This window comes from Fodinibius sp. AD559 (genome assembly GCF_052712805.1).
Genome location: NZ_JBQPVW010000001.1, coordinates 402826 through 518168, shown reverse-complemented (window position 1 = coordinate 518168; position 115343 = coordinate 402826). Strand labels below are relative to the sequence as shown.

Below are 115343 nucleotides of genomic sequence, written 5' to 3'. Positions count from 1 at the left end.
TCCAAGATCATCCGCTATAACCCCGAAACACTGAAATGGGATTCGACGCTCTATGAATGCCAGGTGAGTTGGCTCATGCCCGAAACGCGAACTCTAACCCAAAGCGAACTCTTTGTCCTGGAACCGGAAGACCTGTTGTCCAAGAAAGCATTCCAGATTCAGATTTTTAAGCATTCCTATCAGTCCGCTCGGTTTAAGTCCGATGATGAGATCCTCTTCTTTATGAGCTTCCTGTGTAACCGGTGGCAACCACAGACAGTATATGAATTTAATTATTACGGGTTCATCGAGCATCACGGATACAAATTTTACCTAACCCGCAATGCTCTTATCAACATCCCCAATGATCACCTGCAGGAGCCCCAGTATATCATCGCCCCGAATCCTGATTCCGACCTGTTCCCCATGGTAGCTGCCGACACTACCTTCTACGTAAAACCCGGAAGAATTGAACCTGCTCCCCTGTTTGACTTGCCTTCGCCTACGGATGGATTTTACAGCGAGGAGGAGCACCATCTGTTTGTCGAAAAAGAGCTCCAGTACTTTATCGATACGGTGCGGGACAAATTTGGGGAGCTCATTGCCGGGCAACAGCCTGAAAAGAAGGCCGAGGGATATCTCATCTTCTCCTATATGCTCTCATTTCTGTTTTTTGACGAGATCTACGATGTATTTAAACATGTGGTCTTTCTGTACCTCTATGGAGAGCCCTCCACGGGAAAAGGTCAGCTTTCACAAATCATGCTCAATTTCTTTGGGCAGTCGTTTACGGACGTGGATTCCAATCCTACGCTTAAATCTGCCGAAAACAAGCTGGCCAACCACAGTAAGATCCCCGTCATCATGGATGAGTTTGTTCCCGGGAAAGGCAAGATCACGCCACAGGTATTTAACATGTGGTACGAGTTGAGACAACGTGGGGTAAGTGCAGCGCATGACCGCTCGAAGAATGCCTGGAGCCCAGTTCGGTCTCAATTGATGTTTATCTCCAACTACAAACCTACCGAAGACCATTTCCGGTCGCGATGTATTATGATTGAGTACACCAAAGATAAACGGGGGGATGTTCAGAACCTTTGGTGGTTCGAAAATCATAAACGGGAGATGCAACGGCTTTTCATTTCTCTGCTGTTCAAATTCAATGACTTTAACCGGACGCTGTTTAAAAGCGAACTCCACTGGATCAAGCGCCTGCTTACTGAAGCTGTGGAGGAAGAACTAACTAAACGAAGCGAAAAGGAAGGTACTCAGTTTCAAATTAAAGACCGGCAGATCGAAAATATGGCAGCACTCATTACGGTTGACCTATTTGTATGTCGGCCAAGCGATATCGAATTTGCCGAATTTGTCAACACATCTATTAATAACGGTAACAAGTCCAACGTATCCAGTGAGGAAGATCTTCGTGACCTGCAGACACTCTTAAAAGAGAATCGTGTGCATTCTGATATTTTTCGGTATAGCGTGGAGTTTTTAGCGAATTCAGCCGAACGTGAAATCCAGCAAACACCGCTTCAGCAATTCCTAGCCAGCCTCGAAATCATCAATGAAAATGGCGAATTGCCCAAACACTACTATGGACTTAATGCGAAGCAGCAGTTAGTGCTTTATTGGAGTGGAATTTGGGATGCCTACTCCAACTATAATAAAGGACGGGAGTATGCTAGTCAGGATGCGGTTCGACAAGAGATCGAAGCCTTAGACATCAACGGAAAAGCGACGACTCATGCCTACAAAGCTGAATCATCCCCGAAACCGAACAAAAAAGAGGTGCGACATGGCTACTGCATTCCTCCCGTTCATTTAACCCCGATCTGGTTGCGGGCATTTGGTAAACGCATTGCAGCCGATAAGAAAGAACATGAACAAGCCAACGATCCAGAAACTGAAACCATATATACGACCAATGATTCAACAGCCCCTTTTTAAACATTTAGAGCAAAATCACTTGTTTTACCGGTTTACAGAAATAGCGTCTAAATTTCTAACCAGCAATAAAATCAATTCCTCTAAAACAGGGTAAGTATAATAATATTAGTTAGTTATAAAATAATAATATTCGTTAGAAATGTAGTTAGAAACAGGTTAGAACGGTTAGAATGTGGTTAGAAAAGTTAGATCGATCTAACCGCATTTCTAACCATGGTAAGTCAATAAAATTTAAACACTTAACCCCGGGTGGTTAGAAATTTAGAAAGAATATGTCTAATTCAGAAAATATGCCAAACACCAACGGTTCTCCGGTAAAAAAGGAATCCGGCAATGAGAATTACATGACCATTGGAGAAACGATCAGTTATATGTGTGAAAAGTTGGGCCGAATATCTCGTACCTCCTTCTATCGATGTGGGTACCGGGAAATGCTGACGGTTCGCAGCTATGGTCGTAACAAGAAAAACGGTCGCACAGCGATCAAACTGTGTCGAAAATCAGAAGTAGACAAAATAATATTAACGATCCTGCAGAATCCTCAACTCGATGGCCTTGAAGAAGATAAAAAGCAATCCAAGTAACCAGCCTGGTATAGTAAAATCATCTATATCGATAGGACATTTGCTTAAGCAGGTAGATGAAATTAACCGGCAGTATCATGACTTCAACAAACTACATCTCTCTGTTGATGACTTTGGGCAATGTATTCAAATCAACTACATGAATGATGATGGCATTGACACGCAGCTAACCAGTTGGCTTGATATGGGACAAGTTGGGACTTTCCTCCAAAATTATCAGAGAATGTTTTGCCTGGATCCCAACCGGCTGGATCGTTTTTTCGATATAACTGAAGCTACAGCCATTCTACCTATCTGCTGGCTCCGGCCCACGAGAAAAAGAGTAAAAGGCATCTCCAATGCTTTTATCTATATGCGTCAGGCTTATCAGAGAGTAATACCCCGGCGAAAACCTATTTCTGCTAGACCAAATAAAGAAGGAAATGGTCTTTTTGATATTATAGATGGGAATTCGACCTATTTTGTAGCAAAGCAGATTGGCATGAAAACCGTTCCAGTTGAGTTGAATAGATGATAATTCTTAAAACCCAATGACATATTGTTGTTAGTGAGTTTAATAATATTAAATAACTCGTAATTATTATTTTTAATATTCCCAGCCAATAGACATATTGTCAAAAACAGTCCCAGGGAATGAAATCGTCATCTATGAACGAATTTAAAGAAGTACGCGAGAAAGAAGGTTTAACTATCACTGAAGTGGCAGAACAATGTGGCGTTAGTGAACGAACTGTCTACAGGTGGGATAACGGAGAAACAGAACCCAAAAAAGCATTTATTGAATTGATTAAATCAAACAGTGTTAATGGTAACGGTGTAAAATATGAAACAAATAATGAAGGGAAATTTAAATTTATTGATCTTTTTGCCGGTATAGGCGGATTTAGAAAAGCTTTTGAGCCACTTGGTGGGGAATGTATTTTTACGTGTGAGTGGGACAAGTTCTGTAGACAGACATATGTCGAAAATTATGACTGCAATGATCATCCCATAGAGGGTGATGTTAATGATGTGGAAGTCGACAAGATTGGTCCACATAATCTGCTTGTTGCCGGATTCCCATGTCAACCATTTTCTCTAGCTGGCGTTTCCAAGAAAAACTCACTCGGCCATAAACATGGATTCAAGGATGAAACTCAAGGGACCTTGTTTTTTAACATTAAGGAGATCTTGGATTATTGGCGACCTGAAGCGTTTCTGCTTGAAAATGTGAAAAATCTCAAGTCCCATGACAAGGGCAAAACTTTTGAGATTATCATGGAGAAACTTGAGGATGAACTGGAATATCATGTTGAACATAAAGTGATAGATGCCAAGGGATTTGTTCCACAGCACCGTGAACGCGTCTTTATCGCTGGCTTTAAAAAGGATACCGGATTTAGATTTAAGAACCTTGATATCCCTGATCCAGACAGTGGTCCATTGTTGAAAACTATTCTTCACCCCGAAGATGGCAGTGAGGAACCTGAACCTCCTTATACGGTTGGTCCAAAAGCTAAAGTGAATGAAAAATATACTTTAAGTGACAAGCTTTGGACTTACCTTCAAGAGTATAAGGAGAAACATCGCAGACGAGGTAATGGGTTTGGGTATGGTCTTGTAGGACCTGAAGATACGGCAAGAACCATGTCTGCCCGATATCATAAAGATGGTTCTGAGATATTGATCAAACAGGAAGATGAAAATCCCAGAAGGCTTACCCCTCGTGAATGTGCAAGATTGATGGGATTTGACCAACCTGGGAAAGAAAAATTTAAGATTCCGGTCTCCGATACTCAATCTTACCAACAGTTTGGAAACTCAGTTGCTGTACCTGTTGTGGAAATGATTGCCAAAGCAATGAAGCCTCATATATGTGGTCAAAAAGAAGAACAGGATCCAAGACAATTAAAAATATCAATCAAGTAACAAGTTATAAGTACGCAGATGACCGATGTATTTTCTCCTGAAAAACGAAGCCAAGTAATGTCCAAGATTCAGGGGATAGATACCAAACCTGAAATAAAAATCCGGAAAGCTCTACATTCACTGGGTTATAGATATCGTTTGCACGATAAAAACTTACCAGGAAAACCGGATATTAAGCTGACCAAATATAATGCACTTATCTTTGTCCATGGATGCTTTTGGCATGGACACGATTGTCATCTTTTTAAATGGCCTAAAACTAGAGAGGATTTTTGGAGAGAAAAAATTATAGGAAATAAGAAAAGAGATGAAAAAAATGAGGAAAAACTTTTGGATAAAGGATGGAGAGTTTTAACCATCTGGGAATGTGCCTTAAAAGGTAAGAATAGTTGGAATCTTGAGTCTTTGTTGGAAAGAGTTGAAAAGTGGTTACATTCAGAAAAATATAAATTAGAAATTAAAGGTATTGCTGAATGAGTTTTGGTGTACTATCAGAGCATTTTTCCGGTGTTTCTGTAAAAAAACTGAGTGAAGTTGAAGTTGATCCAGGGAGTTCAAATCAACATGAGTTAGGAACCAACAAGCGTTTGAGGAATATTCTTGGTACTCCTGAAAATGGAGATACTTGGCATTATAATACAGAATTGATCTATCTTGATGAAAGTCAGGACAAGACAGTTAGCGATAGTCTGCGCTTGTCCTACTATGACAGCCGTAGAAATAAACCAGAGAGAAGTCCAGAATATCGGTTGTACTACCCGGAAAATACTGTGATAAGAAAAGCCAGAGCTGGGGATACCTTGTTTATTGGTGTCAAAAGAGACAGCTCATTTCTGATGGTAATCACTCCACAAGGCTCAACGGCTGAAAAACAATTGTTATGGCTTTTTGGGTTTTCCAAATCGGGGAAAAGGTTGACCACAAGAAATTTATTTGATGAAGATATTGAAATTTCAACTGCTGGTCAGTTCTTACTTAATGAGTTGAATATTGAAGTTGAGGAACAGGATGATGTTGTTTTAGGACAATTACTGGATGAATTTGGAACAAGTTTTCCCTCTACAAGAGTTTTTTCTGAATTTGCTCGTTCTATGTTGCCAGATATAAATCCAGTAGAAAATCCTGATCTTGCTCTATCTTCTTGGTTCGACAGGGAATGGAAAAATTTTAGAATTCTCGAAAGACATATCGTTTCAGAAAAATTAAGCCAAGGTTTTGGTGGAGATGTAGATCAGTTTTTATCCTATTCATTGAGTGTTCAGAATAGAAGAAAGGCAAGAGCAGGTTTAGCACTTGAAAATCATTTAGAACAATTATTGGTCGAAAACAGACTCAATTATTCAAGAGAAGAGGTTACAGAAAACAACAACAAACCAGATTTCCTATTTCCGGGAATACAATATTACAGATTGCCCGCTTTCCCCCAAAATCGATTAACAATTCTTGGAGCTAAGACTACCTGTAAAGATCGATGGCGACAGGTTATGCCCGAAGCTGAAAGGATTGATAAAACATATCTACTAACGCTGGAACCCGCGATTAGTGAAAATCAAACAAGCCAAATGCAGAATAAATTAGTTCAATTGGTTGTTCCCTCCACCCTTTTTGATACTTATACTGATAATCAAAAAGGATGGTTAATGAATCTGAATGGCTTTCTTGGATTAGTTAAAAATAGACAAAATTCTGATCCAGACCTTGATACTTATATTAACTAAGTTCAATCTGGTAATGTAATAAACGATTTATTGGGATTTATTTTTTGTGGCCTAAAATAATTACGTTTACTAATTAATGTGAGGATTTCTTTGAATAACGATAAAACATGTACAAGGATATACTAAGATGAGTAGTGAATCACATCAAAAACAATGGCAAATAAATAATAATAAGATCGTATATGCTGATTCGGATCAATTAATTGATGTGAGTTCATCGGATATCGTCAGAGTTGAATACAAGGGTAAAGAAAAAATTAATGGAACTGATATTACCCAAAAACCTTCAAAGGTCCTTGAGACAATCAGCTTACACCGTTTCCCATTATCTTTAGATGTAAAGCTTTTAATACCGGAATCCAAGAGAGTAAAACCGCACGTACTTTTAAAAGCTGTCATAGATGACAAAAAGTTCGATCTAAACGAACTTCCAACTTCAGATCAGCTAATATTGGGGACTGAATGGTATCCAATTTTGAAATCTGAACTAAGTCAGGTCCACTCCTTTTTTGAAGACTTTGGAGTCAATTCTCCCGGTCCAATTCCCTTCGCCAAATGCATTGAAATTGCCAAGGAAGCTCCGGACTTCTTAGAAATTATTTCAGAAGATGAGACAATCGATAAAGATGATTTTATCGATGATAAAATAGATCTCCCAGCCCAACTTGATCAGAAAGGGTTTCAAGCAACACTTTATGACTATCAGCGTACTGGTGTTTCTTGGCTGAATATGATTGCCAATGAGCAATTAGGTTGTATTTTGGCAGATGAAATGGGACTTGGAAAGACTATTCAGATTATTGCATTAATTCTATTAAATGATGAGGAAAGAAAATCCCCATCATTGGTTGTAGCTCCTGCGACTTTGCTGGAAAATTGGCGAAGAGAAATCAAAAAATTTGCTCCCAATCTCAGAACCTTGATCCATATTGGATCCGATCGCACAGGATTCCCCTCTTATATCAGGGAATATGACATTATTATTACCTCTTACGATACCGCAGTAAGGGATTATTCAATGTTAAATATGATTCGATGGTCTTTTTTTATAATAGATGAGGCACAGGCAATCAAAAATGCAGAGACGCAAAGAGCTACAACTTTAAAAAAACTGGACAGAGAAGTTTCTATAGCAGTCACTGGTACACCTGTAGAAAACTCATTGACCGATTTGTGGTCTATAATGGATTTTTGTTTCGAAGGTTTATTAGGTGACAGAACATATTTTGAAGATAATTTTGAAGATTCGATTGAGGATGCGAAAAGAATTGAACAGATTGTTTCTCCCTTGATCCTGAGACGTACTATATCTGAAGTGGCTGATAGTCTGCCTGAAAAGATAATAATTCCTCAACCAATACCACTTTCTGATGAAGCCAGTCGCAAGTATGAGGAAATAAGACAGGAGATCGAAAATGAATATGAAGAGAATGCAAGTTTAGTATCACTTGTTAAGCTCAGACAATTTTGTGCTCACCCAATGTTGCTGGATGATAACATAGACGGTGATCCTGCATTTACAAGTACCAAGTTTTCACGACTGCAGGAATTGATGGATGAATTTCAGGCCAACTCAGAAAAGTGTGTCGTTTTTACATCATATCTCGATATGTCTGATCTAATATCAAAATATTTACCGCAATATTTTGGAATTCCCAGTTATCAGATAGACGGTAGAACTTCTGTTGAAGAGAGGCAGAAAATAGTAGATACTTTCAGCGAAGTAGATGGATCAGCAGTATTGGTACTTAATCCAAGAGCTGCTGGCACTGGTTTAAATATAACCAGTGCTAACCATGTTATTCACTACAATCTTGAATGGAATCCAGCAGTTGAAGATCAAGCTACAGCCAGGGTGCATAGATTGGGTCAAACTCGGCCTGTTACCGTACACAGATTATTTCATCCTGATACAGTTGAGGAAGTTATTAATGAAAGACTATCAAGAAAGCGAGAACTTTCTGAAGAAGCTATTATTGGTACTGAAGGAAGAGATGAAGATCTGGCGGATATTAGAAAGTCGATGAAAAAATCTCCAATTCTGAATAACAACTAATTTGTATATCTACAATGGAAAGAACGAAATCAATAAGCAAAGAACTGACTAAAAATGATACTGGAGAAACAGGTGCACACCAAGCTGGAACTCATATACCCAAACAGGAAGAGATTTTAAGTTTTTTTCCTCCTTTGACAAAAGATACCAAAAACCCACGGCATTCTATTACCTTTACAGATCCAATGGGTGAAAAATGGAGTTTCAATTATATTTATTACAACAATAAGTTTTTCGGTGGTACCAGAAATGAATATCGTCTTACTGGAATGACAAAGTTTATGAGAAGACACAATTTAAAAGCAGGTGACGAACTAATTTTAGAGCGAGATGATGATGGGTTTTATTTTATTGATTTCGAAAAAGAGAATAAGACTAATACCGGCAAGAATGGGAAACTGAAATTAGGAAGTTCTTGGAAGGTAGTTAATATTTAATTTTAAAATAAATCAAGAATTTATGGACAGAGTAAACCTACCCCCAAATCCCAGTAAATTAATGGAGGGATTACGGGATACCGGCTATGACTTCGATACAGCGTTGGCAGACATTGTAGATAATTCGGTGGATGCTGGGGCGACGAAAATTGACATTTATATCAAGATGGATGGTGATGGAGAGAAGTTAATTATGGTCGCCGACAATGGCTGTGGAATGAACAGGGAAATTTTAATGGATGGGATGACATATGGTTCTAAAAAAGGAGACGATGATCCTAAAAGATTAGGAAAGTTTGGCCTTGGTTTAAAGACAGCTTCAACTGCCTTTTGTCGTAGGCTATCTGTTATAACAAGACATGAACCTGATGTAGAGCCGTTGAAAGCAACATGGGATCTTGACCATGTTGTAAAAGTCGGGAAATGGGAATTATTGGTTGAAAATGTGACTGATTTTGAAAAAGAATATCTTCAAAAAACGGCATCTAATTCATCGGGGACTCTTGTTGTATGGGATAATATTGACAGATTATTGAAAGAGTACGCAACCCCCGGAGGTAAATATGAGCAAAAGGCACTGCAAAAAATAATTGACGGTTTTCGTGAACATGCCGCAATGATTTATCAGCGATATTTGAATCCTGACGATGACCGTGCAAGAACTATTGAAATTAATTTAAATGGGAAACCAATTGAACCTTGGGATCCATTTATTGAATCTGAACCACAAACTGAAATTGTCGCTGATGAAACCATTCCAGTTGAGATAAATGAGGGAAAGGAAACTGAATTTCGGGTGAGAGCATTTGTATTACCTCGCAGAGAAAATTTCACTACTGATGAGGCTGCAAAAGCCGCAAAGATAAATAACGATAATCAAGGCATTTATATTTATAGAGAGAATCGGCTGATACATCCTGCAGATTGGCTGGACATGTACACTAAAGAACCCCACTTTTCACTGCTTAGGATTGAATTCTCATTTGGCCATGAATTGGATGAGGCTTTCCAAGTTGATATTAAAAAATCACAAATAATCCTGAAGGAAGAACTGTATGATTTCTTGAAAAGGCAGTTTATTCCCGCACCAAGAAGTGCTGCAGAAGACAGGTACAGAACTGGTAAAAAGAAAAAGGTCCAAGAGGAATCTGAGGATGCTCATGAAGAATCCAATAGAAATATTTCCAACAAGGAGAAAGATCTGAAAGGAGCTGATATTGATATTCTTAATGAAGATGAGAATGATGTTGAAATAACCAACAAGTCTGGGAAGGTCAGGCTTAAGTTGAATATTGAATCTGCTGTAAAACCAGGTCAAGTATTTGTAAAAGCAGTTGACGGCATTGATGATGGGTTATTATGGAAGCCAGCACTCATTGATCAAAATCGAGCAGTTTTAATTAATACCGGCCATCCCTATTACAGCAAAGTTTATGTTCCAAATCATTCATCAGGGGTTACAATTCAAGGTATGGATTCATTACTCTGGTCACTGATAGAAGCTGAGCTCCGAACTGTAGATGAAGCAACAAAAAATCATTTTGAAGAATTGAGATTTGAAGTTTCAAGAATTCTCAGAAAACTTGTTGAAGATCTACCAGAACCAGTTTTAGAAGATTAAAAGTATGATCACTGAAAGAGAGATTTCTTCAATTCTTAATGAGCGATTTGGCATAGACGTTTCTGTCAGTTTTGAGAGTTTCTATGGAAACAGGAAAATTATAATTACTCCCTCTGACATAGAAAGGACTATTGGATTCAAGATAGTTTCTGAATTACGTTGGAGGAGTATTAAAATCGATTTCCTTCCAGGTCCCTATGGTAAAGAGCTGGTGAAACAGATGGAATCTGCAAATGAAGATCAACGTGCTGCTTTTAGAGTATTTGCAGATTCTTTATCTGAAAAGAATGTAAATTTAACTTTTCAAGTTAATGGACAAGCATTTGCACCAGATGATCCGACAAATTGGCCAGAAGATTGGGAATCCATTCAAATTTCAATGCGAAAAGTTGGTCTAGTGCTTGGTCAAGATTCGGACAAGGATATAGAAAAAGTACTTCCCTGGGTAATTTCTTTCTTTGGCCTTTGCATTTCGTTATTACCTCTTGAACCTATAGAAGAAGAGAATAAACATGAATTTACAATGGAAGAAGAGGGAACTCCCTATTCAGTTAAAATGACAAGATATGAAAGAAGTAGTCTAAATCGTGCAGCGTGTATAGAGATTCATGGAGTAAGCTGTAAAGTTTGTTCCATGGATTTTGAGGAGTACTATGGTCAAATAGGTGAAGGGTATATTCATGTTCATCATAAAATTCCTTTATCGGAGATTGACGATTCATATACTATCAACCCAAAGAAAGATCTGGTACCCGTTTGCCCTAATTGTCATGCAATGCTTCACAAGAAGACTCCACCTTTGACGGTGAAAGAATTGAAAAAAAAATTAACTACAAATTGACAAATACCATCTGAAGGTAATAAAGCAATAATTATGAATAAGCATAAAAAATTATTGAAAGAAAAATTTCCACATGCCAAGGAAAATTTATTATACAATTCTGGCGGTAATGTTATGTGGAGTTTATTCCGGACTCAAAGCGGTGGTGTTACGATATATTACCACGATTCGGATGATTTTTATATCGTAAATCCAAAAAAGGCTCAACATTATTCATTGAAGGAGATTGCCGAGAGTTGGGAGCCGGTGACAAATACTATGGTTGCCACAAATTAATTATTTAGAAAAGAAATAAGATTTGAAGCACTATATCGGAGATAAGTTGAATGCAATATAGGATAGTTTTCCCATCTTAATTCATCAATAGAAGAAAGGCTACCAATCCGTTTGTAATATTTGGAGTATTCTATTTAACAATTGCACCTCAAGAAAATGAGGTGAACCTATTACAATAAGCATTGAACAATTAACTGAAGATGTTAATATTCTCAATATGTCAAGCAAAAAACGTAAATAACTTGACATACCTAACGATTAAATGCTTTATTACTGCAAGCTGTTGAAAGGCCATCACCATAACACATAGCAGGATGAGTACTGCCAAAAAAATAAAAGAGAAAGTTTCTTCCTTTGACGAAGGAACGACATTTAAATATGACCAGCTCGGTATAGACAACAGCGAGTACGGGGCTGCTACCAAGGCCATCGAGCGGATGGTATCCAAGGGTCTCGTAAAAAGGATTTCCAGAGGTCTGTTTTACAATCCCAAGAAGTCGTCATTTGGTGATTTAAAGCCTAATGAAGATCAGCTGCTCAAACCTTATATGTACGAAGGTGACAATCGTATCGCTTATATCACCGGCTTGTCTTTGTACAACCGGCTAGGGCTTACGACGCAAGTACCCAGCACCGTTACTCTTGCCTGTAATAAAAAAAGGATCAATACCGAGATCGATAACCTGAAAATAAAATCAGTTAAGAGCTATGTGGATCCTACTGACGAGAACATCCATTTACTGGAGATACTCGATGCCATAAAGGATTTTAAGAAAATCCCGGACCTGAATATCGATAATGCTATCGGGCAACTTCAAGGCCGTATCAGTGATCTGAGTACTACCAACAGAAATAAGCTGATTACTTATGCCCTGCAATATCCTCCCCGGGTACGTGCGCTGCTGGGAGCTTTGCTTACCGACCAAGAATACAATAATGCTTTTCCCAAATTGAAAAATAGCCTGAATCCATTGTCTAGCTACGAGTTTGGTAGTCTTAGCAGTAGCTTGTCCACCGCCCAAAACTGGAATATTGTTTAGATGAACTGGTAACTATTAAATGTGGATGTGTTGGGCAATATCCAGCTGAACACTTCAAATCTTCGATTGGGGTCTTTAAATTCCGAAAGTTTAAATTAAACTCCGCATTTTTTCTATAGAGGGAGAATTTTTTAGCCTACTAAATCGACCGCTCTTTAAAATGCGTATTTCCTTTCACATCAAATTGACTAATGCCATGGTCGATAGTATCTAACCCAAACCGATTATTGATATAGTCCATCGCTTGGTACATGCGCTGCACCTTGGGATTTTCCTGAAAAAATAGTTCAGCTTGGGTAGTCATATTCAGTTCCGTCGTACCCAACATGATCGCTCGAAATTTCTTACCCTGATCTTTGCAATAGAATAGCATCGGGAGCACCTTTTGAAGACAATTGCGGAGTACGTACCCATCTAAATTAGTTAATCCCGGAGCACGAAATGTGAACGAAAATCCTTCCTTCTCTTGCCCTTGAAAACGGACATTGCCAAAATACTTATCCGATTTCTTACCGTATCCTCTTAGGCGGTAGCAGACCTGCTTCGTCGCCTTGGCAAATTCACCCGCCACCTTCCACGGGTCATCGGTCCACGTGGAAAAGGTATGACCGTATGATACTCGCTCCGGAATATATTCAGTATTATCACTTACGATTGCCCGGTCTTTTCCGGCCACCGTCTCCCACAGCATTTTGCCAAAATATTTACCAAATAACTTCTGAAACAAGGGATATCCCTTGTTTATCGCTTCTCCAATGGTAGTGATACCTCTCCCCTTGATCTTAGCATACCGGCGTTTACCGATACCCCATACTTCATCAACAGGTAATCTCCAGATCTTGTCTTTAATTTCTTCCTCTTCTGTCAGCACCGTAAGTCCGTCCGGCTTCTCCAGATCCGAAGCCAGCTTTGAATAAGTCTTAGAGGTTGAAATTCCAACGCTGCATCGCAGGTTAGTTTCCTCATAAATGGCTTCCTTCATGGCCCATGCGAATTCTACCAATTGCTCATAGGATTCGTCCAGCTTCCACGTAATATCCAGGAAATACTCGTCCATGCTGTAGGCTTCTACGTCCGGGGAAAAGGTATCCAACACGTCTTTAATGCGCTTGCTGAATGCACGGTACTTTTCGTAGTCCACTTGCTTGAAGATCACATGCGGACAAAGCTTGTAGGCCTCTAAGGCACTCATACCAGTTTTCACGCCCCATGCCCTGGCTTCGTATGAACTCGTAGCCACAATGCCTTTGACCGTTCCATCGGGCTTGCGCCATCCACCCACCACCGGCATTCCGTACAGATTATAACACAGTTGTTCGACTTGTGCGTAGAAAGCGTTCATATCTACGTGCACATACAAGCGCAGGGAGTTTCCCGGATGTTGCATATCCGCTGCAATGGTTTGGTAGCGCGTGATGTTGTGAACGTTCTTATTTAGTTGGTAGCGACCGGGATCCGGCAACTCAGGAAGATGATTATAATCAGGGAAATTCATATTGACAGCGACAGTAAAAAGAAGCTATATTATATATGTGTGTTTACACATATATTACAAAGTCGCCAACAATAATCAAACAGGAGTGTTATGTGCGGACGATATTGGAGAGATATTAAATTTCAGGAGGCCTGTAAGGATATGTTCGAAGTTCCTTTCGACATCGACGAGATACTGCCGAACTTTAACTTGGCCCCGACCACGCAAAACCCAATTGTGCTACAACGAAATGGGACCCGTTCTATTGAAGAATTTCGCTGGGGACTTATTCCCTTCTATGAAAAGGAAGGCAAGCCTAAGTACCCTTATTTTAACGCAAGAGCCGAAAAACTTACAGAGACAGCTGCCTACAAAGGCCCGTTTAAGAAAAGTCGATGTATTGTACCCATTTCGGGATTCTACGAATGGAAACGCTCGAATGGAGAGAAGTATCCCTACGGGTTTGAAATGGCCGAAAAACCTATCATGCCACTGGCAGGGTTATATCATGAGTGGGAATCGTCGGACGGTTCTAAACGGATCCCTTCGTTTACAATCATTACGACCGAAAGCAACGATATTGTTGGAGAGATCCATACCAAACGTCGCATGCCGGTCATCCTAAGCGAAGAGGATTTTGATTTTTGGTTAGATTCCGATAACGAAAATACCAAGGTCTATTATGATGGGGGCATTTTTGAACCGTATCCAGATGAAGCAATTCATCGCTTTCCGGTTTCACAAAAAGTGAACTCCACCAGAAATAATGGATCAGAACTAATCCAAGAAGTTGATGAGTGGAAATAAGTCAAATAGCAGTAAAGAGCCTGAACCACTGATTGTTATTACCACAGTGGCTTCTTTTGCCGATAAACAAAACGGTATTACGAAACGCCTACAACCGATTCGCATCAAACGTCAAAACGGACAGGTTCATCGCGTTCAACAAATTCGCAAGTGCCACGAAGAGCCAGTTGGCCACGGCCACAAGCAGATCCATATCACCCTGCAAACCAAAGACGACCGCTACTTGGATATTGTCTTTGACACAAAAAAAGTAGGTTGGTATCTGGTCTATGAAGAAGCAGGTATGCTCTTGGACTAATTGTAAGAAGCTTTCACAAGTCCATCTTCACTGATATGTCCCAAGTACTTACCCAACACCCGAACCTCTTCAAATTCCCCAGGCTCGATAATAATATCATCATGGTCAGGATTGGCCGGTTCCAGGCGAACGCCACTCTTTCTGACATGAGCTCGTTTTAAAGTTGTTTCTCCATTATACATGACCGCCCCGACGTCTCCATCTCTAAGCTCTTTTTTTGAAAGAATAACTCTGTCTCCAGTAGAAATACCTAAATCTTTCATACTATCGCCCTTTACTCGAAGTCCAAATACATTCGAGGCATTCGGAAAAAAATCACCAATTGTAATTTCTCCTAAATCAGCTTCTATAGCCTCTTCCATCGTACCCGCAGTAATCTCTCCCAAAATAGGTATTGATCTAGTGGATCTATCTTCATCCCTTGCCATCCAAACATCAGTCGGATTGGTGAAGGTATAATTGCCCTGACTATCCTTTTTAAGAAATTGCTTGCTTACCAGCGTATTGTAGTATTGTGTTACGCTGTTTTCCGAACTAAAACCAAGCCGGTCAGCAAGCTCCCTATAGGTGGGCCAACGAAAGTGCTTGCGGACATACCCGATCAAAGTATTATAAAACTGCTGTTGTTTATTTGTAAGATCAGCCATAGCTATTTATGTGTGTTCGCACATAAATTAAGGGCTTTATATCAGACAGGCAATAACCAAACGGGATTAATCAAAACAAACTTCTTTACTACGTTTGATAGCTATTAAGCGTTTCCCATCCCAAAATATTGGTCAAACAATTCTTTGGAACGCTTTTCTCCTTCTTCCGTTACTACAACTGATTGAGCCTTACACTTGGGATCACCAATAAATCCTTTTTCGTAGAGTCGGTCCAGGTGTTCCCAGCTATGTCCTTTCCAAGCTCTAGTCCCAAACCCTTCATCAAAAGTTGTTAGCCATAATAAGGCAAGTACTATCTCATCAACTTTCTCTTTGTCGTATTCCATGGACTTCGTATTAAATTCAAAAATTAAACATCGTTTTCACTTAAAGTATAGCCACTATTTGGGTTTATATTCCTAGGCTTGAGCTTTAGGATAAGAATTTAGAAGTCCAAGTTAATGCATTATAAAGCGATCTAACTATCAGAGGTACTATACTTTTCGATAGCTTCTTTATAAAGACTTTCACTTTCATCTTTAAATCTGGTCTTGTTATCAAGAAGATCTGAGAATTTTTCAAAAATGTTTTTATATACTATTTGATGCGCCTTATGGGCTAAATTTTCTTCTTGGTAATCATCCATTTCAAATTCTGATGAAATTGCCTTATTAAGCAGTTTCATCAAATCTTCTTTACCAATTTCATCTATTTCTTCCCAATAATCTTCCTGATCTTCTTCAGTGGGCTTTAAATAATAACCCTTATTATTTTCAATCTTTAAGTATTTCATATGATTCAGTTCTCCTTTTGTTATAAGCTTTTTCTCCTGCCTCTAAACAGTCTAACATTACATCAAAATTATCTATGGTATCTCCATCAGGACTTTTAAGTTTTTTATCAGATGGATGACCATAGTAAACCTTATATATTACATCGTTGTCTTCAACTATCTTTTTTGTGCATGCAATATGATCTGGCTTAATAGAAGCACCAACGGTACTACTGTGTGTAACTATTACTACTGGAATACTTTTTGAAATATCTTTTAGTAATTCATTTACTTTATGCTTTAAAAATATATTATCAAAAGAAGACTCTGGTTCATCTATAAGTAAGATATCATGTTTTAGAGCATCATTAATTTCATGAAGTAAATTAAATTCAGAACGCTCTCCACCTGATACTGAAAAGCCATGCTCATTCAAAGTATCGTATTCAATTTGGATGAAATATTTGTAGTAATCTGTTGCTTGAATCTCTATTTGTTTCAATTCTTGTAAAAAATCATAGGGTTCTTCATATAGGCTGTACGCACGGGTGAAGGAATTCATACTTTTGCTCGTATTTTTTAACCCTTGTGCACCGGTATATTTTTTTGATTTTGCTATAATTCTAAATCCCCTTATATCTTTACTATATATCTTTTTTTCTGTCTGTATGCTTTTTACAATTTGTTTGTACTTTTTGATCTTTTCTTTTTCGATAAGGACTCGATAGAAATCTACGTTTTCTGGAAAGGTTGACGTTGTTCTAAAGCGCAATTCGCTTTGTATATTTGATATTAATTCATTTAAAAAATCCTTTTTTAGATTAATCTCAGCAAGATCGTTATATCTGCTAATTAAATCTAAAACTAAGTCTTTCAGTGAATCAGTAGTAATATGCTCATCAATTACTGTTCTATATTGAGTATTTTCAATTAATAGTTTTACAGCTTCAATTAAGTTTTTGAGACTCGATAAATCTTTTTCAGAAAAAGGATTTTCGCTAAACAAGTTCGTTTTTGAAAATACATCCTCTTTTTCAGTTTCTGTTGCAAATTTTACTAATGAAGTAAGATAATTTTCTACGTCTCTTTCATTTTGTTCCAAATCAATTTTTGTAACATCTTCTACAACCCTCTTGAACTCTTTCAAATATTCTTCAGATACTGTACTCTGCCTTATACTTATTAGTTCTTTAAACTTTTCTTCATCATTCTGAAGTAATGAGAATTGTTTAATGTATTTTACGTTTTCAAAAGCTGCCGCAATCTTGTTAAGCGTGTACGTCTTTCCAGAAGAACGTTCACCCAGCACAACATTTAACCCAGTAGAAAGCATTAACCCATCTTCAGTGGCTTGGAATGATTTGTTTCCATTCTCTCTTGATAAGAAAACTTTATTGTTGTCGAAAAAACATGACTTAATTCCAGTTAACGAAATTTCATCTAATGCAATAAAAGTTTGTCGAGGAGAAAATGAATCCAAACTTTCATAAAAGCGTGAATCACTGAAAAGAACTGGTGTTAGGGATTCATCCTTTTTGGTACAAGCTATGAATTTTTTAACACTTGTAACTTCTCCCGCAGAAATATACTCATTGAGCTTATTTATTGTCTCATCACTAATATTAGGATTTTTTTCATAGTGCGGTATAAGTAAGTATTTACTTAAATCGATAAATATTTCTTCTAATTTTTCAACACTGATTGAGTCAGTGTTACTCGTAATAAGTTCATTTACTTTTTGGCATTTACTTGAAAATTCAACCAGATCATTATTTTCTGATATTAACAACATATGACCATCTTCTAAATCAATTTCAATACCAGGTAATACAACTATATTTAAAGCATCACTGATTGTATTAAATTGATCTAGGTCGAATAGGTTATGGTTGGTTATTGCAATGCAGTCAATTTCGAGTTGTTCAATATATTCCTTGAGCTTGTCGAGACTAAACTCAAAATGAGAATCGCTAATAGATGCTTTTGTGTGAATATGTAAATCAATTTTTTTCATTTCTCTCTGTAATTTCTCTTAATTATTGCCAACGTCAATGTATAAAATAAAAATTGAGCTTTATAACGACCTTGCGTTTAAGCTGCAGGCGCAGGAGTGTTGAAACTGTTTACAAATGAAAGGTTAACTAATTAATAAGAAGCTGGCAAGAATAGGTGAGGCCTGTCCGCCTAATACACCGGGTTATACCCAATTTTCAGTGATAACTAGTATAAAAATAGATCATTAGAAATTTTCAAAAGTAAATGCAGCTTTGATTGGGTATTTTTGTCTAATGATGCAAGGTTCAAAAAATCTACTTTGTATTCACTTACTTGGCTTCTCCACATATCAAGTAAAAATTTTTCGCTTTTTGACAAGCCTTTTACTTGGCTTGGTTTTTTGTAACCAACTATTGAATCTTCTTCCTCATCTATAAACCAATAGTCCTCGAAATTGCTACAAAGAGGAGTTTGAAAAGTGTGATACCACAAATTTTTTAAAGCATTTAATTTAGTGTAATTAGAATATTTGTCAGAGATTTCTGATATAAGATGCTTTAAATATTGATCATATTTATCCAAATAAGAATTAAGTTCTTCTAAATTAACATGATTTAAATTATAGACTTCTTTGTGCTTATAATTTGGTCTTAAGTTTTTGTGAACTAATTCATTTCGAGCATTTCTTATTTGTTTGATTTGGCTATTTAGACCGTTGTTTGGTTTCTCGATTTCAAGTGCTTCATAAAATAATTGTTTACAACGCCAATAAGCTATTCTATTGATGTATTCCTCTACAATATTATGAGTTAGACTAAAATTCTCGTTTTTAAATAGAGTACTTTTATCAATTTCTATTCTTTTTTTGTTATCAATTTTTTCTGGATGATACTTTAAATAATGAACTAGTACCTCTTTTTTCATCGATTCTACATAGGAGACCAACATTAAAAAAAGACCATTCAAGCCGATAGGATTATTACTTTTTTTAAGATCTTCTCTAATTTCATTTATTCTTTCTTGAGTAGCCTTGATGGGTACTAATAAATTTTCTTTTACAAGTACTTCAGGTCTTCTCATCGATAAAATATTTGCAATAGGATTAGTCTCTCTTAGTAATAATTGGGTATAACGACACTGCGCATAACCAGCGTACTTACTGTTATTTATTCAATTTTCAGGTTACTATTTGATGCAAAGAAAACAAAATGGGCAAGCTTACAGTCCCACTTAAAGGCGGGTTATATCCATTATTTTTTAGCGTCTTTGGCCCATTTAACCAGTACTTTTAATCCATAATGATAATTTCGGGCTGTTTTATGTTTAATTTTGAGATCCATTGTTTCAATAATTAATTCAGCAAGGTCTTCTAAATAATCAAATAAAAAAGATATATAAATACCTGCATAGAGCCTAAAATCTACTGTTTTCCCATCTTGCATTATTTCAGGAACATATAATTGATTTTGTAATCCATTAATTACCTGGAATAGAATTTTTTCTTCATTTACAAAAATGAGGGATTCACTACCTTGATGAACTATAGCATCTCTAATGCCTCTTATATCTTTAAACCAATCACAGTCCATAACGAAATTGGCCAATTCTCTTCCAAGTCTATCTTTATTGCTGCCTTTTTTATTTAACCAATTTTGGATTTTATTAAATGACTCAGAAACTTGACCACTATTTTCTGATAATTCTCTAACTATCTGGGCTAAATAATCAAAAATTGATCGCAAACAAATATGAAAATAATTGATATCAACTGTTAAAAAACTTGTGTAATGACTTTCATTAATATTTCCTTTTTCAAGCTGTTCTTTAGTCCATTCAATTCTATAAATAACGGTTAGAATATTCCAAGATTCAGTAATAATATAATTTATGTTTTTATTGATTAACTCTAGATTGTAATCCGATTTCTTTCCGTCAGCTAAATCAAAAAATATAACAGATTGTATTTGTGTAAATTCATTTTTTATACAGAAGCCTCTTTCATCCTCTTTTACTGAGTCTAAAAATCGATCAATTTTTGATATATCTATGCTCATATTTTGAAATACGTATAACGACGCTTCGCATAACCGGCAGACCCCGGAATGTCGATTTAGTTTTAAACAAAAGATTAACTAATAATTGAAAGTGAGACAAGGTGATGGCGAGGCCTGTCCGCGTTAATCCGCTGGTTATACATTTATCTCATTTAAGTCTTTGATAAGACGTTCTGAAATAAACTTTGTGATAAAAATCCAGTTTTGGGTTTGCGAATTATGTTGGAAAGGATCAGGAATTTGAGTTTTATCGAGCTCACTTTCTTTTGCATGAACAATTGAATTTCTAAATTCATATAGTTTAGAACAAAGCTGACTAAAACTATTTGAGGTAATCAAAGAATGATGAAATGCATATTCATATAGTTTCTTTTGCATTGAGTCCGTTAGACTCCAATTCAGCATTTTGACTATATACTGTTCTTCCCTAATAAGCGTAATCTCTTCAATTATTTTTTGCTCAGAGATATTTTTGTCAAAACGTAGTTCTTCTAACCGCTTTTTTTTGTAGCGATTGAAAAAGAATTCCAATATTCGATAGAATGCTAAAAATTGATCATCACCTTTTTGAGTAATTGCATAATTGTACAACTCTAATGGTTCTGTAGCATGGAAATTATTCCTGGCGCGAACTCTAGTTCTTCCAACTACTTCATCAATATCCATGGAATTAAATCGTTCGAACTCATGGTAATTCTCATCATCTACTGAAACGAAATGTTCAATATGAGCAACCATATTAGTTCGTTTCAAATAATATGAATTAAAATAGTACAAACCCTTAGTAACATAATCTTTAAACTCATTTTGGGGACAATTTAATATTTTTAGAGTGCCAAATTCTGAAAATCCATCAGGATAGATATCACCATTACGATATTTTGGCTGGAATAGGAATATAAATAAATCGCTTGCTGGTCCAACTTCTATTAAAACATCATCAATTTTAAATTGGAGTGGATCGGTTGGAAGCCTATCTGTCGTAGATGTTAAATGGATTAAATCGGGATGATGTACATCAATTAAAAACTCACCATAAAAGTTGAAAGAAAAACCACAGTCAGGATATAATTGCAATTCTCTTTTCTTGGGAAATTCTCTACTGTAAATTTTTTCAAGATCTTTCTTAACTAATCTTAATTCTCTTTCATTAGACCGAGTATCTATAGCAACATAGTTTTCAGTTACTCTGGGGCTAAAATCCTCACTTATCTCTCCCTCGACTTCATACATCATATTTTTAAATAGATCACTAATTTCAGACATAATTAAATATATTTATTTGCTAAGTAAGCTCGTCAAATAGTGTCAGTACCAATATATTTAATACTTCAACTACTGGTTCTAAAACTAAAACCTGATGTACTTCATAACCTTTACGGCCATGAATTACATTACACCTGACCTCGTAAATAAATTCTAAAACTCCACTCATTTTATCATTGCAGCCATTCGCCCGTAATTTAGCAAGTAGTCTATTCTCCTTATCAACATCAGGATTTCCTGTTGCTGGGTTAAGACAAATATTAAATAGGTTCTGAGCAATTATATTTTCGAATGATTGAACTTTAGTTTCTAAATCTATTTTTTCTCCCAATCTTGCTTCGATATTTTTGCATCCTAAATATTTGAGGACGTTGGATGTTGCTGCAGTTGAATCTGGAAATGGCTCATCAGGATCAAGATTTATTTCTCCTCTGTTATCTAGTTCATGTGAAGCTTCAACATAAAGTTTATTATAAACTGGGTATAGATAAAAGAATTTGTCAAAAAGGACAGATATGTCATCACCATTTTGACTATTGGCTTTATCGATCCATTTCTTACAAAAATCTCTTAACTCTGGATTCATAGTTGGATATTCTATTTAAATATATTACCACATTACGCATAACCGGCCTTTACAGTGTGAACTAATTACAAAACGAAAGATTAACTAATTAATGGAAGGGAGACAAGGAAAGGGTGAGGCACGTCCGCTTAAGACTGGTTAAGTTAACCTTATTATTGATTTCTTTAACTTTTCCATTCCTTGAAGTGTATTGTAGGCTATTTTTACCCTTCTCTTCATAGGTTTTTCTTTAATATTTAAATCCATAAAGTCTTGTCGAATCTCCAAGATTTGATCAGGAATGCTATTTAGTTGCACCCAGCCAATTGTTGTGTCTTCATTAAAAATTGTTGCTAAATAGTCATCAATTTCTTCAATTTTTTTATAATGATTTTCCACCCATTTTTTTGATTCCCAAGTTTGATTAGGTTCAATTTGCATGTGACAGAGTTCACTGAGATGATCCCAGTAGCTGTGAAGCTTACCTGTATCTATAATTGCTATTCTAACCTTACCTTTTGTTAGCAGTAAGGCGTAATATTGATTGAATATTTGAGCAAGTTTTAAAAAACCTTTGTTATCAAAAACTCTATGGATAGCTGAAATTAATCCACTGGTACTTTTTAGATTTCTCTTTTCTTCTTCGCGATCAAATTCATAAGGATTTTTCAAAAATAAATACAGTTCAAAAAGAACTCTTTCACATGCGAGTCGATATTCAATTGCTGCATAAATTAAAGGAGTATGCAAATTCTCTTCCCGGCCTTTTTCAAACCATTTACGAGCAGTAGAAATATGAAAAAATGAATCGTTTTTTCTGGGAGTATCTAAGAATTCCATTGATGAAGCTATTGGTTAACCTAACTAGTCTTATACATACAGCTCAAATACTATTTATTGTCATCATAATATGCAAAACTGACCTTCAATAAATAACTAAAAAGTAATTTATCAAGATATTTCTCCATATAAGGAATTTATCCATATTGCCCATTTTTATAAGAACTCTTCTCAAATTAGCACATTTTGTCTCTTCTTTTCCCATCCTGTCCCAATCTCTGGCAGCTTATTGCAGGCTATTCCAGCCCGTTCCGGGGTATTTTTTCTGATTTGAAATAGTGTTACGTTGACATCAGTGATTAATTAAAACGGTGTTATCACATTACGCTAACGAATACTGACCCCATGCCTGACACGCTAAGTGACGTTCAAATAGATTCCGACCAGCGCGATTACGCCCAATCCCTCCAAGAGATGGAACGGGGGCTGTCGATCTTTGGAAAAATTATGGGCATGACCGATGATCTAAAAGAGGTCAGCAAAGAGCTCCCCTATAATTTTCGCCAGCCGTTCAATATTGTTAAAGCCATGTTTCGCCTGGAGCCCGGCCTTTATACGCTGCACACCGGAATAGAGGAAGATATTCAGATTGGTTTTCGAATTGATTCCCCAGAGACCGACAGCGATGATGTAATCGCGACAGCTACTGGCAAGACCACACAGGCAAACACCGACAACAACTTTTACCGCAACCGTATCCTTCGCCTTGAAGGCGAGCTGCATGACGGGGACCGCAAGATTCGCCAGCAGGTCGACGAAATTATGAACCTGAAACGCGAGCTAGCCGAAGACAAAACAGCCACCCTCCTCACTCACCAGAAAGAGCTTTCCGAGCTCCGGGAGGCCCACCGCAACGACATTGACCGCCTCAAAGAGCATCATCGCAATGACCTTAAGGATCTGGAAAAAGAGCTCGGGGAACTCGAAAAGATAAAATTCCGCATGGAGATGGAGCAGCGAGCCGGCGGGCGTGATGCCGGAAGCCGCATGCTGGATATGCTGGAAGAAAATGCCCCTATGTTTTTTACGGTAATCTCCGGGCTATTTGCCCAACAACCGGGAAGCGGCCAACCCCAACTAACCCCCGAGCAGGCCAAGGCGCTAAAAGCTTCGGTGACCCAATCCATGCAGGCCCAACGATCGTCCCCTTTACCCCAAGAACCTCTCCCCAACAACGAAGCCGAACAATCCAAAGGTGCCGAGGAGGAAACTTCTCGGCACCTTCCCGCCAACAAGAACACCACTTTAAAAAAAACAACTACCCTTGGCGGGATGGCCACACTTAATGGACAATTTTCCACCCCTCCCCGCAACGGACACACCGAAGACGCCATAACTTTATAACCATATTGACTGCATCCCCTATGAACCCCGGACATCTAACCCTTTTGAACATGGCGCTTGCATACCTGGCCGACCGATCCAGCGACTTTTCGGTGTATGCCACGCGCATTACAACACAACTGGCCCTGCTGCAGTCCCGTGGTCGCCCGCTTACGACCGGCGACTGGGTGGGAATGGCAAAAATACTTTCCATGGAAGCGATAAGCAGGAATATAGGAGCCGAACGCATTGCAAAAAGCATATATCCCCTTGTGGATGGATTAGGGCAATACGCAACTACGCTATCCTATATCCCTGCCCCTTTCGCTTGTCAACAGCTGCTCAGTCTCACCGGCACCCAGGCAAGTCCCCAGGTGCGGCGGCTGATGACTGATGTGATTGCGGAGCTACAACAACTGGTCAAAGCCAACCGGTCCCAACCGTTTCAACCGAAATAACAGCCATCCCTTATGCCGACCGTCAACCAACAGCCCGTGACTAACTTCCGGGATAACATCTATGAGGAACTACAGTCCCCCGGAATCACGACCATTAGCCGATCAGGCCAGTTTTCAGGTGTGTTTATTAGTCTCGGAGCGGTGGATCCCAAAGTAGCGGCCCGGCTTCGCGATATCATCCGAAGCAACCCAGTCCACGGCATTCAAACCCTCATCCAAAAAGTGTCCTCATAATATTGAGCAGTGCCTACGCAAACATACCGAATTCCCGCAACGCAGTCCCGACCAATGGTACGGCGGCGAGCACAGAGGCGGTAGCAGGCTCCCCAACCGGAGATGCTACCGCCTTTATTAATCGGAGCCGCCAGCGGTACCCGGGTATCGACCGAGTGCTGGCACTTGCCTCCGAGCTGGTCACCAAGTACACCGGACGGGAACAGCTCCGCAACCTGGCGCTCCGTATAACCCAACGTATCCCCCGCAATTCGGACACCGGCCTCCCGGACCTGCGCGATACCCAGCAGGTGGCCGAAGCCATTTACACATGGATGGTTCGTAATATTAATTACGCGCGAGACCCTTGGAATATCGAACGGATTCAATCGCCGGACGTCACCATTCGCCAAAAAGCCGGTGATTGTGACGACCACGCCATCCTCGCGGCCAGCCTGCTGCAAAGCTTGGGCATCCAAACCGGCTTTCGTATCGTTAGCCGGACTGGTCGCACCTACGATCATATCTATACGGTGTACCGATCCCCTCAGGGTTGGAAATCCTTTGATACAACCGTCGCAAAATATCCCGGCTTCGAGTTTGACGAGTCGCTGATTAAAAAGTCCAAACACGTGCCAAACAGCATGCCGGAAGGGCTCGGCATCGACCCGATCACCCTTACGGCCGCGGCCACTACGGCCCTGCAAACAGGCGTAACTATGAAAGGCATGTTCTCCAAATGGTTTGGCGCGAAAGATAAAGATGAGCGGATCGCTCGCGGGCAGTGGAGAGATTATCTTATGGCCCAAGGGGTGCGCTCGGACGTCATTTCCTTCTCGCAGAAGAATAACGACATTCTCCAGCAATACGCCCTCATTATACAAGAATATGGACAACCTGCTATTGATCATTTGAACCGATTTGGAGATCTGGATAGCACATTCGTTGTAAGCCAACAGAAAACCCAAAACAAACAATGGCTCCTGTATGGCGGACTCTCGGCCGGGCTCCTTACGCTTGGCGGGATGAGCTACTGGGCCTTTAACCGCTAATAACTGTTTATGAGTAGCACGTACCTAACCGCAGTAGCTATTACCACTGACCAAGATGACCATCAGCTCATCATTGCCGGCGACCGTCCCGGGACAAACGGACTGGAAGGGTGGGAGCAAGATGATCCCTGTCGGCACGCCAACCAGAGCTGCCGAGGCAAAATGTTTGGTGCTCTTAAACGCTGTCGGCGTAAACGGGAGAAGTCCCAGGCCCTCTGCAAAGCCCACGAGCGGAAACTGGCCGAAAAGAAGAAAATTGAGCTGGAGAAACAGCAGCTGATGTCCGCTCTCCAGCACAACGTAACCGATACGGCCGAAAAACAACAAACGGCCTCGACCGCCATGATCGCCGGCGCAGCCATTGGAGGTATTGCCATCCTTGGCGCAGCCATTACAATTATTGCCAAAAAGAAGAAGTCCAACTCCAAATCGTCCTAACCTCCCCTCTCCTATGAATAGCAGCAGCTACGACAATCTCGATTTCTTGCAGACCACCGTTCCCTTTAATCCGAACCTTACTACTAGTGTCCTCTCTCCCCAATCGACCGACTCCAAGAAGACCAAGTTTGGCAGTATCCTCAATGACCTGTCCAGTTTCTTAACGACCGCGGCTGACAGCGCTGTTACGGTCGATGGCATCATTAATGGCCGTAAAAACAGCTCCAGATCTGGCGAGCTCACCCCACAGCAACAAATGGCACTAATGCAAACTCAGCGAGCCAAAGCCTCTTCTGGCAGTATGACGACGGCACTCATTATTGGTGGGATAGCAATCGTCGGTGGAACCCTCATGTTTTCCATGCTCAAAAAGAAAAACAATTAATATGATCCCCTCCGACTCACACGCGCTCCACCCCGTGGGGATTTCCCATTTTACAGACGGACAGGTTCCAGGCGCTACTCAACCTGCTCAGGCTAACCCCGGCGACAAAATCTATATCCAACCAACAGTCCAAGTACAACAGGTGGCGGAGGGAGCCGAAATAAAAGACTCCCAATCCAAGTCGCTCTGCCAGCGCCTGGCTGAGGAGCAAAACGGGCCAATCCTTAGCGAGTGGTTTCAACGCAACAAAGGAACCCTTGGCTTGATTGGCCTCGGCTATCTCACCGTTCGAATATTAACCAGATCAAACAACTGATGAGTAACTCTACGTTTACAACGGGCAGCGGATTAGGCGAAGCGGGCATCTCCGGTAATATCATAAGCTCTGAGGCCGGTGAGCTCCGCATTATCGGGCGGTACCCCGAACGCGGGCGCCCCAAATCGGGCGTCCCCTTTTCGGTAGATGTCGAGGTGGATATCTACCGTACGTTTTGGAATTCCTTTCTGATGGTTGTATGCCCGGATGTCGTGGTCGCGGCACTGGATCCGCAAAACAGGAAGGTGTTCGCAATGTCCCGCATTATCACCAGCATGTGGGAAGGATGTCGCGGGCAGGCTCGTCTCCTGTTTGACCGATCCTTTGTTCCGGACCGCCATCACCCTGTCATTTTTGAGCTTCACTACAGTAACGTTACCGAAGCGAATATATCACAAGCGCAGCCACTCGCTACCTCTAAGGTTATGACCCTTGATTTAGATATCGAAGAGGGCCAACAAAGTGGCGTGTATGCCCCTCCTACTGAGCCTTGGTATCAGATTGACTTACCTGTTGCAAGCGGTGCACTGAGTGGAGTCAACAGCACGCTCACCAAAGCACTTTGGCTCACAGGGATAGGGGCGGGCGCGTATTTTCTGGCTCCTCTTATGCCCGGCCTTCGGGACAGCGTAAAGAAATTTGCAGCCGAGAACACCAAATCCCAAGAGGCCTAATATGCAGGAACTAATTGAAGGCCAGGACTACCATGTGGTAGATGATGGCATGGGTGGGCTCCAAAGCTACTTGTCCCGCACCAGCCGCAATGCCATCCGCAAAGCGATGGGCATAGCCGACCGCGCGCTGAGCGGCCGCAAAGGCAACGCCGCTACTACGGCTATTCTGCTGGCTAACCTGGCCTCTGACAAAGACGCCTTCCGGGCCACCTTTAACAAACACAAAAAAGAAATCAACGAGTACTTCGAGCATGTCGATCTGCGGGCTACTGGAGAACTTATAGGCCTGGAGGATAGGATTGTCCAGTCAACCTCATCGACCTTAAAAGGCGTGGGATTTTTCAGCGCCGGTATTCTCCTCGGAGTTGCCGGACTAACCTTGTATAACCAACAGCGCAAACAGCTATGAGTTTACGCAAAGGCAACAAAGGCCCCCAGGTGATGCACCTGCAATCAGCCCTACGGGCGATGGGCATCCCGCTACCCAACTATGGGGTGGACGGAATATTTGGACCGGAAACCGAGTCCGCTGTCTTGCAGGCTCAACAGTCCTTGGGATTGCCCCCAACCGGGGTGGCCGACCAGACGCTGATACGGCGGCTCGGGATCGATAAAAAAACTATGCAGCCACAACAACAAAAAATATCAAACCCGGGTGGGGTTTGGCTCCTTGGAGCCGTAGCCATCGTAGGAATTGGAATCGCAATCAAAAAAGCTACCACCGAATAATATGGAATCTATGAGTGCACATGAGCTTTCAAAGCTCAACATACAAGGTATTACCATTGCCCCGCCGTACGGAGAGCTGATAGGCGAGCCGGAAAAGAACGCTGTTATTTTTATCTGGGGCGAAAAAGGAGCCGGCAAATCAACGATGAGTCTTGGGCTGGCCGATGCGTTAGCCGAGCACGGCCGGATTGAATATATCCCCGCCGAAGAGCATTTCGGAAAAACCCTGGTCGATCGCGTGAAGCGGCTCAAAGCCACCCACTCGAACCTGAATTTTACCAAGTGGAAATCCATTCAAGCGCTCAAAGAAATCCTGCTTAAAAACCGATCCTTCGCCTGCATCCTGGATTCGATTTCCGTGATTGATGCCAACGCCAAAGAAACCGTAGAGCTGGCCCAGTGGTGTCGCGAAAACGGGATCATGTTCGTCATGGTCTCTCACGCCACCAAGGACGGGCAGTACAAAGGTAATACCAGTATAGCCCACGAGTGCGACATCGAAATCAAGGTTACCAAAGAAGGAGGAGCCGAAACCGAAAAGAACCGCTACCGGGAATTGACCGCCATTGCCGTTCCATTTACGGCCGTCGACCGAAAGGTTTCCCCAAAAACTAAGCCAGCGAAGCAACAAACATCTCCCGACAACCGCGAAAATCCCGTGGATACTCCTTTTAAAATCACCCTCAAACAGTTAGACAACCTCCACAAAATCCGCTCCTGGAAACGCATCAACTCCATGTTCGGAAGCAAGATGCCCTGCTATGCCCCACGGCATTCCGGTGAATCTGAAAACGCGCACCTGTCAATCCGATACACCGCCGACTACCCCAAAAAGCGATACATCATGGACCTACTCCTTGATGGGCACCTAGAATATCAGGCCTGCACCGAAGGTTCTGGTGGCGGAGTGCTGGCCTGTTGGAAAAAGCTTGTCAAAAAATACGGAGACCTGGAAATCCGGATCTTTAAACAGGACCACGCGAAAGTGGTGTTGGGCGCCAAAGAGTACAAACGGCAAGAGCGAACGTTTGCCAGCCAACACAAAACTCCAACGGATACTACCAGCAGTAAAAAGAAGCCAAAAAAAAACCAAATCGAAAGCAAAGCCGAAGAAATCCACTAAAAAAGATTCCACGCCTGCTAAACAACCAGCTCCTACAAAAGAAACCGAACCTGAAATCGATATCCAGGCCGCCAAAAAAAGTCAGGCCAAACTGGACGCCTTCCTGGAAAAAATGATCAGCTAATATCCCATGCGAGACAATCCTGCCATTTCCCCCTTTCGAAATATTACCAAGCGAGACTACCACGCCATATTTGAAGATTATGACGGCGATGGCATTCCCAATATCGATGATCCCAATCCCACCCGGCCGGGCGACACCGACACCGTAGAGGAAGTCCGGTTAGCGGATACCGCTGAGACCTTTCTGGAACAGACGCGCCCCCAATACGAGCAGGCTCTCCGGCAGGTTATCGGGAAGCTACAGTCGCTAACCCCGGATGGGGTCGTCAAGGGCCGAGTTAAATCTTTTTATTCGACCGTTGACAAACTGCTCAGAAAGAAACTCAAAGCCACATTAACAAAGGCCAAAAAGGATGAGCAATACATCCAGGGGCTGACCGACATGGCCGGGGCGATGATCCAGTTGGACAATCAAACTGAGCTGGAAGAGGTCGTAGCCCAAATTCAAGGCGGAGCTGCAGGACCGGTGTTCGAGCATGAAGATAAATACAAAAATCCGGTAGGCGGTTATCGCGCCCACCATTTTATCGTCATGGCTGGAACCGACGGCAACATTCCCGTCGAGATTCAGGTCAAAACCAGGCGCATGGCCGGGATCGCCAAAACGGCTCACACCCCATACAAGCGAGGCACCTTAAATACCGAAGCCATGGCCAAACTAACCCAGCTCGGCTGGCAGGCTGATAAAGGTGATAAGCAGGCAGCCAGCAGTATCGACTGTCTTCTTGCTGACCCGAAGAAACTAACCCAAAAGCTGACTACCCGCGAAAATCCTACCAGTGAATTGCAGGCGCTCCAGGAATCCTTCACTGAAACAGTACAAAAATTAGCACTGGCTTTTTCACTAGACAAATTTCCAGCCGAGCATCGCGACCAAGCCTTGGATCTGTTTCGCGAGCACGGAAACATTATTGGCGTCGACTTTGATAGCATTTTTTCTGCTACCCAACATGAAACTCCTACCCCTAAAAATAACGACGAGCAATCATACCAATCCTCTGAAGATAGCGCGGGAGAAGCCAAATACGGGAGCCATTTTTCCGGCCTCCAACTAAAGAATTTCGCTCCCATAAAGCTCTCGAAATCCGAACGACGAAAAACCAACGAAAAGGCATTGGCCGTCTTGGAAAAAGAAGATCGCGCTATTACCGAATCCGACCTGGATCTGCTTCGCCAGTATACCGGCGCCGGAGGTCTCGGGTATGGCGAAGATCGCACCGGCACCGAGCGCGGGCTGCTCAACGAGCATTACACCTCCTATCCCTTGGTCCAACTGATATGGAATAAACTAACGGCCATGGGGCTATCCGGGGGAAACATCTTGGAACCCGGAGCTGGGGTGGGTAACTTTGCCGGTTTTCTACCTGATGACACCTATCGCATGCTGATGGTCGAGCGGTCGGCCGTAAGCGCTCGCATTGCCCGGCTCCTCTATCCGAACCAGCTCGTCCGGCATGAAAACTTTGCTCAGACCGACCTATCCCCCTATAATATCACCGGCGTAGTGGGCAATGTGCCGTTCGGCGATATCAAAATTCACACCCAGCGCGACCCGCTTTCGCACCTCAACCCCCGCATCCACGACTACTTTATTCTGAAATCCCTGGATGCCCTGCAGCCGGGTGGGGTAATGGCCATAATCACCTCGGTGGGTACGATGGACAAGAAGGATCCGGCTATCAGGCAGGCAATGGTAAAACGCGCCCGATTCGTTGGGGCCTACCGACTTCCCTCGACCGCTTTTAAAGATAATGCCGACACGCTGGTGACCACGGATCTGCTCTTTTTTCAGAAGTACCCGGATTTTGAAGGCGACCGGCATCCCGACGCTGGTCATAAACTGAACCGGCTGTTTGCCCATGAGGAGCTAGCTGAAAGCATTACTGACTATAAAGGTGAGTCTTACAGCGCTTACTACAATCCTTATTACCGCAAATACCCAAACCACGTGCTGGGCGAGCATATTCAAGGCCACGACATGCAATTTTTTACCCGCATGGGCGTGAAAGGTCAGATAGACCAGGCGATGATAACCAGCGTCTTGGAAGACCAGCTTCAATTCCCCTACCCCCTGCCGGGGCAGGCACCTTTCTACCGCATTCCCGATAAAGGGGTAATGCTCGATACCGGCCGGGACTATCACGCCGGAAATATCATTTTCCACGGGGAAACCTTCTACGAGAAACAGCGCCACTATTTCAAACCACTTACTGTAGGTGGCAAAGATAAAGCCGGAGATGGGCTTCGCCAGAAAATCGAATCGGCTTGCAGAATGCTGGATAAATATGATGATTTTGTAACGGCTCTAGCCCAAGATACCGACCAAAAAGAACCGCTGCGCGAGGAGTTTAAGGAGCTACTTGCGGCCCATATTAACAACTACGGTATTCCGGACGAAGATGAGGATATCCGCCAGGTGTTTCGCCTGGACAGCCGCCTCTATAAACTAACGACCTTCGTGAAGCGCGACCCCATCAGTGGAGAGCTGGCATACGCCGATATTATTGATGCGGATTCAATGTTCAACCAGAATTACGTGCCCGGGATCACCAGCTCTGACGATCTGGCCGAGATTGCGATGTACGGGCGCTCCATTGGAGAAGATCTGACGATCGACTTTTACCAGTCTACCTATAAGGGCGGAACCGCAAGTCGAGCTGAGCTCACCGAAGCCATCCAAGAGCACCCGGATTTCTTTTATAACCCCGAGTCCAATAACTACGAGTTTCGCTATCAGTACCTGGCCGGCAACGTCCGACGAAAGCTGGAAATAGCTGAAGACAATCAGCTGGAGAAAAATACTCAGGCCCTGAAGGCGGTCCTTCCCGAGTGGATCGATGCCTACAGCATCACCGTAGATCCCCGCCACATCTTTACGTACCTCCCCATCGAAGTGCTCACCGAATGGATAAAAGACGAGCTTAATTACCGCGATGTCCATATCGGGTTGGTTAAGGATAAAGCTGAGCTTGGCAACCGCTTCTATATGAAACTCCGCAAAGGGGGCCGATATGTGGCCAGCGGCGAGGAAACCTCCGATGACTGGAACCAGGGATGGGGTGAGACGCCCTTCAGCAAAATTATTACCAGCTACATCCAGGATTCCAGCTTTCCGCTGGTCTTCTATGATGAGGACGACAATGTTCTGCCGAACATGACACTCAAGCGAGCCAAGGAAAAAGGACTTTCGGCCTTGATTGAACGCTCGCGAGCCAAACAGCGCACCCACAACGATCAAATGCTTACTCGCGTGCCTCAAAAGTTTAATCACTGGGTACGCACGAAAGCGCCGAGCGAAATCCGTGAGATGATCGAGCAGGCTTACAACCATGAGTATAACGCTCATATCAACCCGCAATTCGACGGGGGCACTCTTCGCGTGCGCGGCATGTCGGACACCTTCTATGGCGTCAAAGATTTTGCGGTCTACAAACACAACCGCGCGGTAGCCGAAAAGCTGGTTTGGAACGGGCGCGGAGCCAACTGCCATGACGTGGGCGCCGGAAAGACGCTGGCCTCTATTATTACCTCGCAGGTGCTGGCCCAGCAGGGCGCCTGCCGCAAACCGCTGTTTGTCGTACCCGGGAAAGTGCAGGAAAAATGGGTCGAAGAATATGCGATGCTGTTTCCCGAAGCGAAGATCCTCAACATGAAAATGTCGGGCTCCGAGCGCCACAAAGAACTGACCATGGCCCAGCTCTACAACTGGGATGCGATCTTTATTGCTGACCACGCCTTTAAGAGCCTCCCCCTCTCCCCTGCTGTCCAGCAGCAGATGTACGCCGAGCGCGTAGCGTATTTTGATCAGATGATCGAAAACTTTGACGCGCTTATTGAAGAAGACGATGCGCTCAGCTCCACGGCCAAAAAGTCGATGGTGCGTCGCCTTGAGAAGATGAAAGAAGAATGGGACGCCAAACTTCGCAACGTATCCAGTGCCCAACGGCTGGAGACCGATATCTACTTTGACGAACTTGGCGTGGACGCGCTGTTCTTTGATGAGGCCCATTTTTATAAGAATGCCCTGGGCAGCGCGAAAGCGGCCAAGCTGGGTATTGCGGCGGGTAAACCTTCCCAACGAGCCGAAGATGCCCTCCAAAAAACAAAGTGGCTGTTTTCAACAATAGGATACAAGAACGTCTTTGTCCTGACTGCTACCCCCGTCGTCAATTCCCCGGTCGAAGTATGGCACATGCTCAACCTCTGCTCCCCCGACCTGTTGGAGAAGTATCAAATTGCCAACCTGGACAACTTTATCAACCAGTTTGTCCGTGAGGAAGAAAAAATCGTCAAAAAAACCAACGGAGAGTACCGAACCGAGCGCGTCGTAGCCGGGTATTACAACCTCCCCGAGATGCGGGCCATTATCGATGAAGTGATGGACATCAAAAGCTACGATCAGCTGGTGGCCTTCTACGAGAAATTCCCTGACCTGCTCAAAGATGATAAGGGGAACGTAATAAAAGATGAGCATGGCCAACCCAAAGCGCTCAAACCAAAGTTTAAACGACCCGAGGCTGAGAGCAAGCAGCAGGTGATTGAACCCAGCGAAATTCATCAGTTGCTCTTTGAAGATATCATTCTTCGGGCCAACAACATTCTCGACTGCATGCGCAAGCGAGGGTGTGAGACTAAGGATAATTTCCTGGTTATTACCGGTGACGGCAGTAAAATTGCTACGGACCTCCGCGTGTATGACAGCAGCTTTGCGGGCGTGGATGGTAAGTTTCTAAAGCTCGGAGCACTGGTAGATAACGTAGCGGAAAGTTATGCCTATCGAGAAAATCCGGGGCCGGAGCGCATTTCCGAAAGCATTTATGGAGATTACTTTTCCAACATAACTTCTGCTCCTGCCAGAGAAAACCCGAACCCACAGGAGGGCCAGCCTCGCCACAAACTCATTAAGGAGCTAAAAGCGTTAGGTCACTTTGAGGAGGTGGCCCAAGAAATTGAAGCCACCGAAGGCGACCTGCATAAGGTGCCGGTAGGCAAACAGTTCCTGTTGAATAAAATCGAGAAGCAACGCGAAAAGATCTCCGACGGCTCGGATTCGATGGAAGAGACGTTCGATCGTGCCGTGATGATTGTTGAGGCTTTGTATTCAACCCGCGAGAATCCGGCGGATCCTGCCATTCGCAACCAGATTATTTTCTGCGATTGGATATCGGTAGAAGGCCAGAAAGGCGGCAGTTACCACCAGCTGATCAAAGAGGAACTCTCCAAGGCAGGCATCCCAAAGGGTCACATTGCTATTATCAACGGCTCCATTATTGGAACCGATTCCAAAGGCAATGACTATTTCGTCTCCTCCTCCGATGATAAGGAAGCCCTCAAAAAAGAGGTTCAGGACGATTTTAACCTGGGCAAATACCGCGTGCTGATCGGTAACCAGTCTATCGCCGAAGGGATGAACCTCCAGAAATGGACCACCGACCTGCATCACATGGATGTCCCCTACACGCCCTCACAAATCCAGCAGCGAAACGGGCGGGGACTTCGCCAGGGCAACCAGTACGGAACCGTCAATATTCATTTCTACCTGATGAAGGATTCCTTCGATCAGTACCGACTGGAGCTGGTCAGCAAAAAGCAAAGTTGGATTGATGAGCTCTTCTTCGGTGACGGGCGTGAAACCTCAGCCGATTCGGACGGAGAGTCCCTCGAATACGAGCAGATGGTGGCCGCCACCAACTCCGACCCACGAGTGAAAGAGTTTTTTCAGTCCAAGGCCCAAACCAAGGTCCTGAAGGCTCGCATCGAGTCGCTACTCAGCGAGACCCAACGCCTGGAGTCTTCGCTGGCCCAAGCCAGTGGGGACATCGACCGGCGCTCGGAGAAAATGAAATCCGCTATTGAGCGAGAACAAGCCCTTATTGATTTCCAGCTGCCAGCCTCGCCTTCTGAAGCTCTTGAAAAGAATCTGCTTCGCGTTGGCTGGCTGGACTACAGCGAGGAAATCGGATCCATTGAAAACAACTTGTCCTCCGACGGAAAACGCATTCCCAGGTTCCGCCACGAGCTGACGTTGGAAGTCCCCAAAAACAATGGTAACGGGCGCGTGCTGTTTAACCTGCTCCCCGATCCGAACGCTCCAAACCGAAGCTTCTACAATAAAATCAAATGGAGCTCGATCAAACAGATGGCCGGCTCGCAATTGCATGAGGCCTTCGGGTGGAGCATGGACGAGCCGGTGCAGTCGGGACGAAGCCTGGCCGGAAACAAAGGCAATATCATTGCCGACGAGTCCGACTTTTACCGCCATTACGAGATAGATATCGACGCCGAAAAACAGAAGACCAACCCGGACGGGACCGAAGCCACCTATGATCAGATCAAGCAACAGCTGGGTATGTACAAACTCCAGCGGTGGCTGCCGATTATCAAACACAAACTGGCGGGCCTCTTCCTTGCCCTAGAACAAGGCTGGCAACAGTCAGCGGAGGGACGTATCCAACGCATCCAGTCCGAACTGGACCAATCCCGAAAGACCCTGCAGGAGCTCGAAGTCACCCACCGCCAAACCCAAAAGGAACTCTCCGAGGCTCAGGCCCAACTAAAAACCAATCAGGATACGGTTACGAAGCTCCAGGATGTAGTCAATGAGCTGGTCAAAACCAAATTCAACGACCGCACCGAGCTCTACGAAGAACTGAATCGCATCGCACCCAAGTATGGAGTAAAGGCAACCGTTCGCGTCCGCGAGATCGGTATTTATCGCGACCTGCCAACCGGTGATGCCATTCGTCCTAACAGTTCCGGAGAAGAAACCAATCTGAAGACTCTTCCCAGGCCCCTTAAAACATTATTTGGCGACCCGCTGGTGTACGCCGGCGCTGTTGGCGAACTGGAACTGATCGACGCAAAAGGATTCATGCAACGCATCCTGCCGGAAGATCAAGACCTGGCTATGATTATCGATGGAGAGGGAACAACGCTATACGCATTCCCAACCGCCCGTATGAAATTAATCAAGGGTGCCTACGACAGCGACCAGGCCGAACAGATGTACGAGGAGTTCCACCACTTCCCTGCCGACGGATATGATTACGAGCTATTTCCACCGGCTGATGCCGAACTGGTCGCTATTGGTCACGCCGAGCGCATTATGTATAGCAGCGATAAAGTAATCTACCCCGGAGATCAAAAAGGAGACGACCATCACTACTATCACTATTTCGACGATGGCAAGCGACCCGTGTTCCAATACGGAGACGTGTATATCATAACCAACCTTAATATTGACGGCCGAGGTATCCTTAACTAATCCTTACCGAACTGACCTATGACCCAACGAATATTTGCTAAAAATCCAACTCACTTGGATGTAATCGAAAACCCAACAACCCCAAAACCTGCAACTATGGCAAAACCAACAACTACCGAAAAGGCTGTCGGCGAATTCAAGCAACAGCTGATTACTGCCGGATATATTGTGGGCGGCCAGGCAATTGGTGCGCAGCTTAATGGGCTGGCCGTTCCCGCTATTCTTGGCGGCAGCTCAGCTACCATTCAGCAAGCAGCCCGTGTCGGCCTTCCCCTCACCTTAGGCATGGTCTTTACTATGTTCACCAAAAACCCCCACCTTCGCGGCTTGGCCATGGGCCTCGGCGTGCAAGGCGTGATGGAGCTGATCAAGTTCGTCATGCCCGACTGGACGCCCTCCCAGGGCCTGATGGAAGGCAGCGAATACCTGTGGGATGAGGACAACCTCGCCCCACAACAAACGCCACCCATCCCTCTGCCCAAAGAAACCGGCCACGTCTCTCAAATAGAAACGCTGTTTGAGGACACGGTGGAAGTGTAATCAATACTTTTCACTCATAGCTCCTCCGACCAAAGGGACTGCTTGCGGGAACAAGCAACGGCCACCATGGCCTCCAACTTAACCCCTTTACCAACTAAAGAACTATGAGTAACCAAATTTCAAAAAAAGCAATTGTACCCGCCAGCGCGCGCATCAAAACGTATTTCGATACGCAACAAGTGACCCAAAACGGCGCTGTCGTCAACTTTTTCCCTCCAAACTCCACGCGGAAGATTACCCGCAACAATTATGTCGGCAACCCCTTCCCGGGAGAGCTTAAGCGTCGCGTTTTGGCCCTCTCATTTGAGGTGACCAAACAGTTCATCGAAGATGATGAGGCCAATAATATTGACGCGCGGGGCATCGTGAATTCCCTTAAAGATGCCGGCTGTATCTTGCAGGCCGACAACGACAACAAGGAATTTTTGCGGGTGCCCATCTCCAAGCATTCCAACTTTTCCGGCACGGGCATGCACATGGTAGCCGGTACGGCCAATACCGTTGACGCCCCGGTTGTCTTCAAGCGAATCGCCTCTCTCAAATCAGCAGACGAATACCGGCTGGCCGACCCCTTCGATTTAGCCGTCAATCAGACCCTGTCGCTGTCGGTTCACTTTGAGGATTCATCGGTATTCCCAAGTGATAACGACTGGGTGACCTCCGGCCAAGGCCTCCTGTACTTGCGTGCCAGCATTGTCGTCGCCGAAATGAAGCCCGAAAAGTAACGCCTCCCACCACCGGCGGCAACGCCTGCCGACGGTGGTGTATTTTTTCCTCAACTGCGTCTAACCAACCCTACTAATGAAAATTGTAACCAATTTTATTCCCCCGACCGAGTCTACACCCTTCAACCCAGCCAAAACGGTAGATATTCCCGCTGGTGGCAGTAGTCAGATCCTCATGAATGGTATGGGCGGAGAGAGTTTTGGTGTCCGACGGATTTTGCCGTATGCCCCGAACATGGACAGCATATTGGTATCCGCTCGGCTCAATGAAGACCTCTATCTGTTCCGGGACCTGCAACTGTCCGTGGTGCACCAGCTATTCAAAGGCACCCAAGGCCTGCTCGCTCCCTTCATTATCCAAAAAAGTAACAGTCTTGTATTTGAACTCGAAAATATTGGACCCGCCAAGCAACCGGTAAATATCCAGGTCATTGGCTACGACCATTACGGGTTGTCAAAGCTGCAAGCTATCTATAGTGAGATCGGAGCACCCATGCCGCAACCAAGATTCTTATACGGTTATATCGTCCTCCCCTCGGGCGCTGTAAATATGGACATGGGCGTCAAGGCAAAAAGCATCGACGTGCAGGCCCGCCGGTTGGCTATGAGCAGTGACCGGCCAGGCGACATTACGGCCAGCCTGAAAGTATACAACACAACCATTCGCAACGAGGTGTTTCTGGAGCAAATAAACGACGAGTTTGGACAGTTCTATGCCAACGTCCCGTTTATTGTCGGCTCCAATGTCCCCTTCCAGGTGTACACTTCCAACAACGGCCCTTCCCAGGCCCACGTCAGTTTTCTTTGCGAGGCTTACGTCTCCGGCCAAACAGAATCTAATAATCCATTAAAGGTCTGATGCTATGTGGAACACGCTGCTCAAAGCCCTTTGCGAGCTCACCGGGAAAATGGATGCCTTGCTCGATGAACTTCGGAGTGAAAACCCTCCTACCGGCGCCCCACAGGGAACCCGTATTGGCACTTCCATCTCTCCTGTACTCAAGCAGGGAACCAATCCTATAAAGCTTGTCAACGGGAATCCGCAACGATTGGGAATCATCGTCCATAATAACAGCGATGGGGAATTCATGGTCGCCCTGGACAGCAGTCGCATCGACGACCGGCACTACACCTTCAAACTCAAACCGGGGGAAACCCTTCACATGGATGAGCGGCAGTTCAAAGAACTCTATAAAGGCGGCATGATGGGCCTTTGGGATGAAACCTCGGGTGCCCTGGAAACCTCGAAAGCTCTCGTAACCGAAATCTTCTGGACCCAATAATATGAGCGAAATCACCGGACAACAGTTCAGCGAACCCTTTAAAATGCGAATCGTATCGGGCATGTTAGTTAATGGTAGTATTCGCATTTCCTGGGCGACCGGAGAACCATCCTCGAGCCAGCTCGATTGGGGCTATGATGATTCCGTTCCTAATACTACCCCCGAGTATCATACGAAGCCTATCGAAATGCTGCGTTACCATCAGCTTTTCTTTCCCAAGACACTGGTAGACACGCGCCATTATTTCCGCGTGCGCTCGCGAGCAAAAAACGGCAAAATTGGCACTTCTGGGATTTATATGGTTTTCGTGCCCAAAGAAATGCAAATGCGGGTGGGCGGTAAACTTGCAGGGGAAATTGAGCTCGAACTCATTCCCGTTACCTCCTTCCAGATGGATTCTGCAAATATGCCGGACACTTTGCTTTCCGGATACCGAACTGAGCCTATCAGTACTGACCAAACAACAGTGGAGGCCAGCCATAGCACACCGGCACCGCTTGACCAGCAAAAGGAGGATGGAATATCCAACCTGAATACAACCTTCACTATTACCATTACTTAGCCATGAGAACAATAAAATCTGAATTACACGTAGGTAAATCTAACAGCGGTCTTGACTTGTTTTGCGATCTTTCCCTTAGCGGTAGCCATCTCTACCGTATGAAATGCGAGAGCTTTCTTGCCAACCTCATGAAAGTTATTCGCATGTATATGGGCGGAACCTCTCAAGACAATTTCTATAATGGGTATGGTACCCGCGGATGGAAAAATATTACCAATGTCATTATAGGCAACGATCATGTGGATATCTACGCAGAGGGCGATGGCTACTGGATGTACGACGACCGAGAATGTGTGATCATTTCCGGACTTGAAGGTATCGAAGGACTTAACGGACAGTATTTTCGAAACCTCGAGATTACCGAGTTTGGACGCTTAAACTATTATCGGGTGCGTCTCTACAATATGGCCTCCACGGTCACAGGAGCTTGGGATGGCAGCTCAGGGGTAGCGCAAGCTGTTTATTACGGTACCTACGACCGAAACAACTATTATACCATGCCACTGCGTTGGCAACCTGAAATAGGAACCAGCAACCAGCCGGTTAACGCTTCTGACCTGAGCCTTCCCGGTTTTTTTAAGCGTGGTAATAATAGAGGCGCTGTTTCCATATCCTCGCTTCTCACCGACCAAGAAAGTGCAAAGTTTACTATTTCCCGGCCATTCACGAACGAATCCGGAGTATTAAAAGAGATCCATGAAATTGGGCTTATGTCATCTGATTACGCCAATGATCACATGCTTATGGCCCGTGACATCTTGGACGCTCCTATAAGTTTAGATGCTGCCAAAACGCTGTCGCTGGACTATGAAGTCAACTCCTTCATTGAAAACTTTAACCAGGATACCGACACGGGTGGCACCAACGGGGGATGGACTGATTTGTTTCTGTCAGCTTTGCATCGGATCGCGCGTCCGGATTCAGCTTACAACTTTGGAACGGAATACCTTTTTGCCTGTGGGTTAGGAGGCGGGGGCTGCGGCATCAACTATGACAGCAACCGGGTTAAAGACGGATGGCGATGGGGTGTTCGCGTTGGCACGAGCAATAAATTCGTATCCATGACTGACCGATCCCTCAATCCTGATTCCAGCGAAATTAACGGCGTCCCACACGGTTATAGCGATGGACAGCTGGTCCATCACGGCACGCATATCGGAGAGCTCGTGGTAGATGATTTAGCTGGAGAAGTGTATTTCCCGGTCGAACGTATCTTTGAGAATCGGGGCACGCTGGATATAACAGTCGGGGAAATAGGCCTGTTTGCCAACCGAAACTACAGCTTAAATATCCATCCGCACTTATTTGCCCGCAAAGCACTGGCACCTACCGATCAATTTACGATTCAGCCGGGGCAAGCCGTAAAAATAGCTTTCATCTGTAAAGCTATCGTCTAATGGTGAGCTCAATCTCTATATCGACTGAGTTGACCTACGTTCGCTTGCGTGGCCTGATGCCCTACTTCACGGAAGCATCAAAAAAGTATGGCCTACCCCTTGTATTGCTTTTGGCGATCGCTTCCCGTGAAAGTCGAATGGGCCTTGCCCTATCTGCTGATGGTACCGGAGATCATGGGAACGGCATTGGTATCATGCAAATCGACCGACGATATCATCCCGGGTTTACAGGGCGCCACAGCCCACTGGACCACCAAGCCAACATTGATTATGGAGCCAAGTACCTGGCAAAGCTATTCCAAAAGTTTGATGGCAACCAAGCCCGAGCCGTAGCCGCCTATAACGCTGGCCCAAACAACGTGCGGACGACCATTTACGCAGGACTACCACCCGATTCGGTAACCACCGGCAGAGACTACAGCCGAGATGTCCTGCAGCGAAAACAGCTGATCAGCCAGCTACTCGGCCTTTCCAAAGTAACCAGCCTGTCTGTTTACGCGGTCCCAATGGCCTTTATCGCTCTTGCAACTTATAACTATATGACCACAAAAGACCATGAACAGCGAATCTAGCTATATCTATTCTGACTCCCACCAGGATCAAGGGCTGGGACGTATCCCGCCCCTTACCCTCAGTCGCAGTTTACCAACCATCGATAAACCAATGGTGCGCAACAGAAGGATTATTCAGCCCAAACGAATACCCCTTCCGAAACCGATGATAAAACCTCGACCCCTACCAAAATTGCGACCCGTTATCGACAAAAACCCCCTGCCCCCTCCTGCCAGAGTCAAACCTATACCGAGAATAACCAAACCCAAGAAACGGTCTAAGTCGGATAAAACAACGACTTCACCTGTCAGCCTTCAGAGTTCGGCAAAACCAGCTGCTACAAAAACGGCCAGTAAAAGCGGAGGTATGCTGGATGGAACTGTCAAGGTCGGAGGCATAGAAATTGAAAAAAAACATGCCGCCGTAGCCGGTGGTGCCACGGCCGGTGGGCTCCTGCTTTGGAAACTACTGTTTTAACTCACTTCAAATTAAACACTGAAACATGTACCCAACTATGGAAACACAATATACCCACGGAAACAACTGCAATTGTGGATGCAATGCCGGCGGAATCGGCAGCTCAACCGGATACATTAGCAACCCCTGCGGATGCAGGCAAGGCTTAGGAGAACCTCAGGCAGAGGATTCTACGGAAACGCAAAAGGATCTCATTACGGAAGCCAAGAAATATATCAACGCAGAAATCCCAACCAAAGTAAAAGTAGCTGCGGGCATCGGAGTCATCGGACTGCTTCTGCTGGCAAAAAAGAGAGGACGCTAATATGAGAACCGAAGATTTTACCGCCCTTTTAGACAGCTACGGCAACCATTTCTCTCTAGGCGAACTCGAAATTCAGGGTCCCGGAACAATCAAACGAATGGACATTGGGTTTTTGCGCTCTTTTTTGGCCTGGCGCCGATGGCACGGCCTACCGACCCTTATCAGCTCCGCTTGGCGAAAAGGAGACCTAAAATCCCACGGCCACGGGTTTGCATTTGATGTGCTGCTATTTGACCAGTGGCTTTCCAGTCAACCTTCCGCACTCCAACACTGGCTACTGGCCACCACTTGGGGCTTCAACGGTGTTGGACTGTACTTTGATTGGACCTATACCAACAACGAAGGCAACAAAGTTCCTGCTATTGGTTTGCACGTAGACGGGTGGGCTGGTAACAACCGATCCCAGCGCCCACTCCGTTGGCTACGGATCGATGGGCTCTATTATTATCAATCTCTTGCCAGCGGGCTGTTCTACTGCAGGACCAACCGGCAATCCATCACCTTGGATGATGCCATAAGGAGGTACGCCCCGTGAAGAATTCTAAAACTGGCAGCTTTTTCAAAACCTACAAGGAACTCATCGTCACCACGATTATCTGCCTGTTTTTGACCGGTATCTACGATTCGATCAACAATCAAACCGCTGAAATCAAAAAGTGGTATGAGCTGATGATTGGCATCAATGAGAAAGTAAAAGTGCAGGCTGACAATCTCAACAGATTGGAAAAAAGCTTAGAAACGCATGTCCAGCATGCGGATGAACGTTTCAAAGATCAAAACAGGCGAATTCGATCTATTGAATTCGAAATTATTCCCCGCGGGATCCACCGGTATAAATCTCTAATTAAGGAGGACACCTCCAATGCTGAAGATACTAAAACCAATTATTAAGGCTGTTACCACCTTAATCAGTCTTTTCAAAAGCAAAACCCCGGAAAAAGGGAAAGGAATCATAAAAAGTGGAGTGGCCAGTCTTTCAATAGCTGGACTTATCTCCACTGGAAAACTGTCTACCTCTGGGATTGACGGTACCCTGCTGATCATCCTCTCTATCCTGGAAACCATTGGATATCTATATGGCATGGCAGCCATTTCTTCAGGTGCGGCCCAAACCAACGGCATGGACCAGCTACTCCAAGGTCAGGGAGAAGGCCTACAGAAAAAGCAGGCAAAAGCCCTGGGACGCCAGTGGCTCAAACGAATACAGAAAAACCAATATCAAAAGCTACCGGGCAACTCTTTATTTGATGACGACCGCTCCGACCTCCGAGTCAAAGCCATGGATATTTCCCATTACAAAACCCATAAACCTAATAAAAACAACCAATGACTATCTTCTTAACATTTTTACTTACCACCATCCTGCTGCTTACCACCAGCGAATGGGTAACCAGCCTGCTAACCTCGAATAACTTGGCCGAAATAGGCATAGTTATACTCGGAATAATTGCCCTTTCCGCATCCCTGCAAATTCGAACTCTATTTGAAAAAGCCCAAGATATTCTTCGATTGTATGCCCAGTACACGAATCCCAACAGCGAAGAAGGAAGAAAACTCTCTCCACAAGAAAAAGAGCGACTATTAGATCTTTTCTTGCATGAACTGCGGATAGTGATTGATCAGTTTGGAGGGAAATTTTTAGTTCGAATAGGAGGAGCTATTCGAAAATTATTTTAAAGCTCAAATCGAAAAATCACTTTTAGACTGTAATCTATAAGGCAGCTTTAATGAAAAAGCTGCCTTTTTTATTGGTAACTATGAATACAAAATACCCTGAATATTTAAGGTTAATTTAAGCCAACCATCTCTATACTAAAGAAAATGATTATTGATATATACCCATTATTAATTATTAAGCAATTATTGATTTATTATTACTACAATTAACCGAATGAATTCATGAAAAACTCTCACCAAAATATGAACCACGGTCACAATAACGGTGACCACCAGCATCAGAACCATGGTCATGAACATGATCAAAATAAAGAAAATCATTCCGGAGGACATGCTGAACACCATGCTCATATGGCTAAGGACTTCCTGAAACGGTTTTGGATATCCATTGCACTAACCGTCCCCATCCTGATTCTTTCTCACATGATTCAAGAACTGCTGGGATTAGGGACTGCCCTCCAGTTTACCGGTGATACATATATTTCATTTGTTCTTTCCAGCATCGTGTTCTTTTATGGTGGCTGGCCATTCTTGAAGGGGTTATATGATGAGCTGAAAGAGCGTCAACCGGGTATGATGACGCTTATTGGTGTTGCCATTACGGCCGCCTACGCATATAGCACCCTGGTAGTCTTTGGAGTGGAAGGACAAGTTTTCTTCTGGGAGCTGGCCACCCTGGTAGATATCATGCTGATCGGCCATTACATCGAAATGAAATCAGTGATGAGCGCCTCCCGTGCATTGGAAGAGTTGGCTAAATTGATGCCGTCGGAGGCTCATGTTGTTCAAGAAGATGAGTCCACAAAAGATGTCCCGCTTGAGGATCTTCAAAAGGGATACAAAGTGTTGGTTAAACCCGGCGAAAAGATCCCTGCCGATGGCGTTGTCTTAGAAGGAAAAAGTTCGGTCAATGAGTCCCTGATGACCGGCGAATCAAAACCAGTATCCAAACAAAAAGATGACGAAGTAATCGGCGGCTCCATAAATGGAGAAGGATCTCTTACTATTGTAGTAGATCGTACCGGTGAAGATTCATTTCTTTCGCAGGTTATCACCTTAGTACGGCAGGCACAAGAAAGCAAATCTCGCACCCAAGATTTAGCAAATCGTGCTGCATTTTGGCTAACAATCATTGCTTTAGGTGCCGGTGCACTTACGTTTTTTGCATGGACCTTCTTCACCACTGAAAACTTTGTATTTGCCCTGGAACGAACGGTTACCGTGATGGTGATTGCATGTCCGCATGCGCTGGGACTGGCTGTCCCGCTGGTCGTGGCCGTTTCCACCAGTCTGGCCGCCCAAAATGGATTCCTGATCCGTAACCGTACCGCTTTTGAGGAAGCCCGTAATCTCGGAGCCATCATCTTCGATAAAACGGGAACACTTACCCACGGTGAGTTTGGAGTAACAAATGTCCTGACATTTAATGGCTTCGATGACAAAGAACAATTGTTAAGCCTTGCCGGCTCACTGGAGCAGAACTCCGAACATCCTATTGCCCGGGGCATCGTAAAAGCCACAGACGGGTTAATGAAAGTAGAGAAGTTTAACTCCATCACGGGAAAAGGTATAGAAGGCCGCGTAGATGGCAAACAGATCAAAGTAGTAAGTCCCGGTTACCTGCGTGAAAACAATATTGAGCTCCCGACAGAACAGTATGAGCAGCTTTCAGGACAGGGTAAAACGGTGGTGTTCGTAATTATTGACGACCAACTTCAGGGAGCTATCGCCCTTGGTGACAGTATCCGAGAAGATTCGCGTGAGGCCATTCAAAGTCTTCACGACATGGGGATTCAATGTATCATGCTCACCGGAGATAACCAGCAAACAGCCGCCTATGTAGCCAACGAGCTCGGACTGGATGATTTCTTTGCCGAAGTATTGCCCGAAGAAAAAGCTGCTAAAATTAAAGAAGTACAACAACGAGGACTTAAAGTGGCCATGACCGGTGACGGCGTGAATGATGCCCCGGCTCTGGCGCAGGCCGATGTGGGTATTGCCATTGGAGCTGGTTCTGATGTGGCTGTTGAAACAGGTGACATCATCCTTACCCAAAGCAATCCCAAAGATGTTGCTTCATTAATCGCGCTTGCAAAAGCTACCTATAAAAAAATGGTGCAAAATTTGTGGTGGGCTACGGGATACAACGCCTTCGCGATACCATTGGCGGCAGGTGTTTTATATACCTACGGCATTATTCTAAGTCCCGCCCTTGGCGCTGTTTTAATGTCACTTAGTACCGTAATCGTAGCTATCAATGCCCGTTTTCTTAAACTTGAACGCTAAACCCGAGGTTATTATGAAACTTGTCAAAGCGTACATCCGACCAATACTACTGGAAGATGTTTATACAGCACTCCGTAATAAAGGATATTGCTGCATGACTGTCTTCGAAGGTGAAGGCACAGGTCGATTCAGTGACCCCGATGATCAGCATGGATCCTTAAACTTTCCGGCCATGCATACCCATGTAGTAAAAGTTGAGATCGCTGCAGATACCGAAGATGTAGACACAATTACTGAGATCATAAAAGAACATGGCCGTACCGGTCGAAAGGGCGACGGTATCGTTTTTGTCATGGAAATTGAACAAGCTACCCGAATACGAGATGGAAAACAGGGAGCAGGTATACTCAATTAATCTCAGCACTTTAAGGTTGCCTTAAGGCAGACATGCGTATGTTACATTAGAACATATAATTGATTGAATCACAAAATTTAGCAAAATATTTCAACTGAAATTTAATCCAAATAAAGGTGACCACTATGAAACGCTTAACACTTATTCTATCAGCATTTTTTCTTATCACTAGTTTAGGTTTTGCCCAACAGCAGAACAACGATATGCAAAAGAAAAAACAGCAGATGCAGGAAATGATGCAAGATTCCACCATGCGTGCCATGATGATGGAACACATGGCTCAGAATCCAGAAATGCGCAAACAGATGATGCAGCATATGATGAAATCCGGAGAGATGGATCACTCCGCCATGATGGACAATATGGAAAAAATGATGAATGATCCTGAAATGAAAGAGCGCATGCAGAAGCATATGAAAATGATGCAATCTATGATGGAAGATGGCGAAATGAATCACTCCAAAATGATGGAAATGATGGGCGATTCATCCATGATGAAGAAGCATATGAAGTGTATGCAGATGATGGGTGACCAGGGAATGATGGATAAAGAAAAGGATATGAACGGCAGCAACCATCAGCAACATCACAACTGATTATGGACTGGCTAAACGCTCTAAATACTCATTGGGCTCCGGTGCTTTGGATTCTGCTGGCCGGGGTCTCTCTTCTGATCTGGTACTTTGCCCTACGCGGAAAACACCGGAATGAAATCAGAAATGCAGCTATCGAGATTCACCGGAGACGACTACAAACCGGTCAAATATCGAAGGAAGAGTTTAACCGGCTCAAGCAATCCTTATCCAACAACTGACCTCTAAGAAAATGAGCAAGCATACGCTTTGGATGATTATAGGATGTGGTATTCCGTTACTCCTGCTATTCCTTGCTCCCTCCTTGGGACTGAATAGCAATGTGACATTTTTTCTTTTTATCGTAGCCATGTTTCTCTGCCATATCCTGATGATCGGTCATCACCGGAAAGGATCAGATCATGATGTTCCTCAACACTAACCTATTGGAGAAATAATTATGAAAAAGCTAAGCATTAAAAAATTGGGAATGGCCGTTGGTACTACGGGCGCCGTTCTTTACATCGGCTGCATAATTCTAATGATCTCAGTTGGAAGAGAAGGAACCATTTTCTTCTTTAACAGCCTATTGCATGGACTGGATGTTGAACCCATAATTCGCATGAGTGTCCCACCATTGGATGCACTGTTTGGCATTATACAAACCTTTATCCTGGGTTGGCTGGTCGGCGCATTGATCGCGGCCATATATAACATCGGCATAGGTAAGGAAGTTCAAGAAAAAGACAAGTAAACATGAAATGGTCCCTTTATGTCGGTAAACCGGCAGGTATTAAAGTCTTTATCCATTGGACCTTCATCCTGCTGGTTATTTGGCTCTCCTGGATGCATCTGCAACAGGGCCATGGACTTTTTGAAATTATAACCGGACTATTCTTTCTGGCCTTGCTGTTTGCTTGTGTAACGCTACACGAATTTGGACATGCCTTGGCAGCTCGTCGGTATGGAATCGGCACACAGGATATCAATTTATTACCTATCGGTGGAGTAGCAAGACTTGAGCGAATGCCCGAAGATCCCAAACAGGAATTGGTTGTTGCAGCGGCCGGTCCTGTAGTAAATGTGGCTATTGCCGTAGTGCTTTTCTTGCTGATACTGTTAACCGGGCAGGGCCAAATGGATATTAGCCATCACGTAACGGGAAGCAATTTTCTGTCTGATTTGCTAGCCATCAACATTATTCTGGTTGTTTTTAACTTAATTCCAGCATTTCCAATGGATGGTGGTCGCATGCTTCGAGCATTACTGGCATTTAGGATGAAGCGTACCAAAGCCACCCGAATTGCTGCCTCGGTAGGACAACTACTGGCCATCGGCTTTATCCTATTTGGCCTTTTTTACAATCCATTTCTACTGTTCATCGGTATATTTGTATTCCTTGGTGCCGGTGCTGAGTCACGACAGGTTTCTATGGCTGAATCTATAAAGCGGGTAACAGCAAGGGATGTCATGACCAGTAGTTTCCAAAGCATTTCACTAAGTGCTACAATAGCTAAGGCAGCATCCATCATGCTCGGGAGCCGATCTTCGGAACTTGCTGTCACAAACGGGGATCAATTCGTGGGAATCGTCTCCTATAGATCGGTTATTCAGGCACTTCAGGAAAGTAAATCAGAGCAACCAATAATTGATCTAATTCAGGAAGACATTAAAACCCTTGAACCCAATTTATTACTGGCGGATGTAATTGATGTCCTTCGATTGGAAAATCAAACCCTGTATCCCGTCATTGAAAACGGCAAACTTAAGGGGATAATTACAAATTCCAATATGAATAAGATACTCCTTGATAAACAGGCAACCCCACAGATTCGTGATTAAGAAAAATCCTCTTCCATTTTAAGCTTGTTTTAAGGCAACTCCTCTTACCTTGTGATTAGTATGTCGTTCTACCCGACATACTAATACTTAGGAATAATAAAATTTATGTGGAGGCAATATGTTTTTCGACCATCACTTTATAGGTATACATTTGATTTGGTGGCTCTTTGTGATTGGTATTACCCTGCTGTTGGTTTTTAATATCATACCTTACCGGCCGAATGCAGAACCAAAAGAAGATGCCTTGGAAATTTTAAAAAAACGATTTGCTCGTGGTGAAATAGAACGGGAGGAATTTAAAGAGCGTAAGCAAGTTTTAAAACAGAGCAAATAACAAAAACAAAATCTTACAATGGAAAAAGTGAAAGTTGCCGTAAATGGTTACGGAGTAATCGGTAAAAGAGTAGCTGAGGCAGTGACCCTGCAGGATGATATGGAGCTCATTGGCATTGCAGATGTAGCTGCCGACTGGAGAATTCAAACAGCTGAATCAAAAGGATACTCCATATATGCCAATACCGAAGAAGGGCGGAAATTGATGACCCGCAAAAACATCCAGATAGCTGGCGATCTTGATGATCTGCTTGATGGTGCCGATGTAGTTGTAGACTGTGCTCCAAAAAAGTTTGGTGCTCAAAATGCCGAAAAATATAAACTTTCCGGTGTGAAATATATCGTACAAGGTGGTGAGAAACATCAAACTACTGGACATTCTTTCAGTGCTGAATCTAACTATGCAACCGCCTTGGGAAAGGAAGCAACCCGTGTAGTATCCTGTAATACCACCTCAATCCTTCGAACGCTTACGGCTCTTAAACGTGCGAACTTGCTAAAAAAAGCTCGTGGTACTTTGCTCCGCCGAGCTACTGACCCATGGGAAAGCCATAAAAATGGCATCATGAATACGATGGTACCTGAACAGGAAATTCCCAGTCATCAAGGCCCCGACGCCCAAAGCGTGGATCCCGAGCTGGATGTTGTAACCGCAGCAGTAAAAGTACCTCAAACACTTTCCCACCTACACTACTGGACCATTCAATTGACCGGGGAACCATCCAAAGAGGAAGTCTTGGAAGCGTTAGGTACCTCTACCAGAACCGCTTTTATACGCATGGATAATGAATTATCAGCAAATAATGCTGTGAAGGAATTAATGCTGGATATAGGCCGTCCCCATGGTGATATGTACGAAGTGGCCATATGGGAAGATATGCTAAAAGTGGAGGGAGACGAACTTTACTACGCATATTTAGTGGATAATCAAGCAATCGTAATTCCCGAAACTATCGATGCTATTCGAGCACTAACCGGCATAGAATCCAATCCCGAAAAATCGGTAGACAAAACAAATCGATCACTGGGTATTAAGCAACGGTTTATTTAGAAAGCAATCTATTTTCATTACCAATAATCCTTTTTACTGAGCGGAGTAATTACATGGGACGAGGAATTGAACATTCAGGAGCCTGGATTATAGCGCTTTTTGTTATCGTTTTTGCCTCCTGGCTTTTATACAAGTATCTGGCACCCAAAACCTGGCGGGAGTGGATGGGAGCCGGGTTGATTCAGGGCTTTATCATTGCACTGTATGCAGAAATGTACGGCTTCCCGCTAACTATTTATCTAATGGCGCGATTCCTGGGAATTGACAGCGGGTCTGCAGATGCCAATCTCTGGTCAACATTATTAGGCATGGGTCAGACCGGCATGATGATCTCAATGATTATAGGTTATACCCTGCTTTTTATTGGCTTCGGAATTTTTATCCAGGGCTGGCGTCAGCTTTACCATGCCAAGCAAGAAAACAGGCTGGCAACCGACGGATTATACAGCTTGGTCAGGCATCCCCAATACACCGGATTGTTTATCGGGCTTTTTGGAGAGGGTGTCATTCACTGGCCCACTATATTTTCCGTGGGCCTGTTTCCGGTTATCGTCATTGCATATGTTCTGCTTGCCCAAAGAGAAGAGAAGAAAGTAATTGAAGAATTTGGGGAAGAATACCTCAAATACAAGCGGAAGGTACCGGCTTTCCTTCCGATGAAAGGTAAGTGGAAACAGTTTATTCAACGGTCCGATAATACAGGCTAATCAAATTTATAGTTATTTCAATCCAATTATGGTCTAAAGTATGGCACCGATCACAGTCACCAAAGCTTCCGGAGAAAAAGAACCATTTGATGAAAATAAACTTCGCCGTTCACTTAAAAGCGCAGGTGCTGACCAACAAATTATTGATCGAATTGCAAATGCCATCAGTGAGATACTCTATAATGGGATTTCCACAAAGGAGATCTATAAAAGAGCTTTTCGACTGCTCAGAAAACATTCCAATCGTTCAGCAGGACGATATAAGTTAAAGGAAGCATTATTAGAGCTGGGACCTACTGGTTACCCCTTTGAAAAGTTTGTCGGTGAACTACTTACGAGATTAGGGTACCATACTGAAACAGGAATTATTGTAGAGGGCAACTGCGTATCCCATGAAATTGACGTGATTGCTGAAAAGGATGAAAAGCATTTCATAATCGAATGCAAATTTCACAACCGTAAAGGTCATACATGTAATGTAAAAGTCCCACTCTACATTCAATCACGATTTCAGGATGTGGAAAGAAACTGGAGCAATCAACCCGGTCACGAAGATAAACAACACCAGGGTTGGGTGGTTACCAATACCCGATTTACCAAAGATGCCCTGCAGTATGGGAATTGTATCGGGCTTAAACTGTTAAGTTGGGACTATCCCCAAGATAATGGTCTCAAAGATCTTATTAGCCAAGTGAATCTCCATCCGATTACCTGCCTTTCAACCCTTAGTAAAAAGAATAAACAGCAATTGCTTCAGCAAGATATCATTTTTTGCCAACAGTTATGTGAGAATGATAAGATCCTAACAAGTATAGGACTGGACAATCGAAAGAAGAACCAAGTATTGAAGGAAGCTCAGGATATCTGTAATGTCAATAAATATTAAGTAACCAAATGAAATACTTAGATGATGTGCGTACTGAAATAAATGCTACTTTAATTATTTACTGCAAAGAGTGGTGCCACTATCTTCACGAGCTGGTAAACCTGCTTCGGGAGAAACAGCAATCATTCACCTTTATCGATTTGCGGTTTGACACGCAAAAAGCAAAAGAGTTGATATCTGAACTGGGCAATCCCCTGATTCTTCCAGTACTCTCCTTTGATGGGATATATCATGAAAAGCCACCGATTTCAAGAGTTGCAAATATTCTGAACCGGATACCTTTGGAGGAAACAAATTGATCAAAATTACTATGGTATATTACCATCAGAAGTCGATTAATAACCACTATGACTATGAGAACGATAAATGTCACAAAAGCCTCTGGAGAAAAAGAACCTTTCAATAAGGCTAAACTCCGCCGAATGCTGGTTGCTACTGGCGCTGATTCAGAAGTAATTGAACAAATAATAAAGTCTATTCAAAATAAGCTCTATGAGGGCATCTCTACCCAGAGAATAACGGAAGAAGCTTTTCTACAGCTAAAGGAAAAGTCAGATAACATAAAATTCAGTAGTTCTCCGGCGGAACATGAAATACCTCCCGATTTTGATAACAACAGACTTGATACACTACAGCGTCACGCTTTCGATTATTTTTTGCACGAAACAAACCCGAGTAATGGCCTGGTAGCAGACAATTCACAGTTAGGAGCACCCGCTAGCATCGCATCGGTCGGCTTTGCATTGGGTGCCTATGTGGTTGGCGTAAATCGCGGATGGATGTCACGAACCGATGCAATACAACGTACCCTTGCAGTCCTTCATTTTTTCTGGAATAGCGAGCAGAGCACAGCTCCAGACGCGACCGGCTATAGGGGGTTCTTTTACCATTTTCTTGATATAAATACCGGAAAACGTACTGGAAAGTGCGAGTTGTCGACGATTGATACAGGTATTCTTCTGGCCGGCATACTCATTGCTGCCACTTTTTTTAACCACGACAGTGAAGAGGAACATGAAATACGTACCTTGGCCGATGCCATCTATAGCCGCGTCGATTGGAAATGGGCTAGCAATGGTGAGGCCACGATCACCCACGGCTGGACACCTGAGAACGGTTTTCTGCCATGCCGATGGGAAGGCTATGATGAGGCCGCCCTCCTTTATTTACTCGCCCTTGGGTCTCCCTCCCACCCTTTACCGAAGGAAAGCTATACAGCCTGGACTTCCACTCATGAATGGAAGAATATATATGGCTATGAGTTTATTTACGGAGGACCGCTGTTTATCCACCAATATTCCCCCATCTGGATCGATTTTCGTGGGATCCAAGATACTTTTATGCAGAAAAAGGGGATCGACTATTTTGAAAACAGCCGCCGGGCTACATATGTCCAGCAAGAATATGCAATACGAAATCCATTGGATTTTCAAGGCTATGGAGAAAACTTTTGGGGAATAACAGCCAGTGATGGTCCCGGTTGGACTACCAAAAAAGTTAACGGCATTGAACGCTCCTTCTTCGGCTATGTCGCTCGTGGGGTACCCTACGGTCCCGATGATGGTACGGTCGCTCCATGGGCCGTCGTTGCATCCTTACCCTTCGCACCAGAAATTGTACTGCCAACAATTCAAAATTTTCAGGATGTGTATCCCCAGATCACAGGACAATATTGCCTGAGATGTAGTTTTAACCTTAGTTATCCGAATACTCAAAAAACTCATGATGGGTGGACTTCTTCCTATCATTACGGTATTAATCTTGGCCCCGTTGTCTTGATGATAGAAAATTATCGTTCTGAATTGATCTGGAAGCTTATGCGAGATTCCAAATATATTGTGAACGGGTTAAAAAAAGCAGGATTTAGAAACGGATGGTTATGAATCCTATTAAAAGAAGTTTATCATGAATTAACGTTAACTAAAGAAGGGAGCTATGATGAATAAAATAAATATTAAATTTTTTCTAATAATAATTGGACTCCTTGTTTTTCTATCCTCATGCCATATGGGAAGATCTGACTATATGAGTGAAGAACAGCGGAATGAATTAGAAGCCGCTTACGATTCCCTGCAGTCTAATTATGAAACACTGTTAACAAGCTATGAGACTGAGTCTGGTACCCTGCCAGCGGAATTGAAATCGCTCTATTCTCAAATGCAACAGATGCATAGTAAGATGGATGCGAACCACCGTCAAATGATGAGCATGCACATGGACCGGCACATGCAGGGCGATAAGATGATGGCAGAAGGCATGGGCATGCATATGCAGAATAACATGACCGGCGAATGGTACAACCAGATGATGAGTATGCATGATCGAATGGCAAACATGCACCAAGAAATGGGACAGCAATCGATGGCAGAGATGAACAAGCGGCTCTCAGAGGGATATGGCAAGATGAGACATATGACACCTAGTACAGATGAAACATCAGAAGTCCCCTTCAATGAAGAGGGAGACCCTTCGTTGCTTAACGGCGAATCCCTTTATGCCCAAAATTGTGCTTCCTGCCACGGCAATAATGCAGAAGGAATTGGCGGTGCTTTCCCTCAGCTTGTAGATTCAGAGTGGATTACCGGTGACAAATCCGTCCCCGTTCGCATCCTCCTTCATGGCCTATCGGGAGAAATTGAAGTCAACGAACAATCTTATCAAGGCAGTATGCCTTCTTTTAAAGCACGACTCAGTGCAGCGGAAATGGCAGCCATTTTGAATTATTTAAGGGATGAAAGCGAAGGTGATCATTCGAATATTTCCCAAGAAGACATCATCCGAATTAGCAATACCTACAGTGATCGTACGACTTCTTGGAATGCAGAAGAGTTGAATGTACAAGAACAAAGCAACCAATAATATGCATGCCGAGTCTAATAAAACGGCACTTGTTCTCTGTGGTGGTGGGGCCCAAGGGGCTGCTGAAATTGGTTTTTATCAAGCAATGGTAGAACAGGGAGTAAAGCCGGACTTTATTATCGGTACCTCAATCGGGGCTATTAATGGTGCTTTCATTGCCTCTGGATTGGATATAAGTCAATTAAAAGAACTATGGAAAAGGATTTCAGAACAAAAACTTTACCGATTCAACCCGGAACTTCTATGGAAATGGGGCGATGCTTCAAGTTTGTTTAAGCCCACGGGCATAAAACATTTCCTGAAAAGGAATCTACCGGTAGATACTTTTGAAGAACTCGATATCCCGCTGACCGTAGTAGCAACTGACCTTCAAAAAGCAGGTTCCACCTATATTGATAACGGTGAATTATTACCTGCCCTGCTAGCCAGTTGTGCCCTTCCGGTATATTTTCCTCCGCAAATTATAAATGGTCATCAAATGGTTGATGGAGGGATTACCAATAATATCCCCATTGATAAAGCCTATAACATGGGAGCTGATACTATTTACTGCATGTTAAGTGATTGCCGGCACCAGTTCAGCAATACCGTAAATGGATTGTTTAATATGATAATACGCACGGCCCAAGTCAGCCAACACCAAAAACTTAGAAATGATATTCAAAAAATTGCTGCAAATACGGAACTGTACCTCTTGGATCTCTGCATTAATACCCACCTGACCAGCGTGCTTGATTTTAGCAAGACTGAAATGATTATTGAAGAAGCATACCAATTTTCTAAACGAGCCCTGGAACAAGGATATGGATGCGTTCCTCTGCCCATTGACCACTCTTAAAAGTCTACTCGAAATCTTACAAAAACCTGATCCAGCTCCTCCCAACTGTTAAATAGTGTCCCTTCTTCTCCCCAAATCAAAAATGCCCCTAACCCGGCTTCTAAATTGTCGATGCGCTGGTAGGTAAGCTCCGGCGATAGCCCGTATCCCAGTTGTTCCCAATCGTTGACTTCCAGGGTATTATTCAAAGCAAATAACACATCTTCATTAAAAAAATTCTGCTCAAGTCGTATTATAAAATAATCATTCAAATTTTCTGTCCCCCGCTCGGTGTAAAATCCATGCATCCACTGAGTATTCAGGTAGATACCATTTGGAAAAGTATAATCACCACCAATCGTAAATTTCAGATAGGGTTCATCTTCCAATTGGGTTTCCCGGCTTGAAAAACCATTTATATCTGAAATCAACTCCACCTTTTCAGGTAAAAACAGACCAGCCTCTCCCCATATTCCTATTCCCGAAAGCTCAGTTACCAGATCGGCACCAATGACTTGTATTTTCGGAAATTCCATCTCTACTTGTGGTGCCATTGGTGGAGCTACGAGCAGATTGGTTGCAACTGGAATATCGTCGTACCCATTAAAATAGCTGACCGAGAAATCCCATTTGTCAATACTGCCGTCCCAGTGGAAAGCAAACATGCTGTTTTGGGGTGTTTGCTCCGGTAGCTGCAATTCATCATCGTAATCCCCAACATCGCCAAGGAAAAGATTCGCTCCATTTCGAGGCAGCAGAACGGGTGTTATGCCCGGCAGCCAAACGCCGGTCAGCCGGTTATTGCCAAAATACCACGTCCCCTTAAAAGCCCATGAAGGAGCCATTTCAGTAAAGTTCACCAAATCAGAAAAATCATTGGGATTAAGGTTATCGGTAGGATTCAGCTTATCGGCCCGACCCCAGGCAATACGTTGTTTGCCTACACGGATATCAAGATCCTCAAACAAAAACCCATAGACATCAATAAAGGCTTCCCAAACGGACATATCATACGGGAATTGGGATTCCATGCGTTCAAGATCGCTAAGAGACTGCGGCTGGGGAAAATCGTAAAACCGAAAATCCAGACTGCTAAATAGGTAAAGTTGAGAACCCACCGGAGCTTTCATTTCCAATCGAAACTGATTATAAAAGTTATCGATATAGGTGCTGTCTCCTCCCGTTACAAATCGCTTATCGAGTTCTAAAAATCCACCGAAGTCAGGCTGTGCTATTGCTGTCGTTCCAAATCCAGTGAGTAGAACTACAGTGAGTATTGTGGCCTTTTTAACACATGATTTGACTCTATCGAAAAACATAAATACCTCTTTTACCTAATAGGACGTTTTAGCGTGCGCTGACTGAATTCCCTGTCCGAAAGCCCTTGGTCAAATTGGATATCAGACAGTTCCAATACCGTTTCGTGGTTTTCATCTAACGATTTCATTCTCATCGTTTTACCCATCCAATAGCCATCAATTTTTTCTACATTATCAATCGCCAATTCTTTGATCTTCTCCTCTTCCCGGTCATAAAATTCAACTTTTCGCAGTACATAGTTGGACGTATCGGCAAAAATTACCAAATGGTGGTAGTTAACATCCGCATCGGGCTGAGGTTCCAGCAACATCCGATATTGCCCATTTCCCTTCGACAAATCCCGGGCTATATAATCCTCCGAATAACTGCTGCGAGACATATCCTCATAAGTAAAATCGGTGCCCATAAAATTTTCGTTGGTTGCCGACGATGCGATTCTTCGAACTTTCCTAAAAGCCGGCAAATAAAGATAAAGCCGGTCAGAAGCCAGCCGTAGAAATCCCACCCCCCGCACATCCGCCGGTTCCCGGAAGCGTACCATCCGTAGCTCCTTCCCCTTTTGCTTGATTTCAACAACTCGCTTTTTTACCCGATTCTCCTCATCAATAAGTTTCATTTGCTCGGTAGCGGACATATCTGAAAATGCATTTTGTACCGAGTCTATTTTTCCCAGAATCACGTCAGGTGTTTGCCCCCATGAAGGGAATGCATAAAATATCAGTATCAGTATTGGTAGGATTGATTTAAACCGTCTCATAATGCTTTTTGTTTTCAGTTGCTGGTTGCGTTTTTTGCTCTGATTTACCAATCAGATATTTTGGTTTGAGCCAGACAATTAACACGGCAAGCAGAGTAAGACTTAAGGTCGCGCTTACCAATACAGTTAGGGACGTAAGTCCACCAAAGCGCCGAATATGTTGTCCGCCGGCAAAAAGCAGTACCAGAAAACCGAGCCCCACAGCCACTGCATTAATTAGTACAGATATGCCGGTTGTTTTAATGGTGGTCTGCAATGCCCGCAATTTATCACCCGATGCCAAAAGCTCATCGCGGTAGCGAGATATAAAATGGATGTCCGTATCAATCCCCAGACCGATGGCAATGGAAGCGATCATGGCTGTAAAAGAGTCCAGGCCAATGCCCAGGTAGCCCATCACACCAAAATTGATGATAATTGTTAACGTGATCGGAATAATCCCTATAATTGCCACCAGCGAAGACCGGAAGATGATCGCCAACAATACAAGCACGAAAAACATAGCTGTCACCAGACTCTTTATTTGAGTAGGTAGCAGTTCTTCCTCCATCCCTTTCAACACTTTCGGCATTCCGGTCTGATGTATCGAAACCGGGACCTCACGAATAATGGCCTCCTGTTTATCAGCAACTATTTTATTGGCCAATTCTTTCTCCAGGAATGCTATATCCTCGTTTACACCCCATAATATTCCCTCCACATTTTTTTGGAAATTCTTGTCTGTATCTGGGAATGCAGACAATATCAATTCGGAGGCGGGCTGTATTCTGGCTTTTCCAATACCCGAATTAATAATAACAGCCAGTGAACCTGCCAGCCAGTCGGCATCTTCCTTGTTGATATTTGAAACAGCAGAAACCAAGATGTTGCTGACCTCTTCTTCGGTTACAGACAATTCGGCTTCCGAGAAGGAATCCTCGATTCCTTTCAAAAGCTTTGTTTGATCAGTATCATTAAAGGTAATTTCAGTCTCTGGACTGTCCAGATAATTTTCAACCTGATCTAAAACCCGCTGCTGCACCGACTCATTAACGCTAAAGTTCTGTAGTTTATCCTTCAACTTACCAATCAGGCCGAATCCCCATGTTCTTCCCTCTTTACGTAAAAACCACTTAAGGTCCTGCATTACCTGTTGGAGTTGCTCTCTTTGAACTTTTTGTTTCTGAATAGAATCCAACTGTTCCAAATCTATTACACTGATCTGCTCCGGCAAGGTATCCAGATAACGACTGACACTGTCTACCGAAGCTGTCAACACTCCGGTTCGCCACGTGCCCAGTTTGGCTTGAACCAATCCTGTCTCGGCATCGGGTGTAACCATTTGTTCTATCTGGTCCTCTCCTTCGATCAAAAACCAAAGGTTTGAGACTCCTTGCTGCTCTTCGGGAACCCGATATCTACCATTCATCACATTACTCATCTCAGCAAGTACCGATCCCATAGATCCAGCCTTAGCTACTTCAGGTATCGTTCCAAGCCTATTTTCAATGCGATGCATCAGCTGAAGTACGGCCGGATCTTTTACATTTCCATTGACAACAACCTGTACCGGAAGTGAGCCTGCAAATTTTTCCCGCAACATCATTTCGGCGTGATAAGGATCACTTCCGCGTGCCAGGCAGAGTGACCAGTCCACATCCTTTTCAATTTTAGGAATAGCAACAAGGGCCAGCGCGATAATGGCAATACTTCCTGCCAAGATCGATTTCTTGTGTCTATATATGCGGTATCCAAAACGATCCAAAAAGTGGTGAGCAGATTTCTGACTTTGGGTATCAGTCTCAAATCGTATCCCGAAGGAAAGCATGGCGGGGAGCAAGGTCAAAGATACAACTAGGGCCAAGATAACGCCCACTGCAGTCAGCAAGCCAAATTGTTGTATAACTGAGAAATTTGATACAAACAGGGAGGCAAATCCCACCGTTGTCGTAATTGTTGTCAGCACAATGGGGGTACCCATCTGTTTGAAGGACTGACGGGCAGCTTGCTTGGGACTATTACCTTCACCTCGCAGTTCATAGTAACGTTTCATCAGGTGGATACCATCTGCACTTGCAAGTGCAAGAAGGACTACCGGCATAATTCCCGTCAACAGGTCAAATTCTAAACCTAATATACCCATAAAACCTGTCACCCAAATAACACTAACTGACACTACAATCATGGGAAATAATACCCCAGCCCAATGACGGAATCCAAGATATAAAATCAGGATCAGCAGAAAGATCATGATAGGAATAAGCGTGGTTAGGTTTTCTCCTATCAAGAGCGTCATATTGTAAACCAAGAATGGGGAGCCTCCAAAATATAGTTTGGATTCAGGTACTTCGTTAAATGACGAACGTACGCTGTCGGTTACTTCCTTTATCCGCAACGAAGTAAGAAACTGGTTGGAACCTGTCGGCCCGCTGCCCTCAAATTGTAACAGGATCGCCGCTGCTTTACTGTCATCTGAAATCAGATTGCCAGTGTAACGATCATTGCCTAACACATAGCTTTGCAACTCTTTTAATTCCGCTTCTTCAGTCGGTATCTGCTCCGGATCAATAAGCTTTCCAACTTCCAAGCCCCATTCTGTTTCCTTGAAATCGATGACATTGGTGAGGCTGGTTACATATGAAACACCTTCAATCTCTTCATAAGCTTTGGTTAATCTGTCAATGGTTTTAAGATTGGCAGGAGTAAAAACCTGATCAGAGGAGAGCAACGCAACCCCAACATCATTTCCGCCGAATTTGTCTCCTATTCGATTATATTCCTTCACAACCGGATCATCCTGGCTCAGATAAGTTGAAAAGTCTGCATTCAACGTTACAGACAATGTATTCCAGCCAAGTATGCCCGTAAGTATAAGAGTAAGGATAATTACCCACCAGCGGTATCGAATAACCAGATCAGCGAGACGTAACATAATTCTTGACTTAAGGATCTTGTATAATCTGTTATTGGCAATCTACAACAGACTTCCTTAAAAGAAGCTTAAATGTTTTTATTCGCTTTAAAAGTTGAAGGTCATCATATCAGCTTATCTAAGGACCTGCGAAAATCAGCTCTCATTGAAAATTCATGGATAGAAATATTTAGTTTTTTCTTGAATTCATTACCTAAACGATCTGCATTTGCATACCCTAATCGATTAGCAATGTCTTCCAGGGGTTGTTCGTCATATGAAACCAACTCTTTCGCTCTTTCAAATCGTAGTTTGTTTGTATAATCTACAATTGAAAGATCATTAACCGATTGAAATACTTTATCCAACTCTTTGATATCACGGCTCATGGCTAATTCAAGATAAATAGCTATAGAATCGGACTTAACAGGATAGTTTTGATAATAAAACAGATGGATTAACAAAACTTTTATCCGTTCTGCCTCCTGTTCTATTTTTGAACGAAGTACTCCAAAACCATGCTTATCCAACGCTTCATTTATTTTCTGCCAGTCAGGATTATTCTGAGAGCTGATTACTGCTTGTCCCAGATCTACTGCTTTAACTGTATATCCCAAGCCTTTTAAAAGATCTTCCACAACATAATGGCACCGGGGACACACCATATTTTTAATGTGCAGGATGTAGTTATTCGTGCCCATAGTATTATTTTATTTCATTGCATAATGATTACCAGCCCCAGTCATTTGCTTTGGGGAACCAGAATGTCATGGACTTGTGGCCAAGCCGGAATCTCCTTCACGATTTCCAGAGAACTCGGATCAATAATGGTAATTGCAGCCGTCATATTACGTGAGTTACTCTGTTCGGAATCTTTTTTCTGGAAACGATCTTTGAGACCAGCAAGTAAATAATTTCCATCTGCCGTCATGCTGAGATGTTCGGGATATCCGCCCAGTTCAAGGGTTTCAACTACTTCTGCTGTTTCAGCATTAATCACAGATATATTGGGTTCACCACGATTACTTACAAATACATATTTGTCATCTTCGCTCACCGCAACACCGTGGGGTTGTTTGCCCACCGGTACTTTAGCACGCAGTTTACCGGTCTCAACATCAATAATGGAAAGTCTGTCAGCCGTGTCATTTGTAGCATAAATCGTTTTTCCATCGTGTGCTGCTGCCAGATGTCCCATCATCGACTTTGTCCCCATATCGAAAGTATCCATTAGTTCGTTTGTTTCGGGATCAATGACGCTAATTGTACTACCCATACTTAACACATAGAGCCGACGTCCGTCAGGCGCGAACGCGGGATAAAACGCAGCTTCCGGGGTATCAATTTGTGCAACAATTTCGTTTGTAGCAGTATCTATGACTATCAGTTTATCCGCAGCGACATATACATATCGACCATCGGGCCGAACCGTCGCATGATGAGAAGCCGTTCCGACATTAATCTTCTTTATAACCTCTTTCGCACGTGTATCAACAACTGAGACCCATTTTGATCCCATGCTGGAAGCATATATGTATTTTCCATCCGGGGTAAGTGCACCGCCATGTGGATTGCCCGTTACGGAGACCGAGTCTTTGATCTCCCTGCTATCTAAATCAATGACGGCAATGGTGTTTGAAGGCCCCATCATAGCATAGGTAAAATCTTGACTTTCGGTACCATTTGCGGTGGACATTCCGGTTGTACTCTGCGCGTGCAACGACTTTGCTAAAACAACGGAAAACAGAATTGATACCATCACGAAAACAGTGGTCAACAACTCTTTTTCGATACTTTTACAGAAGGGTACTTTATTGATTTGCTTAGTCATAACTTCCTCTTTTTTACTTTAGACCATTTCAATATTTAACAGATAGAATATCTCTTTATAAATCGGATGCTCTAATTGAACAACACAGACTTTTCAAAAGCCATAAATAACATCTGTATCAAATATATGTGGGGCACCCTTAAATAAACCTTAAAAGGAACAGTACTTTTTAATTTTTATTCAGCTCTACATTGACCATTATCCTTATAATCTATCTGATTTAAGCTTATTTTAAGTCTTCCCTTCGTATTCTACATGTAGAATGGATGAAGTTTCCCTTTCATCTAAATTTTTTTAAAAAAAAGGAGGGTTATATGTTTGATATCTGGAGCAACTCGCTTTTGGGATGGATCCTATCAGCCTTTCTAGCTATTGGGATCATCCTAATAGCCCTCTGTTGGCGGTTGCGAAAAAAGAACGATCCCAAAGAGCAACATTTAGATTATTTCTGCCGATGCTATGCCCGAGGCGAAATAAGTCGAGAAGATTTTGAAGAATTAAAAAAGGATTTGCAAGAGCACAAAAAGCAACATAACCAACAGAAAAAAGTACAAAAGAAGTAAAGTGGATAGTTGGAAATACAACTATCCACCAGCCATATTTTTAGTTTGGTAAATGACCCAATGCTAAAATCAAGAAAATATTATCCTTAAAGACTGCCTTTATTCCACTGCTATTAAAAGTTTCATGATAAATTAATAGTCCGGTTGAATATTCTTTTTTTGTAATCTTCTTGAGTTAGCAACCACATTTACTGAACTGAAGGCCATAGCAATTTCTGCTAACACCGGATGCAGCATACCTAAAATAGCCAATGGGATCATCACTACATTGTAGAAAAAGGCCCAAAAAAGATTCTGCTTGATTTTTGTAAATGTAGCATGGCTCAATTTTACAGCCTTTACCACAGCGCTTAAATCACCTTTCACAAGCACAATGTCTCCAGATTCTATTGCGACATCAGTGCCTGTCCCAATTGCTATTCCTACCTGTGCCTGTGTCAATGCCGGAGCATCGTTTATACCATCCCCTACCATCGCTACAACCTTACCTTGTTCTTGTAGTCGTTTTACTTCATCCGATTTTTGGTCGGGCATTACCCCGGCAATGACCTTATTAATACCTACTTCTGCAGCTACAGCCCGTGCTGTTCGTTCATTGTCACCGGTAATCATTATGGGCGTCAAGCCAAACTCTTTCAAGGCGCCAATCGCCTTTTTGCTGTCTTCCTTAATAGGATCAGCTACGGCAATGATCCCAGCTGTTTTTCCTTCTATAGCTACCAGCATCGCCGTTTTCGCCTGTTTTTCCAGATCGCTCATCTGATCTTCAATAGATTTGTTTATTGAGATGCCGGCTTCTGAAAGCAAACTTCTGGTTCCCACTAAAACTTCCTTACCCTTAACATGGGCTCTAATTCCTTGGCCGGTAACCGCCTCGAAATTATCGGTCGCGCTTAGTTGACCATTATGATTTTGAGCATGCTCTACAATAGCCTGACCCAGTGGATGCTCGGAGCCACTCTCTGCCGAGGCAGCCATGTGTATTACTTCTTCTTTTGTTAAACCGTTCAACGTAATCAGATCTGTCACGGCCGGCTGCCCTTTAGTAATCGTCCCAGTTTTGTCCAGCACAATAGCATCAACATCTTTCATCATCTGAATGGCTTCACCTTTGCGGATCAATACCCCGTTTTCAGCACCCATACCCGAACCGACCATCAGTGCGGTAGGGGTGGCCAGTCCAAGTGCACAGGGACAGGCAATGACCAGTACAGCAATGGCAGCATAAAACGCCAAAGCTACCGATCCCATCCCTGGATTGATCCAGGGTATAAAAGTAGAAGCCCACTGAGCGATGCCCCCGAAGAACCCGGGAAAGATAAGCCAAAGCGCCAGAGTGGTCAGAGCGATGCCAATAACAACCGGCACAAAAACCGCGGTAACTCTGTCGGCAAATTCCTGGATCGGCACTTTTGTACCTTGTGCCTCTTCCACCAACCTAATCACTTGGTTCAAAAACGTATCTTTACCTACCTTGGATGCTTTTATTTTCAGCATTCCATTTTTATTAATGGTCGAGCCGATCACTTCATCCCCCGGCGATTTATCCACCGGCATCGACTCACCAGTCGCTATAGACTCATCCACACTGCTTTCCCCGTTTATTACCTCTCCATCTGTAGGAATTTTTTCCCCGGGACGTACAATCATAATGTCACCGGGTTGAAGCTCCTGAACAGGTATGCTGACTTCTTCCCCGTCTCGTTCTACTGTTGCTTCTTTCGCCTCCAGAGTTAACAATTTTTGAATGGCCTGGGAGGCACGACCTTTGGCTTTCGTTTCTACATAGCGTCCGGTCAAATGAAAAGCCATTATCATACCCGCAATACCAGCGAAGCTGTAAAAAGCAGGTGCCAGCCCAAACTGGTGCAACAGGGCTACAAATCCAGTCCCCAACGCCGCCAGCGTACCCATGGCAATCAGTACGTCCATGTTCGGGGCTAGATTCTTAGACGACTTCCAGGCAGTTTTCATCGTCTCCCATCCCGGATAAAACAACACAAGAGAAGAAAGCCCGATCATACCCAGCTCATATCCCAGGTCTCCGAGAAAGGTATAGCCCCAAATCATATCAGCAAACATCCACAGTATTATCGGAAAGGTTGCACCCCATGCCCACCACATACGGGATTGAGCTTTTTCTAACTTTTCCTGCTCGCGCTGTCGCTTGGCTTCTGCTTTTGATTGGCCGGTTTCGGATTCTTCTCGTAACAAAACATAACCGGCATTTTCTATAGCCTGGTCAAAATCTTCTAAGGTTAAATCACCGGAGTAGGTAACCTTTGCCGATTCGGTAGCTAAATTCACGTTGGCTTCTTGCACGCCATCCATCCCTTCCAGGGACTGTTGCACCGAACTTACACAACTGGCACAATGCATACCTTCAATTTTTAGGGTCCGGCTTTGGGCTATCCCTCCGGCAACAGAATACCCGGCCGCTTCGACGGCCTGCGACAGATCATCAACAGATACCTTGTTTTTATCATACGAAACCGTAGCAGATTCGGTGGCCAGATTCACAGAGGCTTCTTCCACACCTTCAATCTTATTAAGAGATTTTTCAACGGCCGACACGCAGCTTGCACAATGCATGCCCTCGATATCCAGTGACTTCTTGTCAAGTTGAGTTGGTGTATCCATAATTCCGATATATTACTGTATTTATTATTGGATCAATAGTTACCATGTACATCAATCTAAATATACAGGTCCAAACTTAAATTGAACTTAAAAATGAAGTCGATTACCTCTAATTTCATGAAGTTTAGTACATTTATTTTTTCATCTCGATATTTCTGAGCTAGCTCTATATCTCTACAAATAAACGGTAATTGTCACTAGCTAAAGGATTTTCAGTTCTTTAGCCATTTAATATAGTAAAGGCAACAGCTATTGACAGTTGCATACTACTGTTTAAACATATAAGAAGTTGTTAATTAATAACGGCAATAAAATAGACAATTCATGTAAACCGCTTAACACTCCTCAACAACAGACCTTCAAAAGAGAAGAAAAGAATTAAGTCACTATAGTTGTACCATTTTTATTGAGCCTTCTCAACTGTTTGGTCAACCAGTAATATATCATTAATCACTCTTGGAGTTTAAATACAACGGGTAAGCTATATTGGACACGAACAGGTACTCCACGTTGACGGCCTGGTTCGAACTCGGCTTGTTTCACACAGCGTAAAGCCTCTTCATCCGCTCCTCCCCCAATACTTCGGACTACTTCTGGATCTTCAACTTTACCTTGTTCATTTACTATAAACCGTACAACTACGCGACCTTCAATGCCGGCCTTGCGTGCCATATCAGGATACTCTACACACTGCTGCAACTTGGCAAGCCCCCCTTTTAATTCAGGCATATGTTCTACAGCTACAAAAAAATCCTCTTCCTCCTCTTCATCTTCCTCCTCTGCTTCTTGGGGAGGATCCGGTACTTCCAAGGCTTCATCAACTTTTATCTCTGCATCGATGTTAATCGTTTGATCTTCAATGATTTCATCATTGGGAACCTCAACAGGTACTTGTGGTTTAGGGGGTGGCGGCGGACGTTCTTCTTGTTTCGTTTGTTCTACCTCCTCCATTGTTACAACTGTCTGCTCTTCAGTAAGTTGAACCTCAGATTTTTCAGTTTTAAAATCTATCTTCATTGCCACAATAAAAATCAAGAGTGCAACTATAAGCCCAATTTCCAAGAAGAGTTTATAGTAGTTCCTGAGATCATATTTGGGATCTTTAAGACCAGAGCTCATAATAACCTCCGTCTTATTTAGAGAACTATTGAAAAAGGCAGCTCTATCTTCTTAGTATTTTCATCATGCTTCCTTAAGCCTTGCTTTCTATTTATATATTTGCAAGTATTAAGCCAGATTGACGCATTTTGCTTTCTTGGCTTGTAGACTTAAATCCTAGTCTTATCATCTCTAAAAAGTATTGCAAAACTGCAATACCTCTGGTGCCTATTCCTGCATAGCTGCAAAAATGCTCATACCAATAATGAATAACCAATATGACTATCTCCCTGATCTGCTTTTATTCTATCTCCCACGTATTATCCGCTGTAAAACAGATCGCTGACATTTTCAAAATTACTCTCTTTACGGGGTTCAACTATAACTTCAACTCCCGAATATAGGCAGTCATTATCTTCACCTATAAATTTCCACTCATAATTTAAGCTTCATTTAAGGTGAAGAGTGTTATTATACGGACAGTTATCAGAAATGCGTTCTGACTAAACAAATTTAATACATAGAGGAGGTACCAATGACTGAAGAGGAATATATCTGCCCTGTAATGGGACATCCCGTTGAAGATACAGAAACCGCTCCCAGCAGCGAATTTAAAGGCACAACATATTATTTTTGCTGCCCACCCTGTAAGGATAAATTTGATGAGGAACCAGAAAAATATCTCCATGATTGACCGGACAAGTCGCGCGGTCAACTTTAACATCATTAAACCTGCTTACTAAGATACATTCATAGAAAACACGTAGAGGTCCCTCCCTGGTAGTACTCCACATTCCCTTTGTGGATACTGTCATCATTTATTTATCCCAACACAATCCCTTATGCGTCTGGTTTTGATCGACCGGACGCATTTTTTAGTTATAGCAAATACTGTAATAAAAATGAATGAGCGCAGAAGTTCATTACATGGATTGTTATATAGTAATAGCTGGAGTTAGGATGACGTTTACCAAAATTAACCCAACAACTTTTAACAAGTATTACAATCTTCATGCGTATAATTATTTCCTTCGTAATCATTATAGCTTTGGCGGGATTGCTCCCCATTCACACCCTCCATGCTCAGCAATCCAAGCAGATGTTGCTTTTTGAAATTGACGGGAACCAATACAAAAAATGCAACTATAATAATGAGGGAGAATTGGAATCCTATGAAAAATTTACTGTCGGTTCCATTGAGAAAGACACAAATACCTACCGGTTACCTGTTGAACTTTATACTTTTAACGCCGAAGGAGAGCTACAAGACAGTACCAAAACCCTTTATACCTGCCAACCTGACGAACAAAAAGTACTGCTAAATGTTTTCCCGTTTACCGACTACGGAAAAGGTAGTAAAATAAAGGTCAACCTACTGGATACCAATGCATTTTACCCGGTAGCTCCAGAACCAGGATGGAAAATAGAATCCATTGATTTTGAAATGAATATCGACAAGGGACTTGTAGGTTTTCTCGGAGGCAAAAGCAAAATAAATATCAATAACCGACGAGTTGTACCTAACGACACCCTTCGAACCGAACAATACCAAATAAATTCAGAAGTAGATCTTGGCGTTTATGTAATGGGTATCAGAATGAAAGAATTCGGATACCGAGTTATTGAAATTATTGACAAGAATCATGGTATTATCTGGCAAAAATTTACCAGTGATGATGACAATAGCTATTTTGTGATACGGCTAATCTGATGAAAATCGTTATTCACTGTCTTTTAAAACTGGCAATCCCAAAGTAATCCAATCGTGTATTCCTCCGCGATAGTACCACATCTTTTCAGCGGGATATCCTGCTTCGAGCAACAGATTAATTGCCTTTTGCGATTGTGGACATTGCGGCCCATTGCAGAAGAAAATAGTGGGCTTTGACCGGTCCAGCTCATCCATCCGATCAACAATATCTGAAATGGGAATTTTATTTGTACCGGCGATTCGTATGCCGTCACGGGTACCGGGAGCTCGTACGTCAATCACTGGAAGCCCGTTCTGAAGATGCTTTATTACTTCCGGCTCACCTACGGTACGGATCCCATCGGCGACCTGGATGGGCTGGATTTCGCCCCACGTAATATCTACTGCTACCAGTCCCTTTGTATTCGGTATGTATTGGGGGGTCATTTGCATTTCGTCTCTTTTGGAAATACGCTTTATCAGTTGTTCTTTTTTGTCCATTCTGTTTTATCCTTGTTTTGTATATCAACTTTTAAACTTTTATCCAGTCAATGCTAAAGGTCGCCGACCGGTCAGATTTGATGTTTGATGGTAATTCCATACGAATATTATAAATTTCAAGGAAATCTCACAGGTATTCACCATCATCAGGGGGGATTAACACGACACTTCGTTAATCAGTAAATAAACTTTTCAATTCATCTTCTGTTGGAATAGGATCGCCGTAGTCACCACGGTAAACGACTTCTCCGTCAACGATAATGTTTGGTGAGGAATGGGCCTCATATTTTTCTACCAGTTCTGGATATTCATCCACGTACCGAACTTCGTACGAAATGCCCATCTTCTTAAGCCGCTCTTCCACCAACGGCCGATGATTACAGTCTTTGGTTGCCAAAATAAGTACTTCCATTTTTAAAGCTTTTGTGTTTGATGTTGAAGTTCTTATTTAGAACTTCTTTTTGTTCTACAAGGTATTCCAAATACCGAACTTCTTCAATATGTCTTCGACCAGGAACCATTGGGTAAAGGATGATTGTAAAAGGTTCAGCCCCACAAATAGGGTAAATAAGTTCCAATAGGTGCTCACAAAATAGCCCCAGTGCCAGACTGCTCGAAATGGATGTCCAGCAGATAGAGTTTCCTGAAGATACCTTTGACGCCGTGGTGGCCACCTTCGTGTTTTGCTCGGTACCCGACCCTATATTAGGACTAAAAGAAGCCCTCCGCGTCACTAAGCCCGGTGGTAAACTTCATCTTTTGGAACACATGCGTGCTGAAAATCCTATGCTGGGTTCGTTAATGGGCAGGCTTGACAGCCCAATACACTATATATGTGGTGTTCACATCGCCCGCCAGACAGTTTTAAATGTTGAAGAGGCAGGATGGAATATTGAACAGGTGCAGGATCTAACCGCAAAGGGGATCTTCAAAAGCATTGAAGCAACAAAACCGCATTAAGCCCCTTTATCTTTTGCTAGCGGAAATTCAACCACAAAGGTACTCCCTTCGCCCTGTCCCTCACTGTAGGCGTGTATTTTTCCATTATAAAGTTCTACAATAGCCTTAACGAGTGGCAATCCCAAACCACTGCCCGGACTTTCCTGCACATCCTGTTGATTAGCACGATAGAATCGCTCAAACAAATGTTTTTTCGTTTCCTCATCAAATCCAATACCCGTATCGGTTAGGTGTAAAACTGCTTTCCCACTGGATCGCTGAAGCTCTAAGTCTATAGCTCCACCTTCGGGAGTATATTTCAATGCATTTTCCAGCAGGTTATTGATAACCTCCTCAATATAGGCTCCATGTGCCCGAACTTGCAGTTCAGGATCAATTTGTGTTTGAATATTGATATTCTTTGCCTGAGCACTTTCCTGATGTTGATCGGCCACTGCTTCTGTAATGCGGCTTATATTAATAGTTTCTGGCTGAGAACGATGCACCGATTCTACTCTTGACAACTGAAGCAGAAGATGTACCATCTCGCTCATGCGACGGGTTTCCGTCAGCATCCGCCGAATGGTTTCCCGATACTCCTCTTTTGAGCGTGGTTTCCGTAGCATAATTTCCGCATCACTTTGCAAAGATGAGAGCGGCGTCATCAGCTCGTGGGCAGCATCAGAGGTGAAACGCTTTTCCCGCTCAAATCCTTTTTGCAGGCGATTAAGCATCATATTAAACGTTTCTGCTAGATCCGTAAGCTCATCCCGTACCTGATAATTCACGGGGATGCGTTTATCCAGATCTGTGGCCGTAATCGATTTGGCGGCCTTGATAATCGAAGATACCGGGGACAGGGCCCGCCGAGAAAGCCAATATCCTCCGAGAATTGAAAATGCCACACTTATTGCAATAAGAACCAATAAATATCGTCTAAACCGACTCAGTTCTTCGTGCAACGTCCATTCGAATCCGGTGACTTCCAGCCAGCCGTTGAGTTCCTCATTGTTATCCATAATCGGATAAAACAACGTACGTGCCGGCAGATTTTGCCACTGGCTACTGAAGGAATATTCCTCGGGTGAATTAGGGATATCAGTTTGCAGCAGTTGGTCGACACCGGCAAAGTTTGGACTCCTGTATATAAGCTGCCCTTCCTGATTATATAATCTCACATAGGTTCCGTACTCAACGCCGCTTTTAAGCGCTGCACTGCGACTATATTCTGACAAGTCAATAGCCAGCGTATCCACGTCGGTATCAATATGGGAAAGCAACTGCTCAGCCTCAAACCGCAAATGGCGATCATAGTTATGGTGGATCGATTGATGAAAGGATTCATATAAAAAATAGCCGAAAGCACTTAGCATAATAAACAAACTCAATCCATACCAAAATGCCAGCTTCTTAGAAATAGACAGGCGATCAAAAAAGCTCGTCAAACTACTCACAATCTTACTCATTTTCTTTTATTAAGTCACCATTCAATCGATATCCTGCGCCCCGTATGGTTTCGATAACTTGGGAGTGGTCCTCCAAAAATGCTTCCTCGCACTCTTCAAACGAATCGGCCAGCTTCTGGCGCAGCGTGGAAATCGTCGCCTCAATGGTATTATCGCTCACGTGATAGGCCGATCCCCATACCCGCTCTGCCAGTTGGGTTTTAGAAAACACCGTTTCCGGCTCACTCACCAAAAGTTCTAACAAAATAAACTCTTTCGGCCGAAGCGATCGCTTAATATCACACACTTTCACCCAGTGTTTACGTGCGTCCAGTTCTATAGGTCCCACCGAAACCACTTCCTCATTCTGCAACTCAGAGGAACGTCGTCCCAATGCCCGAACGCGGGCCAGCAGCTCTTCAAACGAAAAGGGTTTGCCCATATAATCATCGGCTCCGGCATCAAGCCCCGATACCTTGTGATCCAGGTCCCCGAGTGCCGTCAGCATAAGGACCGGGAAGGTCCGATCTTCGTCGCGCCAGTGCTCCAGAATTTGCTTGCCATCACGATTGGGCAGCCGCCAGTCCAAAATAACCAAATCATAATCGTTTACCAGTCCTTGCAGCTCCGCCTCTTCCCCATCATGCATCACCTCAACCGCGTGGCCCTCTTCTTCCAGCCCCCGCTTTAAATTGCTGGCCAACTGCTTTTCATCTTCCACTAAAAATATCCACATACAAACAGATTAATTAGATGCATTCATTAAATAGCGAACGTAAGATAAAAGATGCTGACCAATAATGTTTTAAGCTTAATTTAAGGTGCAATACCGTATATTTAAGTATATCATAAATTAAGAGTTTCGTATCTTTATATTGCAGTCAACCAACTATTCGTATTATGAAACATGCCTACCTACTTATTCTCATAATATTAAGTACCGTACTACTTTTATCAGGTTGTAACACTTCTACGGAGTCTGAAGAGCCCGACCCCGTCTTTCCGATGTATATAGATGAGGATGGCAATGACATCAATGATTATGTCGAGCAAGGAACCCACGAATCAGGTCCCGATATTTCTACCGCCACAACTGGTACTCCGGGTGGTGCTCCGGGCCACTCTTTTATTGATTCTGACGATGACGGTATCTGCGACTATGCCCAGGATGGCAGTCCAACCTGGCACGGCCCGGGATTTATCGATGATAATGATAACAGCATTTGTGACTACTGGGATGAATCCCATCCCATGCATAGCCGGCATGAAGGAATGCGTTTTCATGATGAGAATGGAAATCACATAAACGACTACTTTGAAAAAGAAACCCATCGTTCAGGTGGTCATAACTTTGTTGATGAGAATGAAGACGGAATTTGTGACTATGCTCAGGACGGGAGCCCCAGCTGGCATGGACCCGGCTTTGTAGATGGAAATCACAATGGAATGAGCGACCACTGGGAAAATGGAGGCCGCGGACACGGCGGCATGATGGGAGGCGGTCATCATTAGGAAAATATTCTTCTTAGTGCATGACAAATCCTGTTCATAGCAGGTAACTAAAATATGGAATTCTTTAAGCTTGATTTAAGGTTCTCCTGTTATATTTCGGGACTATGTTGAAATATTTTTTTCTAACACTGAACAAAGAGACAAACATCCAGTTATGAGTGACGATAATAACAGCATAAGCCGCCGAAAATTCCTGCGCTATACCGCTTCGATGGCCGCTATGGCAGGCATAAGTACCGTTCTGCCGACCTACGCTTTTGCCGGGTTTAATGATCGGGAAGTACTGACTCCCAAAGGCCCCGACAATGTCATTGATCTGACTATCGGCAAAATGCCCCACAAGGTCGACGGAAAGCAAGGCGAAGCCATTGGCATCAATGGCACGGTGCCCGGTCCCCTGATCCGCTTGCAAGAAGGACAGGACGTGCAGCTCCGGGTAACCAATGAACTGGAGGAGTCTACCTCCATTCACTGGCACGGGATCCTCCTGCCTTTCCAGATGGATGGCGTGCCCGGCGTTAGTTTTGACGGCATTGCCCCCGGTGAAACCTTTGAATACCGGTACCCGGTGCGGCAAAACGGGACCTACTGGTATCACAGCCACTCGGGCCTGCAGGAACAGCTCGGCCACTACGGGCCGCTGGTTATTGATCCGGCCGATGAGGACCCGGTCGACTATGATCGCGAATATCCGATTGTTCTTTCTGACTGGACCTTTGAAGATCCGCATGACGTGCTGGACAATGTAATATCACTGGATGCCTACTACAATTACCAGCAGCGAACGCTTGGAGAGTTTTTCAAGGATATAAAGGAGAACGGGTTTGGAGATACCGTTAAGGACTATCACTCATTTGGAAAGATGCGTATGAAAGCGACCGATCTGTTGGATATAACCGGCGCCACCTACACCTATCTGATGAACGGTCGCGGCCCCGACTCCAACTGGAACACCCTGTTCAAGAAAGGCGAAAAAGTGCGCCTGCGATTTATCAACGCCTCGGCGGGCACCACGGCTTTTGATGTGCGCATTCCCGGCCTGGAGATGACGGTAGTACAAGCCGACGGCCAAAATGTAGAGCCGGTGCCCATCGAGGAGTTCCGCATCGGTATTGCTGAAACCTATGATGTGATTGTCGAACCCAAAGAAGAAAAACCCTACACGATTTTTGCCGAGTCCCTAGACCGCGGCGGTTATGCTCGCGGTACGCTGGCCCCACGTGAAGGGATGGAAGCCCCGGTGCCTGACCTGCGTCCCCGTCCCACACGCAGCATGCGGGATATGGGCATGATGATGCAGATGGGTGACATGGATATGGAAAAAGGAGATATGAAGGAAATGGACCATGGAGAAATGGATCACAGCGGCATGGACATGCCCGCTATGAAAGATACCCCCGTCAAGCATGGGCCCGACAAACACGGTATAGGTGCAGCGGCCATCGCCCAAAACCAGTTTAATCGGTTGGATGAACCGGGCATCGGTCTGGGTAACGACGGGCGCAAAGTGCTGGTGTACAATGATCTCAGGAGCCTGCGTCCCAACAAAGACAAACGTGATGCCCAGCGCGACGTGGAGCTGCACCTGACCGGGAATATGGAACGCTACATGTGGTCGTTCGACGGCGAACAGTTTCACGAGGTGGACGGTCCCATCGAGTTCAAACACAACGAGCGGCTGCGACTGACGCTGGTCAACGACACCATGATGGAGCATCCCATCCACCTGCACGGTATGTGGATGGAGCTGGAAAATGGAAACGGGCAGTACAATCCCCGGCAACATACTCTGCTCGTGCAGCCGGCCCAGCGTATTTCGGCCTTGGTTACCCCGCGCGACAAAGGACGCTGGGCCTTCCACTGCCACATCCTGTACCACATGGAGCGCGGGATGTTCCGCGTGGTCCAGGTCGCGGATGAAGACGACAGTATTTATGGACAGGATTATTCATAAGGAGCGCCAACAAACTTTTAAAAACGAATTTTATCTGACATACAAATTTGCATAACAATGACCATGATAAAACGCATAGCAACATTCATTCTCACCACTTTTGTTATCATTGCAATCGGCGGCAGTTCAGCCTTTGCCCAAAAAGCTCCTGAGTTCAGCAATGACCTGATGATGGGCGATAACACCTACGTCTACCTGATTGCTGAAAAGCTGGAATATCGCAGCGTGAGTGGAGTAAATCCCCTTATGTGGGAAGTGCAAGGGTATGTAGGCAAGGACCTGAACAAATTCTGGTTTAAGTCGCACGGCGAAGCATTGACCACCGAGAGCGAAGCCGAAATGGAATTCCAGGGTCTCTACAGCCGGGCCATCACCACGTATTTTGATCTGCAGGCCGGAATCCGTTACGACTTAGCCTATGAAGGTGGCGGCAACAAGTCGCGCGCTTTGGCAGTTCTGGGACTACAGGGAATGGCTCCTTACTTCTTTCATGTCGATGGCGGTATGTTCGTCAGTGAAGACGGCGATCTGTCGGCCTCTTTGGAAGCCGAATATGATCTGCTGTTTACCCAGCGACTGATCGGTCAGCCCGTTTTCGAAACCAGTGTTGCCCTGCAGGATGTTCCCGAGTGGGGCGTCGGATCCGGATTCAATAACATCGGACTCGGTTTCCGGCTTCGCTATGAGTTCGCGCGGGAATTTGCCCCCTACATCGGCATCAACTGGGAGCGTAAGCTGGGTGAAACCGCCGACATGGCTCGCGCCGGTGGCGGACATGTCAGTAACTTTAGCATGCTCGGTGGGGTTCGCATGTGGTTTTGATATGAGGTCTAATTATTTAAGGAACAAATTTTAATCCAGTGTTCCTCTCATTTTGTACCACTAACTATATGGAAGGTATAAGTTGGTTAAACATGACATTGTATTAGAAATAAAGACATATATTTAACCTCAGAAATGCATCACATACTAAAGCTTAATAGTTATTCATATATAATGGCAAAACTTTAGTTGCCAATGAATTTAAAGAGAAAATCATCACTGAAGCTTATTGGATAGCATGAATTTAGCACTCTTTGGCGCTACAGGTGGAACAGGTAGATGTATCTTAAGCCAAGCATTACAAAATAGAGATCATAATATTAGAGCCTTGGTACGCAGTCCCGGCAAATTACAAATTGAGGATCCCAAGCTTAATATAATAAATGGGAATATATTAGAGAGGAAAGATGTACATAAAACAATTTCAGGTACGGATGGAGTATTATCTGTACTAGGAAATACGGGTAATAATCCAAGTGATTTACATACCAAGGGAACGCAGCATCTATTGTCTGGCATGGATTATCATAATGTAAATCGGATAGTTATCTTGACTTCAATGGGCTTGGGAGAAAGCCGGAATCAGATTCCATGGTTCACGAGACTTTTTACAAAAATTTTTCTCCGTGAATTGATGGCAGATAAAAGACGCCAAGAAAAATTAATTGAGGAAAGTAATCTGAACTGGACGATCATTCGCCCGGGTGGATTAACCAACAATCAGAGAACCAAGGATGTTTACAAAGGAACCGATCCCGAAATTATGGCTGGGCCCATTGCACGAAATGAAGTAGCTAAATTTATGTTGGATACCGTCACATCAAGTAAATTTTTGCAAGAAAAGCCAGTAATAACTTCGAAACGAAGCTTTGATTTAAACTCTTTGTATGGTCAGTTCAAGCAATTGTTTAGCCATATTTTAAATAGTTAGATAAGACAGCCATCCTGCAACAATTATAGCCGAAATTCGAGTCTATATTTTTTAAAAAATACTTAGTATAACATGGATTTTATTAGTCTATACGGCGAATCGGCAAAAACAGCACTGGGATTTTTCTGGAAGTCCGGCTGGGCATTTATACTTGGCTATTTTGTCAGCGGGATGATCCAAGCCTTTGTTCCCAAAAAAGAGCTCACCAAATACATGGGGGACGCCGATTTCAAAAGTATTTCCCTATCCACTTTCTTTGGCGCAGCCTCCTCATCCTGTTCGTTTGCTGCCTTAGCCGCTGCCCGTTCCCTTGTCAAAAAAGGAGCCCATTTTGTTGCAGCTGTGGCTTTTATGTTCGCTTCTACCAATCTGGTTATTGAGCTGGGTATTTTGATTCTCATCTTTCTGGGTTGGCAATTCCTTGCCGCTGAACTTATTGGCGGGCTCGTGCTCATTGCCATTAGCAGCCTGCTCATCAAATGGACCTATCCGGAAAGCTGGCTGCAGGCGGCTCGTGAAAAAGTAGAAGAGGAAGACGATGGTCTGACGGAAGATTTTGATTGGAAAAAACGCATCAAAAGCAAAGAAGGATGGCAACTGGTCGGGCATAAATTTGTGAACGACTGGAAAATGGCGTGGGAAGATATTCTGATCGGTTTCACCATTGCTGGATTTGTGGCCGTACTGGTTCCCGAGTCATTCTGGACCACCCTTTTTCTGGTTGATGCCCAACATCTGCCCGGCTGGCTAGTGACCGTGGAGAATGCGCTTGTAGCCCCGTTTGTTGCAGCTGCTACCTTTATCGGATCGATGGGGAATATTCCCCTGGCAACGGTTCTCAATCAAAACGGCGTGCTCTTTGCCGGGATTATGGGATTCATCTACTCTGACCTGATGGTGCCTCCACTGGTCCATATCAACGCTAAATACTACGGTTGGCGGGTCGCACTGTATATTGCCGGAGTAATGTTTGTCAGTATCGTTCTCACAGCTTTAATTCTGAACGGGATATTCTCCTTTCTGGACATTATCCCGGAAAGCCGGCGGGTTGTATCGGAGATCACGCAGTTTAAAATTGACTATACCTTCTGGATGAATCTGGTTTTCGTCTGGATCGCCGGAGCACTGGTATGGTTGCATAAGAAATACATGCAAACCCACGAGATGAAAATGATGGATATGGAAAGTGGCGGCAAGATTAAGAACATTGCCGTAACATTGTTTATTATCATTAACGTCTTGGGATTATCGGCATTCGTTTATACCCAACTACTTTAACTCAAAAATTTCTGTCTATGGAACTAATTCCCGAATGGGCTCCTAACATACATCCGATACTGGTTCACTTCCCCATCGCTATTATTCTGCTGGCAGTATTGATGGAATTGCTAAACTTTTTTCTGCCGGATGATTGGTGGGATGATCTAAAATCTACCATTTTGTATGGAATTGGAGCGATTTCAGCTATTGTAGCCTACTACTCAGGAACCTGGGCAGCCGATAGCGTCTTTCTGCCGTCGCAGGCTCAAAACGTGTTAAACAGTCATTCCGACTGGGCACTCTGGACCGTCTGGTTTTTTGTAGGATACGTTGTCCTGCGAATAGGGCTTCACCGGTATAAAACCTTTGATCGGAAAAGCATCAAAGTCGTCGTATTCATTCTTGCACTACCCGGGGTATTTCTGCTGTACGAAACCGGTGACCATGGAGCTGAATTAGTATTTGGGTATGGGGCTGGAACGGGACAACTGCTCCAGCAAGAAGAAACGACAGCTCTCGGAGATAGCCTTTCTACACAGTCAAATACTACGTTCGAGGTAACCGACAGCAGCAACTGGTCATGGGAGATCGGCCCCAATGGTGTAAGTACACTACTTTCTCGTTTCCGCTGGCTGGAAGGTTCCGTCCAAGACCTACAGCCTGTAGTTATCCAAAATGAAGATAACTATCTGCTAAATTTTACCGTGGATTCAACATCCAACTTCTTTGTGGAAAAAGGTACTGTTCAAAACGTTCAGGTTGACTATTATCTGGACCTTTCTGAGTTCAATGGACAGGTTTCGCTCGTCAACCACGTGCAGGATGACCAAAACTATGACTTTATAGCACTGTCATCTGATGGCACCATATCTCAGGGACGAGTAAGCGAGGGCAACCGTGAAGTATTTGCCGAAGAATCTTATTCTGCTTCAGGCATGCTGTTTATTCGAACCGTTGGGAATGACACTCACTTCCGAGCCTATATCAACAAAGAGATGGCCGTTCATGGTCACGGAGAGGCCCCGGAGGCCGGCAAAGTAGGACTTAAAATCGATGGAAACGGAACCATACTTATTGATAGCATTTCTTTAACACAACTTAATTAATTAAACCACTTATGTATTCCCGAATATCATTAGCTGTAGTTTTCCTATTTATAATTGGAACTTCTATATCTGTAGGGCAGCCTTCTGCCTCAGAGAAAAATATAATTAAGACGCTTGATGCATTCCACCAAGCCATTATTGAGAACGACAGCCAAGCGGCCAAAAATCTACTCTCAGAATCTGTACGAATTCTTGAAGGCGGAAATATCGAAACTAAAGAGGAATACTTGTCTCACCATTTTCATTCTGATGGCAAGTTTCTAAGTGCCATGAAACAGGAAGTTGAATCACAAACTGTTACGATTGAGGGCAATACCGCTTGGGTTTCAACCCAAACACATACCTGGGGCACCTACAGCGATAGTAAATTAGATCTTAACAGTCTCGAGCTAGCTGTCCTGAAAAAGGGAGAAGGAAACTGGCAAATCACCGCGCTTCACTGGTCTTCTGCTAGTCGAAGCTGAATTAAATCTAGGGTTAGCGGCACTAATATTTATGTAATGCATAGAAAAGAGCAGGAATTCCAAGTGGGAAAGCCAGTATCCCAAACGTTGCAATAGGATATTTAGCTTTTTGGGTGTATAGACAAGCACATATAGTCGCGATAATTCCAACTCCTACTATCCCATAAGCAATATTACTCCAAAACGGTTCATAGGATGAACAATAAAGCCAGCAAGCAATAGTATAAGAAGGCGCATTCCAGGTGGCAGGCTCAAGTTTAGGCCAGAAAAACCGGCAATAGGTCGTCCACCCCAACATTGCCAAGGTTGGGTATCCTACAAGCCACCGTAATGGTGTAGCATTCCCTTTCCTAACTACGAACCACTGATAACCTCTCAGGAAAAGCGCCGGAAAACCAATAATCCAAAGCCAGATGCCTATAGTGTAAGTCACAGGCCAATGCTCAACTCGTGGTTGAGTTATCGGTAAGTGCAGATTAGAAGGGATCGAAAACCAGGGAAAGGATGAATCTGGAACGGCATTAGTAAACAGGGAAAACAGGCAAAGAAACGTTCCTACAATGAGACCATATAAAGCATAACGCGTATACGTGCGCAAAACCTTTGGTAATCTATATTTACAGCTTCCTACCATATTTTATGCTTCAGCTAATCTTATTACTCAAGTAGTTTTTTTAAAATTAATACCTTATAAATTATTGTGAGATAATCCTTAGATCAAGAGAACCAACACATTAAAGACCATTTTCATATTGATTAAAGGATATAAAGCCCAACCAATATTAAGGCAAAAAAACGCTTGACTCTCGACCATGGTACAGGCCTTATATTACAGGTGAATTGGACTCGTAATTAAACTAACAGTTGTTATGCCCCTTAAAAAAGGAGAAGTTTATCAGTGTCCCGACGAGAATTGTGGCTGCGAAGTCACCGTAACCAAAGGAGCACTCAGCGATTGCTCAGGGACGCAAAACCCAACCTGTTGTTGTGGTAAAACCATGCTCAAGAAAAACTAAGAGCAATAAGCATCCGGGATTCTACCTCGGATGCTCATAACAGTTGGACATTGTATTTATAGTAAGTAGGTGACGTATATGTTTGAAGATATGGATGAAAAATATGAGGGAATCACCACCTATAAAATTGGTGAAGTTGCCAGTCGGGCTAACGTTAATAAAGAAACGGTTCGTTATTATGAGGAGCGGGAACTTATTCCTAAACCAGATCGTCGCCGGTCTGGCTACCGCATCTTTACCCAACGACATGTTAATCAAATAAAATTCATCAAACGCGCCCAACAATTGGGATTCACATTAAGTGAAATTAAGGAACTATTAGAACTGCGCCTGGATAAGGAAACGTCCTGTTCGGAAATCAAAGAAGAGGCCCGACAAAAATATCAGGACATTACCCAAAAAATTAAGGACCTACGCCAAATACAAGACACCCTTGTTGATCTAATAGATTCCTGCTCAGAAGGAGGGCCTATTGCTGATTGTCCAATATTGAATGCGCTGGAAGGAGAAAACCAAACCGGACGGGAGCTGCGACAATGAACAACGCCAACCGCCAAATAACGCTTCAGTCAACAATCACTTGTCCGAAATGTGGCCATCAGTCCATAGAAGAGATGCCGACGGATTCTTGCCAGTATTTTTGGGAATGTCCCAGTTGTGGAGAGGTATTAAAACCGAAACAAGGAGACTGTTGCATATTTTGCTCATACGGTGATACTCCATGTCCACCTGTTCAAAAGGAGGAATCCTGCTGTTAATTATTGAACTGATTTGAAGCAATAATATTTGGATAAAAAGGTTGCATATATAACCCCAATGGTAAGGAATTTCATGTCACCATTTGTTACCTAAAATAGCTTAATCCATATGTTTGAATTCTATTAAATTTTACCGAAATTCTTCTGCGCTACTCTCAAGTAGCGTCTCTCTTGATGAATAGTCAGGGCCCCGGCTTTGAACGGCTGGGGCTTTCTTAATTTTGCCTTTCTCAGAGTTCCCACATATTCTCATTTTCAGACAATTAAAACCATCTCAATTGTTAGGGAACCGTATATTCGACTATCACCCGTTATAGTTTCGATAGTGAAAACCCACGTTATTCAAGTGAATTAAAGCTGTTCAATTTTATAGCCTCTAATGGATCATTTCTCATTTCTCCCAATAGAGGTTAGATGTAATATCATAGAACAACTCATAGTCACATAGGGGAAATCATGTTGGCTATACTCACCACTTTTTTTCATTTTCCTATTTTGTTCCCTTTACTGCTCTCCCATTCTTCGGTAACCTGAATTGGGAATTCATAGTAAATGGTTGATTGGTATTACTAATGACTGGGATAGATATATTTATTATAGCAATGTGTTTTAACTTAAATAATTACATAAATGCACACGATAACCGTATTAGGGGCAGGCATGGTTGGCAGCGCTATAGCTGCAGACTTAACACCCGATTTTGATGTAACACTGTTTGATATTGACCAAAACAGGTTGAATCATGTCCAACAAAAATATGATGTCCAAACTAAACAGGCTGATCTTTCCCAATCGCACTTATTAAAGGAGGCTATAGGAGATGCTGACTTGGTGGTTTCGGCAGTACCCGGGTTTATGGGTTTTGACATATTGCATGAAATTATAAAAGAGAAAAAAGATGTAGTTGATATCTCATTTTTTGATAAAGACCCTTTCGAGTTAGACAAATTAGCCCAAAAGCATGAGGTAACAGCTGTGGTTGACTGTGGTGTGGCTCCGGGTATGAGTAATATAATCCTGGGGTATTATGACCAGCAGATGAATATTGAAGAGTTTGAATACATGGTCGGCGGCTTGCCAGTCAAACGTAGCTGGCCATATGAATACAAGGCCCCCTTTTCCCCTATCGATGTGATTGAGGAGTACCTCCGTCCCGCGAGGATGCGCATCAATGGAGAAATGGTGACGAAAGAAGCATTATCCGAACCAGAATATGTAGACTTTGATTCCATTGGTACGCTCGAGGCGTTTAACACGGATGGACTTCGGACCCTGCTTCAGACAATGGAGATCCCTAATATGAAAGAAAAGACGCTCCGCTACCCCGGACATATTGAGTACATGCGTTTGTTACGTGATACGGGGTTTCTCAGTAAAGAAAAGGTGAAAATAAATGGGTGTACCGTTCGACCGCTCGATCTTACGGCTAAAATGCTTTTTCCCAAATGGAAATTGGCGGAAGAGGAAGAGGAGTTTACAGTAATGCGAGTTATTATGCGTGGCATGGAGGATAGCGAACCCTTTGAAATACGCTATGATCTCTATGACAAGTTTAACCGAGAAACCGGGATCTCATCAATGGCCCGAACAACCGGTTACACAGCGACAGCGGTGGCGCGATTAGTTATATCAGGTAATTATAGTAGAACGGGGATCATAGCACCGGAGTTTCTGGGAGCAGACACCGAAAGTTTTACAAAAATTCTTGATTATTTGGAAGCCCGCGGTGTCCAATATAACGTTAGCCGAATGTAAATCTGGATTCAATTAAATAGTTACACGATAGGCCTGTGTCTTTCAGGTACAATTTTCTTATTTCTTCTCAAAATGAGAAAGCTTAGGATTCATGTTCCTCACTTCGTTTATAAGCTTAGTGCCTACCAATCATGATTGGTCTTAAAATGATATTCAATATTTGGGCAGGTCAAGACCTATCATTTATTTACAAATATTAATTTTCTATATAAAAAATAAAGGAGTATTATATCTTCTATAAGATTGCCAGTGATATATTGATTATATCATCTGAGAAGGCTATTACCCATTTGCATTATAGGAGTATCAGTAATTATAAAATCAACACAAATTATAACCGAATCATATACTGAGGAGCATATTCGATGGACACGGATCAACGCTTCAGAAAATATTATCAAACAGGTCAGTACAAAGGGTTTTATATGATCCACGAACATTTTTGTGCATTCTCATGTACAACATTCGTTACCTTTTCGAATGGAAAGAAAAATATTTACACCAGCGGAATATTTTCCGAAGAAGCAACGGTTAATGCGTTTAAAGCGATAGACCAATACCATGCGCAAAAGAGGAATACGGAAAGCTTGCTTGTTAAAGCCTAACAGAAATGTCTTATTTGATCACTAAACTCACGTTTAGGTCATAAATAATGATTCTAAAAATCTACGCATTTTCTTCAAAATCATGAATCGCAAGGTTGGAGCTCATTGAATTTCCTTTTAGTTCACAAGATATCTTTTGAATTTGATACTAAAATTACAAAATTCCAGAAAGCTTTAGGTTTCAGTACAACAACTAATACGTCATCATTAGCCCAATGATATATAGTTGGCATATCGGGCTATTGTAAACAATATCTTTTTGGGAGTACGACATAATGGGAGATTATATGAAGAAGGTAGCAATACTTCTATCTAAACGATCAGTGCTTCTACTGCTGGTATATATCATTGTTGCCACATCCTGGATCTTTATCACCGATCAGCTTGTCCAACCGATGGCCAATGATTCGGACACGACCTATCTGCTAATTTCGCTGAAAGACTGGATTTTTATCGTCATCAGTGGATTAGTGTTGGTTTACTTTGCTAGTCAAAAGCGGGAGGCACAACAAGATTTGGCCAGCACCGAGCGGAAATATCAGAAACTGTTTCAACACAGCTCGGATGGTATTATGCTCACCAACCCCAACGGAGCTATCCTGAAAGTAAACCCTGCCGGCTGTCGCATTTTAGGTCGCAAGGAAGAAGACATTAAAGCGTTGGGGCGAGAAGGAATAACCAAGAATGATGAAAAAATGCAGGAAGCCCTTAAAAGACGGGAGGAAACCGGCCATTTCTCTGGTGAGGTGACGGTCATTCACAAAACGGGGAAACCTATTCCTGTTGAACTGACTTCCTCGGTATTCCATATGGAGGGTGAGGGACTTCAAACGAGCATTATTTTTCGAGACATTACTGACCGAAAGAAACATGAACGGCTCCTCCAAGAACAGATCCGGATGCGCGCCGCTATCATGGAGGTCGGGGCCAAAGCTCTCGAGGCAGGAAAGCTAACATCATTTTACGAGATGCTTGTCCAAGAAATGACCGCTCTACTCGATGCCCAGAGAACCCAACTGTTCCGCTTTACGGAAGACTCCGGAGTGCAGCTGCTGGCCAGCAGTCCACCACTCGAGGCATCCCCAGTAGGTGGCCATGAATTCGTGGACTTACAAACCATCAACACGCCCCAAGTTATACAACCCGACCAGCTACGTCCCCTAACCCAACGAACATCTGATTCCTCGGTTAGCTACGGCGTTATTATTCCCGGGGATTCCGGGCCGCTTGGATTTGTGGCTGTTCAGTATTCGGGCAACTATGAGCTGAATACCAATGACGAGCTATTCCTCAAAGCCGTGGCTCATATTATTAGTATCACCACGGCTCGCAAGCAAGCCGAACAACAGCTCCAGCAGTCCCTTGACGAAAAGAAAACGCTGCTGGCAGAAATCCACCACCGGATTAAGAATAATTTGGCCGTAATATCGGGACTGCTAGAAGTGCAAGCCCTAGAAACAGAAGATGAACAGGTTCGGTTCACGCTTCATGATAGCCAACAGCGAATTCAAACCATTGCTACCATCCATGAAAAACTATATCAAAATAATACCCTAGCAGAAATTTGTACTAAGGGATTTATCGAAGATCTAATTAGTTCTATCCACAACGCCCATAATCCCGGCAACCAACAAGATATTACCTACCAAACAAATATTGAGGACATTGGATTGGATATGGACCAAGCCATTCCTCTCGGCCTTATTGTTAATGAGCTGGTAAGCAATACCTATAAACATGCCTTTGAGGGGCAACAGCAAGGCCTTGTATCCATCCACTTGGAGAGCGAAGGCGATACGATGTACCTTCGAGTCACTGATAACGGGAAGGGACTACCAGAAGATTTTACCATGCAGCAAAACAATTCGTTAGGCATGAATCTTATTCAAACTCTGGCTCATCAGTTAGAGGGACAGCTCGAATATCAGAACACAGAACATGGATGTGAATTTACCGTAACAGCGCCATTGCCACACTAAGTATTATTACTAATTTCTAATAGCATTTTTCTTAATTTACTGAGTTTCAACGGGCTTAAAATATTAAGTCAATTCCTAACCCCTTTTAAAGCAAGGGAGAAAAAAATACTACCCAACAAACAACTACAGATCTTCTAACTCACTACTTTCTCTGATATTAATCCCCGAAATATTTCCTTAAGAAGAAGTAACGAAAATATGCAATCTTACATTCTAGGTGTATCTTAATAAGATAAACACCTAGCCCTATTGTCCCCAACAGAGAGTTCTTAATGACGGCTTACTATGGACATCAAAAATATTGATTTTTTATTTAGCGAAAATCCCAATCCAATGTGGATCTATGACCCTTCGGATCTATCTATTAAAGCGGGTAATAAAGCAGCTTGTGATTTATACGGTTATTCGGAAAACGAATTGGTGTCCATAACCATTGCAGACCTACGTCCCGCAAGCGAAAAGGCAAAACTGGAGGAGTATTTAGAAACCCCAGCGAAAGATTTCAATAATGCCGGCATATGGAAACACAAAAAGAAAAGCGGTGATATTCTATTTGTCCGGGTGCTATCAAATCCTATCCGTTACAATGAGAAGCAATACAAACTCGTTACCGTACATGATGTAACCAACGAAATCCAATATAAGCAAGAACTCCATCAGCTTGTAGAGAATAGTTTGGATGGAATTATGCTTACCAGTCCTGATGGAAAAATTTACCGCGCGAATCGATCAGCATGTGAAATTTTAGGAATGGAGGAGCAAGAAATTATCAAGCGTGGTCGCGAAGGTATAACCTACGAAGGTCAAAAACTTCGGAAAGCAATCAATAGACGAAGCCAATCTGGTAATTTTTCCGGTGAATTGACCTTTATACACAAATCGGGACGCAAAATTCCTGTTGAACTCACCACTTCTGTATATACCAACCTGCAAGGAGAACAACGAACGAGCTTGGTATTTCGTGATATTACTCAACGCAAAGAAACCCAACAGAAACTCCGTGATATCCTTGAGCATAGCACTAACATGTTTTATCGTCATGATACCAACAATACAGTTACATATGTAAGCCCGCAGGCAAAAGAATTCTTGGGAGTTACGCCTGGAAAGGTCCAACATCAGTGGACCGATTTTATCACGGAAAACCCTGATAATCAAAAAGGATACGAATACACCCAAAAAGCCATAACAACAGGACAAGCTCAACCATCATACCCACTTGAGCTCCAAAAAACGAATGGTGAAAAAATTTGGGTTCGCGTGAATGAAGCCCCGATTGTCGAAAATGGTAAACCAGTTGCTATGGTCGGATCTCTAACCGATATCACGGAGCAAAGGCAATACGAGGAACAACTTCAGGAAAGTCTTAAGCGCTACCACTATGTAACTAAGGCTACGAATGATGGTATTTATGACTGGAATATTATAGATGACCACCTTCATCTGGGTGAAGGCTTTTACGATATAATTGGTGAGGAAATTGACTTACAGAGTTGCACGTTGGAAGAGTATGCCCAACTTGTTCATCCGGCGGATCACCCAACGGTACAACAGGACCTGAATGAGGCATTGGCACATCCTTCTAAAAATCACTGGGAGCATGAATACCGATTTAAAAAATCAGATGGCGGATACGCCCATGTAATTGAAAACGGTTATATCATTCGGGATGATGACGGCGCAGCCATTCGCATGATTGGAGCTATTCGGGATGTAACCGAACAGCGGAAGTTGGAAGATCTCTTAGAGGAAGCCCAACGAATGGCCGGTATTGGCGCCTGGGAAGTAGATCTTATCAGCGATGAGATATATTGGTCTTCTATTACAAGAGAAATCCACCAGGTCGATTCCGACTATACCCCTGATCTTGAAACCAGTATTAGCTTTTATAAAGAAGGAAAACATCGGAAAACCATACAAAGAATCGTCCAAGAAGCAATTGAAGATGGCATATCTTCAGATATTGAAGCGCTGCTCATAACAGCAAAGGGGAATGAACGATGGGTACGAGTAAAAGCTGAACCCGAAATCATTCAAGGTGAATGCGTGCGCCTTTACGGAAGCTTTCAGGATATCCATGACCGTAAGGTTTCCCAGCTAAAGCTCCAGCAGGCATACAAAGAACGCCAACAAATTCTGGAACGTATTAACGATGCTTTTTATGCAGTAGACCGAGACTGGACGGTGACGTACTGGAACAAGCAAGCAGAAGAAACACTAGGACCTTCACAGTCAGAGATGATTGGCGAGAACCTTTGGGAAAAGTTTCCCGCGGCCAAAGAGCTCAAATTTTACCCCAACTATCAACAAGCTCTCAATGACCAAACGTCTGTTCAATTTGAAGAGTTCTTTCATCCGTTAAAGCAATGGTTTGAAGTCAGTGCCTATCCTTCCCCTGACGGTCTCAGTGTGTTCTTCCGAGATATTACCGGCCGAAAAGAAACGGAAGAGTCACTGCGAGAAGTATATCGTAGGAAACGATTAATTTTAGAATCCACCGAAGAAGGTATCTATGGCATCGACACTGAAGGACGCTGTACTCTTATCAATGCATCCGCCGTGAAGATGCTTGGTTATAGTACAGAAGAGTGTATAGGAAAGAACATGCATGATTTAATCCATCATACCCATAAGACTGGAGAGCCCTATCCTGAATCAGGATGCCCCATATTTGTTGCAAAAAACCAGCATGAAAGCTGTAGGATAGCAGATGAAGTGTTCTGGAGAGCTGACAATTCTTGTTTTGAAGTGGAATATACCTCCAATCCCATGATTGAAGATGGAAAAATTAAAGGAGCTGTCATAGTTTTCTCTGATATCACAGAACGGAAACAAAAGCAGGAGGAAATTCGACAGGCCAAAGAGCGCTATGATATCGCATCCAAAGCCACCAGCGATACCATTTGGGATCTTGACTTGCAAAATGATACGATCGAGTATAACAGCAATATCTATAACATGTTCGGATATAAAACCCAACAGGTCAATCAGGTTGGTGATTGGTGGCGTGACAAGATCCACCCAGAAGATCGCCCCGTTGTACTAGCCCAAATTGAAGGAGCACTGAAAACCAATTCTGACCGCTTCCAGATGGAGTACCGGTTCCAAGCTGCCGATGATTCGTATAAATACATTTATGATCGTGCCTTTATAGTAAAAGATGAGAATAGCGAAGCTTTACGTATGATTGGCGCCATGCAGGATATTACGGATCGTAAAAAAGCGGAGCTGGAATTAATTGAATCATTCCAAGAAAAAGAAATGCTCCTGCAGGAAATTCACCATCGCGTAAAGAATAATCTAGCTATTGTAACAAGTATGATGCAGCTGCAGGCGATGGAGACAGAGAATCCAGACCTACAAGGAGCTCTTCAGTCTGCTCAGCAACGAATTCAAACTATTGCCAACATCCACGAATTGTTGTACGGCTCGGAAAGTCTATCACATTTAAACTTTGGAGAAAATATTAGGCAGCTGTTGCATAATCTTAGAGAGATATATGACAACGGTAAACAAATTGCCGTGGATCTACACGTTGATGATATTCCTTTGAATATAAATCAAGCGATCCCCTGTGCGCTTATGGTCAATGAAGTTGTTACCAATGCCTATAAACATGCATTTAACCATCAAAAGGAAGGGAGGATTACTGTTCATCTACATGAAGCAGACGGTAATGTAAAAGTTGAAATTACTGATAATGGCGTAGGCATACCCACAAATTTAGCACAAGAGGATTTACCAACGATCGGAATGACGTTAATCACATTGCTAAAACAACAACTTGAAGGGGAGATAAGCTTTTCAAATACAAATGGCACGCAATTTAGCCTAGAGTTTAAAAAGGCCGATATGAAAGGCATTGGGAGCAGTTTAATAGAAAATTAAATAGGTGACTCCAATGTTTTCAATGAAAATCTCGGCGTAAAATAATTTGATCCTATTCCAGTATCCCTTTCGGCCTAAATATCGACACCGTGGACTTCTACAATTCTCTTGGCGATATAGACAGATATTTCAAATGAATTATCTTCCCAGCTTTCATATTAGTTGTTATGTAGGCTTACCCGAAAGTTGACCGTTTGAAAGTAGAGAAAATTCACTACTGAGCCCCTCCCCATAATTCACCCAGTCATAAGTAGAGAATCGGGCGTTATGTGATGTTCCTGAATGTACTCATTCGGCGTTAAATCTCCTAGTGAACTATGCGGTCGGAAGGAGTTATATTCAGTCCTCCAAGCCTCAATCTTCCCGCGAGCATCTTCCAGCGATAAGAACCAATGTAGGTTCAAACATTCGTCCCGGAAACTCCCATTGAAAGACTCAATATATGGGTTGTCGGTGGGTTTTCCCGGCCGGGAGAAGTCCAGCGTCACCCCGTTGTCGTAGGCCCACTGATCCAGTGCTTTGGAGATAAACTCACTGCCATTATCGACTTGAATCCGCCCCGGTGGCTGCCCGATCCGGCAGGAAATCTGCTCCATGACCCTGGTTACATCCCCGCCTTTAATCGAGGCGTCGACATGGATGGCCAGACATTTCCGACTAAAATTATCCACTACAGTTAAGGCGCGCAGCCGGCGCCCGTCGAAGAGCTGATCGGCCACAAAGTCCATACTCCACAGTTGGTGTGGCTCGCTGAGGGAGGGGCGATCCAAGCGGTGCGCGGCCGTCCGGCTCCGGCGTGGGCGTTTGCTTCGCAAATTAAGCCCCTCTAGCTTATAGAGCCGGTATACGCGCTTGTGATTGACCATCCAGCCTTCCCGACGAAGCAACACGTAGATGCGCCAGAATCCGTATCGTACCCGCGTCAGGGCGATCTCGCGAATCCGGGCGCGAAGGGGCTCGTCGCTCCGAAACCCGGTACTGCTCGACCAGCCATCGGGCCAGCTCGCGGCGGCGGGCCGGCCTCATAGCTTTTTTTTGAGTACCTCTTGCAGCATATGCTTGTCGAGCGACAGGTCGGCGACCAGCTTCTTTAGCCGCGCGTTCTCCTCCTCGAGCTGACGCAGGCGGCGCAGCTCCGAGGTACCCAGCCCGCCAAACTTTTTCTTCCAGTTATAAAAGGTCGCCTCGCTGATGCCCATCTTACGGCAGACCTCCCCAACCCGGGTTCCCGTCTCGGCCTGGTGGAGGGCAAAGACAATCTGAGATTCGGTAAATTTTGATTTTTTCATGGCAATTATGATTTGGTTGTAAGTTAGCATAATTGCCCGAAAACTCTATTTTAGAATGGACCAGTTTTTAGGGAGGAGGTCAGTTACACATGATGTAACATGACTCCCTAAAATCAACCTCTATGAATAATAGAGCCATATATCAGTTTGGCTTCGGAACAGGCCGGTCAGACAGACCAGTGGCAATTCTTGCAATAAGGGGCGCTTGGAATAGGATTACAGTTGGTATTTTGTTCTTTCGTTTTACTCAGTCAGATATACTTGCAGAAGTTGTGTAGCTAATCTGACACACACTGTAAGCGCCCGTAGCTCAATTGGATAGAGCGTTTGGCTTCGGACCAAAAGGTTGGGAGTTCGAGTCTTCCCGGGCGTACCTAAGTAAAGTGCCCGTCATTTTTAGGCGGGCACCTTTTTATTTTAGTTTCATTTTATCCTAAATAGAAAGCTCATCTTTTCTCCATCCTGATGTAACAAATAATGGTACATGAAATATCAGTTTTAGCTATGCATTTGCTTTATCAAAGGTCAAAATAAAGCAAGAACCATTATCTCCTTTTATTTTAAGTTCTCCCCCAAGCTGCAGGGTAAGTGTATGGATCAGTTTAATCCCAAGAGAACCATTTTGACCTTCCTTTACCTCTTCCGGTATTCCTATACCGTTATCCCTTACTTTTAAGGTCACAAGCCCATCTTCTTCATATACTGTAATTTTTATATGTCCTTCAGCGCGATCGGGGAATGCATGCTTGAAGGCATTGGTCAATAATTCATTTAACAGTAATCCACAAGAGATCGCTTGGTCCATCCCAAGCTCTACAGGCTCGATATCATATGAAATTATAACTTCTGTTGTTTCATTAATAAAACTATTGGCAATAGTTTTTCCTAGGTTTTGAACATACTCATCCAACTGAAGGGAAGAAAACAATTCCATCTGGTAGAGCTGTTCATGAATAAGCGACATGCTCTGGATTCGTGTTTGGCTATCTTGCAAACTTCGATAAGCTTCTTCATATTCGGTAGTATCCTTTTGGAGTTCAAGGAGTCCCGATATAACTGCCAAATTGTTTTTTACTCGGTGGTGAATTTCGGCAAGTAATATTTTCTTCTCTTCCAACTGCTCTTTCAGCTGTTGTTCAGCTTCTTTTCGTTTAGCTATGTCTACATAGATGCCAAAAATGGCAATAATGTCTCCATCTATTTCAACGGGAACAGTAGCAATAAGAACTGGAACATCTTTTCCATCCTTACATTGGCGTATGGTTTCTATCTGAAAGGACTCTCCCTGTAATGTCCGATTGGTAATATCCCTAGCTTCTTGCTCTCGTTCCGGAGGAGCAAGAAACGTATCAACATCCTTGCATTTCAATTCTGAGAGCTGGTAACCAAACATCTCTTCAAAGCTGTCATTTACCCTTGAAATCGAATGATCCGCATCTAACAGCACCAATCCCACCGGCGCATTTTCGAAGAGTTGGCTGAAAAGGCTCATGTTTTTCTTCAAAAGCCGATCCTTTTCTTTGCGTTCAGTTATATCCCGTATAATGGCTTGCACATAATTTTCTCCGGGGAGAGGCATATGGATTAAACTCACCTCCGCATCAAAAGTGGTCCCGTCCGGACGTCGAAACTGCCATTCGAAGAATTGATCCTCTCCCTGGAAGGCGCTTCTTACCTTTTCTTTTCCATCAGTATCTGATAACGTGCCCGAGGGTTGTTTGAAAGGGAAAAAAGAAGATAATGCACTTTCTTTCAGCTCTTCGCAGGAACACTGGAATAGCTCTTCGGCTCGCCGATTACAATCGATCACTTCCTTTTCGCCAAGAATTAGTATCCCATCAAAAGAGGTGTCAAATAGGCGTTTAAATTTTTGTTCACTTTCTTTCAACTTTTTCTCGGCATTATATCGCTCATATACTCGACCCAGCTGATACCCAATGGTAGCCATTCTTTCCAACAGCAAAGCATCTTCTTCTAATACGTTGGACGAGAAGAATTCTAATATCCCCACTACCTTGTTTTCAACAAGAATGGGAAAACCAAAACCAGCTCTAATTTGTAGATCTAAATCGGGAAGGCGTCGGACAAAATCAGGATCTTCATGGGCATTTCTCACCCATTGCGGTCTACCGGTTTCTATGACGTCCCCCACCATTCCTTCACCAGGGGAAAACCGAACACCCATCGTAAAACTCCGGAAGTCCTTAAACATTTCTGGATCTCGAACATACCATTGGTCAGTCGGGTAAAATTCATCTGATCCATCATTTGCTGGTTTATAAACGTGGCCAACGGGCCAGTCCATAAATTCACAGATCTCTGCAATACTTTTATCCAGCGCCTCATCTATTCCTTGGGCTTCATTGGCAATTTTGGTCAACCGATGAAGTAGTTTCGTAAATGCTTGTTCTCGTTTAATCTTGTTTTGAGCCTCTTGGAAGTCTGAAATATCACGAACTACGGCCAATGTATGCACTTCACCATTTTCTTTAAGCGGTCCAAGCATAATATCTACCGGTACTTCCGCTCCATCCTTTCGAATGGCTGACAATTCCAAGTCAGCACTCATCGGCCTTTTATGCGGATTTTCCGTATACCGGCGGCAATGGTCTTTATGGTCTTCCCGTATAAGCTCGGGAACAAGAATCTCAATTGGACTACCCACAAGTTCTTCTTCGGAATAGCCCATCATACGTTCCCCCTCCGGGTTGCAATATAGGATCTCCCCATGTTGATCAACAACAAAAATCGCATCCGGGGCCGCATCAAGTAACCGCTTGAAGCGACCTTCACTTGCCTGAAGCTCCTCCTCAATACGAATCGTTTTGCTGACATCTCGCAAGATGGACAGGTGTTGACCAGGCCTTATATTTGCAATAGCTCTATACTCGGTATAAATAACTTCACCGCCTTTCGTTTCCAGCAGATATTTTCCTTCATCGGTACCTGTTTGCAGAAAATCACCCCATTTTTTGTCTTTATATGATTGCATGGGCTCGTAAGTAATATCTTCCACCCTCATTTCGAGCAACTCCTCTCGAGAATAGCCTAACTTCTTGCAAGCTGTCTCGTTGACTTGGGTAAACTGGCCCCTGTCATCGGCAACCAGGATAATATCCAAAGCGTTATCAAAGATAGATTTAAAAATGGGATGTTGCACTGAATCTTCTTTAGTAAGTGGAGGAAAGAGATCATTAACAGTCCCTAAATATGTTGGCTTTTCTCCATCCCCGATTTGTTGCAACGACAGTTCAATTATTGTAGAATGATTATCAGGAAATGATAAGACTACAAAGTCCCTTGATACATCTGCATCTTCAGCGGACTTAATAGTAGAGGAGATTGGTTTTGTAAGCTCCTGAAGAGAACGGCCGATAATTTTAGAATCCCTATCATACCGCTTTTGAAATGCATTATTAACATCTGTTACCTCTTTATTTTTTCCAGACATCAGGAACATTGGAATGGGATTATCCCAAAACAACGCTTTATCAATATTCTCCATAAATACCGTATCTTACACACTATATTTTGTTCTACACTAGAATGGTATCTTTCTAACCAGCCAACAGCACAAATACTAAATGAAAAAGCACTAATTTTTGATTACACTATAATCAATTCAAGAGTGTATTCATATTACTTTAAAATCCCAAATTTGAGAATAAATATTTACAATTACCGTGCCTGCAAGAAAAATATTTAGTAAAAGATTACAAGAACTAGAACAAGTATTGGGGCTATCCCCTTCTGAAATGGCTGAAATGGGGGAATGCAGTCAATCTACCTACTATCGCTACAGAAAGGGAGAATCAGCGCCCGACCTGGACTTCCTAAATAATATTCTCAAAAATGAGAGCAATATAAATACCGAATGGCTCCTTAAAGGAATCCATCCTATCCTTAAAAAGGATTCATTTAAAAATAATACCAAGAATGGAAATCCGATTAGCTTCTTAAACTTGCCGTATTATTCAATGAGTCCTTCCCGGGAAGGTGGAGAAGGATATATGCCTGTAGAGGAATGGGAAAACCCATCCCATACCATTCCTTTTTGTAGTACATTCATAAATACGGTAGTGGAACCTGACACAAATAATCTCCTTGCAATTAATGTTAAATGTGACTCAATGAGCCCGGTGATAACACCGGGAAGCCTTACCATAGTAAATAGAGATCAAACTGATCCTGTCGGAGACGGGATTTTCGTGGTCCGATTTGATGATGAAATCCGTATGAAGCTTGTGCAACGTCTTCCCTCAAAACGCCTGCAGCTTTCAACGATAAATGAGAAGTTTAATCCAATTGAAGTTCGTTTGGGTGAAAATAACTTTGACATTATTGGACGAATAATTTGGAGAGGGTCAGCTGTTTGAACCTAATTATAGTTGGGCATTGCCTATACCTCTGACATCCTTTTTGGGGAAATCTAGGCTAAACGTGGTTCCTTGCTGGGTGGGTCGGCGGGTATACGTACCTTCCAGTTGGCGGGTCAAGGTTTTGATAATTTCCAATTCTAAAGACTGAAGATCATCCTTATTATCTAATTCAGCAGACCCGCTGACCCAGTTATCGGATATGAGAACGGTTACTTTTCCATCATGGGCTCGGAGCTGAATTTTTAACTTCTTGTTATCTTCACTGTCGAAACCATGTTGCAACGCATGGGACAGGACTTCGCTCAAGATGAGCCCGCAAGGAATCATTTGGTTGATATTAAGGCTTATCTCCTCCAGATCATATGAGAGATCTACTTCCGAGCCCGCTTGAAACGTCTCTACAATCTCGGTCGTCACTTTTCGTATGCTGGAGGCCATTTCAATATGGGTGAAGGAATCGTTCTGATACAACATATTCTGTACCGTGGCCATAGCTTGAATTCGAGCGGTGTTGTTTAAAAGCAAATCTTCGCATGGTCGGTTGTCTACATTGAATGTTTGTAACTTCATCAAACCTGTAATAACCGAAAAATTATTATTTACCCGATGGACAATTTCGGCAAGCAATGTCTTCTTTTCTTCCAGTGCCTGCCTGAGTTCCGCTTGAAGTTGCTTTTGCTCCGTAATATCCGTCAACGCAACGATGACATATTTTCCTCCTTGATCACTGGCAAGTAGGCTAGCATTGCTTTTCACCGATGTTTTATTATTGTTCGAATCATGAAAGACCCATTCCCTGCGCTTGGGAGCCTTACCCTCCAGTAGGTAATTGAAATGTTGTACCACCTCCTTTTTCTGGTTATCCGGTACAATCCTCATAAAAGATAAGCCTTCAAGTCTGTCCCTTTGATATCCAGCCATGCTTTCAAACGCTTCATTAAACAGAACAAACTCCCCCTCCCTATTGACCACAGCTATGCCTATATCAGTTGCATCCAGAATCGATTCGGCCAGACGCTGATGTTGATTTATTTTTTTATCCCTATAAAAGAGGAGGCCATAGAGTCCCGCAGAAGCAATTGTTATAAATAACAACCCTTTTATAATATTAAATTCAAATGAGGTTACGTACCCTTCTAACAAGGTGGCCCCCAAATAGTCAGTACCTAAAATCCAGCCAACCCCAAAAATAAATAGCAAAAAAGTGATAACTTTCCGGTCAAAAAATGGTTTAGAGTAAATCACAGCATTATCAGCTATTTAAAAAGGCAGTGCATAATGTTTTGTAGCACGTATTACTTGGTCCATACAGACAAAAGAATACTAACATCCAACATTTGCATTCCGCAAGAGTTGTGCCATAAAATTCTGAGGGCGATATCTTGTCAATGAAAGTACTATATCTTTATAAGAACAGTTATAAATTCATTTAGAAGGGGAAAACCGTTGCAAAAGATCAGCAAGTATTAATCAAACAATTTAACCTGGAAAATATGATCATGCAGTTTCGCATTCGTTCTGCATCCAAAAAGTTGCATGAGTGCAAACGAATTCCATTTCTGAAATGGTAGTAGTTCCGCAAGATATGCAGAATTATAAATGGCGTAGACAAATTCGCCGTTCTTCTTTTGATGCTTCCAAACGCCCTCATCGCCTACGGTCTCGTTATCTATTTGCGAGAGGTATTTCTTCAACTTGGGCACCCCTTCCTCGGGGCGCAGATCAAATAAAGTGAAAAACAGCATCTCCTCCCGCGAATACCCATAGGCCTCAACCATGGCCTGATTGACCTCTTTGATTGCATAATCTTCCTGATCATACACCAACATGGGGAGGGGGCTACCATGAAAAAATTGTTCAACGTTTCTAATCTCCATAAGCGGCTCCCAATCCTAATAGTAGTATTGACAAGAATTAGCAATATTTCTCAAAACATTTAGAAATCCAAGAAATGAGAGGCATAAACCAAAAGCAGGGTTAAATGAATCACAATCAAATACCCATTTCAGAAGTTAACGTATCAGAAAAGAAATGCCACGAAGATCCTTCATCCATGAAACTAAGCATAAACTACTAATTAAAGCTTGAAGATCTGCTTTAATTATACGACGGACCTTTTATTCGATAGAAACTTGATCAAGGAATATTGACAAAAAAGATTGATCCTTCGCCAACTTCACTTTCGACCTGAATATCACCACCGTGGGCTTCTACAATTTTTTTTGCAATCGCTAACCCAAGCCCGGTACTTTTCTCTCCCGCTGTAGCCTCTACACTTATGTCCGCAAATGGTTCAAACAGCTTGTCGATCTCCTCTTTGGGTATTCCCTGCCCATGATCCTTGACAAAAATAGTAACTCCGTCCGTCTCATCTATATTCTTAATACCTGCCTCAACCTCGGTGCCAGTACCCGAATACTTGATAGCATTCGACAAAAGATTATCCAATACCTGCTGAAACTTATGGGCATCGATCTCTTTCACTACTGGTTTGTCGGGCAAACGTGTGATGACAGAAATATCCTTTTTGCTGGCGGTGGGTCGGTTTAATGACACAACTCGCTCTATGAGTTCACCAATATTCTCATCACTTTTTTCTAAATTAATACTGCCTGACTCTATGGCCGAAATATCCAGCATATCTTCAATAATCTGTACCATATACTCACTGGACTCTTTGATCTCTTTGACCAGCTGAAACTGATCCTCTGTAAATATGCTCTGCTCCTTGTGGTCTTCAATCAAAAATATAGCATAGTTTTGAATCAGCGTAAGTGGATTTCGCAGGTCGTGGGCCGCCATTCCCAGCATCTGATTTTTTAGCTCATTCATCTTTTCAAGCTCGGCCGTCCGTTTTGTTAACTTCCGCTGCATGTTGGCCAACTCATTATTGAGTCCGCTCATTTCATTATACAACGTCCACTCATCCTCTTTCGATGCACCAGTCGGCTCTTGTTGCTTCTTCATGTATGCCCGCAACTTATTGACGGACTCATTATTCATTTCCATCAGTCCATTTAAAAACTGCTCAGTATCATCCCGATTGTCCATCCCTATCAACAAGTTTCCGTCATCAGTCCTAATGCCAGAAAAGTTAAACAGGCTAATCTCCTCATCATTTGAAACATGCAATTCCCAGTTATAGGCTACATCATTCGTTTTTATCCGTTCAAGAAACTGGTAGGCTTTGGGAATGCTGTCACTATCCAGGCAATCGACAAAAGAAATGGTTTCATCTCCTTGAAGTGAAAACAATCCATAAGAATCATGGATTATCTTCTGGAGTATCCCATCATCATTTACAATGACAGCAAATCCATTAGGAATGCTTTTATTCCAAGTGCTCAATTTGCGATTAATTTATTTGCGGTTTCAATGGCATCATCTGCAGATTTTGCCGACCCGTCCGCACCCACTTTTTTCCACAGGTCGGGCACCATGTTAAAGGGATATCCACCGACCATGATTTTTGTATTTCCAAGCTCACTATCATTCCGCACTGTCTGAATCAGGTTTTTGGCTGTACTGATGTGCAGTGGCATCGTTACCGAAATAGCCAATACATCGGCATTTTTTTCCTTAACAGATCTTATCAGGTGATTATCAGGCATATTAGCTCCCAAATAATGGGTATCCCAGCCTTCCATTTCAAAGAAGTCCGTCACCATGCGGATACCGATTTCATGAAGCTCATCCGCTACAGAACACGCAACCAACCGCTTATCGCTCTTCTCCATGGCAAATATTTCGGGATACAATTGCGACATGATCAGCTGTGTGGCAGCCGTACAATAGTGCTCATGGGCCACCGTAATTTGATTCGTCTGCCAAAGCGCACCAACCTCATACTGCGTTTTTTGAAAAATATACTCGTATATCTCTTTTATTGATACTCCATCATCCACCAGCCCCTCAATAAGATCTGCCGCTTTCCTGCGCTTACCGGCCAGCAACAGATCCAGATAGGTCCGGGCCTTCTCATGAAAAGGATCGTCAGAATTCAAAAATATTATCTGCTCTTCCTGGTCCTCTTCTAACGAAGAAAGCCCCTCTTTAATGAATGCCACCAGCATTTCGGCCTGTTCACCCGGCAATACCTTTCGTATGGCTTCTCGTATAACGACAATATTATCAACAAGATCACTTTCAGGAATACCCCGTTCTTGCAGCATGGTCCGTGCCCAATCCAAATAGTTGTTAAACAGTTCCTTGCTATCGACACGAACCGCCTGTACCAGGTAATCAAGGTGGTAAGTGGTATCCTCATAACATTTCTTTCGCCCCTCTTCGCCATAGCGCTCATCCAGCTCGGGATGACGTTCAAAATGCATGGACGTTACTAGCTCAGCCAGCTCACTTTTGTGAGCTTCTAATTGTTGCACAACTTTACGTCCAGATCCTGGCATAAGCTTATCGCTTTACGAAGTTATATGATCAAAAAAGTTGAGCGTAAAGCTCCGTTTTACCAGCTTTAACCCTTTGGGGATATTCTGATGGGATTCGCTGCGATGATTATCGTGCCAATGGTGAAACGACTTCTCATCCTCCCAATGCGTTATCAGCCAAAACTCGGCGGGATTATCCTTCGGTGAAATCACATTAAGCCCCACAAAGCCATCGGCATCTTCAACCAGGCCGGGACGTTTCCGAAAAGCCTCTCGTACTTCATCTTCCATATTGTTACGCACTTCAAATTTGCTGATAGCTGTAAATCCCATAAGTATTCGTAGATGGTTGTAATACTAACTTTCCTAAATGCTCTCAACCTAAAGATTCATTTCCCTTTCAATTAATATAACAGTAATACAATTCAATATTAAAGAGTTTGCCAATTATTCTACTGGTTAACATTGCAAGCAATCGTTCTTCCTACTGTTCAAGAATTCATTCTACAAATCCTTCACTGTTTTGATCTCCGCCAAATTTTTTCTTGTAATGAATAAAATATTGGTTTTATCTCCATTTCGTAAATATTTATAACCCTATGTATATCATACTGATTAATCTTCTGACACCATTTAATTTGTCATTAATTATGACTAATTCTTTTTACAATATTGACACATATCTCAAATGTATTGCCTTCCCAATTTTCATATTAGTTGTTACATATGATGTAACATGACATCCCGAGATCAAGCTCTATGAATCATAAAGCCATATATCAGTTTGGCTTCGGATCTAAAGGGTGAGGGTTCAAGTCTTCCTGCATATACCTATTACTAATTTAACCTTCAATTTTGGGTGGGCCCCTTACATTTAGAAATATTTATTATTGAATATGATCTTAATCTATAAGTTTAATAGTAACAAATACTGTCTCACTCCAGGATTGGCCGCGCGAGTCTGTAATTAATTTTGTCCAATAATTTTCGGGAAACACTTTCCCATAGTTCCCCTTCGGTACTACAAATAGTACTACATCAAATTCCAAAATCGCGGCCCGTTTCACGCACAGGAATATCTTGTATAGATTACGGATCAGGAGGTTAGGGGTTCGAATCCTCTCAGACGTACTTTCTACTAAGCCTTTTTAGTTATTGTCTTATAGGGTTTTATTACTAATGTAAAGTAAAACCTCCTGACTTTTGAATTAGTGAGATATAGACTTTTTAAGAAAAGTGTCGTCTTTCTTTTTAAAATCTCTTAAAATAAAAAGCAACCAAAATTAAGGATCGCATAGAATATTTTTTGGGAACCATTGTGACCTTACTGAACAACGTTGTTTAACAAAGCCATTGACATTAAAATCAATTAGTTATGGGTAAGAACATTATCATTTTATCGGATGGAACCGGTCAGAAAGGTGGGGAAGGATACAACACCAACATATATAAGATTTTTAATACCATTGAAAATCGAACTAATGATCAAATTGTTTTTTATGATCCCGGTATTGGCACCAGTGGTATTGAACTTTTTAAACAGATTTCTGGCTATGGCATATCCCAGAACATCAAGGACTGCTATCGATTTTTGTTTGAAAATTATCAGGCTGGAGACGACATCTTTTTATTTGGATTTAGCAGAGGGGCGGCAACGGTACGAAGCCTCTCCAGTTTTATACACTATTTTGGTATTCTGCCCAAATCCCGTCAAGACCTAATTGACGAGGCTTATAACATATATAAGATCAATAATAGCAAAAAGAGAAACGCCCAAGCAGAAGCATTTATTGACAAACACCACACTATGTGGACCCGTGTTAAATTTCTGGGATGCTTTGATACGGTCTCTGCGCTGGGTCTTCCCATTAAAGGAATAAGCCCCATCCTGGATCGAATACCGTTTTTCCAACATAATTTCCATAATTATAAACTTAGCAAAAGTGTTGAACATGCCTATCACGCCTTAGCTATCGATGATGAACGAAAAACATTTCATCCCAAGTTATGGGATTCAACTGTTGAAGAATATCAAACATTACAACAGGTATGGTTCCCAGGTATGCATACTGATGTAGGCGGTGGATACAAGAAAGGTGCCCTTTCGAATATTCCTTTTCTTTGGATGTGTCGAAAAGCAATGGAGCACGGACTAAGAATCTATAATGCAGATAATTTGGATATAACTCCCCAAGCCGACGCCTTTATGCATGATTCCAGGAGTGGCTGGTGGCAGCAGTTAATTTATACAAAAAAAGAACGCAGTTGGCCCAATGAGCGATCTGATCGGCCGATCATCCATGAATGTGTAGAAGAAAGGGCAGAAACAAAAGATTACCGGCCGTGGATACTCTCAACTGATTACGATATTGAACCGTATGATAGTATGTGAATTTCAAATCATGAGTATCAGAAGTTAAAGCACTTTCTTCCAATCCTTTCCAAAAAACAAAGGCAAGTATTAAAAGAGGAGCGCAATATTTATTAAAGATGGGCCCTTCTTATACCAGCGAGAAATCCCGGATAAAACTCAATAAGGTAAACCTATTCCATTAAGAGTGAATACCTCGTTACAAGCAAGTTCACCCAATACCGAATATCACAAGTTTCGCCAAACTATAGTTAAAACTATCCCAAATAAAAAAAGCGATACCACCCGCTGGTGATATCACTTTGAATGAATTAAGCATTGGCTTATTGAACTATTATCCAGTTCTCCAAATTCCCCAAAATAAGACACCTTCATCTCTTCACTCATAAAAAAACCGATTTTATATCGGTTAATTCAATGCACCATGAACAACGTCTTAAAAAAGGAAGTGGGTTTAAGAGATTGACAATCCGCTTTAACCCACTTAACTAGTATTCCTACAATTCTTCTTGTACTCCTCGATTGATTCAGGAAAGTGTTCCGTAACAAAGACATAGAAATCATGCATTTCATTTAATCGATCAATATCTGCATCATCTTCATTATTCAACTCCTCTTTATATTTTGCCGATATATCTCGCAATTGTTTCATCTTTTCGAGATGCCGTTCCATAACCTTACACCACGCATGATCAACAAGTTTAAAATAGGTCTGCCGTTTACCCGGTTTACGTACTTTTTCAATAAATCCCGACTGTAAAAGTAAGCGCGTCATATTGCTTATGGAAGCCTTGCTTACATTCAGGTGCTCAACCAAATCACTAAACGACTGCGCCTCGGGCTCACAAACATGCAGCCAAGCTAATATTTGTCCACTTATTCGAGAATGACCCTGTTCCTCAAAAATAAGGCTCGCCTCTTCTACAAATTCCTTTTTCTTCTTATAAATTTCTTCTTCAACCGCCTTCATGTTACTATTCATATATTATTTATTTTTCTAATCATTTTTCTTTGGGCAAATCAGATATCTTCTGTTCAAATAACCGTTTACCATTTTCATTCCAGAACTCAATCCAGATGCCCTTTTTATAATAATGCACTGCCGAAAATCCTCTTTGCTGAATACCAAAGCTGGGCAGATCAGGGTTTTTGACAAAGCTGGTAACCGATACTGACCCGCTTACAATATAATATTGGTTGCGTCGCTCATCCCCAAAAGTAAGGTACTGCAAGTTGTGATCATGTCCTGATGCATAAATAATCGGCTCCCGCTCTGCAAAAGCGGAGGTCAACTGTTCCTTGAGATTACTATACTTTTGTGAAGCAATATCCTGGGAAGTGCCCCAAATATTACGATACAAGGCATAAAGTGATCCCCCAACCGGAGGCAGCAAGTGCGTTTTGAGCGGAAATTTTCCTCCATTATTTCCATTTGAATACATGGGATGATGCCCCACTACCAGCACCTGATCGGCCTTCTCGTCAGTCACTGCCGCGCGCACCTGTTTGATGGCCCGCTCACTCGTAGTATCGAAGGCACTATCGGTTTTGGCACCCGGCTTGTTATGGGGATGCAACCACCACTGTGTGTTCAACGCAACAATCGACAAATTCAACTCCTCATTTCCCGCTTTTACCAGGGCCGGACCGGGTAATCCGTCATCTGGCAGAAACACATTCCCTCGATTTAGCGACTCTTCTATAAAACGTTCTTGTCGCTGTACATATTCTAATCCATTCTCTCCACTCGAATTCCAATCATGATTCCCCGCTACAAATACCACTTTACCCTCAAAATCTTCTACCGTCTTGAACTGGGCCTGTAGATATTTCTCAGCTTTTGGTCGACTTTTCTGATTTTCAGGAGGCAATCCATCCGGATAAATGTTATCTCCCAAAAAGACCACAGCACTCTGTTCCCCGGCCTGCTTCAGCTGCTCTCTTAATACCGACAAAGTCGGCTCCAGCGGATCAAGCGACGCATACCCGGCATCCCCCGCTAAAAAAACGGAATAAAATCGCTCACTTTCATCAGGCTGATTACTGTTTTCTACGACCGGAACCTCATCAGGCGAAGGTGGTTTGGTTGAAACACATCCCGAAATAATAATTGGGATCAATAATAGTGTTAATAATTTCTTCATCTATATTTTATTTACTCTTCGCGGCGAATGCCTACCACTCGACTGTTATTATCATTCAACGCAACGTATACCGTCACCGTTTTACCGGAGCCAGCATATTTGCTGCCCCTCGTCTCGATATCAAATCGCAGAACATCATTTAGAAGCCTTTCGTCTCGTAATTCTACAGATAATTGGGGTTCCTTTATTTCTCGATATTCTGACAGGATTTTACTTTCAGATTCAATTTTGACCCGGTATTTATGATCTAAAGCTGATACCAATCCACCACTCACACTTAAATCCATAAACGTAAGTAAAAGAGTCTTATTCTCAATATCAGCGCTGAATTTATCAAGCGGATTCATCTTGGAAAACCAATAGCGACCTATCTTATCCCGGCGTTCTATCAGGGTTTGGACGATGTATTCCTCTGCATTGGGATTGGAATACTGCCCCGTCTCTACGATAGCTCGAATATCCTCATCCGAAAAACTCATGACCTGCTTGGCACCCCAAATCGCATCGCGCAGCGTCATATTCTCAAAGGGCGGTAGCGGATGTGTGGGCACCCAGCGTCCTGGTTTAAAGATATCTGATCGAAAATATCCCACTGCAGGATAGGGCACCTCCGGCTCAACCGTTTCCCAAGGCGTAGTATATCCACCCAGCGATAAGGCCGACACCAACATATAGCGGGGATCAATCAGGTAAGCCTGTCCCTGTATGGGTTTGTGAATAGACATACCATTAGCGCCCAACGTATTCCCAAAATCCTGCACATAATGATCGATATAACCATCATCATTATAGACCGCCATCGTATTGGCATCCCGCCGGTCGGTATCGTTAAGCCAGGAACTAATCACCCGCATCCCACGCAGCTCGCGACGGTGTTCATGAGCTACCCGATCGTTGGGGTCCTCTTTTAATGTCCCTTCAAAATTCCAAGGCCCAAGGGGAACACCATCCACAAATTTACTGGCCAGCGCCCGAACTTTCCCATCAGAATTCTGGGGGCGATTCTTCACGATCTCCCGATAATCGTCCATCGTCATGGCACGTTTCTGCCCCCTCTCTTCTACCGTAACGCCTTCGCCAATGGTTACTTTATCGGGATCAAAATAAGTGATTACAGATTCGGGAACGGTATAGCCGGCCGCATAAAAAATCTTGGTTCCAATCACCTCTGCAGCGGTCGTTAACTCAGGATAATCGTAGCCATCAAACTTTATGAGATAGCGATTTCCGTTTTCATCCTCTATAAAAAATCCGGAGTTTGCCCCTTCAAATTTAGCCCTGAAAATGGTCCACTTTCCCTTCGTATAGGGTGACTCAGTATTAGGTCCGGCCGCCAGCTCATCAGGCGACATCTCATCATAATAATGGCGATAAGTGTACCAACTCGACTCGGGAACCTCATCGAGCTTATTAATATTATCGGCCTGACGTTTATCGCTTATGCCCAAACCGCGTCCCAGCCAACGCCCCGTCCGATTAAGGTTCAACGGTTTTTCAAGCTGATGAAAAATGGTATTGTCAATGCGATCCCAGTATTGGTATTGCGGCTGCTCTTCGGGCATCTCGATATGCGCCGTATCGGGATCAAACGTTTTTACCGGTCCCTCGACATAAGGTTTGGTGGATGAACAGCCCTGCATAAAAATAATAGCTGACAACATCGTAATCCCAATAATATGTATATATTTAATCTTCATCGAACACTAAAAATTAGGTGTTATACTGATAATGAATCGTCCGCCTTCGTTGCTGAACGCAAACTCTGAACGAAAGGCTAAACCCTGTTGCGATAGCAGATGAAACCCGAACCCATAGGAAGAACGGAAATCACTCAGTGAAATATCGCTATAGTTATCAAACGGCTGACCCTGATCAGTAAAAATAACCATATCCAAAAAGTCCCAAATCGGATAGCGGTATTCGGCCGTTACTAATAACGTACCGTGCGCCCGAAACCGATTGCTGGGAAAGCCCCGTAGATCACGCCTTCCGCCAAGAGAATTCAACTCATAAAATGGAATGGGAGCTGATCCTATATTTTCTTGTTTGTGCAGTTGCATCTTAATACCCAGACGACGGGTTTCTGGTAAAATGGGGACCGGCACAAAGTGGTGAATGGCTCCCCGGTATTCTAAATATTTCAAATCAGGATTGTTGGTTGACTGTGTCCATCCAGCCCCCAACTTATACTGTGTACCACGTAGGGTTCGCTTGCGTCCATTTTTGTAATTGAACGTCCAGTTGTTCGCTACTGAAAACAGCTTTGTATTTCCGAGCAATGACACAGGAATCCGTTCATTAATCTCATCTTCGTAACGGCTCGTTTTGATAGTTTGATCCCGAAATCCTGTAGTAATTTTAGTATGCAACCAGCTATTAATCTGCTGGTTATAATCAACCTGGATATTTCCAAATTCGCTGGCGTAACTTAGCTCCTCACTGGTATTGTTCAAGTAGTACGAGCGCTCGGGAGCATTTTCGTACTCCCCTTCAAATGCGAGGCTGCTATTTGGAACTCCTTTAATAGGAACCCGGTATTGCAGATCAAATTCGTTATACACTTGCGAGCCGAATAAAATCTCTGCACGTGCGCGGTGATCTTTAAAAAACAGGTGATCGTGATACAATAGCGCTCCGGCTGCAAAACCTTCTTCGCCTCCAATTTCAATCAGAGGTAAAAATCCGTACGGACCGCGTTCTCCCTCAAACCAGTGTGGGAATTTATCTTCTGCATATTTCACCCCGTAACCCAACGGGCGGCTTACCCAATGCAACAGATAAGATGGAGCCGCCAAAATGTGGTGGCCAATACTGCGCTCAGTTTCGTAAGGCATGATATTGGGATTTTTACTTTCTGTGTCCAAAGAATCAGTGGACTGGGAAAATCCCGTAGCCGGGGACAGTATTCCTATGACAATCAAAAGAACCACAAGCCAAGTCTTGTTGTATGTAAACTCAGACATTTCATTTTGAAATTGCATACTACTCCTCAACATTTTCTTTCTGTATCACCTGGCGTTGCCGTTCTGATTTTTGTTCTTCCTCAAGCTCTGGAGCTAACTTTTGTTCCAGTTCTGTATGACAGATTTCTTTCAAGAAAAAGAGCACATCTTCGGTATCTGTCAGGGCGTTACTAAAGCTATTCGGTGGCAAACTGTCGGTGTGATATGTTTCCAGAATTGGAATTAAAAGCTTACGCACCTCCCAATTAATAAGGTTTTCAACAAATTCTATGGCATCCGATCCCAGCCGCGGATTGTCACCTACTATGGCTTTATAGGCGTTATCAATATCCTCGATATCATTATTCAAGCTCAATAATCTGAATATATTTTCGAACGTCTGCTCGATCTCATATTCCAATATCTCATCTGCTTCGTCAGATAAGGTCACTTTTCCACGCTGGTAGAACGAAAGTGCTTTTTTAAGCTTTGAATATCGCTCTATCTCACGTTCAATATTCTGGCCAATAATTTCATCCGAAACCCGAAGTGACGGATCCTGCTTTCGCATTCTCAACAATGCTTTGACAATACCGTGCCGGATGGGAATAGAGCAGAATTTTAGACTCATTTCAAGAATTTCCCAGGAATCTTCGCTCACCGCCTGAGAAAATAACCATGGGATATATCGTCGCGTCGACACCGGCAAGTAGGAATCGATCATGTAATCATACATGGTTCCGTATATTCGACTACCGTATTCTCTTAGTGCTTTTTCTACAGCTTTCCGATAAATTCCATTACCCATCAACAGCAGCAAGTCATGCACAAATCGCCGATCCTGTGTTTTGGCCGTGCTTTCAATTGCTTGTTTAACTACCGATGGATTTTCATCATCAAGCAACTCCTTTAGCAGGTACGCATAACGATTCTCATAAATTTCACCCAACAACTTTGCTGATTGCTTCCGAAGTTCATGTCCATATTCTCCCTGGAAATGTACGGCCTCATCTAATAACTCATCTGTTATCAGTTGCTTCTCTTCTTCATCGCCTTCTTCGGCAATAAGGGCCATCGCAACCGCCTGCACGCGAGCATCGTCGTGATGCAACCCTACGGTTAACTTTTCCCTGCGATCTCCTTCGTAAAACTGATAAACATATCGGATGGCTTCCATACGTACATCGGCATCTTCATCATAGGCCAAATCCATTACCTCATCCACCCAGTCACCGAGCTCCCGATTCCGTAACAATTGCACGATGTTGATGCGAACCTTGCAGCTTGCATGTTTTATATTTTTGATGAGTAGATCCGGATTCACTTCTAAATTCTTTTCGCGCATCACATCTAAGGCCCAAAGCACATCGGATTCCTCATCGCTTTTCAATAGCTTCTGAATGCTTTCCTTGTTAGCCTCCTCAAACCGGCTTTTATTTTTTGTACTTTTCCCCCACTTGCCTTCGACTTTCCGCTTTAATGTATTACGGAATACATCTACATACGAGTTTCCGGCCATCTTTGCGATAACTACCCAGGCAACAAGCAACGTAATCACCACTACCGATATCTCCTGCACATCGAGATTCAACCCAAATGTTAATCCGAGCAGTAACAATCCCGTAAGTCCCTGGGCTCCGTGATCCACAAAAAGATCAATAAATACCTTAACCCGATTTTTTAACTCTTCCGGAAGTGGTACGAAAAGTAATTCACGTCCGGTACGATCAATAGAGTGTTTTAGCGTTTGGTCAATACCGCGACTGATGGTACCGGCCACCAATCCCGGGATGAGCAGCATTCCACCGGCACTTATTAACAATGCAAGAGGTAACAATAGTAACGAACCGGATACCCCATACTTTTTAGTAAAAATAGTCCCGATAAAAAGCTGAATAATCAGTGCAATCAGGCTAACACGACCATAAAATTTCCCCATAAAGCTGGTTAATCCAGCTTCGGTTGTATAGGCAGCCTCAGCCACTGTCTTAAACTGATAATCAATGAGCGTTGTCACCATCACAGTTACTGCGATAAGGGCTGTAATTAAAAGCAGATGGTTGTGCGACAAAATCTCTTTTAAGGGATTCGTAGGAATGGCTTGATCCGCTTTTCTATACTCCTTTTTATCTACTGAAGATAAATCCGATTTTTCATTCTTTCTTAGAATTAACCACACCAGCGGAGCTGTTGCTGCAATAATTATTGCAGATATCAACAACAGAGACTCGGGCTGTAACGAAAGCTGATTTACAAATATGGCGGTAAGCTCTCCTCCAGAAACGCCACCTGCTATTGCTCCAAGACTCAAAAAACCAAATATCTTTTTCGATTGTACCGAATTAAAAATCGTATTGGCAAACAGCCAGAACTGAGAAGTAATCAACACGCTATAAATACTAACCCAGATATAAAATCCATAGTACAGCCATACATTATTCATTCCTATAAAGAACCAGATCACAAACAGATTGGCTGCCAGAAAGAGCGTTGTGGCTGAAACCACCCATCCGATAGAACGACGCTTAGACATTTTGGAATACCCAATTGAAATCGGGATAACAGCGATAGCTGTCAAAATAAAGACGAACGGCAAATTGTAGGCTCCTACCTGCTCGAGGAATAAACTGTCGCGCACCGGCTTGAGCAAGTATAGCGTATTAAGCAGCACAAAATTGTACACAAACATCAAAAAAGCCCGCGTTTTTATTACAGGCTCGAGTGTAAAAAGAGCTCTAAAATCTTTCCCGACGTTTCTGATATCCATATCAAATTTTGCACCTCTTATTTTATAGAGCCCAAAACTATTAACTTTGTTTATAAATTACTAAACAAAGTTAATAGTTAATTCCTATACCGGTCGTTTGCCATGTCTATGACATAAAAAAGGCTCCACCTAAGATTATCAGATGAAGCCAGTTTTAATGTATTACCTAATTTTCTAAAAAGGGATATCAGACGTGCTTAAATCGATCTCGGACTGCTTTTTCTATATTTTCACGGTGGTCGGGGTGGGCAATGCTGATAAGCGCTTTGGCACGATCGCGCATGTTTTTACCATAAAGATTAGCAACACCATACTCTGTTACTACATAGTGAACGTGCGCCCGTGTAGTTACTACGCCGGCTCCCTTCTTAAGATTTGGCACTATTTTGCTTTCGCCCCGGCTTGTAGTCGATGGAAGTGCAATAATCGGCTTACCTCCTTCGCTTAATGAGGCTCCCCGAATAAAGTCCATTTGTCCACCTACCCCCGAATAGTGATAGGTCCCGATAGAATCAGCGCAAACCTGTCCGGTAATATCAACTTCTACCGCACTATTTATAGCTGTCACTTTGGGATTTCGGCGAATCACGGCAGTATCATTTACATACTCCACATCGAGCATGGCAATCATTGGATTATCATCTACAAAGTCATAGAGCTTTCGACTTCCCATCACAAAACTTCCAACAATCTTTTCGGGGTGGGTCGCTTTATTTTTCCCGTTGATCACGCCTTTTTCAACGAGATCCATAACGCCATCCGAAAACATTTCAGTATGAATTCCCAGATCTTGATGACCATCGAGCGCATCAAGTACAGCGTTAGGTATAGCACCAATTCCCATCTGCAGCGTAGCACCATTCTCAACAAGCTCTGCGCAATTTTGCCCAATTTTCTTTTCTATTTTATCAGGCTCCGGCATGTTCAGTTCGTGCAGCGGTTCATCCGACTTCACCAATGCGTTAAAACGACTGGCATGAAAAATCCCATCTCCATGCGTACGGGGCATATTGGGATTTACCAGTGCTATGGCCCGCTTTGCCTCTTGAAGGGCAGCGCGAGAAGCATCCACAGAAACACCCAGCGAGCAGTAACCATGTTTGTCGGGTGGAGAAACCTGAACGAGCGCGATGTCAATAGGCATAATATTTTGCCGAAAAAGCCCGGGAACCTCACTTAAAAATATGGGTAAATAATCAGCACTGCCTTCATTGACGGCCTTACGGACATTGGATCCCACAAAAAAGGCATCCGTATGGAAAGTATCATTGTATTCCGGCTTTACATATGGAGCTTCGCCTTCAGTATGAAGATGTACAATCTCAATATCTTCAAGCTCTGGGGCTCGCGCTGTCATGGCATTAATCAACGGCTGTGGCGCTGCTGCTACACTATGAATAAAAACACGGTCTCCCGAATTTATAAGTTTTACAGCTTCTGCTGCGGTGGTGTACTTGTCTTTATAAGACATAAATTTGGGTTACTAAAAAGTTAAACAGTAGTTAATTTTGTGATTTTTGAATCTCTTCTAAACACTGACATATCAATGTATGTTACAATGTAAAAACTCTCAAAATCACCTCGAAATAATCACTCTAATATGTAATCAATATGAAGACTACAGAAATAAAGACATTAAAATATGAAATATTCAATTTTGCAGATTTAGAACTTTTTCTTTTTGCAGTTCAATAAAATTATAAGCACCATACACCATCAATATGAAAGGACATATTACAATATCTTTATAATATTATGACTCATTCCTTCCAATCCGTTATAACCGGCACGGGCTCTTACATTCCCCCTAAAAAAGTTAGCAACTCCGACTTTCTGGATCGTACCTTCTTAAATGCTGACGGTTCTCCCTTCGACAAATCTAATAAAGAAATTATTCAGAAATTTGAGGAGATCACCGGCATTAAAGAACGGCGATACGCGGATGATGATATACTTGCTTCTGATATGGGGGGCGAGGCTGCAAAGAAAGCGCTCGAAGATGCTGATCTTGACCCTGAAGAACTTGACTATATTATTGTGGCTCACAACTTTGGTGATTTACGCGCTGACAACCCAGCTACTGATATGGTGCCCAGCCTGGCTTCACGTGTAAAACAACATTTGGAAATCAATAATCCGGGTTGCGTTGCATATGATTTGCCATTCGGATGCCCGGGTTGGCTGCAGGGCATTATTCAGTCAAATTATTATCTGCAAAGTGGGGATGCGTCGAGCTGCCTGGTGATTGGCACTGAAACGCTTTCGCGCATTTGTGACCCCAATGATCGAGACAGTATGATTTATGCCGACGGGGCCGGGGCTACTGTTTTGGAATCCCGTAATACAAATGAGGATATTGGAATATTGAGTCATGCCGCACGCACGGACGCCAAAGACCAAGCGTACTTTTTGCGGATGGAACCTCCTTTTGACCCGGACTCCGGTGATGCCCCCCTATACATGCATATGAACGGTCGAAAATTGTATCAGTATGCGCTTACCAATGTACCCGACCTTGTGAAGTCGAGCCTGGATAAAGCCGGCCTTGATTTCGAAGATGTTCACAAAGTGCTTATCCACCAAGCTAACGCCAAAATGGATGAAGCTATTTTAAAACGGTTGGGCAAACTGTACGGCAAGGACAATGTGCCTGATGATTTAATGCCCATGACTATTTCGTGGCTTGGAAATACCTCAGTTGCTACTGTACCCACCTTACTTGATCTAATTTTACGCGGCCAGATGGACGGCCATCAAATAAGTTCTGGAGATTCTATCGTTTTATCATCTGTAGGCGCAGGTATGAATATCAACTCGGTAGTTTATAAAACACCGTAGGCCGCCAGCTGAATTAAAGATTATCTATCACTTTTTTCAGTAGGTTACGAACCTGTTGAGCTATTTCTCCAAGTTCATCGTTCTCGACGGCTTGCATAGAAGCAACGGGATCCACCGCAGAAACTTCGACCTCCCCGTTTTCATGCTCCTGCACAATCACATTACAGGGTAGCATTAATCCAATGTGATCTTCCGCTGAAAGCGCTTTATGGGCAAGCGGCGGATTGCAAGCACCCAATATCTGATACTTCTTGAAATCCACATCCAGTTTCTTTTTAAGCGTAGCTTTAATATCAATTTCCGTGAGCACGCCGAATCCTTCTTCTTTGAGCGCTTCGGTTGTTTGTTCTATAGCATCTTCGAAAGTAGTATCTAATGTTCTGCTAAAATAATATGACATATTCTGAGTGGTTTAATATTATACTAATTATGATTTATTCAGAATCCCAATAAAAAGGCCTTCATCTACAACTATGTTCCATTAGTTAATTCTCATCAACGTATGAAGAATACATCCACACCTCTTTTTCCTGTTCGCGAATGTAGTCGCTCATCAAGGCGTTGGTTCCTTCATCACCCGCTTCATCAGACAGTTCCAAGATGTCTCGCTGTAGCGTAATAATAGTTTTAAATGCATTTAAAATCTCACGAACTGCTGTTTTACCATCCGCTACGCGATTACTTTCTGCAATTTCTGACTTTTCAATATACCCGGAATAACGATGATTGGGGGAATGATTTAGTGTTAAAATACGCTCCGCCACTTCATCAATTTTTACCAGTAAATCGTTGTACAACTCTTCAAACTTCACGTGCAGCTCAAAAAAGTCATCGCCTTTAATATTCCAATGATATCCGCGCGTATTCTGGTAGAACACCGAATAGTTTGCCAAAAGCTTATTCAGTTTTTCCGCCAGCTCTTTTGATTTGGCTTTATCCAAGCCTATTTGATTTAAATCACTCATAATTATGTGCTTAGGTTAAATAAAATGCAATTCTGCTATTTTAATTTAGAAACGTTTTGCTCAAATCTTAATTCAGTGCTACAACTGTAACTTTAGGATCAAAATGAACTTCTGATTTGATAGATCGAGTAATCAGACAAGCTTCTTCGGCTTTTTCCATGATACGTCTGGCTTTATCTACAAATTTTTCATCTGCAATAGAAAGCTCTGGCTTTAAGATGATCTCTGAGACCACAAATTTGCCATCTACTTTATCGAGCTTGCCGGTAGCTTGCACCTTCAAATCTTCGAAATTCAGCTTTGAATACTCTGCAATAGCCGTAAACGTGGTCATAAAGCAACTACTTGCTGAGGATACAAAAAGATGTTCAGGTGACCAGATGCCCTCTACACCACCATCAAACTGCGGCGGCGTAGCAACTTCGAATTTTTCTTCCAGTTCGGGGGAACTCAGCATGCCAATGCGCCCCTCTTTCCAATTTAAATCTACTTGATATTCATGATTTTTGTCGCTCATTACTATCCTATTTTTTGATTGATAATCTGTTCCAGTTCCTTAGCCTGCACCACTCCAGACTGTTGCCAAAGTATCTGACCATTCTTAAAAAGAATCAGTGTTGGTACACCACGGACGTTATATTTAATAGCAGCATCGGCATTCTTTTCCGCATCCACTTTGATAATGTTAACCGCGTCTCCCATGCTCTTTTTTAAATCTTTTAGAATGGGATTCATCATTTTACAAGGTCCACACCAATCCGTATAGAAATCCACCAGCACCGGCTTTTCTCCATTAATAATATCGTTAAATTTCGTTTCCTTTTTTGTGGTCTCAGCCATATCAATCTTCTTTTATTTCCGTGAATTCTACGTCATCAATATCATTACTACCCGATTCTGTGGCCCGAGCGGGCACTGCACAATTCCCACACAGGCATCCGGTATTCGTCGCTGCCTGAAACAGAAAAAAGCTGCCCAGCAAAACCGATATAATGTCTGCATGCCAAGCGCCCATACCGAATAATAAAACACCTACAAAAAGAGCAACCCAACGCATCGGGTACCAATTGTTAAACAACGTTTGACTC

The 115343-nt window shown here is 43.1% G+C and carries 114 protein-coding genes, 1 tRNA gene and 1 pseudogene (2 of these 116 only partly in view); 75 read left to right on the top strand and 41 right to left on the bottom strand.

Translation table 11 applies throughout. From position 1 onward, the window contains the following. The 12 genes from ACQ4LT_RS02485 to ACQ4LT_RS02430 form a co-directional block, all read left to right on the top strand. Nucleotides 1-1929, top strand: the 3' portion of a protein-coding gene (locus ACQ4LT_RS02485) for a hypothetical protein (protein ID WP_445664421.1). 210 nt of this gene lie to the left of the window's left edge; only the last 1929 of its 2139 coding nucleotides appear in the window; its start codon lies beyond the left edge, outside the window; the stop codon is at nucleotides 1927-1929. 272 nt (nucleotides 1930-2201) lie between these two features. After that, a complete protein-coding gene (locus tag ACQ4LT_RS02480; RefSeq protein WP_445664420.1) occupies nucleotides 2202-2513 on the top strand; it encodes a hypothetical protein in 312 nt (103 codons plus the stop codon). Continuing rightward, nucleotides 2485-3027: a hypothetical protein gene (locus tag ACQ4LT_RS02475; protein ID WP_445664419.1), complete on the top strand. Its 543-nt coding sequence runs from the start codon at nucleotides 2485-2487 to the stop codon at nucleotides 3025-3027. The genes ACQ4LT_RS02480 and ACQ4LT_RS02475 overlap by 29 nt, the downstream gene beginning before the upstream one ends. A gap of 134 nt (nucleotides 3028-3161) precedes the next feature. After that, nucleotides 3162-4421, top strand: coding sequence for a DNA (cytosine-5-)-methyltransferase (gene dcm / locus ACQ4LT_RS02470; protein WP_445664418.1), 1260 nt, complete (start codon nucleotides 3162-3164; stop codon nucleotides 4419-4421). Nucleotides 4422-4439: 18 nt separating this feature from the next. Beyond that, nucleotides 4440-4898, top strand: coding sequence for a very short patch repair endonuclease (locus ACQ4LT_RS02465; protein WP_445664417.1), 459 nt, complete (start codon nucleotides 4440-4442; stop codon nucleotides 4896-4898). Then, complete coding sequence (locus ACQ4LT_RS02460; RefSeq protein ID WP_445664416.1) at nucleotides 4895-6139, top strand: type II restriction endonuclease; 1245 nt, start codon at nucleotides 4895-4897, stop codon at nucleotides 6137-6139. The genes ACQ4LT_RS02465 and ACQ4LT_RS02460 overlap by 4 nt, the downstream gene beginning before the upstream one ends. A 127-nt stretch (nucleotides 6140-6266) precedes the next feature. After that, complete coding sequence (locus tag ACQ4LT_RS02455) at nucleotides 6267-8195, top strand: DEAD/DEAH box helicase (protein WP_445664415.1); 1929 nt, start codon at nucleotides 6267-6269, stop codon at nucleotides 8193-8195. A 14-nt stretch (nucleotides 8196-8209) separates the two neighbouring features. Beyond that, nucleotides 8210-8632, top strand: a complete 423-nt coding sequence (locus ACQ4LT_RS02450) for an EcoRII N-terminal effector-binding domain-containing protein (protein WP_445664414.1) — start codon at nucleotides 8210-8212, stop codon at nucleotides 8630-8632. 22 nt (nucleotides 8633-8654) lie between these two features. Continuing rightward, entirely contained in the window at nucleotides 8655-10253 is a 1599-nt protein-coding gene (locus ACQ4LT_RS02445; RefSeq protein ID WP_445664413.1) for an ATP-binding protein, read from the top strand. Between the two features lie 4 nt (nucleotides 10254-10257). Beyond that, nucleotides 10258-11094 carry an HNH endonuclease gene (locus tag ACQ4LT_RS02440; RefSeq protein ID WP_445664412.1) on the top strand — a complete coding sequence of 279 codons (837 nt, stop codon included), beginning with the start codon at nucleotides 10258-10260 and terminating at the stop codon, nucleotides 11092-11094. A gap of 33 nt (nucleotides 11095-11127) precedes the next feature. After that, entirely contained in the window at nucleotides 11128-11370 is a 243-nt protein-coding gene (locus tag ACQ4LT_RS02435) for a hypothetical protein (RefSeq protein ID WP_445664411.1), read from the top strand. Nucleotides 11371-11684: 314 nt separating this feature from the next. Then, entirely contained in the window at nucleotides 11685-12410 is a 726-nt protein-coding gene (locus ACQ4LT_RS02430) for a type IV toxin-antitoxin system AbiEi family antitoxin domain-containing protein (RefSeq protein WP_445664410.1), read from the top strand. Nucleotides 12411-12549: 139 nt separating this feature from the next. Here ACQ4LT_RS02430 and ACQ4LT_RS02425 read toward each other — a convergent pair whose 3' ends face one another. Then, a complete protein-coding gene (locus ACQ4LT_RS02425) occupies nucleotides 12550-13905 on the bottom strand; it encodes a Y-family DNA polymerase (RefSeq protein ID WP_445664409.1) in 1356 nt (451 codons plus the stop codon). Nucleotides 13906-13995: 90 nt separating this feature from the next. Between ACQ4LT_RS02425 and ACQ4LT_RS02420 the strand changes: the two genes are divergently transcribed. Both ACQ4LT_RS02420 and ACQ4LT_RS02415 read left to right on the top strand, forming a co-directional pair. Further along, nucleotides 13996-14691: an SOS response-associated peptidase gene (locus ACQ4LT_RS02420; protein ID WP_445664408.1), complete on the top strand. Its 696-nt coding sequence runs from the start codon at nucleotides 13996-13998 to the stop codon at nucleotides 14689-14691. Next, nucleotides 14678-14989 carry a hypothetical protein gene (locus ACQ4LT_RS02415; protein WP_445664407.1) on the top strand — a complete coding sequence of 104 codons (312 nt, stop codon included), beginning with the start codon at nucleotides 14678-14680 and terminating at the stop codon, nucleotides 14987-14989. The genes ACQ4LT_RS02420 and ACQ4LT_RS02415 overlap by 14 nt, the downstream gene beginning before the upstream one ends. Here ACQ4LT_RS02415 and ACQ4LT_RS02410 read toward each other — a convergent pair. The 9 genes from ACQ4LT_RS02410 to ACQ4LT_RS02370 all read right to left on the bottom strand — a co-directional run bounded on the left by ACQ4LT_RS02410 (nucleotide 14986) and on the right by ACQ4LT_RS02370 (nucleotide 23128). Next, nucleotides 14986-15636, bottom strand: a complete 651-nt coding sequence (locus ACQ4LT_RS02410; RefSeq protein WP_445664406.1) for a LexA family protein — start codon at nucleotides 15634-15636, stop codon at nucleotides 14986-14988. The genes ACQ4LT_RS02415 and ACQ4LT_RS02410 overlap by 4 nt on opposite strands. 104 nt (nucleotides 15637-15740) lie before the next feature. Further along, entirely contained in the window at nucleotides 15741-15983 is a 243-nt protein-coding gene (locus ACQ4LT_RS02405) for a DUF6429 family protein (RefSeq protein ID WP_445664405.1), read from the bottom strand. Nucleotides 15984-16114: 131 nt separating this feature from the next. After that, on the bottom strand, nucleotides 16115-16429 hold the full coding sequence (locus ACQ4LT_RS02400) for a hypothetical protein (protein WP_445664404.1): 315 nt from the start codon (nucleotides 16427-16429) through the stop codon (nucleotides 16115-16117). Further along, nucleotides 16410-18422, bottom strand: coding sequence for a PHP domain-containing protein (locus ACQ4LT_RS02395; protein ID WP_445664403.1), 2013 nt, complete (start codon nucleotides 18420-18422; stop codon nucleotides 16410-16412). The genes ACQ4LT_RS02400 and ACQ4LT_RS02395 overlap by 20 nt, the downstream gene beginning before the upstream one ends. Before the next feature lie 206 nt (nucleotides 18423-18628). Beyond that, nucleotides 18629-19483, bottom strand: coding sequence for a hypothetical protein (locus ACQ4LT_RS02390; protein WP_445664402.1), 855 nt, complete (start codon nucleotides 19481-19483; stop codon nucleotides 18629-18631). A 170-nt stretch (nucleotides 19484-19653) separates the two neighbouring features. After that, the gene (locus ACQ4LT_RS02385) at nucleotides 19654-20457 is read right to left on the bottom strand and encodes a hypothetical protein (protein ID WP_445664401.1); all 804 of its coding nucleotides are present in this window, start codon (nucleotides 20455-20457) and stop codon (nucleotides 19654-19656) included. Nucleotides 20458-20592: 135 nt separating this feature from the next. After that, entirely contained in the window at nucleotides 20593-21723 is a 1131-nt protein-coding gene (locus ACQ4LT_RS02380; protein WP_445664400.1) for a hypothetical protein, read from the bottom strand. 19 nt (nucleotides 21724-21742) lie between these two features. Next, the gene (locus ACQ4LT_RS02375; RefSeq protein WP_445664399.1) at nucleotides 21743-22309 is read right to left on the bottom strand and encodes a hypothetical protein; all 567 of its coding nucleotides are present in this window, start codon (nucleotides 22307-22309) and stop codon (nucleotides 21743-21745) included. Between the two features lie 138 nt (nucleotides 22310-22447). Next, entirely contained in the window at nucleotides 22448-23128 is a 681-nt protein-coding gene (locus ACQ4LT_RS02370) for a hypothetical protein (protein ID WP_445664398.1), read from the bottom strand. Nucleotides 23129-23473: 345 nt separating this feature from the next. On the opposite strand from ACQ4LT_RS02370, the gene ACQ4LT_RS02365 reads away from it, so the two are divergent. From ACQ4LT_RS02365 to ACQ4LT_RS02355, 3 genes are read left to right on the top strand one after another with little or no spacing between them, the layout of a single operon-like run. Further along, nucleotides 23474-24472 carry a hypothetical protein gene (locus ACQ4LT_RS02365; RefSeq protein WP_445664397.1) on the top strand — a complete coding sequence of 333 codons (999 nt, stop codon included), beginning with the start codon at nucleotides 23474-23476 and terminating at the stop codon, nucleotides 24470-24472. A 5-nt stretch (nucleotides 24473-24477) separates the two neighbouring features. Continuing rightward, nucleotides 24478-24909, top strand: a complete 432-nt coding sequence (locus tag ACQ4LT_RS02360; protein ID WP_445664396.1) for a hypothetical protein — start codon at nucleotides 24478-24480, stop codon at nucleotides 24907-24909. A 12-nt stretch (nucleotides 24910-24921) separates the two neighbouring features. Further along, nucleotides 24922-25143 carry a hypothetical protein gene (locus ACQ4LT_RS02355; protein WP_445664395.1) on the top strand — a complete coding sequence of 74 codons (222 nt, stop codon included), beginning with the start codon at nucleotides 24922-24924 and terminating at the stop codon, nucleotides 25141-25143. Nucleotides 25144-25156: 13 nt separating this feature from the next. On the opposite strand, the gene ACQ4LT_RS02350 is transcribed toward ACQ4LT_RS02355, so the two are convergent. Further along, nucleotides 25157-25357 carry a hypothetical protein gene (locus ACQ4LT_RS02350; protein WP_445664553.1) on the bottom strand — a complete coding sequence of 67 codons (201 nt, stop codon included), beginning with the start codon at nucleotides 25355-25357 and terminating at the stop codon, nucleotides 25157-25159. On the opposite strand from ACQ4LT_RS02350, the gene ACQ4LT_RS02345 reads away from it, so the two are divergent. The 37 genes from ACQ4LT_RS02345 (at nucleotide 25299) to ACQ4LT_RS02165 (ending at nucleotide 56472) form a co-directional block, all read left to right on the top strand. After that, nucleotides 25299-26174, top strand: a complete 876-nt coding sequence (locus ACQ4LT_RS02345; RefSeq protein WP_445664546.1) for a transglutaminase-like domain-containing protein — start codon at nucleotides 25299-25301, stop codon at nucleotides 26172-26174. The two genes, ACQ4LT_RS02350 and ACQ4LT_RS02345, sit on opposite strands and share 59 nt — an antisense overlap. 9 nt (nucleotides 26175-26183) lie before the next feature. Further along, nucleotides 26184-26612: a hypothetical protein gene (locus ACQ4LT_RS02340; protein WP_445664394.1), complete on the top strand. Its 429-nt coding sequence runs from the start codon at nucleotides 26184-26186 to the stop codon at nucleotides 26610-26612. Between the two features lie 13 nt (nucleotides 26613-26625). Continuing rightward, nucleotides 26626-26997 carry a hypothetical protein gene (locus tag ACQ4LT_RS02335; protein ID WP_445664393.1) on the top strand — a complete coding sequence of 124 codons (372 nt, stop codon included), beginning with the start codon at nucleotides 26626-26628 and terminating at the stop codon, nucleotides 26995-26997. Between the two features lie 34 nt (nucleotides 26998-27031). Continuing rightward, complete coding sequence (locus ACQ4LT_RS02330; protein ID WP_445664392.1) at nucleotides 27032-27313, top strand: hypothetical protein; 282 nt, start codon at nucleotides 27032-27034, stop codon at nucleotides 27311-27313. Further along, entirely contained in the window at nucleotides 27313-27987 is a 675-nt protein-coding gene (locus ACQ4LT_RS02325) for a hypothetical protein (RefSeq protein WP_445664391.1), read from the top strand. Before ACQ4LT_RS02330 ends, ACQ4LT_RS02325 begins: the two co-directional genes overlap by 1 nt. Beyond that, nucleotides 27953-28396 carry a hypothetical protein gene (locus ACQ4LT_RS02320; RefSeq protein WP_445664390.1) on the top strand — a complete coding sequence of 148 codons (444 nt, stop codon included), beginning with the start codon at nucleotides 27953-27955 and terminating at the stop codon, nucleotides 28394-28396. The genes ACQ4LT_RS02325 and ACQ4LT_RS02320 overlap by 35 nt, the downstream gene beginning before the upstream one ends. Further along, nucleotides 28393-28716 carry a peptidoglycan-binding domain-containing protein gene (locus ACQ4LT_RS02315; protein WP_445664389.1) on the top strand — a complete coding sequence of 108 codons (324 nt, stop codon included), beginning with the start codon at nucleotides 28393-28395 and terminating at the stop codon, nucleotides 28714-28716. The genes ACQ4LT_RS02320 and ACQ4LT_RS02315 overlap by 4 nt, the downstream gene beginning before the upstream one ends. Before the next feature lie 10 nt (nucleotides 28717-28726). After that, a complete protein-coding gene (locus ACQ4LT_RS02310; RefSeq protein WP_445664388.1) occupies nucleotides 28727-29839 on the top strand; it encodes a hypothetical protein in 1113 nt (370 codons plus the stop codon). A 130-nt stretch (nucleotides 29840-29969) separates the two neighbouring features. Next, a complete protein-coding gene (locus ACQ4LT_RS02305; RefSeq protein WP_445664387.1) occupies nucleotides 29970-37226 on the top strand; it encodes a helicase-related protein in 7257 nt (2418 codons plus the stop codon). Between the two features lie 18 nt (nucleotides 37227-37244). Continuing rightward, a complete protein-coding gene (locus ACQ4LT_RS02300; protein ID WP_445664386.1) occupies nucleotides 37245-37766 on the top strand; it encodes a hypothetical protein in 522 nt (173 codons plus the stop codon). A gap of 104 nt (nucleotides 37767-37870) precedes the next feature. Continuing rightward, the gene (locus tag ACQ4LT_RS02295) at nucleotides 37871-38491 is read left to right on the top strand and encodes a hypothetical protein (protein ID WP_445664385.1); all 621 of its coding nucleotides are present in this window, start codon (nucleotides 37871-37873) and stop codon (nucleotides 38489-38491) included. 76 nt (nucleotides 38492-38567) lie between these two features. Then, on the top strand, nucleotides 38568-39350 hold the full coding sequence (locus tag ACQ4LT_RS02290) for a hypothetical protein (protein WP_445664384.1): 783 nt from the start codon (nucleotides 38568-38570) through the stop codon (nucleotides 39348-39350). 4 nt (nucleotides 39351-39354) lie between these two features. Next, a complete protein-coding gene (locus ACQ4LT_RS02285) occupies nucleotides 39355-39774 on the top strand; it encodes a hypothetical protein (protein ID WP_445664383.1) in 420 nt (139 codons plus the stop codon). A 1-nt stretch (nucleotide 39775) separates the two neighbouring features. Then, a complete protein-coding gene (locus ACQ4LT_RS02280) occupies nucleotides 39776-40336 on the top strand; it encodes a hypothetical protein (protein ID WP_445664382.1) in 561 nt (186 codons plus the stop codon). A 2-nt stretch (nucleotides 40337-40338) separates the two neighbouring features. After that, nucleotides 40339-41733 carry a hypothetical protein gene (locus tag ACQ4LT_RS02275; protein ID WP_445664381.1) on the top strand — a complete coding sequence of 465 codons (1395 nt, stop codon included), beginning with the start codon at nucleotides 40339-40341 and terminating at the stop codon, nucleotides 41731-41733. Further along, nucleotides 41733-42305: a transglycosylase SLT domain-containing protein gene (locus tag ACQ4LT_RS02270; protein WP_445664380.1), complete on the top strand. Its 573-nt coding sequence runs from the start codon at nucleotides 41733-41735 to the stop codon at nucleotides 42303-42305. The genes ACQ4LT_RS02275 and ACQ4LT_RS02270 overlap by 1 nt, the downstream gene beginning before the upstream one ends. Continuing rightward, nucleotides 42289-42762, top strand: coding sequence for a hypothetical protein (locus ACQ4LT_RS02265; RefSeq protein ID WP_445664379.1), 474 nt, complete (start codon nucleotides 42289-42291; stop codon nucleotides 42760-42762). Before ACQ4LT_RS02270 ends, ACQ4LT_RS02265 begins: the two co-directional genes overlap by 17 nt. A gap of 37 nt (nucleotides 42763-42799) precedes the next feature. Beyond that, nucleotides 42800-43066 (top strand): hypothetical protein, encoded by a 267-nt coding sequence (locus ACQ4LT_RS02260; RefSeq protein ID WP_445664378.1) that lies wholly within the window; start codon nucleotides 42800-42802, stop codon nucleotides 43064-43066. 1 nt (nucleotide 43067) lies between these two features. Continuing rightward, nucleotides 43068-43601 (top strand): hypothetical protein, encoded by a 534-nt coding sequence (locus ACQ4LT_RS02255; RefSeq protein WP_445664377.1) that lies wholly within the window; start codon nucleotides 43068-43070, stop codon nucleotides 43599-43601. Continuing rightward, a complete protein-coding gene (locus ACQ4LT_RS02250; RefSeq protein ID WP_445664376.1) occupies nucleotides 43598-43957 on the top strand; it encodes a hypothetical protein in 360 nt (119 codons plus the stop codon). Before ACQ4LT_RS02255 ends, ACQ4LT_RS02250 begins: the two co-directional genes overlap by 4 nt. Further along, nucleotides 43929-44396 carry a hypothetical protein gene (locus tag ACQ4LT_RS02245; protein ID WP_445664375.1) on the top strand — a complete coding sequence of 156 codons (468 nt, stop codon included), beginning with the start codon at nucleotides 43929-43931 and terminating at the stop codon, nucleotides 44394-44396. The genes ACQ4LT_RS02250 and ACQ4LT_RS02245 overlap by 29 nt, the downstream gene beginning before the upstream one ends. Continuing rightward, nucleotides 44393-44743, top strand: coding sequence for a hypothetical protein (locus tag ACQ4LT_RS02240; protein WP_445664374.1), 351 nt, complete (start codon nucleotides 44393-44395; stop codon nucleotides 44741-44743). Before ACQ4LT_RS02245 ends, ACQ4LT_RS02240 begins: the two co-directional genes overlap by 4 nt. A 222-nt stretch (nucleotides 44744-44965) precedes the next feature. Further along, nucleotides 44966-47029: a copper-translocating P-type ATPase gene (locus ACQ4LT_RS02235; RefSeq protein ID WP_445664373.1), complete on the top strand. Its 2064-nt coding sequence runs from the start codon at nucleotides 44966-44968 to the stop codon at nucleotides 47027-47029. A gap of 13 nt (nucleotides 47030-47042) precedes the next feature. Next, nucleotides 47043-47384, top strand: a complete 342-nt coding sequence (locus tag ACQ4LT_RS02230; RefSeq protein WP_445664372.1) for a P-II family nitrogen regulator — start codon at nucleotides 47043-47045, stop codon at nucleotides 47382-47384. Between the two features lie 125 nt (nucleotides 47385-47509). Further along, the gene (locus ACQ4LT_RS02225; protein WP_445664371.1) at nucleotides 47510-47980 is read left to right on the top strand and encodes a hypothetical protein; all 471 of its coding nucleotides are present in this window, start codon (nucleotides 47510-47512) and stop codon (nucleotides 47978-47980) included. Nucleotides 47981-47982: 2 nt separating this feature from the next. Further along, nucleotides 47983-48198 (top strand): hypothetical protein, encoded by a 216-nt coding sequence (locus ACQ4LT_RS02220; RefSeq protein ID WP_445664370.1) that lies wholly within the window; start codon nucleotides 47983-47985, stop codon nucleotides 48196-48198. A gap of 11 nt (nucleotides 48199-48209) precedes the next feature. Continuing rightward, complete coding sequence (locus tag ACQ4LT_RS02215) at nucleotides 48210-48398, top strand: hypothetical protein (protein ID WP_445664369.1); 189 nt, start codon at nucleotides 48210-48212, stop codon at nucleotides 48396-48398. Between the two features lie 18 nt (nucleotides 48399-48416). Then, nucleotides 48417-48710, top strand: a complete 294-nt coding sequence (locus ACQ4LT_RS02210; protein ID WP_445664368.1) for a DUF5676 family membrane protein — start codon at nucleotides 48417-48419, stop codon at nucleotides 48708-48710. 2 nt (nucleotides 48711-48712) lie between these two features. Beyond that, on the top strand, nucleotides 48713-49798 hold the full coding sequence (locus tag ACQ4LT_RS02205) for a site-2 protease family protein (protein WP_445664367.1): 1086 nt from the start codon (nucleotides 48713-48715) through the stop codon (nucleotides 49796-49798). A gap of 118 nt (nucleotides 49799-49916) precedes the next feature. Further along, entirely contained in the window at nucleotides 49917-50132 is a 216-nt protein-coding gene (locus ACQ4LT_RS02200) for an SHOCT domain-containing protein (RefSeq protein WP_445664366.1), read from the top strand. 18 nt (nucleotides 50133-50150) lie between these two features. After that, nucleotides 50151-51182, top strand: coding sequence for a type II glyceraldehyde-3-phosphate dehydrogenase (locus ACQ4LT_RS02195; protein WP_445664365.1), 1032 nt, complete (start codon nucleotides 50151-50153; stop codon nucleotides 51180-51182). A gap of 53 nt (nucleotides 51183-51235) precedes the next feature. Then, complete coding sequence (locus ACQ4LT_RS02190; protein ID WP_445664364.1) at nucleotides 51236-51889, top strand: methyltransferase family protein; 654 nt, start codon at nucleotides 51236-51238, stop codon at nucleotides 51887-51889. A gap of 40 nt (nucleotides 51890-51929) precedes the next feature. After that, entirely contained in the window at nucleotides 51930-52775 is an 846-nt protein-coding gene (locus ACQ4LT_RS02185; protein WP_445664363.1) for an ATP cone domain-containing protein, read from the top strand. 8 nt (nucleotides 52776-52783) lie between these two features. Next, nucleotides 52784-53074 (top strand): glutaredoxin family protein, encoded by a 291-nt coding sequence (locus ACQ4LT_RS02180; protein ID WP_445664362.1) that lies wholly within the window; start codon nucleotides 52784-52786, stop codon nucleotides 53072-53074. A gap of 54 nt (nucleotides 53075-53128) precedes the next feature. Further along, nucleotides 53129-54658, top strand: a complete 1530-nt coding sequence (locus tag ACQ4LT_RS02175; RefSeq protein ID WP_445664361.1) for a glucoamylase family protein — start codon at nucleotides 53129-53131, stop codon at nucleotides 54656-54658. Nucleotides 54659-54782: 124 nt separating this feature from the next. Beyond that, the gene (locus ACQ4LT_RS02170; RefSeq protein WP_445664360.1) at nucleotides 54783-55634 is read left to right on the top strand and encodes a c-type cytochrome; all 852 of its coding nucleotides are present in this window, start codon (nucleotides 54783-54785) and stop codon (nucleotides 55632-55634) included. Beyond that, nucleotides 55609-56472 (top strand): patatin-like phospholipase family protein, encoded by an 864-nt coding sequence (locus ACQ4LT_RS02165; RefSeq protein WP_445664359.1) that lies wholly within the window; start codon nucleotides 55609-55611, stop codon nucleotides 56470-56472. The genes ACQ4LT_RS02170 and ACQ4LT_RS02165 overlap by 26 nt, the downstream gene beginning before the upstream one ends. Here ACQ4LT_RS02165 and ACQ4LT_RS02160 read toward each other — a convergent pair. From ACQ4LT_RS02160 to ACQ4LT_RS02140, 5 genes are all read right to left on the bottom strand, one after another. Beyond that, nucleotides 56469-57770, bottom strand: a complete 1302-nt coding sequence (locus ACQ4LT_RS02160) for a hypothetical protein (protein WP_445664358.1) — start codon at nucleotides 57768-57770, stop codon at nucleotides 56469-56471. The two genes, ACQ4LT_RS02165 and ACQ4LT_RS02160, sit on opposite strands and share 4 nt — an antisense overlap. Before the next feature lie 11 nt (nucleotides 57771-57781). Continuing rightward, entirely contained in the window at nucleotides 57782-58528 is a 747-nt protein-coding gene (locus ACQ4LT_RS02155) for an outer membrane lipoprotein-sorting protein (protein ID WP_445664357.1), read from the bottom strand. After that, nucleotides 58515-61439, bottom strand: a complete 2925-nt coding sequence (locus tag ACQ4LT_RS02150; RefSeq protein WP_445664356.1) for an efflux RND transporter permease subunit — start codon at nucleotides 61437-61439, stop codon at nucleotides 58515-58517. Before ACQ4LT_RS02150 ends, ACQ4LT_RS02155 begins: the two co-directional genes overlap by 14 nt. A 104-nt stretch (nucleotides 61440-61543) precedes the next feature. After that, nucleotides 61544-62119, bottom strand: coding sequence for a helix-turn-helix domain-containing protein (locus ACQ4LT_RS02145; protein WP_445664355.1), 576 nt, complete (start codon nucleotides 62117-62119; stop codon nucleotides 61544-61546). 41 nt (nucleotides 62120-62160) lie between these two features. Further along, a complete protein-coding gene (locus tag ACQ4LT_RS02140; RefSeq protein ID WP_445664354.1) occupies nucleotides 62161-63249 on the bottom strand; it encodes a cytochrome D1 domain-containing protein in 1089 nt (362 codons plus the stop codon). 314 nt (nucleotides 63250-63563) lie between these two features. Here ACQ4LT_RS02140 and ACQ4LT_RS02135 point away from each other — a divergent pair, with 314 nt between their 5' ends. After that, complete coding sequence (locus ACQ4LT_RS02135) at nucleotides 63564-63812, top strand: hypothetical protein (protein WP_445664353.1); 249 nt, start codon at nucleotides 63564-63566, stop codon at nucleotides 63810-63812. A 132-nt stretch (nucleotides 63813-63944) separates the two neighbouring features. Here the strand turns inward: ACQ4LT_RS02135 and ACQ4LT_RS02130 are convergent, their stop codons facing one another. Together ACQ4LT_RS02130 and ACQ4LT_RS02125 are read right to left on the bottom strand one after the other, a co-directional pair. After that, nucleotides 63945-66452 (bottom strand): heavy metal translocating P-type ATPase, encoded by a 2508-nt coding sequence (locus ACQ4LT_RS02130; RefSeq protein WP_445664352.1) that lies wholly within the window; start codon nucleotides 66450-66452, stop codon nucleotides 63945-63947. A 450-nt stretch (nucleotides 66453-66902) separates the two neighbouring features. Next, nucleotides 66903-67571, bottom strand: a complete 669-nt coding sequence (locus ACQ4LT_RS02125; protein WP_445664351.1) for an energy transducer TonB — start codon at nucleotides 67569-67571, stop codon at nucleotides 66903-66905. 514 nt (nucleotides 67572-68085) lie between these two features. On the opposite strand from ACQ4LT_RS02125, the gene ACQ4LT_RS02120 reads away from it, so the two are divergent. Both ACQ4LT_RS02120 and ACQ4LT_RS02115 read left to right on the top strand, forming a co-directional pair. Continuing rightward, on the top strand, nucleotides 68086-68244 hold the full coding sequence (locus ACQ4LT_RS02120) for a YHS domain-containing protein (RefSeq protein WP_445664350.1): 159 nt from the start codon (nucleotides 68086-68088) through the stop codon (nucleotides 68242-68244). 318 nt (nucleotides 68245-68562) lie between these two features. Next, the gene (locus ACQ4LT_RS02115) at nucleotides 68563-69261 is read left to right on the top strand and encodes a hypothetical protein (RefSeq protein WP_445664349.1); all 699 of its coding nucleotides are present in this window, start codon (nucleotides 68563-68565) and stop codon (nucleotides 69259-69261) included. Between the two features lie 9 nt (nucleotides 69262-69270). Here the strand turns inward: ACQ4LT_RS02115 and ACQ4LT_RS02110 are convergent, their stop codons facing one another. Together ACQ4LT_RS02110 and ACQ4LT_RS02105 are read right to left on the bottom strand one after the other, a co-directional pair. Continuing rightward, nucleotides 69271-69741: a rhodanese-like domain-containing protein gene (locus tag ACQ4LT_RS02110; RefSeq protein WP_445664348.1), complete on the bottom strand. Its 471-nt coding sequence runs from the start codon at nucleotides 69739-69741 to the stop codon at nucleotides 69271-69273. Between the two features lie 172 nt (nucleotides 69742-69913). Continuing rightward, nucleotides 69914-70153: a thioredoxin family protein gene (locus ACQ4LT_RS02105; RefSeq protein ID WP_445664347.1), complete on the bottom strand. Its 240-nt coding sequence runs from the start codon at nucleotides 70151-70153 to the stop codon at nucleotides 69914-69916. Nucleotides 70154-70359: 206 nt separating this feature from the next. Here ACQ4LT_RS02105 and ACQ4LT_RS02100 point away from each other — a divergent pair, with 206 nt between their 5' ends. Further along, complete coding sequence (locus ACQ4LT_RS02100) at nucleotides 70360-70701, top strand: class I SAM-dependent methyltransferase (RefSeq protein WP_445664346.1); 342 nt, start codon at nucleotides 70360-70362, stop codon at nucleotides 70699-70701. On the opposite strand, the gene ACQ4LT_RS02095 is transcribed toward ACQ4LT_RS02100, so the two are convergent. Both ACQ4LT_RS02095 and ACQ4LT_RS02090 read right to left on the bottom strand, forming a co-directional pair. Continuing rightward, on the bottom strand, nucleotides 70698-72146 hold the full coding sequence (locus tag ACQ4LT_RS02095; protein ID WP_445664345.1) for a sensor histidine kinase: 1449 nt from the start codon (nucleotides 72144-72146) through the stop codon (nucleotides 70698-70700). The genes ACQ4LT_RS02100 and ACQ4LT_RS02095 overlap by 4 nt on opposite strands. Continuing rightward, a complete protein-coding gene (locus ACQ4LT_RS02090) occupies nucleotides 72139-72861 on the bottom strand; it encodes a response regulator transcription factor (RefSeq protein WP_445664344.1) in 723 nt (240 codons plus the stop codon). The genes ACQ4LT_RS02095 and ACQ4LT_RS02090 overlap by 8 nt, the downstream gene beginning before the upstream one ends. A 164-nt stretch (nucleotides 72862-73025) precedes the next feature. On the opposite strand from ACQ4LT_RS02090, the gene ACQ4LT_RS02085 reads away from it, so the two are divergent. From ACQ4LT_RS02085 to ACQ4LT_RS02055, 7 genes are all read left to right on the top strand, one after another. Next, entirely contained in the window at nucleotides 73026-73637 is a 612-nt protein-coding gene (locus ACQ4LT_RS02085; RefSeq protein ID WP_445664343.1) for a hypothetical protein, read from the top strand. Between the two features lie 154 nt (nucleotides 73638-73791). Further along, nucleotides 73792-75591 (top strand): copper resistance system multicopper oxidase, encoded by a 1800-nt coding sequence (locus ACQ4LT_RS02080; protein ID WP_445664342.1) that lies wholly within the window; start codon nucleotides 73792-73794, stop codon nucleotides 75589-75591. A gap of 57 nt (nucleotides 75592-75648) precedes the next feature. Beyond that, on the top strand, nucleotides 75649-76413 hold the full coding sequence (locus ACQ4LT_RS02075; protein ID WP_445664341.1) for a copper resistance protein B: 765 nt from the start codon (nucleotides 75649-75651) through the stop codon (nucleotides 76411-76413). A gap of 238 nt (nucleotides 76414-76651) precedes the next feature. Next, a complete protein-coding gene (locus tag ACQ4LT_RS02070) occupies nucleotides 76652-77344 on the top strand; it encodes an NAD(P)-dependent oxidoreductase (protein ID WP_445664340.1) in 693 nt (230 codons plus the stop codon). Between the two features lie 72 nt (nucleotides 77345-77416). Next, nucleotides 77417-78622, top strand: a complete 1206-nt coding sequence (locus ACQ4LT_RS02065; protein ID WP_445664339.1) for a permease — start codon at nucleotides 77417-77419, stop codon at nucleotides 78620-78622. Nucleotides 78623-78639: 17 nt separating this feature from the next. Then, the gene (locus ACQ4LT_RS02060) at nucleotides 78640-79710 is read left to right on the top strand and encodes a DUF2231 domain-containing protein (protein WP_445664338.1); all 1071 of its coding nucleotides are present in this window, start codon (nucleotides 78640-78642) and stop codon (nucleotides 79708-79710) included. 11 nt (nucleotides 79711-79721) lie between these two features. After that, a complete protein-coding gene (locus ACQ4LT_RS02055; RefSeq protein WP_445664337.1) occupies nucleotides 79722-80174 on the top strand; it encodes a nuclear transport factor 2 family protein in 453 nt (150 codons plus the stop codon). Nucleotides 80175-80196: 22 nt separating this feature from the next. On the opposite strand, the gene ACQ4LT_RS02050 is transcribed toward ACQ4LT_RS02055, so the two are convergent. Next, nucleotides 80197-80607, bottom strand: a complete 411-nt coding sequence (locus tag ACQ4LT_RS02050; RefSeq protein ID WP_445664336.1) for a hypothetical protein — start codon at nucleotides 80605-80607, stop codon at nucleotides 80197-80199. A 661-nt stretch (nucleotides 80608-81268) separates the two neighbouring features. On the opposite strand from ACQ4LT_RS02050, the gene ACQ4LT_RS02045 reads away from it, so the two are divergent. The 6 genes from ACQ4LT_RS02045 (at nucleotide 81269) to ACQ4LT_RS02020 (ending at nucleotide 90175) form a co-directional block, all read left to right on the top strand. Then, entirely contained in the window at nucleotides 81269-81730 is a 462-nt protein-coding gene (locus tag ACQ4LT_RS02045; protein ID WP_445664335.1) for a MerR family transcriptional regulator, read from the top strand. Then, entirely contained in the window at nucleotides 81727-81948 is a 222-nt protein-coding gene (locus ACQ4LT_RS02040) for a GDCCVxC domain-containing (seleno)protein (RefSeq protein ID WP_445664334.1), read from the top strand. The genes ACQ4LT_RS02045 and ACQ4LT_RS02040 overlap by 4 nt, the downstream gene beginning before the upstream one ends. Nucleotides 81949-82578: 630 nt before the next feature. Further along, nucleotides 82579-83703, top strand: a complete 1125-nt coding sequence (locus tag ACQ4LT_RS02035) for a saccharopine dehydrogenase family protein (RefSeq protein WP_445664333.1) — start codon at nucleotides 82579-82581, stop codon at nucleotides 83701-83703. A gap of 365 nt (nucleotides 83704-84068) precedes the next feature. After that, nucleotides 84069-84308 (top strand): hypothetical protein, encoded by a 240-nt coding sequence (locus ACQ4LT_RS02030; RefSeq protein ID WP_445664332.1) that lies wholly within the window; start codon nucleotides 84069-84071, stop codon nucleotides 84306-84308. A 287-nt stretch (nucleotides 84309-84595) separates the two neighbouring features. Further along, nucleotides 84596-86287 carry a PAS domain-containing sensor histidine kinase gene (locus ACQ4LT_RS02025; RefSeq protein ID WP_445664331.1) on the top strand — a complete coding sequence of 564 codons (1692 nt, stop codon included), beginning with the start codon at nucleotides 84596-84598 and terminating at the stop codon, nucleotides 86285-86287. Between the two features lie 285 nt (nucleotides 86288-86572). Then, a complete protein-coding gene (locus tag ACQ4LT_RS02020; protein WP_445664330.1) occupies nucleotides 86573-90175 on the top strand; it encodes a PAS domain S-box protein in 3603 nt (1200 codons plus the stop codon). A gap of 236 nt (nucleotides 90176-90411) precedes the next feature. On the opposite strand, the pseudogene ACQ4LT_RS02015 reads toward ACQ4LT_RS02020, so the two are convergent. Next, a pseudogene (locus ACQ4LT_RS02015) lies at nucleotides 90412-91464 on the bottom strand (IS3 family transposase). Nucleotides 91465-91763: 299 nt separating this feature from the next. On the opposite strand from ACQ4LT_RS02015, the gene ACQ4LT_RS02010 reads away from it, so the two are divergent. Beyond that, nucleotides 91764-91837, top strand: a tRNA-Arg gene (locus tag ACQ4LT_RS02010). Between the two features lie 129 nt (nucleotides 91838-91966). Here ACQ4LT_RS02010 and ACQ4LT_RS02005 read toward each other — a convergent pair. Further along, complete coding sequence (locus ACQ4LT_RS02005; RefSeq protein ID WP_445664329.1) at nucleotides 91967-94969, bottom strand: PAS domain S-box protein; 3003 nt, start codon at nucleotides 94967-94969, stop codon at nucleotides 91967-91969. 178 nt (nucleotides 94970-95147) lie between these two features. Here ACQ4LT_RS02005 and ACQ4LT_RS02000 point away from each other — a divergent pair, with 178 nt between their 5' ends. Further along, nucleotides 95148-95840, top strand: coding sequence for an XRE family transcriptional regulator (locus tag ACQ4LT_RS02000; RefSeq protein ID WP_445664328.1), 693 nt, complete (start codon nucleotides 95148-95150; stop codon nucleotides 95838-95840). Nucleotides 95841-95846: 6 nt separating this feature from the next. On the opposite strand, the gene ACQ4LT_RS01995 is transcribed toward ACQ4LT_RS02000, so the two are convergent. The 5 genes from ACQ4LT_RS01995 to ACQ4LT_RS01975 form a co-directional block, all read right to left on the bottom strand. Beyond that, on the bottom strand, nucleotides 95847-97088 hold the full coding sequence (locus tag ACQ4LT_RS01995) for a sensor histidine kinase (RefSeq protein WP_445664327.1): 1242 nt from the start codon (nucleotides 97086-97088) through the stop codon (nucleotides 95847-95849). Nucleotides 97089-97309: 221 nt separating this feature from the next. Continuing rightward, entirely contained in the window at nucleotides 97310-97720 is a 411-nt protein-coding gene (locus ACQ4LT_RS01990) for a PAS domain S-box protein (RefSeq protein ID WP_445664326.1), read from the bottom strand. A gap of 259 nt (nucleotides 97721-97979) precedes the next feature. After that, on the bottom strand, nucleotides 97980-99191 hold the full coding sequence (locus ACQ4LT_RS01985; protein WP_445664325.1) for a sensor histidine kinase: 1212 nt from the start codon (nucleotides 99189-99191) through the stop codon (nucleotides 97980-97982). Further along, entirely contained in the window at nucleotides 99188-100249 is a 1062-nt protein-coding gene (locus tag ACQ4LT_RS01980) for a cobalamin-dependent protein (RefSeq protein ID WP_445664324.1), read from the bottom strand. The genes ACQ4LT_RS01985 and ACQ4LT_RS01980 overlap by 4 nt, the downstream gene beginning before the upstream one ends. Nucleotides 100250-100261: 12 nt before the next feature. Beyond that, the gene (locus ACQ4LT_RS01975) at nucleotides 100262-100561 is read right to left on the bottom strand and encodes an antibiotic biosynthesis monooxygenase family protein (RefSeq protein ID WP_445664323.1); all 300 of its coding nucleotides are present in this window, start codon (nucleotides 100559-100561) and stop codon (nucleotides 100262-100264) included. A gap of 1042 nt (nucleotides 100562-101603) precedes the next feature. Between ACQ4LT_RS01975 and ACQ4LT_RS01970 the strand changes: the two genes are divergently transcribed. After that, a complete protein-coding gene (locus ACQ4LT_RS01970; protein WP_445664322.1) occupies nucleotides 101604-102620 on the top strand; it encodes a DUF2235 domain-containing protein in 1017 nt (338 codons plus the stop codon). A 463-nt stretch (nucleotides 102621-103083) separates the two neighbouring features. On the opposite strand, the gene ACQ4LT_RS01965 is transcribed toward ACQ4LT_RS01970, so the two are convergent. The 6 genes from ACQ4LT_RS01965 to ACQ4LT_RS01940 form a co-directional block, all read right to left on the bottom strand. After that, a complete protein-coding gene (locus tag ACQ4LT_RS01965) occupies nucleotides 103084-103581 on the bottom strand; it encodes a GbsR/MarR family transcriptional regulator (RefSeq protein ID WP_445664321.1) in 498 nt (165 codons plus the stop codon). Nucleotides 103582-103600: 19 nt separating this feature from the next. Further along, entirely contained in the window at nucleotides 103601-104743 is a 1143-nt protein-coding gene (locus ACQ4LT_RS01960) for a metallophosphoesterase (RefSeq protein WP_445664320.1), read from the bottom strand. A gap of 11 nt (nucleotides 104744-104754) precedes the next feature. Continuing rightward, entirely contained in the window at nucleotides 104755-106440 is a 1686-nt protein-coding gene (locus tag ACQ4LT_RS01955) for a hypothetical protein (protein WP_445664319.1), read from the bottom strand. Nucleotides 106441-106446: 6 nt separating this feature from the next. After that, entirely contained in the window at nucleotides 106447-107706 is a 1260-nt protein-coding gene (locus ACQ4LT_RS01950; protein WP_445664318.1) for a BamA/TamA family outer membrane protein, read from the bottom strand. Between the two features lie 19 nt (nucleotides 107707-107725). Next, the gene (locus ACQ4LT_RS01945) at nucleotides 107726-110452 is read right to left on the bottom strand and encodes an Npt1/Npt2 family nucleotide transporter (RefSeq protein ID WP_445664317.1); all 2727 of its coding nucleotides are present in this window, start codon (nucleotides 110450-110452) and stop codon (nucleotides 107726-107728) included. Between the two features lie 187 nt (nucleotides 110453-110639). Continuing rightward, entirely contained in the window at nucleotides 110640-111923 is a 1284-nt protein-coding gene (locus ACQ4LT_RS01940) for an acetyl-CoA hydrolase/transferase family protein (protein ID WP_445664316.1), read from the bottom strand. Nucleotides 111924-112207: 284 nt separating this feature from the next. Here ACQ4LT_RS01940 and ACQ4LT_RS01935 point away from each other — a divergent pair, with 284 nt between their 5' ends. Next, nucleotides 112208-113290, top strand: coding sequence for a 3-oxoacyl-ACP synthase III family protein (locus ACQ4LT_RS01935; protein WP_445664315.1), 1083 nt, complete (start codon nucleotides 112208-112210; stop codon nucleotides 113288-113290). A gap of 13 nt (nucleotides 113291-113303) precedes the next feature. Here the strand turns inward: ACQ4LT_RS01935 and ACQ4LT_RS01930 are convergent, their stop codons facing one another. The 5 genes from ACQ4LT_RS01930 to ACQ4LT_RS01910 form a co-directional block, all read right to left on the bottom strand. Next, complete coding sequence (locus tag ACQ4LT_RS01930) at nucleotides 113304-113690, bottom strand: DUF302 domain-containing protein (protein WP_445664314.1); 387 nt, start codon at nucleotides 113688-113690, stop codon at nucleotides 113304-113306. Nucleotides 113691-113775: 85 nt separating this feature from the next. Further along, a complete protein-coding gene (locus ACQ4LT_RS01925; RefSeq protein ID WP_445664313.1) occupies nucleotides 113776-114255 on the bottom strand; it encodes a Dps family protein in 480 nt (159 codons plus the stop codon). A gap of 67 nt (nucleotides 114256-114322) precedes the next feature. After that, the gene (locus tag ACQ4LT_RS01920; RefSeq protein WP_445664312.1) at nucleotides 114323-114772 is read right to left on the bottom strand and encodes an OsmC family protein; all 450 of its coding nucleotides are present in this window, start codon (nucleotides 114770-114772) and stop codon (nucleotides 114323-114325) included. A 2-nt stretch (nucleotides 114773-114774) separates the two neighbouring features. Further along, the gene (gene trxA / locus ACQ4LT_RS01915; protein WP_445664311.1) at nucleotides 114775-115095 is read right to left on the bottom strand and encodes a thioredoxin; all 321 of its coding nucleotides are present in this window, start codon (nucleotides 115093-115095) and stop codon (nucleotides 114775-114777) included. Between the two features lies 1 nt (nucleotide 115096). Beyond that, nucleotides 115097-115343: the 3' portion of a hypothetical protein gene (locus ACQ4LT_RS01910; RefSeq protein WP_445664310.1), read on the bottom strand. Its footprint extends 14 nt past the window's final position; 247 of the gene's 261 nt are visible here — the last part of the coding sequence; the start codon falls outside the window, past its right edge; its stop codon occupies nucleotides 115097-115099.

Excerpts from the sequence above, each read along its gene's own strand:
- ACQ4LT_RS02480 (WP_445664420.1), top strand. The coding sequence starts at position 2,202 with ATGTCTAATTCAGAAAATATGCCAAACACCAACGGTTCTCCGGTAAAA.
- dcm (WP_445664418.1), top strand. The coding sequence starts at position 3,162 with ATGAACGAATTTAAAGAAGTACGCGAGAAAGAAGGTTTAACTATCACT.
- ACQ4LT_RS02465 (WP_445664417.1), top strand. The coding sequence starts at position 4,440 with ATGACCGATGTATTTTCTCCTGAAAAACGAAGCCAAGTAATGTCCAAG.
- ACQ4LT_RS02460 (WP_445664416.1), top strand. The coding sequence starts at position 4,895 with ATGAGTTTTGGTGTACTATCAGAGCATTTTTCCGGTGTTTCTGTAAAA.
- ACQ4LT_RS02455 (WP_445664415.1), top strand. The coding sequence starts at position 6,267 with ATGAGTAGTGAATCACATCAAAAACAATGGCAAATAAATAATAATAAG.
- ACQ4LT_RS02450 (WP_445664414.1), top strand. The coding sequence starts at position 8,210 with ATGGAAAGAACGAAATCAATAAGCAAAGAACTGACTAAAAATGATACT.
- ACQ4LT_RS02445 (WP_445664413.1), top strand. The coding sequence starts at position 8,655 with ATGGACAGAGTAAACCTACCCCCAAATCCCAGTAAATTAATGGAGGGA.
- ACQ4LT_RS02440 (WP_445664412.1), top strand. The coding sequence starts at position 10,258 with ATGATCACTGAAAGAGAGATTTCTTCAATTCTTAATGAGCGATTTGGC.
- ACQ4LT_RS02435 (WP_445664411.1), top strand. The coding sequence starts at position 11,128 with ATGAATAAGCATAAAAAATTATTGAAAGAAAAATTTCCACATGCCAAG.
- ACQ4LT_RS02430 (WP_445664410.1), top strand. The coding sequence starts at position 11,685 with ATGAGTACTGCCAAAAAAATAAAAGAGAAAGTTTCTTCCTTTGACGAA.
- ACQ4LT_RS02425 (WP_445664409.1), bottom strand. The coding sequence starts at position 13,905 with ATGAATTTCCCTGATTATAATCATCTTCCTGAGTTGCCGGATCCCGGT.
- ACQ4LT_RS02420 (WP_445664408.1), top strand. The coding sequence starts at position 13,996 with ATGTGCGGACGATATTGGAGAGATATTAAATTTCAGGAGGCCTGTAAG.
- ACQ4LT_RS02415 (WP_445664407.1), top strand. The coding sequence starts at position 14,678 with ATGAGTGGAAATAAGTCAAATAGCAGTAAAGAGCCTGAACCACTGATT.
- ACQ4LT_RS02410 (WP_445664406.1), bottom strand. The coding sequence starts at position 15,636 with ATGGCTGATCTTACAAATAAACAACAGCAGTTTTATAATACTTTGATC.
- ACQ4LT_RS02405 (WP_445664405.1), bottom strand. The coding sequence starts at position 15,983 with ATGGAATACGACAAAGAGAAAGTTGATGAGATAGTACTTGCCTTATTA.
- ACQ4LT_RS02400 (WP_445664404.1), bottom strand. The coding sequence starts at position 16,429 with ATGAAATACTTAAAGATTGAAAATAATAAGGGTTATTATTTAAAGCCC.
- ACQ4LT_RS02395 (WP_445664403.1), bottom strand. The coding sequence starts at position 18,422 with ATGAAAAAAATTGATTTACATATTCACACAAAAGCATCTATTAGCGAT.
- ACQ4LT_RS02390 (WP_445664402.1), bottom strand. The coding sequence starts at position 19,483 with ATGAGAAGACCTGAAGTACTTGTAAAAGAAAATTTATTAGTACCCATC.
- ACQ4LT_RS02385 (WP_445664401.1), bottom strand. The coding sequence starts at position 20,457 with ATGAGCATAGATATATCAAAAATTGATCGATTTTTAGACTCAGTAAAA.
- ACQ4LT_RS02380 (WP_445664400.1), bottom strand. The coding sequence starts at position 21,723 with ATGTCTGAAATTAGTGATCTATTTAAAAATATGATGTATGAAGTCGAG.
- ACQ4LT_RS02375 (WP_445664399.1), bottom strand. The coding sequence starts at position 22,309 with ATGAATCCAGAGTTAAGAGATTTTTGTAAGAAATGGATCGATAAAGCC.
- ACQ4LT_RS02370 (WP_445664398.1), bottom strand. The coding sequence starts at position 23,128 with ATGGAATTCTTAGATACTCCCAGAAAAAACGATTCATTTTTTCATATT.
- ACQ4LT_RS02365 (WP_445664397.1), top strand. The coding sequence starts at position 23,474 with ATGCCTGACACGCTAAGTGACGTTCAAATAGATTCCGACCAGCGCGAT.
- ACQ4LT_RS02355 (WP_445664395.1), top strand. The coding sequence starts at position 24,922 with ATGCCGACCGTCAACCAACAGCCCGTGACTAACTTCCGGGATAACATC.
- ACQ4LT_RS02340 (WP_445664394.1), top strand. The coding sequence starts at position 26,184 with ATGAGTAGCACGTACCTAACCGCAGTAGCTATTACCACTGACCAAGAT.
- ACQ4LT_RS02335 (WP_445664393.1), top strand. The coding sequence starts at position 26,626 with ATGAATAGCAGCAGCTACGACAATCTCGATTTCTTGCAGACCACCGTT.
- ACQ4LT_RS02325 (WP_445664391.1), top strand. The coding sequence starts at position 27,313 with ATGAGTAACTCTACGTTTACAACGGGCAGCGGATTAGGCGAAGCGGGC.
- ACQ4LT_RS02315 (WP_445664389.1), top strand. The coding sequence starts at position 28,393 with ATGAGTTTACGCAAAGGCAACAAAGGCCCCCAGGTGATGCACCTGCAA.
- ACQ4LT_RS02310 (WP_445664388.1), top strand. The coding sequence starts at position 28,727 with ATGAGTGCACATGAGCTTTCAAAGCTCAACATACAAGGTATTACCATT.
- ACQ4LT_RS02305 (WP_445664387.1), top strand. The coding sequence starts at position 29,970 with ATGCGAGACAATCCTGCCATTTCCCCCTTTCGAAATATTACCAAGCGA.
- ACQ4LT_RS02300 (WP_445664386.1), top strand. The coding sequence starts at position 37,245 with ATGACCCAACGAATATTTGCTAAAAATCCAACTCACTTGGATGTAATC.
- ACQ4LT_RS02295 (WP_445664385.1), top strand. The coding sequence starts at position 37,871 with ATGAGTAACCAAATTTCAAAAAAAGCAATTGTACCCGCCAGCGCGCGC.
- ACQ4LT_RS02290 (WP_445664384.1), top strand. The coding sequence starts at position 38,568 with ATGAAAATTGTAACCAATTTTATTCCCCCGACCGAGTCTACACCCTTC.
- ACQ4LT_RS02285 (WP_445664383.1), top strand. The coding sequence starts at position 39,355 with ATGTGGAACACGCTGCTCAAAGCCCTTTGCGAGCTCACCGGGAAAATG.
- ACQ4LT_RS02280 (WP_445664382.1), top strand. The coding sequence starts at position 39,776 with ATGAGCGAAATCACCGGACAACAGTTCAGCGAACCCTTTAAAATGCGA.
- ACQ4LT_RS02275 (WP_445664381.1), top strand. The coding sequence starts at position 40,339 with ATGAGAACAATAAAATCTGAATTACACGTAGGTAAATCTAACAGCGGT.
- ACQ4LT_RS02270 (WP_445664380.1), top strand. The coding sequence starts at position 41,733 with ATGGTGAGCTCAATCTCTATATCGACTGAGTTGACCTACGTTCGCTTG.
- ACQ4LT_RS02265 (WP_445664379.1), top strand. The coding sequence starts at position 42,289 with ATGAACAGCGAATCTAGCTATATCTATTCTGACTCCCACCAGGATCAA.
- ACQ4LT_RS02260 (WP_445664378.1), top strand. The coding sequence starts at position 42,800 with ATGGAAACACAATATACCCACGGAAACAACTGCAATTGTGGATGCAAT.
- ACQ4LT_RS02255 (WP_445664377.1), top strand. The coding sequence starts at position 43,068 with ATGAGAACCGAAGATTTTACCGCCCTTTTAGACAGCTACGGCAACCAT.
- ACQ4LT_RS02245 (WP_445664375.1), top strand. The coding sequence starts at position 43,929 with ATGCTGAAGATACTAAAACCAATTATTAAGGCTGTTACCACCTTAATC.
- ACQ4LT_RS02240 (WP_445664374.1), top strand. The coding sequence starts at position 44,393 with ATGACTATCTTCTTAACATTTTTACTTACCACCATCCTGCTGCTTACC.
- ACQ4LT_RS02235 (WP_445664373.1), top strand. The coding sequence starts at position 44,966 with ATGAAAAACTCTCACCAAAATATGAACCACGGTCACAATAACGGTGAC.
- ACQ4LT_RS02230 (WP_445664372.1), top strand. The coding sequence starts at position 47,043 with ATGAAACTTGTCAAAGCGTACATCCGACCAATACTACTGGAAGATGTT.
- ACQ4LT_RS02225 (WP_445664371.1), top strand. The coding sequence starts at position 47,510 with ATGAAACGCTTAACACTTATTCTATCAGCATTTTTTCTTATCACTAGT.
- ACQ4LT_RS02220 (WP_445664370.1), top strand. The coding sequence starts at position 47,983 with ATGGACTGGCTAAACGCTCTAAATACTCATTGGGCTCCGGTGCTTTGG.
- ACQ4LT_RS02215 (WP_445664369.1), top strand. The coding sequence starts at position 48,210 with ATGAGCAAGCATACGCTTTGGATGATTATAGGATGTGGTATTCCGTTA.
- ACQ4LT_RS02210 (WP_445664368.1), top strand. The coding sequence starts at position 48,417 with ATGAAAAAGCTAAGCATTAAAAAATTGGGAATGGCCGTTGGTACTACG.
- ACQ4LT_RS02205 (WP_445664367.1), top strand. The coding sequence starts at position 48,713 with ATGAAATGGTCCCTTTATGTCGGTAAACCGGCAGGTATTAAAGTCTTT.
- ACQ4LT_RS02200 (WP_445664366.1), top strand. The coding sequence starts at position 49,917 with ATGTTTTTCGACCATCACTTTATAGGTATACATTTGATTTGGTGGCTC.
- ACQ4LT_RS02195 (WP_445664365.1), top strand. The coding sequence starts at position 50,151 with ATGGAAAAAGTGAAAGTTGCCGTAAATGGTTACGGAGTAATCGGTAAA.
- ACQ4LT_RS02190 (WP_445664364.1), top strand. The coding sequence starts at position 51,236 with ATGGGACGAGGAATTGAACATTCAGGAGCCTGGATTATAGCGCTTTTT.
- ACQ4LT_RS02185 (WP_445664363.1), top strand. The coding sequence starts at position 51,930 with ATGGCACCGATCACAGTCACCAAAGCTTCCGGAGAAAAAGAACCATTT.
- ACQ4LT_RS02180 (WP_445664362.1), top strand. The coding sequence starts at position 52,784 with ATGAAATACTTAGATGATGTGCGTACTGAAATAAATGCTACTTTAATT.
- ACQ4LT_RS02175 (WP_445664361.1), top strand. The coding sequence starts at position 53,129 with ATGAGAACGATAAATGTCACAAAAGCCTCTGGAGAAAAAGAACCTTTC.
- ACQ4LT_RS02170 (WP_445664360.1), top strand. The coding sequence starts at position 54,783 with ATGGGAAGATCTGACTATATGAGTGAAGAACAGCGGAATGAATTAGAA.
- ACQ4LT_RS02165 (WP_445664359.1), top strand. The coding sequence starts at position 55,609 with ATGTACAAGAACAAAGCAACCAATAATATGCATGCCGAGTCTAATAAA.
- ACQ4LT_RS02160 (WP_445664358.1), bottom strand. The coding sequence starts at position 57,770 with ATGTTTTTCGATAGAGTCAAATCATGTGTTAAAAAGGCCACAATACTC.
- ACQ4LT_RS02155 (WP_445664357.1), bottom strand. The coding sequence starts at position 58,528 with ATGAGACGGTTTAAATCAATCCTACCAATACTGATACTGATATTTTAT.
- ACQ4LT_RS02150 (WP_445664356.1), bottom strand. The coding sequence starts at position 61,439 with ATGTTACGTCTCGCTGATCTGGTTATTCGATACCGCTGGTGGGTAATT.
- ACQ4LT_RS02145 (WP_445664355.1), bottom strand. The coding sequence starts at position 62,119 with ATGGGCACGAATAACTACATCCTGCACATTAAAAATATGGTGTGTCCC.
- ACQ4LT_RS02140 (WP_445664354.1), bottom strand. The coding sequence starts at position 63,249 with ATGACTAAGCAAATCAATAAAGTACCCTTCTGTAAAAGTATCGAAAAA.
- ACQ4LT_RS02135 (WP_445664353.1), top strand. The coding sequence starts at position 63,564 with ATGTTTGATATCTGGAGCAACTCGCTTTTGGGATGGATCCTATCAGCC.
- ACQ4LT_RS02130 (WP_445664352.1), bottom strand. The coding sequence starts at position 66,452 with ATGGATACACCAACTCAACTTGACAAGAAGTCACTGGATATCGAGGGC.
- ACQ4LT_RS02125 (WP_445664351.1), bottom strand. The coding sequence starts at position 67,571 with ATGAGCTCTGGTCTTAAAGATCCCAAATATGATCTCAGGAACTACTAT.
- ACQ4LT_RS02120 (WP_445664350.1), top strand. The coding sequence starts at position 68,086 with ATGACTGAAGAGGAATATATCTGCCCTGTAATGGGACATCCCGTTGAA.
- ACQ4LT_RS02115 (WP_445664349.1), top strand. The coding sequence starts at position 68,563 with ATGCGTATAATTATTTCCTTCGTAATCATTATAGCTTTGGCGGGATTG.
- ACQ4LT_RS02110 (WP_445664348.1), bottom strand. The coding sequence starts at position 69,741 with ATGGACAAAAAAGAACAACTGATAAAGCGTATTTCCAAAAGAGACGAA.
- ACQ4LT_RS02105 (WP_445664347.1), bottom strand. The coding sequence starts at position 70,153 with ATGGAAGTACTTATTTTGGCAACCAAAGACTGTAATCATCGGCCGTTG.
- ACQ4LT_RS02100 (WP_445664346.1), top strand. The coding sequence starts at position 70,360 with ATGGATGTCCAGCAGATAGAGTTTCCTGAAGATACCTTTGACGCCGTG.
- ACQ4LT_RS02095 (WP_445664345.1), bottom strand. The coding sequence starts at position 72,146 with ATGAGTAAGATTGTGAGTAGTTTGACGAGCTTTTTTGATCGCCTGTCT.
- ACQ4LT_RS02090 (WP_445664344.1), bottom strand. The coding sequence starts at position 72,861 with ATGTGGATATTTTTAGTGGAAGATGAAAAGCAGTTGGCCAGCAATTTA.
- ACQ4LT_RS02085 (WP_445664343.1), top strand. The coding sequence starts at position 73,026 with ATGAAACATGCCTACCTACTTATTCTCATAATATTAAGTACCGTACTA.
- ACQ4LT_RS02080 (WP_445664342.1), top strand. The coding sequence starts at position 73,792 with ATGAGTGACGATAATAACAGCATAAGCCGCCGAAAATTCCTGCGCTAT.
- ACQ4LT_RS02075 (WP_445664341.1), top strand. The coding sequence starts at position 75,649 with ATGACCATGATAAAACGCATAGCAACATTCATTCTCACCACTTTTGTT.
- ACQ4LT_RS02070 (WP_445664340.1), top strand. The coding sequence starts at position 76,652 with ATGAATTTAGCACTCTTTGGCGCTACAGGTGGAACAGGTAGATGTATC.
- ACQ4LT_RS02065 (WP_445664339.1), top strand. The coding sequence starts at position 77,417 with ATGGATTTTATTAGTCTATACGGCGAATCGGCAAAAACAGCACTGGGA.
- ACQ4LT_RS02060 (WP_445664338.1), top strand. The coding sequence starts at position 78,640 with ATGGAACTAATTCCCGAATGGGCTCCTAACATACATCCGATACTGGTT.
- ACQ4LT_RS02055 (WP_445664337.1), top strand. The coding sequence starts at position 79,722 with ATGTATTCCCGAATATCATTAGCTGTAGTTTTCCTATTTATAATTGGA.
- ACQ4LT_RS02045 (WP_445664335.1), top strand. The coding sequence starts at position 81,269 with ATGTTTGAAGATATGGATGAAAAATATGAGGGAATCACCACCTATAAA.
- ACQ4LT_RS02040 (WP_445664334.1), top strand. The coding sequence starts at position 81,727 with ATGAACAACGCCAACCGCCAAATAACGCTTCAGTCAACAATCACTTGT.
- ACQ4LT_RS02035 (WP_445664333.1), top strand. The coding sequence starts at position 82,579 with ATGCACACGATAACCGTATTAGGGGCAGGCATGGTTGGCAGCGCTATA.
- ACQ4LT_RS02030 (WP_445664332.1), top strand. The coding sequence starts at position 84,069 with ATGGACACGGATCAACGCTTCAGAAAATATTATCAAACAGGTCAGTAC.
- ACQ4LT_RS02025 (WP_445664331.1), top strand. The coding sequence starts at position 84,596 with ATGAAGAAGGTAGCAATACTTCTATCTAAACGATCAGTGCTTCTACTG.
- ACQ4LT_RS02020 (WP_445664330.1), top strand. The coding sequence starts at position 86,573 with ATGGACATCAAAAATATTGATTTTTTATTTAGCGAAAATCCCAATCCA.
- ACQ4LT_RS02005 (WP_445664329.1), bottom strand. The coding sequence starts at position 94,969 with ATGGAGAATATTGATAAAGCGTTGTTTTGGGATAATCCCATTCCAATG.
- ACQ4LT_RS01990 (WP_445664326.1), bottom strand. The coding sequence starts at position 97,720 with ATGGAGATTAGAAACGTTGAACAATTTTTTCATGGTAGCCCCCTCCCC.
- ACQ4LT_RS01980 (WP_445664324.1), bottom strand. The coding sequence starts at position 100,249 with ATGCCAGGATCTGGACGTAAAGTTGTGCAACAATTAGAAGCTCACAAA.
- ACQ4LT_RS01975 (WP_445664323.1), bottom strand. The coding sequence starts at position 100,561 with ATGGGATTTACAGCTATCAGCAAATTTGAAGTGCGTAACAATATGGAA.
- ACQ4LT_RS01970 (WP_445664322.1), top strand. The coding sequence starts at position 101,604 with ATGGGTAAGAACATTATCATTTTATCGGATGGAACCGGTCAGAAAGGT.
- ACQ4LT_RS01965 (WP_445664321.1), bottom strand. The coding sequence starts at position 103,581 with ATGAATAGTAACATGAAGGCGGTTGAAGAAGAAATTTATAAGAAGAAA.
- ACQ4LT_RS01960 (WP_445664320.1), bottom strand. The coding sequence starts at position 104,743 with ATGAAGAAATTATTAACACTATTATTGATCCCAATTATTATTTCGGGA.
- ACQ4LT_RS01955 (WP_445664319.1), bottom strand. The coding sequence starts at position 106,440 with ATGAAGATTAAATATATACATATTATTGGGATTACGATGTTGTCAGCT.
- ACQ4LT_RS01950 (WP_445664318.1), bottom strand. The coding sequence starts at position 107,706 with ATGTCTGAGTTTACATACAACAAGACTTGGCTTGTGGTTCTTTTGATT.
- ACQ4LT_RS01945 (WP_445664317.1), bottom strand. The coding sequence starts at position 110,452 with ATGGATATCAGAAACGTCGGGAAAGATTTTAGAGCTCTTTTTACACTC.
- ACQ4LT_RS01940 (WP_445664316.1), bottom strand. The coding sequence starts at position 111,923 with ATGTCTTATAAAGACAAGTACACCACCGCAGCAGAAGCTGTAAAACTT.
- ACQ4LT_RS01935 (WP_445664315.1), top strand. The coding sequence starts at position 112,208 with ATGACTCATTCCTTCCAATCCGTTATAACCGGCACGGGCTCTTACATT.
- ACQ4LT_RS01930 (WP_445664314.1), bottom strand. The coding sequence starts at position 113,690 with ATGTCATATTATTTTAGCAGAACATTAGATACTACTTTCGAAGATGCT.
- ACQ4LT_RS01925 (WP_445664313.1), bottom strand. The coding sequence starts at position 114,255 with ATGAGTGATTTAAATCAAATAGGCTTGGATAAAGCCAAATCAAAAGAG.
- ACQ4LT_RS01920 (WP_445664312.1), bottom strand. The coding sequence starts at position 114,772 with ATGAGCGACAAAAATCATGAATATCAAGTAGATTTAAATTGGAAAGAG.
- trxA (WP_445664311.1), bottom strand. The coding sequence starts at position 115,095 with ATGGCTGAGACCACAAAAAAGGAAACGAAATTTAACGATATTATTAAT.